Source organism: Gluconobacter sp. Gdi, from assembly GCF_014132155.1.
GTDB lineage: Bacteria > Pseudomonadota > Alphaproteobacteria > Acetobacterales > Acetobacteraceae > Gluconobacter.
The window spans coordinates 748,840-858,472 of record NZ_BLJQ01000001.1; the positions used below are offsets into that span (position 1 = coordinate 748,840).

Sequence of the window (109,633 nt, forward strand, 5' to 3'; positions counted from 1 at the left end):
CACGCTGGGCATCATCTTCAGTTTGACGGCATTGCTGGTCGGTTATGCGGTGTGTCGTGTTGAAGGTGTCATCACCATGCCGGTCTGGGCGTTTCTGGATCAGGTGGTGAGTAGCATGCACCCGGTCGACTATTTTGCCATTCCGGCCAAATTCATTTTCAGTGGCTTTGCGGTGGGTGTGTGCTCCTGCCTGTCCGGGATGGATGCCACAACCGAAGACGATCTGTCCTCGCTGATGCCAAGAGGATTTGCGCGTGGCATCCTGTCCATCATGACGATTAACGTCGTCCTCAGCGTCTGGCTCGGTTGATATGGCCGACGAGAAGACAGTCCCACCTGCTGAACTGAACATCCTCGATCCTATTCTGGAGTTGCTGGATGCCCGGCCGCGCTTTGATGGCAGTGGTCTGGCCTCTGTACGCTACAACCTGCGCCTGAACCCGGGTGACTGTGCTCTCATTGAATGTCGGGATATGCAGCAGGCCAGCCTGTTCTCCGATATGTGTGTCGGGCTGGTGGATCTGGAAGACGGTATTGCCCGCTGTATGGGCCTTGAGTGGTCTGATCTGGACGAACGGCGTGCTGCTGCCCTTCGGGGGCGGATTGGTCGAATGGTGGCCAATGGCGGCTGGATTGACCTGTATGGCACCTATATGAACATCCTCTGGCCACAACTGCATCATACTCGGGTGCCCGAGGAACGGTTGATGCAACAGGCCGTGCAGTTGGGAATGCAGTTTGGCTTGCCCGGCCTGCCAGTCGTTTCTCCGGGCAAACTGTCTCCTCTGGATCGTTGCCGGGCTGACTGCGTGCGTGCGTTTCTGGGGGAGCCCGCGCTTCTTCTGCTGGAAAATCCGATGGGAAGTGCCAACCCTCCGCTCATGAACGCTTTTCTGTCTGCTCTGACGGATGCGCGTGACCGGGGCTGTGCTGTTGTCTGGCTCGCCCCGAATGACAGCGCCTGGGGGGCTTATGAAGCGGATGCGACCATTCGCCTCCGACTGTATGATGATGGACTGTTTTCGATGCGAGGGTCTTGATGTTCCGCGTACGCCGCCCTGACACTGCCCGCCCGCTTTTCCAGAACCGCTATGCGGATGAATGGGTGGGATTGCTGGTTCTTGTCACCATCGTCCTCTTCGCTGTGGCTGTGGCAGAAGCCGGCTTTCTCAAGCAGTGGCTGACACCCGAGAAGAAGATCCACTTTGTTCTGCCGGAAACCGGCGTGGCGGGGTTGGCTATCGGGGACGACATTGAGATCATGGGTGTTCATGCCGGTGAAATCCGCCATCTGGATTTGAACAGCACTGGCCGGATGTATGCCGAGGGCTATATCGAGCCGCAGTTTGTGCCCTTCATCCGTCAGGATAGTTCTGCGGTGATCCGGCATCGTTTCGTGGTGGCAGGTGCCAGCTATATCGAGTTGGGCCGTGGCCGTGGGGAAGACATGGACTGGGGCTATGCCGTGCTGAACGCGACAGTGGAGGCAAACCCGGCAGACGTGATCACCCAGACGGTTACGGACCTGAGAAACAAACTCGTCCCCGCAATGGATAGCGTTCAGGCCATTACCAAGCAGGTCAATGACATGCTGACGGACATGCGGGCCGGCAAGGGCACGGTTGGCGGGTTGCTTTCGAAGGACGATACTCTTCAGAAAGCCAATCAGGCGCTGGAAAATCTTACAGAAGTTATTGCCCGCCTTCAGCCGATCGAAAAGCAGCTTGGGGGTGTCATGACGAAAGCTGATGGCACGATGGATAATGCCAAATCGGCCACGGACACCCTTCGCAAGAGCATGCCGCAGGTGCAGGAAACGATTACCCATGCCAGTGCCGCAACGGCCCAGCTTCCTGCGCTCATCACGCAGGCGGAAGCGAGTGCCAATAGCCTCCGCAAGCTGACAGATCAGCTCAGGGGCCTATGGCTGCTGGGTGGTACAGCGCAGAAAGCTCCCAGTCACCGTCTGCCAGCGGAGGCTGTCCGTCCATGAAGCGCATGATTCTACTGTGTCTTGCCATGGCGAGTTGCTCGTCTGTAACCAAGGGGCCTGATCCGGACCAGGCGTATGAAAACGCCATGGACACCGGGCGGAGCGCTTTCGAGCTTGGACATCCAGACCAGTCCGAAAGTCAGTACCGTGCGGCGATGGATCGTGCCCTTATTCGGGATGATGCTGCCCAGATTCATGATGCGGGCTTTAATCTTGCGACGGCCCTGCTGGAAGAAAACAAGCCTGCCGATGCTTTGACAGCACTCGATCATACTGGGAAAGCTCTGAAGCTGCGTCAGTACAGTCAGACCAGTGATCTGGAGCTTGTCAGAAGTGCAGCGTTATATCGGCAGCATGACCTGACGGGTTCTGAGGCGTCTGCGCTCGTGGCGCTTCAGTCGCCTGATGTAGGCATTCGTAACCGTGCGGCTTATCTGGCTGGTCTGGGGGCCGCAGATCAAGGTAACGTAACACAGTTGGCCCGCATGGAAGCGGTACTGGCTCCCTCAAAAGAGCCTGCCGCCATGCTGGATCATCAGGATCTGGCTGCGCGTTTGGCACTCCTGAATCATGCGCCAGCACTTGCGCTGGAACAGGCCATGTCCCTGGCACAGAAGAGACGGGATGCGCAGGATTATGAAGGGATGCGGCGTGCTCTGCTCGTTGCCGCTCAGGCTGCTGAAGCACAGGGTGACATGAATACCGCTGCTGCTTTACGACAGCAGGAACTCTCAAGCCGAAGCGTGCAGCAGACTGGCCATGTGGAGAAAGCCTCCATCACGGTCTCTGCCGTGAGTACGCCTGCAGCAGCCATTCGCTGATCAAGGAAAAATTTTTTCCGTCATTGCCAGAGCCGCCCCTCTCATTCGATAGTAACGAAATCGGAACGAGAGGGAGAGAAGATGAGGCATATATCCAGGCGAATGGTTCTTGGGTCTGGAGCGGCCTTGCTGGCTCTGGGGCGGACGCACAGGAGTCAGGCGCGGCCTTATCGTCTTCCGTCAGCCGCCGTGATGGCCGCGGATCGATTGCGCCCTCAATATCATCTGATTGCTCCTTATGGGTGGATGAACGATCCCTGCGGCCCGGTCTGGGTCAATGGTCGTTATCATATGTTCTATCAGTGGGGGCCGGATAAAGCTGCGTTTGGAAACATTCACTGGGGCCACGCGACCAGCCCTGATCTCGTTCACTGGCATCACGAACCCGTTGCAATGAGCCCTGTTCCCGGGGGGCCAGATGCCCTCGGAGTTTTCAGTGGTTGCGTTGTGATCGTTGAAGATCAGGCGATCGCTTTTTACACGGGTATTGAGCCATCCGTGCAGTGTACGTCGACATCTGATCTTCAGATGATGCACTGGAAGCAGAACCCTGTGCCCGTTCTGTCCGAGCCCCCGCCGGGACTGCATGTTGATGGATTTCGCGATCCGCTCGTCTGGAAGGATCACGAGGGATGGCACATGCTGCTCGGCGCCAACGTTCGGCAATCCCAGTTTGGTCCGGGTGGGGTCATTCTGAAATACGATAGTGAGAATCTAAAAGACTGGACCTATCGCACTATTTTCTATGGCCCCACGCATCTGCCTGGCGCTTACGACGATGCCATGGAATGTCCGGACTTTTTTGCGCTCGGTGACACCTGGGTCCTGATCTACTCGCTGGGCAGCACTGTTTATTATGCTTCAGGCATTTACAGCGAAGGTGCATTTCATCCGCGCATTATTCAGCCTCTTGGATATGGCTCGTTCTACGCCGGACGGACCATGTTGGATGAGCACGGGCGGCGCGTTCTCTGGGGTTGGGTGCCTGAGAAGCCTGAGCGCAGTCATGGGGCCATGGAAGCGGGCTGGAGTGGTGTCATGTCTTTGCCGCGGGTTCTCACGGCTGACGGGGATGCCGCTCTGCGTCTTGCACCCCATCCCAATCTGGCTGTGTTGGAAGGCCCGCATTTCCGCCAGCTCACGCCCTCGTCCTGGGCCGCTCCCGATGGACCGAATGGCCGAATTCGTCTGACCTTTATCGGAACCGAGGCCGGGCGCCTGACATTTGGAGGGGAGGGGCCATTTCTGGAGCTTGATTACGATCCATACCGGCCCGGAAAAGAATTGATGGCCAATGGAGATTCCGCACCCTTGCCATTGGCCGCCCGCAATATGCTGGATATTTTCGTAGATGGTTCGGTCGTGGAAATTTTCACCTCTTCAGGTGTCTGTCTCACGACCCGGGCTTATGGAAATACGAATGTGGCCTTCAAGTTGTCTGTGGAAGGAACATTCCGTGAGGCCGTTGTCTCTGCCCGCGCGATGAGCCCCATTTCTCCAGATCGCCTGACCAGTAGCCCGGCCTGAACATTCAGGCCGAGGCTCTTGCTTCCACTTCGATCAGGGCCAGACCTTCAGCGACAGAGACGAATTCTGATCCGCCATCGACCCGGCTTTCACCAAAGCGATCCGTGAACAACTTCCGAACGGCCGGAACAAAAGACGTGCCGCCGGTGAGGAAGACGTGATCGATATCGTCAATGCCGAGGCCTGTAACGTTCAGGGCATCGTCGATGGCGGCTGCGAGTTTTTCCAGATCTGGTTTGATCCAGCTTTCGAAATCTGCACGCGTGATGGTCTGCTCGATTTTCAGGTCCCGGTGGCTGAACTTCAGGACCGTGCTGTCGTGCCGTGAGAGATCGCTTTTGGCCTGACCAATCGCCCGATACAGGTTCTGGCCTTCCTGATCTTCAATCAGACGCAGAAGATTTCGCAGCTTCTGCGGATCAGAAGCTGTCTTTGCGACGTCTGCAATGCTGCGAAGAGTTTGAGGGGTCCGCATCAGAGACAGGCGATGCCAGCGCCCGAGGCTCGCATACCATTCAATAGGGACGGGAAGAGGCTGCCCACCCATCACCCGATATGTCGTGTCCCGACCAAGTGCGGGTGCGACGACATTGTCGATAATACGGAAGTCAAACTGGTCTCCCGCAATCCCGACACCGGAATGACCCAGTGTGACGGTGCGCGGTGTGCCATGGGGGTCAAAGCGCATGACAGAGAAATCGCTTGTGCCGCCGCCGAAGTCTCCTACCAGCACGGTTGCTGGTGCATCCAGTCGCTGCATGAAGCGCCAGCCCGCCCCTTCGGGCTCAAGTACGACGTTCGGCTCAGCGAAACCTGCCTCGACAAAGCTTTCCTTCAGGCGCTTCACACCCAGATTGTCGTCGGCCAGTTCACCCGCAAAGCGCACGGGCCTGCCGATCGTTGTGCTGACCTGCTCTGGTGTAATGTCGGCCTTGTCCATCAGGGAACGCAGGAACCGGGCGATCAGGTTCTGAAGCGTCATGGTCGAGGCAAAAACACGTGTCTCGCGGAATGAGCCTTGGGCCAGATAGGTCTTCATGGACATGATGAGGCGGCTTTCTGCCGGATCATCCAGATAGGCTTCGATGGCATCAAGCCCGATGGCGTCCTGAAGAACGCGTCGATTGCCCTCCTGATCCATCCAGAGACAGAGCAGGGTGCGGCAGGTTTCGGAAGACGGGCTGTCAATGAAGTTGAAGATGGCAGGCTGCGTGTTGCCCTGTTCATCTGCGATGACGACGACACTATTGGTCGTTCCAAAGTCGATGCCGACGCGAATTTTTGGCGCTTTAAGAGGTTGCGTCGTCATTTTGGCTGGTCCCGTCCCGAATTCGCGAAGGGCGAGGGTTTAGGAAAGAACGGCTACGAGGCCAAGGGAAAAGTTGAAAAATGGCTTTATGAAAGGCGCAAAATGTCAGAGTGCGCTGTTTTTTGCTTCATCGTAAAGACGTTGAGAGTCCTGAATGTCAGCCATATGGGTTTCAGCCCAGTGCGTGAGGCTTGAAACAGCCTGGATCAGGGTCTCTCCGAGAGGTTTGAGGCTATATTCAACAGTGACAGGCACGGTTGGATAGGCTTGCCTTAAAATAAGCCCGTCGCGCTCAAGGTTTTTCAGCACCTGAGACAGGATTTTCTGCGAAATCCCATTGATGTCCCGCTTGAGGACATTGAAGCGCACAACATCATTCTGAAGGCGGTCCAGCACGAGAAGAGCCCATTTGTCACCAAGCCGGTCCAGCACAAAGCGTGTAGGGCACTCTTTTGCATAGACGTTGAAGCAGAGGTTTCGTGTGGGGGTGTCTGGTTTCTGCAAGGTAACCATGTGTCTGGAAAGTGCCTTCTTGTCCCGAATTTGCTAGCATAATACCACGAAGACTGTTGGTATCCAATGGATACCACGTATCGTATGAACTGGTTTGAAGGACAGGAACGATGTCTAAAGTTTTGGTCGTCTATCATTCGGGATATGGGCACACCAAGGTGGTGGCGGAGCATGTGGCTCAGGGAGCTCAGGCCCAACTCGTGGCGATTAGTGCTGACGGCGAAATTACCGAGGCCGAATGGGCTGCGCTGAATGAGGCGGATGCCATCATTTTTGGAACGCCGACCTATATGGGCAACGTGAGCTGGCAGTTTAAGAAATTTGCGGATGCCACATCCAAGATCTGGTTCACACGTGGCTGGCAGGACAAGGTGTTTGGTGGCTTCACGAACTCCGCCAGCCCAAGTGGGGACAAGCAGGTCACGTTGATTACGCTCCAGACACTGGCATCCCAGCATGGTGGGATCTGGGTGAGTTTGGGTGTTCTGCCATCCAACACTCTTGATGCGACAGGCGACGACCCGAACAATCTGGGCGGGTCAGTCGGGCTTCTGGCGCGCGCTCCGGCAAATGCGGGTGTCGATGGTGTGCAGAAGGGAGATCTGTTGACGGCTGAGCGCTATGGCCGTCGTGTGGCTGATATTGCTGCGCGTCTGAAAGCTTAATCGGTCACAATGAGGGCGAGGCGCACAGAATGCCTCGCCCTTTGTTTGTCAGGACAGAGCTGCTTCGTAGGCAGCGACGTCCGGAACGGCAGGACGCAGTGCGCCCATTTCTGCTTCAGACTGAACCATCGGCGTCATGCCCAGAGCGGACAGAAGCTGACGGTCGCGGTGTTCAGCAGGGTTTGGCGTGGTCAGGAGCTTTTCACCACAGAAGATAGAGTTGGCACCTGCGAGGAAGCACAGAGCATGTGCCTCATCCGTCATGTTTTCACGTCCTGCTGCCAGACGGACATGGCTTTCCGGCATCATGATACGGGCTGTGGCGATGATACGGACGAAGGTGATCGGATCGACCGCTTCAGCTTCACCTAACGGTGTGCCTTCAACGCGAACAAGCAGATTGATGGGTACGCTCTCGGGATGCTTCGGCAGGTTGGCGAGCGTCATCAGCAGGCCGGCGCGGTCGGACAGATCTTCGCCCATACCCACGATTCCGCCACAGCAGACATTGATGCCGGCATCGCGCACGTTGGAGAGCGTATCGAGGCGCTCCTGATACGTGCGGGTTGAGATGATGGAGCCGTAGAACTCCTCAGAGGTGTCGAGGTTGTGGTTGTAATAATCCAACCCGGCATCTTTCAGGCGCTGGGACTGTACGGAGTCCAGCATCCCGAGCGTGACGCAGGTTTCGAGACCAAGGGACTTCACGCCCTCGATCATCTCACAAACGGAGTCGAGATCGTGGTCCTTCGGGGAGCGCCAGGCAGCGCCCATGCAGAATCGGCCTGCGCCTGCTGCCTTTGCTGCACGCGCCTCGGTCATCACCTTTTCGACGGCCATCAGACGTTCGGCCTTCACGCTTTTTTCGTGTCGGGCGCTCTGCGGACAGTAGGCGCAGTCTTCGGGGCAACCGCCTGTCTTGATCGAAAGAAGCGTGGAAATCTGCACTTTTGTGGGGTCGAAATAACGACGGTGCAGTTCCTGGGCGCGGAACATCAGGTCCGGGAAGGGGAGGTTGATCAGCGCTTCAACCTCGGCGCGCGTCCAGTCGTGGCGGACGTCTGGCTGTGTCATTTTCTGAGCCGTCACGGGGCTTTCTCCAACGTTGTTGCGTCACACCTACCCAAAATGGCCCCGGCGTGTCATCTCATCGTCATGATTATGAGCCGGAAAACGGACGAGGCAAAGCGATGAAACACTGGCGTATCGAGCAGATGGACTGGGATTCCTTTGATCCATCCCGCGTGGACCCGGATATCATTCCTCTGGTGAAGTCTGCTTCAGTCGTTGAAAAGAATGGGTTGGACTACGCTGAATATTTGAGACACGTCTTTGTGGGAGACCCGGATTTCAGCGCAGCAACAGCCAACTGGGCAGTGGAAGAAGTTCAGCACGGAGATGCTCTGGGCCGCTGGGCCATGCTGGCAGATCCGAGCTGGGACTATGAAGAGGCGTTTGAGCGCTATCGCGCAAGTTACAAGATTGATGCAGACGTTGATGCGTCTATCCGCGGGTCCCGCACGGGCGAACTGATCGCGCGTTGTATGGTCGAGACGGGAACGTCGTCTTTTTACACGGCGCTGGCGGATGCGACGGATGAGCCCTTGCTGAAAGCCATCTGCAAGCAGATTGCCGCCGATGAATACCGGCATTTCAAACTCTTCTATGATCACATGCATCGCTATCTGAAGCGCGAGAAGCTCAGTGTCTGGGCACGGACACGCATTGCTCTTGGGCGTGTGACCGAGAGTGAGGACGATGAGCTGGCGTCCGCCTATCACACGACCAATGAATCCCCGGATATGCCCTATGATCACAAGCGCTGCATTGCGGCTTACATGTCCAAAGCCATGGGATTCTATCAGCAGAAGCACATTGATCGTGTGACGGCCATGATCTTCAAGACAATCGGCTTCACCCCGCATTCCCGTTGGCAGAAGCTGGCAGCGAATGGGGTGTATCGACTGATCCAGTGGCGCCGCAAATCGTTTCAGCGTCAGATCGCGGCCTGACAGTTCGCCAGACTTACGGAAATTCACAAGACGGAAGGGGCCGTTTCGTGCCATGAAGAACTGCATTTTCTGTCTGGTAACTGGAGCTTGAGAATGGACGTTCGACTACTTCTGTCCCGTCGCTTTATCTGGGGAGCCGCTGCCCTTCTGTCCATCGCAGGGCTGTCACAGGGCTTCTCAGCCAAAGCAGATCCATACTCCTTGCCGATCGCGACGTCAGGCCCGGTGACAAGCGATACACCGGCAGCGGCAACGGTTGCCTCCCAGCAGCTTGCCCGACAGGTCGGATACGCTCAGTTCACAGCGGCTGACTGGCGTGTGGGGACAGTGCGTCACATGGTGATGTTCCGTTACAAAAAGGACGCCACGACGGCACAGCGTGCGGAAGTGTCCGGCCGGTTTCTGCATCTTGCACAGGACAGTCGTCGTCCGGACGGCCGTCCCGTAGTGGTCAGCATTGAAACCGGGTTTCAGAACAGCGGCGAAGGTGTAGAGGGTGGTCTGCAGCAGGCATTTCTCGTGACGTTTCGCTCGGAAGGGGATCGGAACTATTACGTTGGTAAGCCCGTCGTGACAGATCCGGCCTTCTTCGACCCCGCCCATGAGGCCTTCAAGGAATTTGCCGGGCCATATCTCGATAAAGTCATGGTTTTTGATTATGACGTGCTGGCTGTTTCCGCTCCGGCTGACAAAGCACGCAAGACAACCCGCAAAAGCGGGAAGTAACAAAAAGTCTCCGTTTGTATGGACGACCTTTTGACGAAATGATCTTTTATGCCTCATGCTACGGCGATCGCCAGAACATGAGGCATAATGTGAAGACTACAGTTTCTGTTAAACGCCGCCTGACGCAGGGTGCGAGTGTGCTTGCACTGGCTATGGGCCTGACGGCCGCTAGCGCGCAGGCCGCCGGTTACAATTCAGGCTGGGGCTTTGATGAAGCCGGCATGAACCATAGCGTCAAGCCAGGCGACAATTTTTTCGAATATGCCAACGGCACGTACCTCAAGAACCTGAAAATTCCGGGGGATATGAGCAGCTACGGCCCGTTCCGTATTCTGTATGAGCTGTCCATGGAGCGCCAGAAGGCGATCCTGAACGAAGCGCAGAAGCATGTTTCTGCCGAGCCGTCTGACGACATGGGCAAGATTGGCACTTTCTACGCCAGTTATCTGGACCAGAAGGCGGTTGATGCTCTGGGAGCCAAGCCGCTAGCCGCGGATCTTGAGAAGATCCGTAAGGTCAGTGATGCCAAGAGCCTTGCAGAAGCGTTTGGTACATCTCTGAAGTCCATGGCGTTCTCGACATTCCAGATTGGCGTTGAGCAGGACCAGAAAGATCCGGAACACTACATGCTGATGCTCGATCAGGGCATGAGCATTGGTGTCAGCGGTGGCCTGGGCCTGCCCGATATCAGCTACTACACAGACCCGAAGCTTGCCGACAAGAAGAAGGCCTATCAGGCTTATGTCGCCAAGATGTTGACGCTTGTGGGCTGGGCTGATCCAGCCAAGAACGCGCAGGCCGTGGTTGATCTTGAAACGGCGCTTGCCAAGGTTGAGATCCCCCGCGACCAGACGCGCGATCCGCTCAAGCTCTACAACCCGATGACGGTCACGCAGCTACAGAAGATTGCTCCGGACTTTGACTGGGTCACGTTCCTGACGACGGCAGGGCTTCCGGCTGCAAATATTGCCGATCGCAAGGTGGACGTGCGTGAGCCCGATGGCATCGCTGCCATGTCCCGCGTTCTGAAGAAGGCTGATTACAGCGTGGTTCAGGCCTGGCTTGCCTTCCATCTGGCCGACAATGCCGCAGCTTATCTGTCTCACGATTTCTCTGACGCGTCCTTTGACTTCAACAGTCGCACGCTGTCAGGCGTGGCGCAGCAGTCTCCTCGTTGGAAGCGTGCGACACGCGTGACCAATGGTGCCATGGGCTGGGCTCTGGGCAAGATCTATGTTGCCCGTTACTTCCCGCCGTCAGCACAGGCTCAGATTACGGAGCTGGTGCAGAAGGTGAAGTCTTCCTTCCATGATCGCCTTGAGCACAACACATGGATGGACGAGCAGACCCGCAAGGCTGCTCTGAACAAGCTGGATCACTTCGCCATTCAGGTTGGCTATCCCAAGAAATGGTGGGACTACAGCAACCTCGTGGTTCGTCAGGGCGACGTGTATGGCAATGCCGTGCGTGGTGTGGCGTTCAACTGGCAGCATGAGGTGGACAAACTCGACAAGCCGGTGGATCGTGACGAATGGGGCATGACGCCGCAGACGGTGAATGCCTACAATGATCCGACGATGAACGAGATCGTTTTCCCGGCTGCCATCCTTCAGCCGCCGTTCTTCGATCCGAAGGGCGATATGGCTGTGAATTACGGTGCCATTGGTGGCGTGATCGGTCATGAGATGAGCCATGGCTTTGACGACCAGGGCCGTCATTATGATGAGCATGGCCGTCTGAATGACTGGTGGACCAAAGCATCCTCTGATGCTTTCCAGAAACTCGCGGATCGTCTGGGTGCACAATACGACGCGCAGGAGCCCCTGCCGGGCACGCACGTGAACGGCAAGATGACGATGGGCGAGAATATTGCGGATTCCGGCGGGTTGAACCTCGGTCTGCAGGCTTATCATGACTCCCTGCATGGCAAGCCGCAGACAACCGTTCATGGTCTGACAGGCGATCAGCGCGTGTTCCTGGGGTGGGCACAGGTGTGGCGTGAGAAGGATCGTCCGGATGCGCTGCGCCAGCAGATGCTTTCGAACGAGCATGCCCCGGCCGTCACGCGTGTGAACATGCCAGCGCATAATATTGACGCCTGGTATGACGCATTCGGCGTAAAAGAGGGCGACAAGCTCTATCTGGCCCCGGATCAGCGCGTAAAGATCTGGTAAGGGTCGTGACAAAATGAAGCGTGAGGCTTATCCACGGTCTCACGTTTCAATTTTCTGACTGACGGACTGCCTCATGACGCAAATGACGATCGGCCATCTGTACACCTCGCTTCATGCCGGGTGTGCCAGTGCGGTCGCCCGTGTTCTCGAAGCGCATGAGGTGGACGTCGAGTTCGTAGACCTCGATCCTGAAGATGTGGCTGAAGCCATGGAGCAGGGCGAGATTGATCTTCTGGTCTCTGCCTGGTTCCCGCGTGATGAAAAATTCGCTGGTCCGGGCTTTCGTGTGATCGGGGATCTGTATCAGCCGCAGATTTCGTTTGCTGCGCTGCGTGCGCTCGGTCCTGTCAATGCGCTGACATCCGCTGAAGTGGATCGGGTGATCGTTGCGGATGACAGCCGCGAGGTTCTTGAAAAGGCACTCAAGCAGCTTCCAGCTCTCTCCTCCCTGCCGCTTGAAGTCGTTGGAGAGGCCGCTCTGATCGGTCGTCTGGAAAAGGCGCAGGCTGACGGGGAATCTCCCCTTGTTGTCGCCACTCAGCCTCACGCTGTGTTCCATACTGCGTTGCTGACGCTGGTTGAGGACCCTGACAAGCTGCTTGGCGGGGAAATGTCTGCGCGCATGGTTCTGCGGGAAGATGTTGCGCGCAAGGCAGACACGGATCTTCTTGACGAGTTGTCCGAGATGATGCTCGGCAACAAGGTCATGAGTGCGCTGGATTATAATATTGGCGTCGAAGGGCAGGACCCCGATGATGCTGCGGAAGCATGGCAGCGTGGACGCCTTATCCCGCGGGACGCCTGATGATTTCAAAAAAGGGCCGGACTTCTCCGGCCCTTTTTTGTATCTACAGCCTTAGCGGTAGACGAGGCCGCCATCGATCAGGATGGACTGGCCAGTAATGTAATCGGAATCTTTGCCCGACAGGAATGCGACGAAGCCCGCAACGTCGTCCGCTGTTTCGACCCGTCCGAGAGCGATACCTTCAACATACTTCTTGTACGTTGCGCCCAGTTCAGCACCGGTAATCTCAGACATGCGCTTGTCGATCTCGACCCACATATCCGTTCCGACGATGCCCGGGCAGTAGGAGTTCACGGTGATACCGAAGGCGGCCAGTTCTTTGGCGGCCGACTGCGTCAGTGCGCGAACTGCGAACTTTGTGGAAGAATAGATCCCGAGAAGGGGAAAGCCTTCATGGCCAGCAATGGAGCAGGCATTGATGATCTTGCCCTTCTTGCCGGTCTCTTTGAAAATGTTGGCTGCAGCCTGGATACCCCAGATCACGCCCTGAACATTGATACGGTAAATCTTCTCAACTTCTTCCTGGGTGACGTCCAGAATAGGCTTCACCTGGCAGATGCCGGCGTTATTGACCATGATATCGAGGCCGCCCAGCTGTCTGGAGGCTTCTTTCAGGGTCTTCTGAAATTCATCGCGATTGCTGATGTCAGCCGTCAGAGCGATAGCACGTCGACCAAGAGCCTCAACTTCCTTGGCAGCCTGCTGAACGGTTTCCTGTTTGACATCCAATAGAATAATGTCAGCTCCTTCGCGCGCCAGACGAAGAGCGATGGCCTTGCCGATACCTTGAGCCGCCCCGGTTACAGCGGCAATTTTACCAGAAAGAGACATGCAGAAATTTCCTCTCTCTTCATGCGCCACGAAATGTGGTTCGCGTGAATGGTAAACGTCTTCTGCTCTCAGGCTTTGATTTTCCACAAAAAAAGACATGTTTTCGAAAATGGGCACGCAAACGTGTTTCATGTGAAAGAAATATTACATAACTAATTTTCTAAATTAACGCTTTTGTATATATTTGAATATTAATATAAAATGTACTTCACTTTCACAAGTATTTTTACTTTAAAACAAATAATAAAAAATATTTTAATTATTTTATATTTGTGAATTATTAATCAAATTTACGAGAAATTCTAAAATGTTAATTACGCTACAATGCTCCGTCGCGTAGGGATTTTGCATGCTCACTCTGGATCGGGCGCAATTCGCTTCAGAGGTCGTGATGTAACATTATTCCTGTTCAAATAGGGGCGCCAGATTTGCATCTTCGTGTGCTGGGTTATGCTCTGAAAAGCTCATGGTTCGTGTGGTTTTTCAGTATTTTCGTCTCGCTGCCTGCTTTTGCTCAGGTCATGGACCGCGATATTGGATCTGCGCCAAGTCAGTTGGTTTCAACGCCTCTTCCTGTGCACGCATCGCGTGAAACAACCGTGCCAGCATTTTCCCATCCCGAGGCTATCGTCTCCAATCCCTTGTCAGACTGGCTGCGTAAGCGTGGCATCAATTTCCTCGTCGATAATACGAATGAATTTGCCGGAGCGATAACGAAACCGACGCGCGGAACAACGCCAGGATTTGAAAACTACAAGCAGGGCGCGAGCAATGCGGGCCAGTATGCCATGCAGCTTGATGTCGACTGGGAAAAACTTGCCGGTCTGCGTGGTTTTGCGACGCACATGATTACGGTGGGTCGATACGGTACGACGGCCAATCGCATGTTTGGTGACTGGCTCAATCATGCCTCCGAAGATTATGGCGGTGGCGGAAATGTTGTCGTGCATCTGGTCTATATGTACGGCGAAGAGACGCTTTACGGTGGACGTCTGGCGATTGCGGCTGGTCGTATGTCAGAAATTTCGGATTTTGCAGCGAGCCCTTTGTTCTGCAATTTCCAGAACGGTAGTTTCTGCGGTCGTCCCAAAGGGATTACGGACACGAATTTTGACGCGGGTTATCCTGCTGCAACCTGGGGATTTCGGGTCCGGGGAAGGCCGGTGCATTCTGTCTATGTTCAGACAGGGGTGTATCCGATCGAAAACGGGATTTATCAGGTCTATCAGCATCGAACCGGATTCAAGTTCAATGGGGCCAATATCATCGGTTATACGGCACCGATCGAAACAGCCTGGGAACCGGTTTTCGGGCATGGCACCTTGCCGGGTCATTACAAATTCGGGGCCCAGCTCTTCAGTACCCCGCAAACTGACAACTATTACGATCTGTATGACGGTTCTTATGCAGAGAGCGGACTTGCGCATAAAAAGCGAAGCGCGTCCTGGTCAACATGGGTCATGCTGGATCAGCAGCTGCTGCACTACCGGGCAAAGGGCTCAGGCCTGACGGCGATGACGGGGCTTATTTACAATGATCCCCATACGTCCCTGCGCCGGTATCTCGTCTATGGCGCACTGATTAACCGCGGATTTCTGAACTCTCGACCCTACGATACGCTCGGATTTTCTCTGACCTACACCAAGATTGCATCCGGTGTGAGCCGAAGTGAGACTGCGCTGATCCGTAAAGGGCAATCACTTCCCAATCATGCGACAGGTGTTCAGCAGGATGCGGTCGTGATGGAGTTCAACTACGCTATCCACGTTGTGAAGGGGGTGATTTTCACGCCTTTGTTTGAGTATTACATTCACCCGAATGCCCAATACAATCTGCGGGATGCCGCTCTTTTGGGATTTAAGAGCCATATCCAGTTTATGTGAGAACTCTTTCTTGTGTTGTATCTGAAAAGCGCGGGGCAGAATTTTTCAGGAGGCGGCGGCTTGGTTCTCTTGTTGGTGGAAGTGCGTTAATAAATCGTTACTGACATGGCGTAACGGTAGAAGAATGACCCACTCCGACAGGACGGATGCTGTTTTTGAAGCCTTTCACGGGCTTGCGGATGAAGAATGGCTGCATGTTCTGGTCTCGTCCCTTGGCGGACATGATGTGCGGGGCGTTCGGATGCCTGAGTTTCCCCCGGATGATCTTCAGCGTGAAATTCATGGGCATCACGGGGAGGTTTCCATTCATGAGGCGCATGTCTTTTATCGAGAAATAAAAGCGTATTGCGCCTACGCGGGAAGACCTGTGAAGCCCGAGACTTCCGTTCTTGATTTCGGATGTGGGTGGGGGCGGATGGCACGCCTTTTCATGAAGGACGTGCGATCACAGTCCCTCGTCAGCGTCGAGCATACGGACCGCTTTCTCATGGCGGCACGGCGCGCCAATCCATTTCTTCCCTTCTTGCAGGCCGGGCTGGTGCCACCATTGCCGCTCGTGCCTGGTACGCTGGATCTGGTCACGTCCTGGTCGACATTTTCACATCTGGATGAATTTTTGGCCGGCCACTGGATGAGGGAGTTTCATCGGCTTCTGAAGCCAGATGGATTGGTTGTCTTTACGACGCAGAGTCGGCGGTTTCTGTCATTCTGCGCGGAGCAGCGCTTGCGTCGTGCTTCTGGGATGCGACTGGAGCATCCATGGCATGAAGCCTGTGCAAACAGTTTTGTGGATGAAGCCCAGGCGAATTCACATTTTGAGGCTGGACGGTTCCTGCATGCCGCGTCTGCAAAGCGCCCTCAGCCTCAGGCGCATTATGGAGAGGCCATCATACCACGGAATTATATTCTTAAAGCTTGGGGCGGTATGTTTCGCCTGATCGAATATCTGGATAATCCGGTAAGGCTGCCGCAGGTTCTGATTGTTCTGCAAAAAATTGAATAAGACATCATTTGTTGTAAAATAAACTCATGACCTATCGTCTTCTGACGGGATGTTTCATCGCATTCCTTTCCTGTGTCGGGCTTCACGAGGCGCACGGTGCTTCTGAGGAGCATCTTATTGTCGCTGGCCGACATGACGTGCGCGTTGCGACATATCAGGACATCGCACGTATCTATGAGCGGTTTGAGCGCTTTCCGCAGGCGGCAAAAGAGGGTCTGTCACTCCATTTCACAGGCGAGTTGCTGCCTGACCATGATTACCCCTCAAAAGCGCGGCTTATGGTTCATAGCCGGGATGGCGATATTCCCTTGTTCTTCGGTCAGGACCGGGACATGCATTTTCCGCTGACAGACCGCCTGAAGGCAGAGAACCCGCCAGTCCTTCAGACAGAAGCCATCGGGCATAATGTCAGAACGGAGCTGTCTCTGGTGGTCGCGTTGCCTGCGCAGCAGACATTTACCGGCATAGAGGCTCGTCACTGGCTGCGCCAGGTCAATGCGTGCATTCGTGATCTGACGGGTGTGATCTTGTCCTGGTTCATGCCGGATGCTCATCGGCTCAAGATAGATATTGCTCCGGGAGCGAATTTTGAGGCTGTGACGAGCGGCACCGTTCGGGTGCTGGCGTCAAACGTGAGCAGGGAGCCAATGACTGTTCTGCTTCGGCCGCAGGACTATGCAGAGGATACGGTATTTCGTTCCAGCAAGCCTTTTGGGCGGGTCCGGGTTAAAATTCCCGGTGAGGCATACGCGACATTCACACCTGACAGATAAGGCAGAATTTGACAGATCGCGTGTGAAACAGCATCACCCTGAGCCTGTTTTTCATGCCAGCAGGGGGATCCATGTCGGTTCACGCTTTTGTCTTTCCGGGTCAGGGCAGTCAGTCAGTCGGAATGGGGCAGGCCCTGCATGATGCCTTTGCTTCATCCCGCGCCGTTTTTCAGGAAGTTGACGATGCCCTCAGAGTGCATCTGTCAAAGCTGATGTTCTCCGGCGAAGCGGACGAACTGACAAAGACCGAGAACACGCAGCCAGCACTTTTTGCTGTATCGCTCGCTGCAGTTCGGGCCCTTGAAACCGAAGGTGGCTTCAAGCTGGCAGACAAGGCCGCTTTGCTGGCGGGTCATTCTCTTGGAGAATATTCTGCTCTTGCTGCTGCTGGCACGCTCGGTATTGCTGAGGGTGCCCGTTTGCTGCGTCTGCGCGGTCAGGCAATGCAGCGGGCTGTTCCTGCAGGTGAGGGCGGCATGGCAGCCCTTCTCGGAGTTGAGGCTGAGCAGGCGCAGTCCATCTGTGAAGATGCCGCCGAGGGACAGGTCCTTGAGATCGCCAATGATAACGGCGGTGGCCAGATCGTTGTGTCTGGACACATGGATGCCGTGGATCGCGCCATTGCCCTTGCCAAGGAGCGTGGCATCAAGCGGGCTGTGAAACTTCCGGTCTCCGCGCCGTTTCATTCGTCACTGATGGCGCCTGCCGGTCGTGAAATGGCCGAAGCGCTGGCAACGGCTACACTGAATGCGCCGAGCGTCCCGGTTATTGCCAATGTGACTGCTGCGAAGGTCACGGATCCTGATGCGATCCGCGACCTTCTGGTGAAGCAGGTTACGGGAACTGTCCGCTGGCGCGAAAGCGTTCAGGCCATGGCAGCCATGGGCGTGACAAATATGCATGAACTGGGAGCCGGCAAGGTGCTGTGCGGTCTGGCGCGTCGTATTGCTCCTGACCTTGCCACGGACAATGCTGGCACACCCGCTGAAATCGAAGCCCTGCTCAAGGCTCTGTAAGGACAACGAACCATGTTCTCTCTTTCTGGCAAGATCGCACTCGTCACGGGTGCATCCGGTGGCATCGGTGCAGCTATTGCCCGTCAGCTTCACGCCCTTGGCGCAACGGTTGTTCTCAGCGGCACGCGTGAAGCGGCTCTGAAGGAACTTGCAGATAGCCTTGGCGAGCGCGCCCATATTGCTGTTGCCAACCTGTCGGATGCGTCTGAAGCTGATGGTCTTGTGGCTAAGGCTGAAGAAGTAGCCGGGGCTCCGCTGGACATTCTGGTGAACAATGCGGGTCTGACGCGCGATACGCTTGCCATCCGCATGAAGGACAGTGACTGGTCGCAGGTCATGACGGTGGATCTGGAAAGTCCGTTCCGTCTGGCTCGCGCTGCCCTTAAGGGTATGCTGCGCCGTCGCGCTGGCCGCATCATTTCCATCGCGTCAGTTGTTGGAACGACAGGAAATGCGGGTCAGGCTAACTACGCAGCGGCAAAGGCTGGCATCGTTGGCATGAGCAAGTCTCTGGCTCAGGAAGCCGGTCCTCGCGGTGTGACGGTCAACGTTGTGGCTCCTGGTTTCATTGAAACGCCGATGACGGATGTGCTGTCTGAGGGTATCCGCGAAAAGCTGGTTGGCTCCATTCCGCTCGGTCGGATGGGAAACCCGGATGACGTGGCTGCGGCAGTGGTGTATCTGGCTTCTGACGAGGCTGCTTGGGTCACGGGAACGACCCTGCACGTCAACGGTGGTATGGCCATGGTCTGAGACGCTTGGCGTTTCAGGTCAAAGCGTGCTAATCGCGCGCTGCTTTGCCCGGTCTGATGAAGGCCGATGTCCGGTTCGGCCGGTGGCAACGCCTTTCCGAAAGGAGAGGTGGCCTGCGCTGGAAGCCCTGATGGGTTCCCGGACTGGCAGACGGCAATACGAGTTTTTTGTAACGCCCTGAACGGGCAGAAGGAACAAACAGATGAGCGATATCGCTGACAAGGTGAAGAAAATCGTTGTCGAGCACCTCGGCGTTGAAGAAAGCAAGGTCACGCCGGAAGCGTCTTTCATTGACGATCTGGGCGCAGACAGCCTCGACACGGTTGAGCTGGTCATGGCTTTCGAAGAAGCTTTCTCCGTCGAGATCCCGGAAGATGCAGCCGAGAAGATCGCCACCGTCAAGGACGCGATTGACTACATCGAGAAGCAGAAGGCTGCCTAAGGCGCTTTCGGGACTGGTCTAAGGCTGGTCCCATCCCGCCTCAATTACCAGGGGCGGATACACGGAGCGGTCTTCAGGCCGCATCGTATGGTCGTTTACAACGTGAGACATGAGGCATCGATGAGCGGGAATGCAATCAACGGAAGACGCGTCGTCGTTACCGGAATCGGTGTTGTCAGCCCACTTGCGGTGGGTGCGGAACTGACGTGGAAGCGTCTGATCGAAGGGCAGTCCGGTATCGGGCGTATTACCCATTTTGATCCTTCCGAACTCCCTGCGCAGGTCGCTGGTCAGGTTCCTGAGGGGCCGACCGAAGAAGGCGGTCTCACGCTGTCTGACTGGGTGCCGGTCAAAGACCAGAAGAAAATGGATCGCTTCATCCATCTTGGTCTGGCCGCTGCCATCCAGGCCGTCGAAGACTCGGGCTGGAAGCCTGAGAACGAAGATGATCGCTGCGCCACAGGCGTGATGATCGGCTCCGGTATCGGTGGTCTGCAGACGATTTATGAAGGTTCTCTGACAGTTTCGAGCGGCAAGGCCCGTCGTCTGTCACCGTTCTTCATCCCGTCTGCGCTTATCAATCTCATTTCCGGTCACCTTTCGATCCGTTACGGCTTCAAGGGACCGAACCATGCTGTCGTTACAGCCTGCGCTACAGGCGTGCATGCGATTGGCGATGCGTCCCGTCTGATCCAGTACGGTGATGCAGACGTCATGATTGCCGGTGGCGCGGAAGCTGCCATCTGTTCGCTGGGTATTGCCGGTTTCTGCTCGGCGCGTGCGCTCTCCACTGGCTCCAATGAAGATCCGACCAAGGCGTCCCGTCCGTGGGATAAGGATCGTGATGGCTTCATCATGGGTGAAGGTGCCGGTGTGGTCGTGCTGGAAGAGTACGAACATGCCAAGGCTCGCGGTGCTAAGATCTATGGCGAAATCGGCGGCTATGGTCTGTCCGGCGACGCTCATCACATCACAGCCCCGGCTGAAGGTCATGAAGGCGCGTTCCGTGCCATGAAGGCCGCCCTGAAGAACAGTGGCCTTCAGGCGTCGGATATCGACTACGTCAACGCGCATGGCACCTCCACCATGGCTGACGATCTGGAACTGGATGCGGTCGAGCGTTTCTTCGGCGACCATGCCAAGAACCTGGTGATGTCATCCACCAAGTCTGCCATTGGTCATCTTCTTGGCGCAGCGGGTGCTGTGGAGGCAATCTTCTGCCTTCAGGCCATCCGCGACGGCATCGTGCCGCCCACGCTGAACCTTGAAAATCCGGCACGCGAGAGTGTAATCGATCGTGTGCCTCTGAAGGCTCAGAAGCGTAAGGTTGATGTCGCTCTGTCCAACAGCTTCGGGTTTGGCGGCACGAATGCCAGCATTATCCTGAAGCGCTGCAAGGACTGAGCGGAGTCGTTTTGATTTATGCCTGAAAGCCAGCCGGACGGCGAAGAAAACAGAAAACCTCTTCTTCCCCCCAAGGCTGGCCGTAAGCTGGCAATCTTCATGGCGCCGCTGCTCTTTGTTGCAGCAGCGGTGGCCGGATACGGTCATTACACTGATCCAGGTCCGCTTCCTGAAACAAAAGCCTTTGTCATTCCGCGTGGTAACAACGCGACGGTTACAAAAGCTCTTCAGGATGACGGAATTCTTTCCCCAACATGGTCATCCGGAGCCTTCTTCCGGCTATCAGCCTTCCTGACTCATCGGGATGGACAGATCCATGCGGCGGAACTTCAGTTCCCCGCACGAGTGTCTGTGGCTCACGTGCTGGAAATTTTGCGGCACGGCAAACCTGTCTCCCATCAGTTGACTGTTCCTGAAGGTCTGACTGCGCTGAAGATTGCGGATATTCTTCGCAAAGCACCTTTCCTGACGGGAGACGTCCCTCAAATCGTGGAGGGAAGCGTCCTTCCTCAGACGATTGCCTATGTCCGTGGCACCGCAAGGCAATCCATGGCTGATCGCCTGAAACGCATGATGGACGCTCAGGTGCAGTCCATCTGGGACAAGCGTGATGTGGAAGCCTTGGATGGTCTGATTGAGAGCCCGCAGGATCTTGTAACTCTGGCATCACTCATTGAGCGGGAAACAGCAGTGCCGGCCGAGCGTCCGATGGTGGCGCGCGTCTTCCTGAACCGTCTTAAACTTGGCATGCGCCTTCAGACGGATCCAAGCGTTATTTATGGGCTAAGTGAAGGTCTGGGGACATTGGATCGTCCTTTGACACATGATGATCTTCAGGTCTCTGGCCCATACAATACCTACCTGGAAACCGGCCTACCACCGGGGCCAATCTGCTCACCGGGTAAGACGTCTCTTGAGGCTGCGGCCCATCCGGCCGAAGGGAAAGCGCTATATTTCGTCGCGACGGGCGAGGGTGGCCATAGTTTCGCTGAGACACTTCAGGGGCAGGACCGGAATATCCGCGCTTACCGAGGAAAAGTCCCAGTGGTTCCACAATAAAAAAGCCCCGAATTTTTACATGCGGGGCTTTTTTTGTCTTACTTCACAGGGTTCAGTGAGGAACTCTGCACACCCCGCGTTTGGGTGCTGTAAGGCTTTGAGGTGTCGTAGTTGCTGGGGTAGGGGCTGCTGCTTACGGGGTCGATATCCGTTGACGTGCTTCCCTGAGAGGCTGGAGCCGTTGCGCTTGTTGAGCGGGCCGTGGATGCCGTTGGTAGTTTCGCAATGTTCATCATCATGCGACGAAGCGGATCGGCAGACGGATTGTTGACGCGCATCGTCACGATAATGTCTTCAGGACCAACAGCCTGATTGTAGTACGCGCGGTTCGCGCCGCTATCCACTGTCAGCTTGGAGCCACCAAGTGCTGCGCCCGCATACAGGCCCTGAGCCTTCTGTGCCGCATAGATGTCCGTATTCTTTGCACCGGCCGTGCTGCTTTCAACACCAGTTCCGATCGTGGCGAAAGAGGCGGATGCTGTCGCATCAAACTTGAACTGGCTATCCAGCAGGGCCTGAATGCCGCGCTGGGACATGATGAAGAAAATCATCTCGGAGTTCTGGACGCCAACCTGAACACCCAGAGACCCCGTGCTCAGACGGTAAAATGCCGGATCAGACCATGACCCACGCGCATCGCGGCTCATGAGAACGCAGCGACCGCCAGAGCCTCCCAGACCGAAAGACATGTTCAGAACAGACGGGCACACCATGACGGCTTTGGCTTCCGCCAGAAGCTGCTGTGAGCGGGATGTCGAGGTTGTTTTTGCAAACAGGTCCTGAACAGCCAGCGTCGCTTTATCCACAACGATCTGCTGTTCGCTTGCTGTCGTGGTGGTTGTGCCAGAACACGCAGCGAGCGTTGCACACCCTGTGGCGGCAAGAACGGTCGAACGCAGGAGACCGGACAGGGTCATAAAACTTACCTTCTGCTAACGGCAAAAATAGATCTCCCCGCACTATGCGTGAAATGAGGCCAAATCACGAGTGCGGGGGTGGCAGGTCGTGTCAGATTTCCACCTTCACGGCGTTTGACAGGGTTTGGGCGATACCGGGAGCCGCCGCGAGAATAGTGGCGCCTCCTGTCAGGCCGCCTGTCTGAAGGAACGGAGAGACGGTAGCGCCAGCTTCTTCAAGAATGATCAGTGCTGCGGCGACATCCCAAAGCTGGATCACGATTTCAAGGTAACCATCGCTGCGGCCACATGCGACGTCCGCCAGTGCCAGAGCCCCGGAACCACCTGAACGCGGCATGGCGCCCAGAGACATGATGGCACCGATTTTTTCACCAAACAGTTCGGTCGACACCCTGCAGGACCATCCCATTTCGATCATGGCTTCCTGCGGGTTGCTGATAGGGGAGGCTTTGATGGGTTTTCCGTTCAAAAAGGCGCCTTTGCCTTTCTGAGCAGTGAAAACTTCGTTGAGGGCCGGAGCCTCAATAACGCCAGCAACGGGTACATTGCCCTCAAGCAGACCCAGCGACACGCACCACCGGTCTCGCCCGCGTGCAAAATTGGAGGTTCCATCAATCGGGTCCACGACCCAACGGAACTGCCCCTCACGTGTCAGGCCGCCTTCTTCACCCTGAAAACCATCTTCCGGGAAGAGCTCCTGAATCCGGCGGCTAACGAGCGCTTCAACCGCTCCGTCTGCTTCCGTCAGATAGTCCTGACGGCCCTTTAGGGTGCCGGTCGGGCCACCAGGCTGAGGGCGCATGGAAAGGGCGAGGGCCGCTGCGTCCCGGACGACACTGCGGGCGGCTTCAAGACGGACGGCAATAGGGTCAAAACTCATGGACATATCCTATTCTGTGCGGCGTGCTGCGCGCAGGGAGGCAGTGATGGCCGGATCCTCAAGAGACATGAGGCGACTGGCGGCCGTGGTGGCAAACAGGTGCAGAATTGTCCGCCTACGTGCCGGTGCGATCCGGTGTTCTGCGGGGTCACGGATGATGGCGCATTCTGCTACCACACTGTGGAAGAGGCTATTGGGCACCATGCTGAGGCTGACAGTGATAATGCCAACGTCCGGAGGCAGAACTTCCAGCGGAAAGCCATCATCTACGGCAAAATACAGCCTGTCAGACCAGTTCCTGTAATCCGGCCATTTCTGATCTGTCTGGAAATCGCGGAGTCCGGATTTGATCTCAATGCAGCAGAGGCTGTGATCGGGCAGGAGGGCCATCACGTCTGCGCGACGCCCGGCCGAGGGAAGAGCAAATTCGTTGATTGCTGCCCAGCCCATGGCGCGACATAGCCCCAAAACAGCACGCCGGATGGCAAACTGTCGTTCAGGGAAACCAGGCGGGATCTCGGAAAGGACCGAACTCATGGTTCCATATTGCCCGGATCTGCGCTTTACGTCTGCCCCTGTTCGCGTTTTTCAAGGAGAGTCGGCATGCCGTTTCTACGCACGGACCACTGGCGTTGCGCCATTATCCACGCTCCTCTGGCGGACCTGATCCGAGCGGGTAGTCTCAACGGGTTTGAGGTGACGACCCTGCCGGATATCGGAGACCACCGTTTTTTGGCCGATCCTTTTGGTCTCTGGCGGGACGGAAAGCTGCATGTTTTTGCGGAAGCCTTCGACTATCGAAGCCCCAAAGGCACCATTGATGTTCTGGTCTATGACAGGACGGGAAAGCTGATTCAGCAACAGCCTGTCCTGCGTGAAGACTGGCATCTGTCCTACCCGTATGTCTTTGAGCATGGGGGGGAGACGTACATGTTGCCCGAGGCCAGTGCTTCCGGTCGCCTGACCCTGTATCGGGCCAAAGCTTTTCCGTTGGAATGGGAAACGGTCGAAGCATTTGATTTCCGAGAGGCCGCAATTGACGCCACGCCGTTCCATTATGCCGAGCGCTGGTGGATGTTCTGGACGCCCGCAGGCACGCGAGATGAACGGCAAAGCGCTCTGCACATCTCCGTAGCAGACAGTCTTACGGGGCCGTGGACACATCTTGGACTGTTTTTGAGTGACCGTGCGGGAGCGCGTCCGGGTGGTACTCCGGTTGTTGTTGATGGAGAGCTCTTCCTTCCCACGCAAGACTGCCGTGACACTTATGGCCAAGGCATTCGTCTGCTGAAGATTGAAGGGCTTGAGCGCGGGTTGCCGAAAGTGACACCAAGTGATGTGCTGGATGCGCCTGCCGTGCTGCGCCGTCGTTTTCCGGACGGTTTCCACACGCTCTCAGCCGCTGGGCAGGTGACGCTTGTTGACGTCAAGCGTGTTGGAATTGGCCCACGTCGGGATCTTATGAATGTGAAGCGTCGTCTGGGGCTGGGTTAAAGCCAGGAATTCGGTCCAGAACGGCATTTCCCTGACGCAGAAACGCCGTCGGGCCGAACCGCTCCAGAACACGCTCCCGGGAGAGGCGCCCCATGGGTTTGAGCTTTCCCGGTGTCATGATGAGTTCAGCAATCGCACTGGCCAGAACCGGGGCGTTGTTGAACGGGACCACAAGACCGGAATGCCCGTCTTCCATGGTGTGAGGGATTTCGCCGGCTGGCGTGGCAATCACGGGCAGCGCGCAGGCCATGGCCTCATGGGCGGCAACGCACATGCCCTCCCACTGGGACGGCTGAACATACAGATGCAGCGTCGACAGAAAATCGAACGGCTTGTCGCAATGCCCCAGAAAATCGACTGGGAGTTTTTTTTCCTTGGCAATCCGCTCAAGTGTTTCTTTTTCGGGACCGTCTCCTGCAAGGAAAAGTCGGTAGGGCGGCAGGTCCGGGTGGTCGCGGAGTAGATCCAGGGCTTCAAAAAGCAGATCATACCCTTTGACGGCATGCAGTCGGCCAAGACTGCCGATACGGACGGTCTGTCCCTTACGCCAGGCTTTTGCCTTCGGGCTGTGAGGATTGGCACGGAAAATCGGCCAGGAAAGAACGCGGTTCCGTAGTCCCAGACTTTTGCGGGCAAAATCCTCAACCGTAGGGGAGTCTGCAATCCATAGTTCCGCTTTCCGGCACAAAAGCCGGAGCAGGAGGCTGTTGGCGGACTTCAACCGGGCAGAATGCTGCCAGTGGACTGCCGGGACACCAAGCCTGTTGGCTGCGCGCTGGCCGAGGAGTGTAGCTCTGGTCAGGGACGTCCAGATCAGATCTGGCTGGAATGCGTCCATTTCATCGCGCAGCCAGCGCCAGGCCGCTAAATGGTCTTTGTTGCCACCGGACCGCACACGAACCTCAATGCCGTGGCTTTCCAGAACGGGAATGGCCAGGCCATCACGCTTTTCAAGGCTGAAAACTGTGACTTCGCCACCTCGCTGCTGGAGAACGGAGACAATGTCCGGAATGGGAAGCTGCGCGCCACCGCATTCGAGCGAGTTGATGACGTAAGCAATTTTCATGAAGACCGTTGTGCCAGAAGCTGTTCAGCGAGTGTCAGGTCAGAAGGCTTATCGACATCTACGGCGGCCTGACCGTCAGAAAGCGGCACGAGACGTATTTTCGCCCCCGTCAGAACTTCGATCCGACGACACAGAGCCGTGGAATCCAGGCGGCCTGTCAGTGCCCGAAGAAGTGTTCCAAACCCAAGTGTTCGAGCCATTCTCAGGGGGCGTTTGCGGTCTTTCTGAAGCCGCTTCCACAGTTCGACCACTTCTGCAGCTTGTGGTGTGCCCATCCAGAAGAGATTACATCCGGAAAAGCTCATATCCGCGAGGCGAATATAAGTGCGCATCGTGGTTGGGACGTCGCGCTCTACAGTTTCCCGCAGAGCGACGCCCACAGCCAGATCACATCCAGCCGTTTTACCAAGAAATTCTAAAATCCATTCTGGACGCAGCAACGCGTGATCAGCCGTTGTCACCAGGCAGGGCGTTCCGACCTTGGTGAGAGCTTCCGCAACGCTTTCGCTGGGAGACGGTGCCGATTGGAGAACATGGGCTTGGCCGGAAATGTCCCGAATACGGTCTGGTGTTTCAATGCTGACCGTAATCGGCCCGAGAGCAGGCATGCTCTCCAGCACGCGCAGGACGCGCCCCAGCATGGGTTGGCCGCCGACCGGAAGGAGCGCTTTGTGCGAGACTTTCCCGAGTTGTGCCAGAACATCACGCTCACCATCACGAGAACCAGCGAGTACGAGAACGGGAAGGCTCACGCTGTGCGGCTGTTGTCTGAGGTCGGGCGCGCACCATCAGGACGATCCTTTGGCGGAGAGCCCGTTAGGTCCATAACCCAGGGATAGCGCTTGGCTTCATCCAGATCGTAACCGAGATTGAAGACGTGCTGGCTACGCGCACGCTCACGGGCTTCACCGTAAAAACTGCCAAAAAAGCGGTCTGGTACGTAGTTCGTGATTCCGTAATTGCCGTTCTCATCGTGGAAGTGATGAAGCACGTGGAGTTGCTTGATCCGCGCAACCCATTTCCACTGCGGCTTGTAGGCCAGATGCTGGATGCAGTGAAAGAACTCGTAGATGCACGTCATGACGAGGGCTGTGGACAGGGCGCAGAATGCTCCGCTCCAGCCACAGATCAGGTATCCGATCGGCATGGTGATGAGGCCCATGGTCGGGATGGTGTTCAGAGGTGAGCCGAACAGCACGTCGAGCAGATGGGGGTCCTGATGATGATCGAAGTGGATGCGCTTCCAGAGCGAAGCGGTCCAGTGGTTCCGATACAGCCAGCGTCCATGCAGGATGAAGCGATGGATCATGTACCAGGCCAGCGGATACACCACGATCACAACCGGAACGGGGATCAGCGTTGTCAGCAGGCTATGGGAGAAGTGAAGTGCTGCGAAAGCTGCTGCAACGATCAGTACGAAATACAGAAGAATGGTCGGGTAGGTGAGGTAGGCAATCCACAACTGGGGCAGCGACATCTTTCCGAGGTCGAAGCTGCGCCCCGTGCGGAGGGACGACATGTTCTGCCATGGTTTGGACTTGCTCATTTTTCCTCCATCCTCAGGACCCAGGTCAGCCCGAGAAGGGCACCCAGAAGCGGGCCCGCGCAGGCGGCCAGCGGCGCACCAAGCGTTCCGGCATTGCCCAGTGCGGAAATCATTCCCTGCAGGATCACGAAGCCCATTCCCGCGGCCAGCACATAGACCGGAAGCGGGTTTCGAAGTCCTGCCCGAGGGGGGATATAGATCACTGGTAGCGCTAATAAAAGCATTACTGCGACCTGCAGCGGAAGAATAATGCCACTGAAGAGCGCCATGCGGTACGTGGCGCGTGGAAGACTGGCCGGTGCCCCCTTGTGGAGGATCGCCCTGATCTGACTTGGGGTCACGGCGGCGTTATCTTCCGACAACGTCATGATCATTGATGGCGTCGCCGGAATGGCAAAATTATTGTCACCACCCGTGATTTTTACAAAAGCGCCATTGTCCGTCAGCGTGAGGTCCTGCGCTCCGGTGGGGTGCCAGTCCTTACCATCATAAGTCAGGGTTGCGGCGTGCTCGGTTCCTGTCAGAAGACCGCCAGGATCACGGTTATAAATGGTGACATCCCGAAGGAAAGCACCACCGTTGGCATACTGGCCGATGCGCACCAGAGTCGGCCCGGCGCGAAACCAGAGAATGCGTTTTACGGGCGTGTCGGGTTTTGCTGCGTCAGGGTCGGTCTTGTTCCACCATGTGGCAAGCGCATTTTCGCAAGGGGGAATAAGCCAGTATTGCATGGCTGCCCCAGTGAAACCCACAATCAGGACGGCAGGCAGAAAGCGCTTGTAGAGATTGATCGTAGAAAGTCCGGCGGCGCGCAGGGCTGACATTTCTGACGACAGCGTCATCTGCATCAGGAGGAACAAGGCCCCGACCATGAATGCCAGTGGCATGATCTCAACGCTGAGTGCAGGAAGATGCAGCAGCGCAAACGTCAGGATGCCTTTGAAGCCCAGATTCCGGTTGAGAATAGGCGTAGTTTTTTCAAGAAGAGCGAGGATCTCAAGCAAAGATACCAGCACGCCGCCACAGAGCATGAAGCGCCCCAAAAGCGCGCGGTTCAGATAGCGGTACAGAACATATCGAGGTGCGTGGGCGGTCATGAGGGGCGAACCAGTTTGCGGCGTTTCCAAGAGCCGCGTGACCGACGCAGCAGAGTGGCGGGACAGCCAATGCAGAAGATCGCTTCAGGCACCCAGATGGCAAGCCAGATAGGGAGGCGGCCAGTTGCGGCCAGGCTATGTCCAAACATGAGCATCTGATCAAAGCCGACAAGGATACCGGAAACGGCAATCAGTCCCCATACGGACTTTCTGCGTCGTGAGCCAATGGCCAGCGCCACAGCCAGAGGTGGGATGAACGGGATGGCAAGGGCGTGGGCGATGCGGAAATCTATTTCTGCCCGTAGCGTCCGGTATTCGATGCCGGGGACGCCATAACGCAGGTCATGCGCGAGTTCAAAGAGCGTCAGTTCCCGCTCGTCAATTCCTCGGGAGCGGAAAGATGTCTCTTTCGCCGGGTGATCAATAACCCGAACGACGTGGGAAAAATGCGTCACCGTTGGTTTGTGGTTCGTCGCCCCGGGAAAGGGATCATCGACGATTTCGCCGTCCCAGAGATCCATCTGCGTGCTGCGTGTCTTGTCCGAAATTGTGAGCATGCCCCTGCGGGCCGTAATGATGTGGGCAACGCCTTTCTTGTTCACTTCCCGGATGAAGACACGCTTCATGTGTGTGCCGCCATGACTAACACTGTCTGCGGTCATGACTGCCGTGTCAGACGTGGATGCGAACATTCCTGCCTGAAGATGGGGAGCCCAGCCGGTATGGGCTGCAAAGTAGAAGCCTGCCCGGTAATCATATCGCGCAACCGGCTGAATATAGCCGTAGAGCAACACGCTGACAGCACCCAAAAGCAGGCCTACAATCATGAAAGGGCGGCTAATCCGCAGGAGCGATACGCGACCAGCCTGAAGGGCATCGATCTCGTTGTTATCACTCATCCCGTGAATGGTGAGAAAGACCGAGATGCAGAGTGCCGCAGGGAGAGCAATCCCGAAATAATGAGGCAGGAGGTCAGTGAGCAGCGCGATACAGGTCGCCAGCGAGCTTCCTGCTGATGCCAGATAGTCGAACAGGACGAGCAGGCGCTCCAGAAGAAGCGCCACGAGCATGGCGAACAGCGCAATGACGAACGGTGGCATCATCTGCCACAACAGATACCTGTCCAGAATGGAAGCGCGCTGCTTCATGTCGCATTGCCTTGAGGGCGGAACCAGGACGCCTGTTCCGTGATGCTTCCATCCGGCCGGTGACGGGCAAGGTCAATCGTCCAACCGCTCTTTCGAGGCCGAATGCTCAGATGATTCCAGCAGGCCTGCCGATGGGCGCGTTTATCCGTCAGAGACGCTGATGCGACACCAAGCAGCGGTATGTCGGTTCCGGCAATATGAGTCAGAGTCGCATCATGGGAATGCCCGTGCAGAACGATTTCCGCGCCCGTCCTCTGTAGAAGCTTTGCCAGAGCGGGATGATCAAGCAACGACTTCCGCCACGGCACAAGCCCTCTACGGGGCGGATGATGGATCATGACGACGCGACAGAGCCCGGCATCGCCCAGCTGGTTCAGTAATGCTTCCAGTCGGGTGAGCTGTCTGCGGCCAACGCGGCCGTATGCCATGAAGGGCGGGGTCGGAATGCCGGAATTTACGCCGACAACCGCAACGCCATTGTGGATGCGCGCGTACGGGTAAGTCGCTGCCGACCATTTTTCCCATTGCAGGATCCCCTTTTCTGGGGACTGCCGGATCATGTAATCATGATTGCCTGGAATGACGAGTGCCGGCGCGGGTAGTTTTTCAAGCCACTCGGCAGCCAGGGTGAATTCCGCAGGTGTGCCAAAGTTTGTGAGGTCTCCGCTGACAAGAACGGCATCCACGTCAGCCTTGGCGATGTCCTGTACAATTGCCGCACATGTGGCCGCCAGATGAACGTGCTGGCGGTGTTTTTTCCAGGAAATGAGACTCAGGGCCCGCTTGTTCAGAGCCTCCCACCAGCGCACTGGAGGCGGGGGGAGGTGGGGGTCCGAAAGATGGGCCAGAACGACGGCGCACGTCTCCCGCTGAGAAGACGTTTCTGCGGGAAGATCATGGGGCATTGGGAAAATAAAGCCTTGTCAGTCTTTCTGCCGGAAGGGGAAGCTCGCATTCTGGCCGAAACATCATAGCCGTGCTAGACCCGCCCGCATAGCTCCGAACAAAAACGAAGAATTCCCCCTATAGTGCGATTTGCCCTTATTCATAATGCTCGCAGCCGCAAGAACCGGCGCGGCGGTTCCGTATTCGCTACGGAGGCCAAGGCGCTTCTCGGAGAGAATTTCGTTCCATCAGACAGCCGTGAAGGAATGACAGAGCATGTTCATCACCTTTGCAGGCAGGGAGTCCGAACCATCGCCATTGATGGTGGAGACGGAACCATCAGCGCAGCGCTGACAGCTATCGCCCGCGCATACCCTGCTGATCGTCTTCCGGACATCGCTGTCATTGCCTCGGGGAACACCAACCTCATTGCGGGTGATGTCGGGTTTGGGTTGAGGGGAATGGAAGCCATTGATCGTCTGGAGCAGGGAGCCGCCATGCGATCAAGTACTCGCACGCCTATCTGCCTGTCTTGGCCCGATACCGACCGTAAGCCGGTTCTGGGATTGTTCGGGGGCTGTACAGGCTACGCGAGAGCTGTCCGTACCGCGCATTCTCCGACCGTCGTGCGGTTTGCTCCGCATGATCTGGCCGTGGGTTTCACGCTGTTCAGCACAGTTGTCAGTCTGCTCTTCCGGAAAAGCCGCAAGAGTTGGCTGGCGGGCGAGCCTTTACGGGTTGAAACGTCTGGTCATGCTTATGATGGGAACAGCTTCATGTTTCTTTCAACGGGGCTGTCACGACTTTCCCACGGAATCTGGCCGTTCTGGGATGCGGAGCCGAATGTGGAAGGTCTTCGATATCTTGACGTCAGCGCTTATCCGGAAAACCTTGCCCGCGCGACTGCTGCGCTGCTGTGTGGGCGAGCGCCTCGCTGGTTGCGTCGTCATCCAGACTATGTGAGCGGTCGGACAGATGACATGATGCTTGAAACCAGAAGTGATTTTGTCCTCGACGGGGAAGTTTTTACGCCCTCAGAGAGTGGACGTATTCGCCTTGAACGTGGGCCTGCCTTCCGTTTCCTCCATGCCTGATGCCCTTGAAAAACTCCTGATCAAAGAGTTGACGACGCCGGTTGATGAGGGGGCTGTCGCTTTCGCAGATGCTTTGGCCCGTGCGTTCCCGCGTCCACCTCTGGGTGTTCTGTTCTATGGGTCAGTACTTCGTGCAGCGGACCCGGAAGGCATTCTCGATTTTTATATCGTGACAGAAAGCTCGAAGGATTTTACCGGCAGTGTGGTCGCCCGAACGGGCAACCTGATTCTTCCTCCGAATGTGCGCTACGCGGAGTTCAAGGACGGTAGTCGCACGTTGCGGGCAAAGATTGCGGTGTTATCGCGGGAGCAGTTTGAAGAACGCACATCTCTAGGCGCACTCGATACGACACTATGGGCACGTTTTTGTCAGCCTGTACGTCTGGTCTGGGTCCGGGATGAGCGCGCAGCGGACGTATTGCTGGACCTGCTGGCAAGGTGTGTGACGACGGCGTCCTGTTGGGCAGCTCTTCTGGGCGCTCCGCGCATGACAGCCCTTGAGTATTGGCAAACACTTTTTGCTCATACCTATGCGTCTGAATTGAGGGTTGAGAAAAAAGGGCGCGGGAACAGCCTGCTCGCAGGCCAAGAGAAGCGGTTCAGTAGCATGCTGACACTGGGATGGGCGCGTGCGCATCTTGGTTATGCTGCATCGGGTCAGATGCTTGAACCTACAATATCGGCAACCCTGCGCAAACGAGCGGCTCGCCGGTGGGCGCTTGTTGGGACGTCAGGCAAACCGCGAAATGTCGCCCGACTGGTGAAGGCTGCTTTTACTTTTGAAAATGGCGCGTCTTATCTGGCATGGAAAATTCAGCGCCATACAGGGCTGGATCTAGCCCTTTCTGATTTTGAGCGTCGCCATCCCTTGCTAACTTTGCCTGCGTTGCTTTGGCGTATGAAGCGCTTACGCAGAGCTGTCTGACGTTATTTTTCAGGATAAAGCCCACAGAAAAAGGGGACTGTCCCAGACAGTCCCTTTTTTGCGTTTTAAGCGACGCTGTACTCAGTCTCGAAAATGCTCGGCGACCTGCTTGAAGACAGCTGTTGCCTGATCAATTTCTTCCGGGCTGTGAGCGGCCATAACCGAGCAGCGCAGTAGCGGACGGTTGTCAGGCGTTGCGGGCGGAAGAGACAGATTAACATAAACGCCGTTCTCAAGAAGGGCATTCCAGAACCCGACAGCCTGAGGCACCGTTTCCAGCGTTACGGCAACCACCGGCGAAACATGCTCGCCTGTCTGGAGGCCTGCGGCCTTCAACCCGGCATGAAGACGTGCAGCATTGTCCTGAAGGCGGGTGCGAAGTTCTGGATGCGCAACCATATCATCAAGAGCAGCCAGCGTTGCCGCGATGATCTCCGGGGGGAGGGAGGCCGTGAACATATACGGGCGAGAGCAGAGGCGCATCAGATCAACGCCATCATTATCCGTCACACAATAGCCGCCCACTGTCCCGAGCGACTTTGAGAACGTCCCGACCACGAAGTCGATGCCGTCTTCACAGCCCTGAAGTTCCGCAACGCCGCGACCGTTTTCACCCAGCACACCAAAGGAATGTGCTTCATCAGCCATCAGGTAAGCACCATGGCGCTTCTTGATTTCGACAAACTTGTCCAGCGGGGCAACGTTCCCCGTCATGGAATAGATGCCTTCTGCGATGATCAGCTTGGCGCCAGGATGATCGCTCAGGCGTGCAAGGCGCTTCTCAAGATCGACCGGATCATTGTGGCGGAAACGGATGACCTGCGCACCAGACAGTTTTGCACCGTCATAAATGCTGGCATGGCTGTCTGCATCCAGAAGCAGCACATCGTCCTTGTTGACCAGCGCGGAAATCGTGCCGAGGTTGGCCTGATATCCCGTAGAGAACACCATGCAGTGCTTGCGGCCGAAGAAAGAAGCGAGGCGCTCTTCCAGCTTGCGATGCAGGCCGAAAGTGCCATTGGCAATCCGGGAGCCCGTTGTGCCGACGCCCATTGTGCGGGCTGTCTCAATCGCGGCTTCCGCTGCGTGTCCTGACTGGCTGAGGCCCAGATAATTGTTGGTTCCGAACAGAAGCGTCTCGCGCCCCTCAATCAGACCGACCGTGGCTGAGAGCGGGCGTTCAATCACGACCTCGAACGGGTTGCGTGGCGAAACCGCCGTCAATCCGTTATAGGCTGCCCGGAGGGCGGCGTGTTTTGCAAAGATGTCAATCACGCGTGGCTTGCCTTCAGCGTATGAAGGCAAGCAGCCAGATCGTTGATGGTGCGGATATCTGCCAGCTTGTCGAGCGGGACAGACACGTCCAGCTCATCTTCAATTTCCATGACGAAGTTCATGACGGCGAGGCTGTCAAAAGCCAGATCTTCGACGATCTTGCTGTTGCCATTGATGTCCCGCGGCACTTTCGGGTTGGCAAGCAGCTTTTCTATGATCATTCCGGAGATGCCGGCGACGCTGTCAGTCATGGAATTGAACTCTCGGTCTTACTATGCAGTTTGTGAGCGCTTTATGCGTCAAAGCACGTCTGTTCGCCACCCCCTCCCTGAGCAGGGAGAGGAAAAGCGGTCAGGTGTGTCCGTCAGGCTGCGGAGTTGGTTGGCTCAGTCTGCAGATCGAACTGACCTGACAGAAGCATTGTCTTGGCACGGGCACGCGTCAGCTTGCCGGAAGACGTCTGTGGAAGGGTGCGGGGCGGAACCAGAATAACCTGCACGTCCACACCATGCTGACGGCGGAACAGGCTCGTGACTTCATCACGGAGCGTGTTGCGATTTTCTTCTTCCGTTGCACGGCACTGAACAAGTGCGACGATATTCTCGCCTGTCTCCGTTTCCAGAGAGAAAACTGCGACATCGCGGGACCGGAGTGTGCTGATCTCGCTCTCGGCAGACCATTCCAGATCCTGCGGCCAGATATTCCGGCCGTTGATGATGATAAGGTCCTTGGCGCGGCCTGTTACGACAATCTGGCCGTTCAGGTGGTAGCCAAGATCGCCAGTGTTCAGCCACCCATCAGCATCGAGAACCGCTTCTGTCTCTTCCGGCCGGCGGAAATAGCCACACATGAGGCTCGGTCCACGGACGAAAACACAACCAACGTGGCGCTCAGGCTGAATGTTACCGAGCGGGTCACGGACTTCAATCTCGTGCTCAGGAAGGGCTTCACCGCAAAGCACAAAAGTGCGGAGCGCGTGAGAAGGATCATTGGAAGGCTTGGCGAGGCCGTCTTTTTCCAGCGTGCGCAGATCGATCGTGTCGGTCTGAATGCCGGTGTTGAGCGGGGCAAAGCTGATGGCCAGGGTTGCTTCGGCCATACCGTAGCTGGCAACGAACGCGCGGGCATCAAATCCATTGGATTCAAAACGCTCGGCAAAGCCTTCGAGGATATGGTGGCGGATCATGTCGCCGCCGATCCCCGCAATGCGCCAGCAGGAGAGGTCCAGATCCGCCTGGCCACTGCGACGCGAACATAGCTCGTAGCCAAAGGAGGGGCTGTAGGCGATCGTGCCGCGATTGCGCGAAATCAGGTCCAGCCACACATGGGGGCGACGTGCGAATTCGCGGGTCGGCAGCAGATCAACCGTTAACTGGCATGTCAGGGGGGTCAGGAAAAACCCGACCAGGCCCATGTCATGGTAGAGTGGCAGCCAAGACACGCAGCGATCATCGCGGGGATCTTCTGCGGGATAAACCTTGAGACCGTCACGGGCAATCGCGCGTGCATTGGCCATTCCAGCAGCCTGAGTGACAGAAACGCCCATGGGGAAACGGGTGCTGCCGGACGAGAACTGGAGGTAGGACAGATCTTCGGATTTGATTTCCGGAAGCTCTACATTGGCTTCGGCATGACGGTAGAGGTCAGCGGGGGAGCCGCCGAAAACCAGATCCAGACCCTCAACGATCTCCGATGTCCAGCTTCCGATTACGTCCGGAACCACAACAGCGCGTGCTGCAGCGCTCTGGATCATGCCACGGAGGGTGGAAACATATCCTTCACGTCCGCCAAAAGCGACAGGAAGCGGCAGCGGAGCAGGAACAAGTCCTGCATACTGGCATCCGAAGAAGATGCGGGCAAAATCACCATCGCTTTCTGCGACGATAGCCACCCGGTCTCCCGCTGCCAGCCCGAGGCCGAGCAGGCGCTGTGCCATGGAGATCGCCTGTTCGCGGAGCGTTCGGTACGGCAGGGCTTCGAGCAGTTGTCCGCGGCCGGAGTAGATATTGAATCCACTTTCGCCTTGGGCTGCATAGTCCAGGGCTGCGGCAAAGCTCGTGAAGTCCCCGTACCGTCTGGTCAGGCCAGAGCGGCTCGGCGTCGGAGCGGAGGGAAGAGTTGGGTTCTGGGTGTCCTCGGTCAAACCTAGACTAGCTCCATTAGGATCGCCGGACATCAGGCGGCCTTGTGTAGAAAGTTAACTATGGCGTCCGCTGCGGCAGGCGCCGTGGGCTGTTCGCCCAAAGTTTCGAATGTCTCTAGTACATATTGGCGCTGGGTCTCAAGAAAACGTGAGTGTGTGTCAAACGCCTTCATGATTTCCTGTTCAGGATTGGCAATATTATCCGTCACCGGGCCGAGCGTCCACGATTGATAATTCGGATTGTCCTGCCAGTCGGCTTCATGCGCATTCAGGAACAGGCAGGGGCGCGGTCGTATCATGAATTCCGCCACCTGACTGCTGACATCCCCGAGATAGAGATCTGCGCCCATGGTATAGGTCATGTCGATACTTCGTTCGCTCCCTGGGTCGATCAGCATATGGGACAGACCCGCATATTCTCGTCTGAGGGCTTCTCCTTCCGGGCGGTGGTTGTCAAACAGCCGGAAATGAGGAGCAAAGATCAGGTTGTACTGATCCTGTGCTGCAAAAAAATCAAGCAGCTTCTTACCCATCATGCGCCATGACGAGAAACGCTGCACGAAATGCGGATTATACAGGATTGTCGGCCGACCGTTATTAAAAAGCGGTGGCCGACGTGCATGCATCCGACGAACCAGATCAAACTTTGCATATGTGCCACGGTGATAGAAGCCGGGACGGATGATGCCTTTTTCCAGCATCCGTTCTTCGACTTTACGGCCGGGAACCAGAAGATAATCAAATTTTCTGAGATGCTTGGCAAAGCCGATGGCACGATCGCCGGCGCCATGACCCGTCCAGATCATGCGGGGCGCGCGAACACCCATGTGTCGAAGCTGAAGAGAGGTTGCTTCGGGAACGATGATGGCATCGAAGCCCTTGAAATACTTCCGGGAGAAAAACAGCCCCATGAGACGGTCAAGGACTCGTAGCCCCTGCGCTTCAATCCGATGCCGAAGTGCATCTGAAATCGGAAGCAGGTCAAACTGAACGCGTGACTCCGGATAAAGCGTAGCCAGGGACCGTGCGAGCTCGAGATGACTTGCGGTCAGGCAGGCAATATGAACAGCGACTTCTGGGTATCGCGCCGACATTTCCAGCGCGATTGGTAGGGCATGTAGGGTCTGGTGCCTTTGGGCAATCAGGGGAAAAACGACTTTCATGACTGGGGAACCGTTCGCAGAGGAGGCGTGCGAAGAACCAGAAAAAGCTGAAGACCGATCAGGAGCATGACGCCGCACAGTGTGATGGGCCCTACGCCGTCCAGACCATATCTGCGGACAACGAGCACAAGCCCCGGAAAAAACAGCAGGAAGTCCAGAAAGCGGGCCGACGTCGCAGCGCCTGAACGGTTTGTCGTGAACAGGAGGGGCTCAAGCGGCAGGCCCCAGACAGCAACAACTTCGGCCGCGAGGAGCCAGAGTGTGACCGGCATTGTCTGTGTTGCGCCTGTCGGACCGATATAGAACTGCAGAAGGGGGCGGCCCGCCAGAAGGGTCAGGGCAAGCAGGGTTGTACCGATTCCGCCTGCTGCAAGAGCGACCTGAATGGTCAGGCGATAAAGTTTTGTCGTTGCTCGATCGCGCCAGAGGCGCGCCATTTCCGGATAGACGGTCGTTTGAATCAGCGCGGCCGGTTTGGCGATACCTGCGGCAATCTGGCTGGCGACCCGGTAGTATCCGGCGCCTGCCGGGCCGACGAAGGCTCCTACTACAAGTGTCCCTATGTGCCCGAAGGTCAGGGCGAGGGCAGAGTTGATATTCGTGGACAGCGCAAAGCGCCGGATGCCCAAATGGGTTCGGAAGAAATGCCCATTCAGCAGGTCAGGGATTAAATTCCATAGTTCTTTTGTAAGGCCACGCGTCAGATCTCGGCGGAGCAGTTCTCGAACAGCCATAAATCCGAGCGTCGCCCAGGCTGCAAATTCAGCAAACATCCAGACGACTGCCAGTGCGGGTACTGACGCCCCTTTTATGGCGAGGAAGAAAGTACCCACGACACGAACCAGGGTGGCCACGACACCCTGAATGGAAATCAGATCATATCGGTTGAAGATGCGCAGAAGCCCTGTGGGCGTGGCGGACGCCATGAACAAAATCGAAAGGCAGAATATTATTCCCGTCTGGTGAATTTCAGGCGGCCAGCCAAGCATTTTCATCGCAAAAATGCTGATGAGAAGGCCACCGATAAATCCGAGCAGGCCTCCAAGGCCGTCCAGAAGAAAACTGAACGCAATGATGCGCTGAAATCCTGTCCGGTTTCCGTCTGTAAGGGGGCGGAGGCCGTATTTCAGAACAGTCTGCCAAGACTGGAAATCTACCATATCACCCATTGTACGTGCGAAAGCGTACATCATGGCGATAAGACCAAACCCATAACTTCCGAGAAGATGTGTTGCCATCCAGATATGGAGGAGACTCAGAGGGGCATTTATGACACGCCCTCCAAGCAGCACGCCGACATTGCTCATGACGCGTCGGACACCAGCCACTTTCGGGAGTTGTAAAGGCGGTTCTTCGGCCGGCATCAGGCGCAGGGAACTTTCATGGCTGTCAAATCGTTGTCACAAATTCGCTTCACACATAGGGTCTCAAGCGAAAATCTAAACTCACATTTTATGACCAAACGTTGCATTCGGCTTTACAGGTTGGTGTCCAATAAGCGGTTTGGAATGAGAGCGACAAGCGAAAAACGCGCAGAATTGTAAGTGTCTCAAGCGATTACAGGCGAGGTCACATTTCGTGTTTGTGCCTAAGGCAACGGTTGCTCAGCCCCTTGAGCGCCGTCCTGCCAAGAAGGCGTGATGAGCAATCTCAGAGCGATTTGCGAAGGGACAGCCCGATAGTCCGACCCATCGGGTCCATGAAAGCGGGTTGGTAGCCGGCTGGGGTGGCGCCGGTTCCGTTATGAACGTGAATGCGGTTGTTCGAGACATTATCCAGCGACAACATGATTCTAAAATTCTGAGCCCAGTTGCTGTGTTTCCAGCGGGGGACGTCTCCCAAAGTGACGAAAACCGAAAAATCCAGGGTCGCGAGGCTACTGAAATACAGGCTGCCTGCGGACGTGCTGCCCAGAGTTGATGTGCCTGATTGCCACTTACCATCCAGCCGGATGCCAATACCATTTCGATACGCGCCTGCCTGAAGTTCCACTTCATGACGGGGTTTGCCGCCAAGGCCACCTATCGTTCCGCCGTTTAGGAGGTCTATCGCGGGGAGGCCTGATCGTAATCGGACGGTATCGTTCAACCGCCAGACCTGGGTCAGGACAACGTAATAACGGCCCTGCGTGGTATTGCCTGGCCGTCCTTTACCATGCGCTTTGTCAGGCTTATTTCCGAAAGGACGTGAAAGCGAGAAAGTGGTGTTCCATTCTGTCCGTTTCTCATAGTCGGCGTTGACTGGCCTTAAATCCACACGTTCCAGAACGCCGTCAGCATCTCGTTGGTAGTTATCCGGGAAAGCATCCTGAATGGCTGCGGTGGCAGTCGGTAAAGACAGAACCGGATTGTGTGTGTTGTCGTGCACGTAATTGATGTGCAGTCGTGATCCGTCCAGAAACGGAGGGGAGAGGATGGCACCTAGGCTGATTTCATGTCGATCAGCGGACCGCAGGTTCCGGTTGCCCCCAGATACAGTCGTGACCTGAACGGACTCTCCGCGCACGTAATCGTATGTTGTGACGTTCGGAGTTTCGATGATGGGCGCCACCAATGACGAGGCCGCGGGGGCTTCTGTCTGTTCAGTAATGGAGAGCGGAAGCTGGATCCATGTGACAGGTGCCCATGTAATTCCTCCACCGACGGTTCCCAATGTCCCGAAGTGAGACACCTGGCTGACTGCACCGTTTACATTGGCATCCAGCTTTTCAAGAAAAGACAGGAAGTGGTTCTTTCGGCTTGCGATTGGGAGGTCGCCGTTGATCCGAATTGTACCAATATCTCGGCTGATGGCCGCGCGAGATGTCACATTATTGACGGTGGATACAGCGTTTTGCTGGCTGAGTGTTCCCGTGGCGGCAATGCTGGTGGAGGCATCTCCAGCAGGAAGCGTAAAAACCGGACCGGAAAGCAGCCCGCTGATCTGCCCCTGATGGCTTGTGGTGCGGCCGTGATTGATGAGGCGCGTGCCTAACCAGGCTGGGGAAACTGTTGTCCATGGGTCGAAAGAAAGGTCGTTGGAATTCAGGGCTGCTTGGGCCGTTGTGAGCGAAAGCCCAGTCTGGCTGTTCGTGACTGTTTGGGTGTAGTCGTAGCTGCCCTTGGCATTCCACTTCCAGTCACCGAGGTTCCCATTGAAATTAAGGCCGGCGTGTCCTGTTTCGGTATGTGCCGTTTGCTGAAGGGGGGCGATGTTTCCAAAGCTGCGGAAGAGCTGAACAGACTGGGTAAATGGTGAATAGAAACTTCCGCTGGGCAGCGTGAGTACGCCATGGGGTAGACCCTGCAGACTGATTTGATCCTGATGATCAAAGCTCACATTGAGAGACGAGCTGATATTTTCAGTGATACGATCAGCGTAAACCCCGTTCAGGTTCAATTCGTGTTTGCGTGGCTGAAGCGTATAGGCTGAGGCATTCGTGCTGGTATTCGGATTGTTCGCGTAGGGAAGAATATCGTCCAGTGTTGCGGCCTGCCCGAAAGGCAAGGATGGGCTCCCTGCGGTTGTGACGGTCTGTCCGGAGAGTGCGTCAAGGGCTGGATCCAGGCTGGTGCCATCGGACGTACTGAGATTGCCCTGTGTGGCATAGAGTGAGTTTGCCGCCGGGGGAGCCACGCTGCGTTGGCTGTCTCTCAGCCATGAACTGGCCGTGTAACGAGCGCTGAGGTTGATGCGACGCTCGTCTTGCAGGCGCGTGAAGCTGAGGGAAAGAGCGCCATTTTCTCCTCCCCCATCCGTGGATGTTTCGCCATATGCGCGCGCACGAACGGACCGGAAGTGTTTGACGGTGATGATGTTGACGACGCGCTGGTCTGCGGCGTAGCCATAACGGAGGGCTTCTTCTTCCGTAAAAATTTCCACACGTGCAATTGCTTCAAAGGGAAGGTCATTAACCTCCTGAAGGCCGGAAATTCTTTTGCCGTTTAGGAGAATAACGGGGGCATTTCCCGTTGCACCGCGACCAGAGCGTGTTTCGGGGGAAATTGTGCTCAACAGATCCGTTACGGTATCGACGCCATAGGATTTAATCTCATCTGCGCTGATCTGCATGAGTGGCTTTGGCGCACCAATAACGGCTCCTTCCGGCTTGTGGCCGGTGACGACGATATGCTCCGTTGTGGATGTCGTGCTGCCGGATGCGTTGGAGGACACTGCGCCCGTCGTATTGGCGCCTTGCGCTAGAGCCGAGCTACAGGAAAGAGCGGCGCTGAAGCCGCAGCACGTCAGCTTTTGGAGGGTTAATCGGCGGCGTGTAGCGGCAGGAATGCCAGAATGGTGGCTGGTCATGCAGTGGCCTGCCGATCTCCTGTAATGCGAGTTTGTGGGCTCCGTTTGTCTTTGGAGCTGGAAGGAGCGTCTGGGACTACCTGACGCAGAACCATGGTGGGGTATTTTGGGGGAAACTGTTTCTTTTTGTCGAGAAACAAAATTCTCCGAAACAATCAGCGTGTGTTCAGACTTTCTCGGCGTTCCGCATGGTCTCACTGTCAATGACATCCCGGATCGCGCGAGTTAATGCCGAGTGATCGGTATAGCGGCGTCCATAAGTCAGATTGAACTCATGGTCGAAGTCCGGCGGATTGATGCCGGTATTATGCTGAGAAATTGTTTCGAGTTTGTCGAAAGCCTTGGCCATCCTGGCTTCAGGGCTGGAGGCATTTTCGTACTCATCCCAGAGCTCAAGAAACTCCTCTTTCAGGTGGTCTGGAAGAGGGGCCATGACGGTCAGGAGATCTTCGCGTTCCTGTTGGGACTTATTGCTTGAAGCGTCAATGGAAATGGCAGGAATATCGCCATGGATCGCTTCGCCCAGATCATGGAGAATGCAAATTTTGAGAAGGCGCAGCAGGTCGATGCCTTCAAGCTGGTCAGCGAAGGTCATAACAAGAAGGCATAAACCCCAGGTGTGTTCTGCGGTGCTTTCAGCCTGGCCACCCAGAGTAAAGGCGCGGCGGAGAACATCTTTGAGCTTGGAGGCTTCACGGAGAAAATCGAGACGCTTCTTGATCTCGTGTGTAGTCATTAAAATGGGTCCTGACGATTGGAAATTTGAGGCCAAAGTCAGGCCTGATTTTGAGAGATGGCGTCCTGTCACATCACCAGCGCGTAAAGCACCAGATATCCGGCAATCACGAGTAAGACCAGAATTCCAAGAAGGACTGGAAAGCCCATGCCGTTCTGGATCGATTTGATCGCCTTAACGATAAATTCAGCCATCATGTCGTACTCCTGGCACGAGCGCAGAGGAACGGTTGTCCTGCACTCATGGGAAATTATATGCGAAAACGGTTAAAATGGTAACTCCCTGTCAGGGAGGGCCAGAAATGTAACCGGGCATTTAAAAGATGAGTTGCATTTTGTTCCGACATTGCGCCGGAAAGCAGCCATATTGCTTGGGTATAATCTTTGCCAGTTCAGTCTTTCGAAAAGGTTTGATCCATGAAGCGTTTTGCAATGTTACTGCTCGCTTTCGGTCTGACGGCACCGTTAATGGCGTGTTACGGGCCGTATGATCACGGGCGGGGACATCATCATCATCATGGGGGCCGAGGCGGACCCTATGTAGGCGGCGGGGGTGGATACGGTCGTCGCTGACCGTTACCTTTACAGGAGGGCGGCTCCAAAGCGGTTTGTCGTTCTTCTGAGGTTATCCTGTCTTTGCCTGTTCAGGGTGGCCGTGTAGGGAAGAGGAGCAGCGTTCCGTTCTGGAACTGTTATTCTGAACGCACATGGATATAGAGATGCCCGCATCCGGGGTTGAGACAGGCTGGTTTCCCATTTCCCTTCGTCTGGAAGGTGCACGCGTATTGCTGGTTGGTGGCGGTGAAGTTGCCGTCAACAAGGGCAGGCTTTTGCTTGATCACGGCGCGCATATCGAGATTGTTGCGGAAACCCTGAATACTGTTGTTCAGGAGTGGGTGGATGCGGGATTGGTACGGCATGTAGGTGGCCGTGTTGATTCCACTATTTTACAAACTGTCATGCCAGGATGTCGTCTGGTTTATGCGGCGACAGACGATCGGAGCGTCAATCGCACGGTCGCTGCTCTCGCTGATACATTGAACATTCCAGTCTGTGCTGTTGATGATCCGGAACCCTCCACGTTCATCACGCCTGCGCAGGTTCGGCGTGGGGCGGTGCGGGTTGCAATTTCAACAGCCGGCGGAGCACCGGTCTTGGCACGCCGACTGCGCGAACAGATTGAAAGCTGGATGCCTCACGGAACCGGGCAACTTGCAGCTTACATGCAATCCCGCCGGGCGCGCGTGTCTGCCCAATATCCGGAAGTTCAGGATCGGAAACGGATCTGGGAAGATTTTCTGGATGGAGCGGGCGCAGAAGCTGCATTGGCAGGCGATGAAGTGCGTGCGGATGCTGTGCTTGATGTGCTCTTGTCAGCACAGCGGGCAGCCGGGGAAGTCTGGCTTGTGGGGGCGGGGCCGGGAGACCCGGATCTTCTCACATTGAAGGCACTGCATTTCATGCAGAATGCTGACGTGGTGCTTTACGATAATCTGTTACCGAAAGTGTTGCTCGAACGTGTTCGACGTGACGCCGAACTGATTTTTGTGGGTAAGCAGCGTAATCGCCATGCGATGCCTCAGTCTGAAATCAACAATGAGATGGTCCGTCATGCGAAAGCCGGTCAACGGGTTCTGCGGCTGAAGGGGGGCGATCCGTTTATTTTTGGACGTGGCGGCGAGGAAATTGAATCTCTGGTCGACGCAGGTGTGTCTTTTCGCGTTGTGCCGGGCATTACCGCAGCAAGCGGATGTGCGTCCTATGCGGGCATTCCACTGACTCACCGGGATTGTGCTCAGGCCTGTCTGTTTGTGACGGGGCATGCACGAGCAGATGGCGTGCTCGATTTGCCTTGGGACGATATGGCTGACCGCCGTCAGACTGTCGTTATCTATATGGGGATTTCGACGTTACCTGCCCTGATGGCGGGTCTGATAAAAAATGGCCTGCCATCAGATTGGCCTGCGGCTATCGTGGAGCGGGGAACCCAGCCGGGGCAGCGCGTGTTGACGGGAACACTTGGAACAATGGCGGCTCAGGCAGCCGAAGCGCAGGTCTCTTCGCCTGCGCTTGTGATTGTGGGTGAGGTTGTTCGTCATCGCGTTGTTTCACCGTGAACAAAGAGCTGCGCGTAAGCTGCATGGCTCCTGTTCTTAAAAAAGGCCTTTTTTCAATAGGCTACTCTGTGAAAGGTCTTACAAGCGCCTGAACTGGAGATGACCCCTTATGCCCTCACTCACCGCCATTATCACGGAAATCGCAGAGGAAATGCGTGCCGAGACAGACCGGGGGCAGGTGGCAAACTATATTCCGCCTTTGGCAAACGTCGATCTTGGCCGTTTTGGAATGGCCATTATCGATGCAGAAGGCGGCAGTCACATTGTTGGAGACGCTGAAGAAGCCTTTTCCATTCAGAGCGTCTCAAAGGTTTTTGGCCTGACGTTGGCGCTTAATGCTGTGGACGCCGGGCTCTGGAGCCGCGTGCGGCAGGAGCCGTCAGGCAGTGCGTTCAATTCAATCATCCAGCTTGAAAGTGAAAACGGAATTCCGAGAAATCCGTTCATCAATGCGGGGGCAATTGTCGTATCAGATATTCTGACGTCCCAGTATGGTCTGGACGGTGCGCAGAATGAGCTTCTGGGCTTCCTGAAACCCATGAGCTCAGATCCGGATACCATCCTGATTGACCGGGATGTTGCGCGGCAGGAAGAAGAAACCGGATTTCGCAACAAGGCTCTGGCCAATTATATGCGGACGTTCGGGAATATTCATAACCCCATTGATGAAACGCTGGACCTGTACTTCCACCAGTGTGCGCTGACCATGAGTTGTAGGCAGCTTGCAGAAATGGGCACCTATCTTATGACGGGCGGTATTAATCCCAGAACGGGCGAGCGTGTCATTTCCACGCGAAATGCCCAGACCGTACTCGCTCTGATGATGATGTGCGGACATTATGACGGGTCCGGATCTTTTGCGATCAGGGTTGGTCTGCCAGGGAAGTCGGGCGTTGGCGGCGGTATTCTGGCTGTTGTTCCAGGCGTGGCATCTGTTGCGGTATGGTCACCCGGTTTGAATGCGCAGGGCAATTCACTATTGGGAACACGTGCTCTGGAGCGTCTTGTTCAGCATACGGGATGGAATGTTTTCCGCGCCAGTCACTGAGCTGAGGCGGCTTATTTTTTTATATATCACTGAAAAATATCGATATTTATGGAGGTGTGTTTGCCTGCCTGCGGGGTAGGCATTCTTTGATGCAATTCCCTTGATGACTCCTAATTGACAATAATTATCAATTGCAAATATGAGGGCTCCAGTTCCGATCCTCTCTCGGTGAGCCTGCATGTCCTCTTCTGTTGTTAAATATACTGTTTTTCCTGCTCTTGTGCTGGCGGGGCTGACATCCGCTGCCGTAGGAGCAGATGCGTCCGCGGTCTCGGATGAAGCTCCGTCCAGGGGCCAGAAACAACTTCAGAAAACCGGGCAGTCGCAGCCATCAAAGTCCAAGGCAGAAGTCATTGTTGTGACGGCGACGGGCATGTCTCATGCGTCTTCCGCAACAAAGACCCGCACGCCCATTATTGAATCGCCTCAGTCAATTTCCATCGTCAGTCGCGAAGAAATTGAACTGCGTGCGTCTCCGACCATCGCCGATGCTCTTGCTTACACGGCAGGTGTGCAGGCTGAGCCATCTGGTATCGACAGTCGAGTGGATGAAGTGTCCGTGCGCGGGTTTGGGGCAGGCGGGTTTTCATCGAACAATAACTTTGTGGATGGGTTGCGTTTGCCTTCAGGCGGGCAGTGGACCCGAACGTCCTTTGATCCGTTCGCACTTCAGCAGATTGAAGTTCTGAAAGGGCCTTCCGGTGCTTTGTATGGTCAGACGGCACCAGGAGGAGTGGTGAATCTTGTCACCAAGCGCCCGACAGAAAAAAGTGAAGGCGAGTTCTTTCTACAGAGCAGCGGCTTTACGAACCTGTCTAACTGGCAGGGGCAGGCTTCCGGTGATGTTTCCGGCCGACTGACCCATGATGGCGCATTGACCGGTCGAATTGTTGGCCTTGCGCGCTATGGTGACACTCAGGTCAATCAGGTGCGCACGGGACGATATTACATTTCCCCAAGTCTGACCTGGAAAATCACACCCAAAACGGTTTGGACTTTGCTGGCGCAGTATCAGCGTGATCAGGGTGGCTCTACGTTCCAGTTCCTGCCAGCAACAGGCACACTTTACGCATCCAAAGGCCGCCATATTGCAAATGACGCGAATATTGGTGAGCCGAACTGGGATACATTTGATCGCAATCAGGCTCTGGCGGGCTCATTTCTGGAACATAAATTTAACCGTTTCCTGACGGTCCGAAATAATACACGCTATACTTATCTGAACACGCTTTACAGAGCGACAGTGCTTTCCGGCGATACGCTAGCAAGATGCGCGGCAACAGTCACAGGATGTATTGCTGGCGAAACAGTTAATCGCCGTGCCGTGGAAGGCAGAGGCCAGTCTCAAGGTGTCACGACCGATACACAACTTGAAGGGCATGTTCGCACAGGGCCGGTGAGGCATTTACTCCTGGTTGGCACAGACTATTTTTATACGAACTGGCGTCATAGTCGTGATCTGGTGGCATCATCTTACGTGTTGCCCATTCTGAATATCTTTAATCCACAAGCACGTGGAAGTGCTGGCTATTCAGATAACCTCAATCCACAGATCTATACGGCGACGATAAGTCGTCAGAACGGAATTTATTTCCAGGATCAGATCAAGTTTAATCGTCTTCGGGTCACGATTGGTGGGCGTCAGGACTGGGCGCATGATGACACGCTGAACGTTCTCACGAAATCTCGTTACATCACGAATTCCAACGCGTTCACCTGGCGAGCAGGTGCCGTTTATATGTTTGATAACGGTCTGGTGCCTTATTTCAGCTACGCTCAGTCGTTTCAGCCACAAGTCTCTGACCCGTCGACGTCTCTGGGAGGAAAGGCTTTCAAGCCGACAACAGGCGATCAGTATGAAGGCGGCATTCGGTACCAGTATGGGAAGAGTATCTACGTCACTTTTGGTGGCTACCAGATCACTCAGAACAACATGACCACTTATGATCCGAATGGCACGCTTTGTGGCACATCAACGTGCCTGGTTCAGACGGGGCAGGGCCGGGTTCGTGGGCTGGAACTTGAAGGCAAGGCAAACCTGCCGTGGGATATGTCCGTAATCTTTACCGGCACCCGCAGTGAAGCAAAGATCACTCGCTCCAACACGGCATCACAGGTCGGTAATTATCTTGGACAGGCTCCCAAGTGGATGGCATCGCTCTTTGTGGATCAGCGCATCCAGCATGGGACATTCGCTGGCGTCGGTCTTGGTGGTGGGGTTCGTTATACGGGCACGAGTTTCGGGGATACTGCAAATACACTGCATATTCCAGATTACACGCTGTTCGATTTATTTCTTCGATATGATTTCGCAACGGCTCATCCGCGTTACAAAGGTCTGTCCTTTTCGTTTAATGCCCGGAACATTGTCAACAAGCGCTTTGTCGCAACCTGCACCGCCCTTTCGGCCTGCTATTACGGACAGGGCCGTAACCTGACAGCCCGTCTTGAATACCGTTGGTAATCTGATGGGAACGTTATGATGACGACAGGGATTGCAATGGTTTTGGGGGCGGGGGGTGCTGTCCTGCTTTATATGGCCTCACCTGCTCAGCAACTGTGCACGCGACGCCCGGCATTTCGGGGATGTGTGGTTTCAGGATGTGTCATGCTCAGCATATCGTTGCTTGTTCTTCTGGCTACCCAGGGAAGCGGAACGGCAGTTTTTGAGTTTCTGACACTTCTTATGAGTGTCTGGTCTTTAGTGCCTCTGGCTGCTGCTGTGTGGCGAAAGAAAGTGTCATGACAACAGTTCCTGCAATGCTGACAAGCCGAAACTGGTTTCCAAAAGCGAGCGCAGGCCTTGTTCTCGGGCTGACGCTTTCTTGTGCTCTGATGGGTGTTCTCGGGTTGGTATCACATGTTGATGGGCAGCCTCGTGCAGTTGGTTCGCAGTTCCTGATGTGGCTCATAGTGCCAGTCTGGACAGGAATTCTTGGGACCTGTTTTCTATTTCGGTCAGGTTGGCATGCCTGGGGTATGCTCGGTCTGGCAAATGCGGTGCTCTGGGCCGTTTATATGGGTGTGCGGAGTATGGTATCGTGAAAATCCGCTCTGATATCGTCCGGATGTATCGCGAGATCCATAGTTGGGTCGGAATTGTCTGCGGGCTTTTTCTGTTCGTCGCATTTTATGCTGGATCAGTAACAATGTTTGAGCGGCCCTTACAGGATTGGGCCTCTGCACCAGTTGCCTTGCCGCCGCCCGTTGCACTGGAAAAAATGCCTGCACTTCTGGAGAAGACGTTTTCTGCGCATCCGGAGGCGCGACGCAATTACACGATTGTTCTGCACCCGACCGCGTCTCAGCCTGCGTCACTGGTCTGGGGGATGCCAGGAAGAATGCACGGCCCATCTTCTGCCAATTTCTCAGCACTTGCAGCAGACGGCTCTCTGGTAACGGTGCGTAAAGAGCCATCTCAGGCTGCATATTTCATCAATGTTCTGCATCAGCAGGTTGGGCTTTCGATGCCTCATAAAGCCGGGCGGCTTTTCATGGGTGTTATCGCGCTGCTGTATGCTGTTGCTCTGATTTCAGGAACGCTCGTTGTTATTCCTGGGCTGATCAAAAACCTGTTTGCAATTCGCCTTGGTCAGAACGTCAAGAGAATGTGGCTGGATATGCACAGTATGCTGGGCCTTTTTTCCCTGCCGTTTCATATCATCATGGCGCTCACCTCTGTAGTCTTTGCATTTCATGACGAGATTTACATGGCTGAACAGGCGCTCCTGATACAACCTCAGGTGCAGCATGTTGCGTCCGGTTCCGGGCGCGGGCAGCATTCTCATAATGGGTCAGAAGATTTTCGGATACCTCTCGATCCGGGTCAGATTGTCAGAACTGTTGCCTTGCAGGCGCCAGGATTTATTCCTGAAACGCTGGCTTATAGTAACAGTCATGGTAGCCGCCTCGCTCTGAGAATAACGGGACGTGATCCGCGATATGGTGCACGTGGGGCCGGTGGCGGATTTGCTGGCGTAGATCCCTATAGCGGCAAGCTTGTATCAACAGAGTATATGCCCGGCCATCAGACTTGGGCCCAGTCGGTTCTGACGTCATTTTTCGTTCTGCATTTTGGAAGTTTTGGCGGACAGGGTGTTCGCTGGGGGTACGTTCTCCTCGGACTTGGAGGCGCGTTTATGTTCTATGCCGGGAACCAGCTCTGGGTAGTGTCTCGCAGACGTCGTGAGCGTGGAACCGGACGTCTGGACGATACGAGATCAACACGGATTCTATGCGCGCTGACGATCGGGTGTTCGCTCGGATGCGTAGCAGGTGTATCGGCTGTGTTGTGTGTCGCGCCTTTGCTTCCCGCGAGCGGCCAGATGACGATCGTGCAGGGTCTCTATTTTGCGATTTTTCTGCTGTGTATTGGGATAGCGTTCTGGCTCAAGGAACGAGAAGCTATTCGCGTGCTTCTGGCATTTTCCGCAATTCTGACATGGATGATGCCGCTCTCTGCATTTGTGGTGACACCATTCTTCTCCATGCAGGCTTCGGCATTGGCTGTAGATGGGTTCGCCATTCTTTATGGCGCATTCCTGATGCTCTGGGCTGTGCGCCCGGAAGCTGGTCAACCTGTTCTGCGTCGCAAGTCTTTCTCCTCAGGCCCCGAGAGGGCCTGAGGAAGAACGTTTTTAGAAGTCGGACACAATAGAGAAATATGTGCCCCGTCGTTGTCCGTACTGGGCCTGATAAATACCAACGCCGCTACCGTCTCGAAGCTGGTAGCGCTTGTCGAACAGGTTAACCACATCGGCACGGACCTTGAGGTCATGACCTAGTGGGACGCGGGTGAACGTATATTGATACCCGATATTGAAAATGTCGTACTGGGGCTGTTTTTCCAGATTGGCAAAGCCACTTCGCAGTCCATAGCCATACAGGAAATCTACATAAGCCAGATGATGCTTGGTGGAATAGGACGCGCCTGCGCTGGCTGTATATTGTCCTTGATGGTCAAGTTGGATGGCATGTGCGCGGATGTAGCTCAGCTCTTCCGGATCGAACTGGTATTCCGCTGAATTAATCTCGCGTGCTGCCGTTTTCACGAAAGAGAAATTGCCAAACAGCGACCAGGGGCCTCGTCTCCAGGAACTTCCAAACTCCGCGCCATAGACGTGGCCACGGCGATAGCTGAAGGGAGCGAGAATAACCGCGCGACCGAACTGCCCAAGATCTGTGAGGTTATGTGCCCACTTGCTGTAGGCATCGACTGTAATCTGCAACTCGGGCGTAATGTGTTGCAGGATACCAGCATCCACGTAGTTGGATGTTTCAACCTTTGTTGGCGTATCTGTCAGGTTGGCTGCTGCATTGGTGGTGCCAGCAAAGCGCGCCAAGGTGGACGGATAGACATATTGCGGAGAAGGCGGCGCGAAGAACCGCGAATAGCCGATATGTAAGGTAGTGCTTCGGAATGGCTTCCACACCAGATTAGCGCGAGGACTGAGCTGTCCTTCATTTCCGAAAGACGAGGCAAACCGATCATAGCGGATGCCATAGTTGAAGGTGAGCTTCCGTGTAATGCGGTACTCATCCTGCACGTAAGCGCCTGCTTCAACGGACCAGTTGCCTGTATTGTCAATCAGGCGGAGCGGGGTGGACGATGTCTGTTGGCCGTCTTCGCCCACTGGGAAGGCAAGGGAGTTGGTATCGAGGCGCTCGGATGTGTATTGGCCCAGAAGACCGGCTCGAAGAGTATGGTGCGGAGCGATGTCGTACGACAAATCAAACTGCGCGCCTCCAGTGGTGAAGTCGTTCACTTCATGTTCGGCCACCCCTTGAAAAATAAGGTCCCGCGCTGGATCTGGCGTATAATCGATGCGGCCGTAACGGAAATACGGTGAAAGCTGAAGGTTCAGTTTGTCCGCGCTGTGTTGGTATGACACCACGGCGTAATAATTCTGCTCTGTCTGGCTGTCATCCAGAAAGCGCGATTGAACGGAAGGGTGTGACCAGTCTGTGCCTTCAAGCTGGTAGATTGGTTGCAGGCCCGTCGTATTAGGGAGCTCAAAGTCGGCGTAAGATGCGCTTGTCAGGAGCGAGATACGGTCGTTGTCATTCAGCTTCCACGAAAAATAGCCAAATGCTTTTTCCTGCTGTGTCGTATCATGCGTTGCCCGGAAGGACGCTGTTGGGTTCTCGATACCGATATTATTTCGGTTCATCGAAAGCGTTGTAAAATACTCGAAGCGCCCTTTTGAGCCGCCCAATTGTAAGGACGGTGCAAAAGTATTGTAGCTGCCACCATAGAGTGAAAGCTGGTTGTTTTTCAGGGTGGATCCGCTCTTTGTGTGAACGTCTACGATCCCTGCCGTTCGGAAGCCAAACTGGGCGGGAAGTGTTCCGGTCAGAAGGTCAACAGACTGGATAATGCGTGTATCCAGTTCCTGTCCGAAACCATTCAGACCTTCCGGAAGCAGGACGCCATTCACCCGGTACGTCAGGCCACCATGTTCGCCTCGGACATGAACTTCTCCGTAGCTGTCCTGCACGACGCCGGGCATTCTGAGCATGATCTGGCTGAACGAAGCATTCTGCCCTTGAGGGGTTGCCTGAATCTGTCGCTGGTCAATGCCGTAAGAGACTGCGCCAAGACTGGGGAAAATGCGTCCACGTGCCTGGTCCAGATGTCCCATGACCGTGACGTGCTCAGCGGACTTTCCTTCAGTCTGAGCGCGTTGCTCCTCGGTTTTTTTTGCGGCTTTTTTCTGATGTGCGGTCGATGGTGATGTATCAGCAGCAAAGACATCCGCACCCAGGAGGCCGGTGAGGAGTGTTGTTCCTGCGATTGCAACCCGAAAAGGCGCAACTGAAATTCTGGATTTTGCGATATGCTCTTTAATATAGCATTTGCTATGTCGTGGAGCGATTTTAGAACGTAAAAATGCTGTTGCCATGGCTGGTTTTCAATCTTGTCAGGAGGTGGCGTTCAGCCCACCAGAGTGTCGTACAGAAGCTTGAAGTTCAGGATGAGGATAAGACCTGCGACGATCCATGAGAGGGTAGTCATGAAGCTGCTGATGGTAAATTCACCCATTTTGCGACGATCAGAAACGAACATCACCAAGGGAATAACTGCGAAAGGAAGCTGAAGGGACAGGATGACCTGACTGGCCATCAACAAGGCTCCCACACCATGGCTTCCATAGAGGACAGTTACCACGGCCACGGGAATGATCGCCAAACCGCGGGTCAACAGTCGTCTTGCCCAGTGTGGGATATGAAGGCGCAGGAAGCCTTCCATAATGATCTGGCCTGCCAGCGTTCCGGTAACGGTGGAGTTTGTTCCGGCTGCCAGCAGGGCCAGTGCGAAAAGCGTGGAAGCTATGCCAAGGCCAAGAATAGGGGAGAGAAGATGATAGGCGTCTTCGATCTCGGCAACGTTCTGATGGCCTGTTTCGTGGAAGGCAGCCGCGGCTACAATAAGAATAGCTGCATTGATGAACAGTGCGAGCATCAAGGCAATTGTGCTGTCCCAGGTTGCCCAGCGAATGGCATCCCGACGCCCCACGGGCGTCCGGTCATAGGCGCGTGTCTGAACGATGGAGGAATGCAGATAAAGGTTATGCGGCATAACCGTAGCGCCAATGATGCCAATGGCGATGTAAAGCATTCCCGGCGTTGTTACGATTTCCGGCGCTGGAATAAGACCTTTGAGAATTGCCGCAACAGGAGGGGCTGCCGCAACAAGCTGCACACCAAAACACACGGCAATGATCGACAGCAGGCCGATGACGAATGCTTCCAGATAACGGAAGCCGCGCCCCATCAGAAGCAGAACCACGAAAGCATCCAGAATGGAAAGGAGTGCTCCGCCCAGAAGCGGCAGGCCGAAGAGCAGTTGCAGCGCAACGGCCGTTCCGATCACTTCAGCCAGATCGCATGCGATAATTGCCAGTTCGCAGGCCAGCCAAAGGACGATGTTTAATGCAGGGTTGAAATTATCGCGGCATGCCTGCGCCAGATCCCGGCCTGTAGCGATGCCCAGCCGTGCGGCCAGAGCTTGTAGAAGGATAGCCATCAGGTTGGACAGCATGATGACGCATAGCAGCGTATATCCGTATTGCGCGCCACCTTGCAGATCGGTCGCCCAGTTCCCCGGGTCCATATATCCAACCGAAACCATGTAGCCAGGGCCTACAAAAGCAAGAAAACGCTTTAGCCACGTTGTGCTTCCGTCAGGCACCCGAACGCTCGAAAAAACCTCAGGCAGGCTTGGTCGTTCCGCATCGTCATGGCGCGAAAAACGCCAAGCCGATTTAGTCTGAGGCTTCTGAGTGGGGGCATTGGAGTGCTGGCTGTACATGAGAATGCTATTCAATCGTGGAACGGAAAAATATGCAACATGCTATATTCATGAACGTTGTCTTTATTTTTTTTGCGAGAAGGCTAGACCGGTGGCCTATGGAATTAATGGGAGGAATGTTTTATTCCGGCGGGAATAATTGACTGAGTGGTTATCTTGAGAATGGAACAGAAGAAAAAACGACAAAAATCTCTGGTGGACATGCAGCTCCACTCAGAAGGGTTCAGGGCGAACCGGGCTGCCAGGCAAAAGGTTCTGGTGGAAGATTATGTCGAACTGATTTCTGATCTTCTGGCTGAGGGGCAGGAGGCGCGGCAGGTGGATATCGCCGGGCGTCTGGGCGTTTCTCAGCCTACGGTGGCTAAAATGCTAGCGCGTCTGTCAGCGGAGGGGCTGGTTACGCAAAAGCCTTACCGTGGGGTTTTTCTGACGGACACAGGGGAGCAGATGGCCCACAAGGCGCGTCACCGGCACGGAATTGTGGAAGCGTTTTTATTGGCTTTAGGGGTTAGTGAGGAAAACGCCCGGATCGATGCTGAAGGTATTGAGCATTATGTTGGGCCGGAGACCCTGTCAGCTTTTGAGGTTGCTCTCAAAGGCGGGCTGGCACAGTTCACTGCAAAGGTGTCTCAGGACCGGCGGCGAAACTGAGTATTCAGTTGCGCTGGCGTCGTGCGAAATGACAGCTCGATGCGAAGCGGCAGACGGAGCAGACAACGGTGATGGACGGATCCTCATTGAACAGGCAGTCCTCGGACCGCTCCATTGCGTAACCCTTTGGGGGAGGGTTCTTCTGAAAGGTTTCCACAATCTGGTGCATCCAGAGCTTTAGTCGCTCAGGGATGTGCTCATGATGATCGAGCCACCATTCCACATCACTCTGCGGGCGATCAATCTGGGTTGCGAGGTCCGCGGGTGTCCATCTCGTGACACTCAGGAAGTCGTTTAACGTTATGCTGCACATATCAGCATCTCCTGTGTCTCGAAGAAGATCTGACGATGTCGTACGCGGAGTTTGTGTTTTTCGTCAATATATCGTTAATTTCACTCCTGAAGGATGTGTTATTTTTTGAAACGTATTGTTGGAAAATACCTCACCGGGCGATAAAGAGCCGCTTTTGGGTTCAATACCTACGGGCGGTACAGAGCCATAAGGGTTTCTGTAGAGAAATGAGTGTCAGGGCTTTGCATGGTTGTCATGCAAGACTGTAACTTTGATATTTCTCGGGCGGATTGTGTTCGCGATTTCGTGAAGAGATTGCGGGCTTTGGGCCCGCAATCTGCCCCGCCTTATTCTGAAGGGAGGGCATAGGCGATAACATAATCGCCACGATTCTTGTTGACGCCTGAGCGGGTGAGGCCACCTGCTGTGACAACAACGTATTGTTTGCCAGTCTTGTCAGAGACGTAGCTCATTGGAGCGGCCTGAGATGCGACAGGAAGGCGTGCTTTCCAGACAACCTCGCCAGTATCCGTATTGATCGCGCGGATATAATTGTCGAGCGTTCCTGCGAAGAACACCAGGCCGGTGCGCGTTGCCAATGGACCGCTCATTGTGGGCATGCCAAGGGGAATCTGCACCCCCGGGACAAAACCGTGAATTGGCATGTCCTGGATTGTTCCGAGAGGCATGCTCCATTTTACCTTGCCGCTTCGCAGGTCAATGGCGTTCATGGTGCCGTAAGGTGGCTTGCCGCAGGGTAGGCCGAGTGGGGAGAAGAACATCGAGCGCACGACGCCCCATGGTGTGCCCTTTTGTTCGGAATATTCACCCTCAGCAGATGGCTTGAGGCCAATCCTGCGGGCTTCATCCTGTTTGATGAATTTTGCCCACTGAATCATGCGGATATCATTGACGAGAAGTGTTCCGGTGCTTTCGTCCACGGCGCCTCCGCCCCAGTTAATGCCACCGTAATAGCCAGGATAAATGATGCTGGCCTGCTTCTCATTGACAGGGGTGAACTCGCCTTCATAGCGATAGGACGCGAACTGCACCCGGCAAAGAAGCTGATCGAAAATGGTGCCGCCCCACATGTCGCTCGCTTTCAGGCGCTCGGCTCCAATGGATACGGCTGAGTAGGGCTGTTCCGGTGCCAGATACTGCCCTGCTGGCGCTCCATCCTGTGGGACCTTGCGCATTTCTACTGGAAGGATCGGTGTTCCATCGCGGCGATCCAGAACAAAGATCTGTCCGCGTTTGGTCATGGCAATGATTGCGGGGCGTGTGCCTCCGTGGCCGTCTGGAATATCATAAAGAATAGGTTGGGCAGTGGCGTCATAATCTACGAGATCGTGGTTTGCTGTGCGGAAGTGCCAGCGTTCCACGCCGGTTTTTGCATCCACGGCCACGAAGGCGTCATTATATTCATCCGAAGCCTTGCTTCGGTCGCCGCCCCAGAAATCAGGTGTCTGATTGCCAAGTGGAAAGAAAACAAGATCCAGTTTCGGGTCGTAGCTTGCCGTACCCCATAGATTGGGTGTTTCGGCAGGGTAGATTTCTCCTTCTGCCAGCGGTGTGGTGCCACGACGAGGATTGGTCGCATCCCAGGCCCAGACTTGTGCGCCTGTGCGAACGTCATATCCGCGAACGACGCCTGAGGGTTCGCCAGTGCGTTCATTGTCGGCGATGCGGCCACCAACGACAACAATATCGCCAGCGACGAGGGGTGCGGCTGTTGGATAATAAGATCCGGGGGCGGTAGGCCCTAGGCCGGTCAGGAGATTAACGGAGCCATTGGAGCCAAAGCTGTCGCAGGCCTTGCCCGTGCGGGCATCAATGGTGATGAGACGAGCGTCAATGGTTGTCAGGACAATGCGAGACGCGCAGGGGGCATTTTCATCTGATGCGGTGCTGTCGTGCCAGTATCCAACGCCACGGCAGCGCTGCCAGACCTTCGTCTGGGCATGCGGGTCAAACTTCCATTTCTCGGTCCCTGTATCAGGGTCAATGGCAGAGACAATGTTGTGCGGAGAGCAGATATAAACCGTGTCCCCAATCTTGATGGGGGTGCCCTGAAATTCCGCGCCATTGATGGCCATGTCGCCGGTACGATATGTCCAGGCAACGTTCAGTTTGCTGACATTTTCCCGATTGATCTGGGTGAAGCTGGCGTAGCGAGTTCCGGACGTTGTGCGCCCGTATGCTGGCCAGTCATGTTCTGTCTGATCAGGAGCCGTAGCTGCTGCTGTTTCTTGTGAAGGTGTAGGACCGGTGGGGGCAATGGTTGGGTGGACGCGGAACATGCCCGCGATGAAGGCAAAAATGACAACGCCGAGGCTGCTGGCGGCAAGACCGGTTGTTGTGCGTGTAAAAAATTTTCTTCCTGGTCCACTGAGCCAAGGGGCCATGAGGATGGCCACGAGGGCCACGAAAAGAAACACGATCAGCCGAGAGAAGCTCGGCCAGAAAGCAAAACCGACTTCACTGAGAGACCATAGAAGTGTTGCGGCCAGAAGGCCCAGCGCGATCCATGTGGACAGGATATTCCTGCGAAACATGTAAAAACTGCAAACGGCTAGAGCGATCCCGGAGAGCGCGTAAAACCAGGATCCACCAAAGGCAATGAGGCGACCGCCTTCGTAAATCAGAAAAGCAGCCATCAATGCGCCCAATGCTGCAATGATGCTGGAAAGAATTTGCGGAAGCCGCGTCATGAAAAGGAGCCTCCTGCAAATGGAAGGTTGGATTTCATGAATAAACTAGCGGGCAAAGAGTTTGTTGGAACCCTTTGCCAGAGAGAGGCAAGGCTGATGTATATCATGCTGAAAATCCTTCGATCAGGACTGATCAGCATGATGAGTGGCATATTTATCGAAATGTTATATATAACATCGATGTGATGCTATATATCTACTTCAATCAAGATGGTATCAGTTTCTGCGTGATATATTTTGTATAATTCGTCGTGGGTTTGTTATTTGTTGCTCTACTCACTGAGCGTTAGACTGTCAGCCGCATATTTCGACGTTGATACCGTCGTGCGTGAGGGCCTTGCGAATGGCGGGCTTCAGTTGTGAGTCTGTCAGAACAACATCGAAATCGCTTAATGCGGCCAGTCGGTGAAGGCCACCCTTGCGGAACTTTGTGCTGTCAACGAGAAGGACGGTCTGGTCCGCAATCTGCATTAGCGCCTGTTTGACTTTCACAACGTCCTGATCGTTCTGAAACGCCGTTTCGTTGTGGATTATGGACGTGGACAGAAACATCGTATTGGCGCGGAGTGATTTTGCTGCCTGTTCGCACACGAGACCAAAAAAGGCATTTCTTGGCTGGTTGTAGTCACCGCCAAGGCAAATGAGTTTCAGGTTGGGGTAGGGGGAAAGTGCCTGAATAACGCCCACAGCATTTGTGATGATGGTCAAGGGGGCTAGCGCTGGCAGCAAAGGCAGCATAGCTGCGACTGTCGTGGAATCGTCCAGGACAAGAATTTGCTCAGGCGTAATCATCGAAATAGCCCGCTGAATGATCGACTCTTTCAGATCGGGCGCGCGTGACTTTCGGAAATTGACGGTTTTCTGAGTGACGACGCGATTCTTGAGAACAATACTGCCGTGCAGCTTATCGATCAGTCCTTGGGCGGCCAGCGCGTGAGCATCACGGTGAATTGTCATTCTGCTGACGTCAAAACGCTCAGACAGATTCTCGATTGTGGCACTTCCTGTCTCTAGAAGGACGTCGAGGATCTGCTGCTGACGGGCACTGTTGTCCCTGCGTTTGCTGAGAAGGACGGCGGGGGAGGTAGCTGGAACGCCCGAACCATCAGTCATCTGTCAAAAAGATCCTTGTCATCGGGTAAGGCCAATTATGGCATCGCGACATCTACATACCAGCGCTGACCAAATTTGTAATGTTCTGATCTGCTCTGCGGTGTGCTTTTCACGGGAATTATCACACAAAGATTCTTGACGCTGGAAAAGTGATATTTATCACATTGACGGCAGCATGATAACACTTATATCACCTAATAATAACATTTATGGTGTTATCGGTTGAGCGATTTGCTAAGGCCGATTGCAAGAGTGTCCGGAGGGCGAAATGCGCCAGGATTTCACGATCGGGATCGATTGCGGTTCTACCACGACGAAGGCTGTCATCTTCTCGAAGACAGGTGGAATTGTAGGGACCGGCCGTCGTCGTGTTCCCCAGCATATGGACGAACCGCGTCACGTTGAGCGGGATATGCATGAAGCATGGCAGGCTGTTGTGGAAGCCGTCCGAGAAGCCTTGGACGTTTCCGGACTGAGCGGGGATGATATTGCTGGCGTTGGGGTGACGGCACACGGTGACGGACTTTTTGTTCTTGACCGCTCAAGGCAGCCATTGGGTCGAGGGATCATGTCGCTCGACAGTCGGGCCACGGAGATTCATGACGAATGGAAGCAGGAAGGCCGATTGGAGAAGATCGTCCCCATTGCGGGGCAGCGTCCTTATCCCTATTCCGCCACGACCCTGCTGGCGTGGATGAAGCGTCATCAACCAGCTCGTTATCAAGCCATTGGCACTGTCTTTTTTGCCAAGGACTGGATCCGCCTTTGTCTGACAGGGGAAATTGCGACAGATCTGACAGAGGCCAGCACATCTTTCACGGATCTTTACACACAGGATTACAGCGACAGCATCCTTGATGTGCTGGATCTGCGTGAAATCCGCGGGGCGCTGCCCAAAATGCTACTGTCCTGTGACCAGGGGGGAACGATCACGGCAGAAGCTGCTCGTGCGACCGGCCTACGGGAAGGAACGCCCGTTGCTGTCGGGTTGCATGATGTGACGGCGGCGGCTGTAGGGTCAGGTTACACACGACCAGGTGATCTTTCGATCACGGCGGGCACTTTTTCTATCAATGAAATTTTCCGCAGTCGGCCTGTCATAGGTGATGGCTGGTCCTGCCGCGCAGGCTATCGGCGCGGGTTGTGGAACTGCATGGCTATTTCGCCCGCGTCGTCCAGCAATCTGGAATGGCTCGCGCGCATGCTTCTTCCCGAGGAAAAAGAGGCCGCTCAAGTTCTCACAAAGGAAGTTGAGGCGAAGCTTGGGCGTTCTCGCGGCGAACGACCGATCCCGCTGTATCATCCGTTTCTTTTCGGATCACCTTATGAGGCACCGGCAAGTGCATCGCTATTCGGGGTGCAGTCCTGGCATGATCGAGCGGATCTGTTTCAGGCGATGATTGAAGGGACAATCTTTAACCATCGCGAGCATGTTGAAACCCTGCGTCAGACAGGTGCTGTGCATCGCCTTGGTGTGTCAGGCGGGGGTAGTAGCCAAGCATCTATTGCCCAGATGTTTGCGGACATCCTCAACATGCCTGTCGAAATTTCCAGTGTTCGTGAGGCGGGAGCATTAGGAGCTGCTCTCACAGCGAGTGTAGCTGTCGGGCTTTATGGAGATCTTGAGGAGGCGGTGGCCGCTCAGGAAATTCCGATGAATATTTATCAGCCGGATCCCGCTCGCGCACGAATCTACGAGGCTATTTATCGCCGATATGTCGCATTGACGTTGGCGATGAAGCCTTTCTGGTCTGGTCTGTACGAGGCCGGTAGCGAAGTCAGCGGCGAACCGGAAACTCCCGTGGGACCGGTCATGAATTATGCGCTCTCAGCCGAAATCGCGAAGGAAATGCATTCGTGAAGACACTTTCAGCCGTGCCAGATAATGCCGAATTTGATGTCGTCATTATTGGGGCGGGCATTAATGGCGCTGGCCTGTTTCGTGAACTGGCTCTTCAGGGCGTGAAGACGCTCATTCTGGATCGAAGCGATATCTGTACGGGGGCGTCCTGTGCACCATCTCGTTTAATCCATGGTGGCATCAAGTATCTCGAAACGGGCGAGTTCAAGCTTGTGGCGCAATCGACGCTGGAGCGAAATCTGCTCTTGCGGAATGCACCGCATTTCGTTCGGCCATTGCCGACTGTTCTACCAATCCGCACCTGGCTTGGGGGAATTGTCACATCATTTCGTCGCTTCCTGAACCTGGGTGGCAAAATGACGGATCGTGGCGCGCTGGTTCTGGAAGTCGGACTTCAGATCTACGATTTCCTAGGACGCCGTGCTCGCGTCATGCCACGACATTCCCTGTCTCTTAGCCAGAAAACGCGCCGTGAATGGCCGCATATGGCTAAGGATGTTGTGGCAACAGCACAATATTACGATGCTGCGATCACGCAGCCTGAACGCCTTGGATATGAGTGCGTGCAGGATGCACTGGAAACGGCTCCGAACTGTGAGGCCGTAACCTATGTTGTTCCAGAGTCCTTTCAGGGCGAACAGCTTGTCTTGCGAGATGTGCTCACCGACGAGGTGCGAACGGTAAAAACACGCGTTTTGGTCAATGCTGGTGGTGCTTGGATTGATCAGATCAACGCGATCCTGGGTCATCCAACGAAATATATTGGCGGTACCAAGGGGTCTCATCTGCTGCTGAAGCATGATGAACTGCTGCGAGAACTGAAAGGCCGGATGGTCTATTTCGGGACGCCGGATGGACGGATCTGTCTCGCATATCCGTTTTTTGGGCATGTCCTGGTTGGATCTACCGATATCCGGATCGACGATCCGGACAAGGCTGTCTGTACGGACGAGGAGCAGGATTACATGCTGCGGATGCTGGCTGATCTGTTCCCCGGTTTCCATATCGGAAGCGAGCAGGTCACCTACCGTTATAGCGGCGTTCGTCCGCTACCGGCCACCAATGCGGCCGATCCATCTGCGATCAGTCGCGATCACATCGTTCATGAAGACAGGCTGGGTGCGACGCCTGTTCTGTCTCTCGTGGGTGGAAAATGGACGACTTTTCGCGGGCTAGGTGAAGAAGTCGCGGATCGTGTACTGGCGCTGCTGGGGCATCCGCGAAGCACGTCAACACAGGAATTGGCCATCGGCGGCGGCCGTGGTTTCCCGCAGGCAGATCAGCATACCGCCTATCTGGACAGGTTTGCGACGTCTTTTGGGCTGCCGCGCCCGCGTGCGTCCGTGCTGCTCGACCGGTACGGAACGCTAGCCAGAAAGATCGCAGCATTTTGTCAGGAGGTGGCAGACGCCCCTCTGCGAACGCTCCCGTCCTACACCCGTCGTGAATTGATGTTCATTGCTGAAAATGAACTGGTTCGGCGTCTGTCGGACGTTCTCTACCGTCGCACGACAATTGCACTCAGTGGCGCCATGACGCCGGCAGTCGTGCAGGAGGTTGCAAACATCATTGGAGGAACGCTGGGCTGGGACGAGCGGGAAGCCGCCCGTCAGGCTCAGGATGCATGGAGAGAAGGGCAGGAACGCCACAATCTCCGCGATCAATTTCCCCTGTCATCTGAACCCCTTGAAACTCTGAAAGCTTGAGCCATGAACCGCTACGAAGAAAAAATTGCACGCATGCGCGCTGGCAAAGACACGCGTTATGATTTCATCCTTGCGGATGCCAAGGATTCAGACATGGCAGCGGGCATCAGCGCGATGGGCAATCGCCGTAATCCGCGGGCTGGGCAGTCCCGGTTCCGGACGCGGCCGCAATATTTGTCCGAAATCCAGTCCATTATCCGCCAGGATATTGTGGATATTATGTTGACCTCGGTCTCCATTCTGGAAGATCTGCTGGAGCGTGATGCGTTCGAGGGTACGAAAATCCAGAAGGCGATCCGTGCCAACGATACGACGGACCTGTGGCGTGGGCGTGGTGGACACTACCGCGCGCAAAAATCTGTTCCGTTCCGCTCTGCATCGTTGGAGCGGGCACAGACAAATCTTGGCCTCTATTCGATGACATTTAACGGTGATGTTGATCAGGATACGCTGGCTCTGGAAGAGTTTGCGCGCTTCCGCGAAGAAGCCAAAATCAACGGGTTCTCTTACTTCCTCGAAGTCTTCAATCCGAATGAAGGGCATATCGCGCCAGAAGATTTCGGGGTGTTCCTGAATGATATGGTTACCCGTGCACTTGCTGGTCTTCGCAAAGAAGAGAAGCCTGTCTTCCTGAAAGTGCCGTTCAATGGCAGCGAGGCTTTTGCGGAGCTATGTGAATATGACCCGAGCGTTATCGTCGGAATTATGGGCGGCGGAAGTGGTACGACGCGCGATTGTCTGGAGCTGATTCATCAAGCCCAGAGCAGCGGTGCTCGTGCAGCGCTATTTGGTCGCAAGATTGTGGATGCTGCGGACCCGCTTTTGCTGATTGAAGCCATGCGCCGCGTCACGGATGGGGATCTCTCTCCTAATGAGGCAACGCATTTCTATCATGATGGCCTTGCCCGCAAAGGAATTGCCACACTTCGTCCTGCGGATGCCGATAGTCTGGTGACGGAGAGTGTTCTTCTGGAGCGGGCAGCTTAAAAACTTACAAGGGCAATAAAGTTCCTGTTTTCAGCATCTTCGTACCTGCCTTTAGGGCCCTCCTGGAGAGCGGGTACGGAGAGTTGAATTGAAAATATCATTCATTTCGGAACTTCATGTCTTTGGAGTGTTATGATTTAACGCTAAACATGGCTTAGGTTTAGCGATCAAGATTCGATGGTCGCTGCCTTCTTTCGGGAGATGAATGGTGACTCGCAAAACAGTCTGGATCGGTACGAACTGGAAGATGAACAAGGGACCTGCCGAGGCCTTGGCTGCTGCAGAAGCGCTTAAGGCCTATCGAGCGCCGGATGGCGTGAAGCCCTTCATCATCACACCATTTACGTCCCTGCAGGCTGTTGCGAGTGTTCTGAAGGACGCGGACGTGCTCGTCGGTGCGCAGAATATGCATTGGGAAGAGAGCGGTTCGTGGACGGGTGAAATTTCTCCCGCCATGGTGAAAGAGTGCGGGGCGGATATCGTCCTGATCGGCCATTCGGAACGTCGTCAGCATTTCGCGGAAACGGACTGGACTGTTAGTCGCAAGATGTCTGCGGCACTTCGTCATGATTTACGGCCTTTGCTGTGCATTGGCGAAAGCCTTGAAGAGTACGATTTCGGTGTCACGGCCGAAACTCTCGCCCGACAGCTCAAGATTGCATTGCATGATGTGGCTCATGCAGATCTCCCGAAAATTCTGATTGCCTATGAACCGATCTGGGCGATCGGTGCAGGAGGGCGCGCTGCCGACACTGACTGTGTGGCAAAAGTTCACGCGGGGTTGCGGGCCGTTCTGTGTGAAATTGCCGGGAAGGATATCGGTGATCGCGTACCGCTACTCTATGGCGGAAGTGTCACGCAGGATAACGCCCGTAGCTATGTGAACCAGCCAAATGTGGATGGCGTATTTGTGGGGCGCGCAGGCTGGTCAGTTCCAGACTTCGAAAAGCTGATTGATCGTGTGATCGAGGAAAGAGCACCTGCATGATACCCGATATCCTTCATGGAAGCCGGGCTCTGTCCGCGCGGCGTCAGGCTGTTCTGGACTATGTCACGGCGCATGGCTGTGTTCTGATCCAGGATTTGCTGGTTCAGTTCACTATGACCCGCGCAGCCATGAACCGTGACCTCCACGCGCTTGCAACGCAGGGCCTGATCCGTAAAGTTGGTGAAAGCGTTACGACGCTCTCCAATGCTGTGGCGGCAAGCAGCATCATGCTGCGTGCTCGCCAGGCTGTGCAGGAAAAGCTGGGTATTACAGCGATCGCTGCGGGTTTGATCGAAGAAGGCGATACGATCGCTTTGGATGACTCAACAACATCGCGCTTTTTATCCGAACGCTTGCCGGCAATCGGTCAGCTTACTGTTGTGACGAACAGTCTGGGGATCAGCACGAAGATTGGGCGTTCTCGTGATATCAGCCTGATTGCGCTGGGTGGACGATATAATCCAACCTTTGATGCGTTTCTCGGGGTTTTGTGTGAACGCAGTGTCACGTCGCTTCGGATCAACACATTATTCATGTCCACCTCAGCTATTCACGGACTTTCGGCCTACCATCAGGATGAAGACCTCATCAAAGCCAAAAGTGCGCTGATGAACATGGCCGATCGGCGAGTTCTGATGGTGGATAGCCGTAAATTCGGAATCAGTGCGCTCAATCATCTGGCAAATCTGACGGATTTTGATGCCGTCATTACGGACTCTGGCCTGCCAGATAATGTCGCGGACAAGATGATGGGAGCGGGCGTCAAACTGCATATTGCAGACATTTCTGCCAAAGACATGCCAATAGCTATGATGGCCTGATCATCCGTCTTTCGAAATAATGCAGAATTTATCGCATCTTAGTTCGGTCTGACGTACAACTTGTAAAACGTATGGTCTGGTTTTGATTGACGCTGGCATTTTTGTGACAGCATTTCGGCCGGACCATCTAAAACCAAATGCTTTTTATATTGTTCTGTATCAGGAGTATCCTGAGACAAGTAAAAGCAAGGACGGTTTATGACTTCCAGTCATTGCAGCGGATTAATTGTCGTGGACAAGAAGGGCGCACAGCTTCTTTTCCTGGACCCGATAACGCTCGAAGTGCTGGATCATATTGGCGGCATGCCGAGCCTGCCACATGAACTGGCCATAGATAATGGTCGTGGGCTCGCATTTGTACCAGCCTACGGAAATGGTTTTCACGGCAACAATCCTGTCCCAAACCATTTCGTTTCAGTTATAGATCTGCATGCAAGAACCAGATTTTCAGACATTGATCTGACACCTCTTGAATCTCCGCATACGTTGCGTTTCGGTCCAGATGGTTTGCTGTATGTCTGCTGTGAGGCAAGCGCTGCCGTGGCGGTGATAGATCCGGAGACGAAGAGAGTAATACGTGTTCTGCAGGCATTTTCCCGGAATGCACATAGGCTCGCTGTTCTTCCGCAGCGTAAGCTTATCGTCACGGAAAACGAAGAAGATGCGACACTGACGGTTCTGCGTATTGGCGATGATAGCTTCAGGCGTACGATTGTTCTTCCTGCGCCCTCTGCTGGTATTGATCATCTGCCGGATGAAAAATTTCTCGTGGTCAGCAATGCCTTGCATCCTTCGTTATTTCTAATGGATGTCGATGGGGGAGAGCTGCGTCAGGAAGTTGAACTGAAGCATCATCATAAAAGTGCACAGATCGTGCGGGTTAGCCCCGATGGAAAATGGCTTCTTGTGATTGGAGATTTTGAACCGATTGTAACATTGATCAGCCTTCCTCAATGGGACCAGTACCCCGTTCCCGTTGGTCGGAAACCGATGGATGCGGCCTTTAGACCCGATGGCACAACAGTGCTTGTGGCGAATGAAGATGATGGCACATTGACTGAAATCCAACTTTCCAATCGCAAGGTGCTGCGAACAGTGAAAGCTGGCTTCGGGTGCGAGACACTTGGTTTTTTTTGAAACACCGTGACGTATTCTGGCGTGGGTCACGGTGTTTCAGGTCGGGGTTCTGACGCTTAGAAATTGATGAGCGTTGTCACTTTAAAACTGCGGCCGGGCTGCGTGTAATAGGACTTGGGAACGCTAATGCTGTCAGGTACATCCAATGCATTATAGTAACGTTTGTTGAACATATTATACATGCCGGCCTGCACGCGCAGGTTCGGGAAGAATTTTGGCGAGTACCAGCCTGTTAAATCGAAGAGTGCATAGCCCGGTGTCTTGTTCACATTAGACGCCATGTTCTGCACCTTGTTGCGTGCAGCCGCGAATGTCGTGGAGAAATTGGCGCCCCAGTGTTCCCGATTGTAGGCTACGCCCACAATTCCGCGGAATGGTGCAACCGAGTTCAGGTGAACATGTTCATCGGTATCCTGGCCATCAGAATAGGCAAGGGACGTCCATACCTGCCAGTAATTGGCGAAAGTCCAGTTAGCGCGTGCTTCTACGCCGTAGATACGGACATGCTGGCGGTTGACGTATTCGAAAACACCAAATGGGTAGTATCCGCCGATGCCGGCGGCTGCCGCTGTTGTCGTGATCGTATCGATGAAATTGTGGTAGTAATTATCGAAGAATGAAATTGTTGCGCCGCGTTTGGAATCTCCATATCGCGCCCCGACTTCCCAGCCACGACTGGTCTCGGGTTTGAGGTTCTGGTTCCCGATCGAGACATAGCTGCCTGTACCACCATAGGTCAGGTACATTTCTGTTGCGGAGGGCGCACGGAAAGCCTGTGAGTATTGTCCGTAAAGCGTAAGGTTTTTCAGCACCCGGGCTTCGACCAGAACTTTCGGAGAATAATGCGAGCCGCTGGCCCCGTCCGGTGTACCTTCATATGCGGCATTTCTAGCATAGCTTGCAGTGTATTGTGGGCTGCGTCTGTAATGATCGAAGCGGAATCCCGGCGTAACGTGGAGCCATTCCATTTTCCCGAAACCAATTCGGTCCTGCACTATCGCTCCAAGATCTGTGCCATGAACATCAGGCATATCGGACTGGTTTACATGCAAGAAACTGCACGAATAGATCCGTGGGCTGCAATTATCGAGACCCGCAGCATATTGGCTGGTGTCTGTAATATAGGCTTCTCCGCCAAGGGTAATGACGTGATGGAATGGGCCAGTGAAAATATTTGACGTGATGGAGCCGGTTGTTCCGTATGACTGAACAGCTAGATTGCTGTTCCTGTCATACTCCCCAATGGGAGCTGTCAGTCGAGTGGCGGCTGTGTCTGTGATTGAATTAACCTTTTGCCAGTAAGCAATGAGATGCGCTTCGCTGATAAAGGCTGTGGGCTTCTCAGACTTATAATCGTAGCTACCGGAAACGCGCGTGCGCTTGCTTTCTTCCAGTGTGTGATAGCGGCTGTAAGTTGAGCTGATACTGCTCAGAGTATTTTCGTTGTAATTCCGATCAAACACTTCACCCGTTAAGCCGAAGCGATGACCGCCTTCCACGTATTGATGAATTTTACCCAGGAAGTTTCCTTGTGTGTAGGAGGCTGGATCTTTGTCTGATCGTGTGGACCCAACGCCGCCTGTGCCCCCCATATTTCCGGTTTGGCTGCCGGTCTGATAGCCGCCCTGAACCAGGATCATTGTGTTATGATAACGTCCGGCAAGAGCCTGGTTGAGGTATCCACTTTCGCTGGAGCCATCATATGTCAGCTTGGTCAGGCCGCCATAAGCCTTGTTGCCTGTCAGAAGGTCTTCCGGGTCCAGCGTTTTGAGTGAAACAACACCGCCGAGTGCACCTGTTCCGAAAAAGCCGGAGTTCGCGTTTTTGACAATGTCGATCGAGCCAAGAGAATTGAAATCGTAGGATGAAACACCGCCGCTGACACCACGTGCGCCGTCATTCGCCCAGATCGTTCGAATGCCGTCTATGGTGGTGAGAATGCGGTTCTGATCCAGCCCACGCATATTAATGCTGAGATTGTTATTGTTGTAATTTACTCCCGCGTCCACGCGACGAGCATAGTCTGAAATGCTGTCAATCATGCGGGACTGAAGTGTTTTAAGCGTTGTTGTCAGAGTCATGACACGCGGTTTCCCGACGGCACTATAGTCCGCATCCGGGTCAACTTTCATTGACCCAATGATGTCTGCAACGGCCTGCCCTCGAACATGGAGGGGCTTGAGCTGAACTGTAGGCGCCGCTTCGGCGTGCGGTGGAATGCTGTCTGTTTTTGCATCTCCGACATTCTCCAAGCCGGTGCCGGACTGTGCCTGAGCAGACGGTAACGATGCAAAAATACAGACCAGCGCGGAGGTCGCCAGCATGGGCTGTCGCAGAAAACGTGTTGGACGAACGCTATGTCTGCTCATGGAAGCCATCACCCTTAAATGAGAACCGGTCGCATCTAATGGCGAGGGATTTTTATAGCGTCAATCTAAATGATAGTGATTCTCATTTTCATTGAAGGTGCCGGATGAATATGCCACACAGAGCCGCGTCGACTCTTTTCTTCGAGAAGGCGAGCCAACGATTCAGGTATTCATTCCGGCTGAGATCAAAAGGAGAAATGGCGGATATGAGCGCGTTTTTCACCGACAATACGCTGTCCCTGGCGCTCCGGGAAAAGACAAAATCCATTCATGACCGGACCGATCATAAGATCATGTCCATGGGAATTTTTTCCAGTCTGGATGGATATCGGATCTTTCTTTTGTCTCAGTATGTTTTCCTGCGAGATATGACAAATATTTACGAAAACGAAATATTGCGAAATCTTCTCCCTGATCTTAAGGCGCGTAACCGCTTTCCCTGGGTGGAAGCTGACATGAGAGATCTTGGTCTTACTGCCCCGATGGCGCATCGTGGGAATGTGATTCCGCTCAATCCTTCGGTTGCCGTAGGTTGGTTATATGTCGCGGAAGGATCGAAGCTTGGGGCGAATATTCTGTCCAAGATGGCGATGGCTCTGGGCCTGACAGAAAGTTTTGGAGCTCGTCATTTGGCGCCAGCCCCGGAAGGGCGGGGCTTATCGTGGAAAATGTTCAAAGCGGCAATCGATAACGCAGAACTGGACCGGGCTATGTGTGTTGCTGCGGCTGAAGAAGCCTTTGCGCGCTTCTCCAGTTGTATTGATCAGATGGTCGCTTTGAGTTCTGGGCGTGATTTTTCGTTCAGCCGGAATGAAAGAGCTAGCCTTTAAATGAGAATGACTTTCGATTGCATGGTTCCAGGCGACAGATGTTTCTTGATGCGAGAAGGGCAGGGGCGATGAATGGATTTGGTTTGGAACGCCGCAATTTTCTAAGTCTGATCTGCGCCAGCGCTTTAATGCCATCCTGTCTGCATGCTGCAACCCGTATGGTTACGGACAGTCGCGGTCGTCAGGTTGTTCTGGGAGCCGCTTCCAGAATTGCCTGTATTGGAGGAACAATCACCGAGACGCTTTATCGTCTTGGGGCCGCCGATCAAATTATCGCCGTTGATACGACTTCGACCTGGCCGGAAACTGCACTGAAAGATAAAAAATCTCTGGGCTATATGCGAGCCATCTCCTCGGAAGGGGTTTTATCCGTAAAGCCGGATCTCATTCTTGCGATGGACGCAGCAGGCCCGGCCGATGCCATGTCTCAGTTGGTGGCGTCAGGTATTCCGATTGTGTTTGTCGATTCAACGCCTTCGCCTGACGCTATTATCGGCCGGACGCAGTTTCTGGCAAAAGTTGTGAACCGTGAGCAGGCGGGCACGCAGCTTGCTCAGGATATTCAGCAGAAGTTTTCTGCTCTTAAAGACTGGCGCGACACACATGCTGCGTCACCGCGCGTCCTGTTTATTATGCGCATGACGAATAACCGTCCGCTCGCGGCGGGGCGTGGCACCGCTGCCGATGCCGTTATCCGGCTTGCAGGAGGCGTCAATGTCGGAGCGGATCTGCAGGGCTACAAGCTCCTGAACACAGAATCCCTTGTAGCCCTGAAGCCCGATATCATTCTCACAATGAACCAGGGGGGCGAGGATATCCGCAAAGCTTTCTTGAGCGACCCCGGATTCAGTTTGACGCCAGCGGGGCAAAAAAAAGCCATTGTAGAAATGGAAGGGGAGCGCCTTCTAGGATTTGGTCCGAGAACGCCCGAAGCTGCGCTGGATCTGGCACGACTGATGGCAAAAGCGGAGCATCCTGCGTGAGGGCAATGCGCGTGCATGCGGGCTGGATCTTACTATCGCTTCTGCCGCTGCTAATTCTTGTCATGCTGGTCGCAGTCGAGGTTGGTGCAAGCGGGGCAGGCATTGGTACGCTCCTGCATGCACCGGACGTTGCGACCAGAAATCTAGCCTGGATGGTGATCGCGCATATTCGTGCACCACGTGTCGTGCTCGCCGCCATGGCTGGTGCAGCTTTGGGGGCCGCGGGTGCAACGATGCAGGGGCTTTTTCGGAATCCATTGGCTGATCCGGGGTTGATTGGCGTGTCTTCCGGGGCGGCTCTGGCTGCTTCATGCGTCATTGTACTGGGCGTTGATATGGCTCAGTCAGGGTTTCTAAACGGTTGGGCCGTGCCTTTGGCCGGAATGCTGGGCAGCTTTCTCGTCACACTCCTCCTTTACGTCTTTGCGACCCGCGCTGGCATCACCTCTGTCACGACTGTTCTGTTGGCTGGCGTCGCGTTCGGAGCTTTTTCTGGTGCATTGACGGGCATTCTCATTTTTCGTGCCAACGACACGGCGCTGCGAGATCTGACGTTCTGGACTCTTGGGAGTTTCTCGGGGGCAAATTGGGAACGTATTGGCCTGCTCTCGCCATTTCTTGTCCTTGCAGGCGTGATTGCGACACGTCTTGCTGTTCCTCTGAACGCCATGCTTCTGGGTGAAGCAGATGCTGCTTTGATGGGGTATCCTGTCGAGCGGACAAAACGGCTGGCAATGCTGGGGGTGGCTGCATCCGTCGGGCCGGTAGTCGCGTTTGTGGGCGCCATTGGTTTTGTTGGCGTTGTAGTTCCTCACCTTGTGAGGTTGGTCACCGGTCCAGACCACCGTCTGGTTCTGCCTGGCAGCGCTCTTCTTGGGGCTATTCTTCTCACTGCGGCTGATACGATTGCCAGACTGGTTGCGGCCCCTGCGGAACTGCCTGTTGGCATAATTACCGCAGCACTCGGAACCCCGGTCTTTGTCTGGCTTTTGAGCCGCATTCATGGAGCGGACATTCCATCATGACACTGGAAATTCAGAACGTCTCAGCCAGAGCAGGTGGTCGTGAGATTGTTCACAACCTTGATCTGGCGCTCGCGGCAGGAGAAATTGTTGCTGTTGTGGGACCTAACGGCGCGGGCAAAAGTACGCTCCTGAAGCTCGCATGCGGCTTGATGTCGCTACATGGCGGTGAGATCCGCTTTGATGGCTCAAAAATTGGATCGCTTTCCGCAGGCGAACTTTCTCGCCGCCGGGCGCTCTTGCCCCAGGAGTGTCCGATGCGCGCGCGCTTCACGGCGCTGGAGCTGGTTCTTATGGGGACAGCTATTTCGGGGCAGGGCCGCCCGATGGCTGCGCGTGTTGCGATTGCACAGGACACGCTGGATCGCGTCGGGCTGTCATCGTTCATGGAACGCGACATTATGACGCTATCCGGGGGGGAAAGGCAGCGCGTTCATCTTGCGCGGGTGCTGGCGCAGCTTGAGGCCGCAGCGCGGGACGGCGTGCCCGGCTGTCTGTTGTTGGATGAACCTTTGTCCGCACAGGATATGGCACGGCAGCGCCTCATTCTTCAGATTGCAAAGATGCATGCCGCGCATGGCGGAAGCGTGTTGCTGGTTCTGCATGATCTGAACTGGGCTGCGGCCTGTGCCGATCGTATCGTCGTTATGCATCAGGGGCGGATACAATCACACGGTCTCCCCCGTGACATCCTGACTTCTGAACTTCTCCACGACGTTTTTGGGATTCCTGATGGCTGCATTCATCAACATTGCAGCACGGGGCGTCCGTTCATTGTTCCGCATGATCTCGTCATGCCGGAAGATATCAACAAGAGAGAGACATCATGTATATTGCAATGAACCGTTTCAAGGTACGGCCTGATAGCGAAGATGCTTTTCGGCAGCGCTGGCTGGAGCGGGAGGTCCTGCTGAAGACCGTTCCAGGATTTGTCAGTTTTCAATTCCTGCAGGGGCCAGCCAAAGAAGATCATGTTCTTTATGCGTCTCATACGGTCTGGGAATCTTATGAGGCCTTTGTTGGCTGGACACAGTCTGAGCAGTTCCGCGCTGCTCATGCGGGCGCCGGGCAAGGCAAAGTGCTGACCGTAGGGCCGCCAGTCTTTGAAGGCTTCAAGGTTCTTCAGAATATCGAAATCTGAAATGTCTTTGATGGTGGGGTGATTAAAAAGCGTCACGGGGTCTGTCGCTGACAAAGTTCGTGATTGCGCGTTTTTGTTCGTGTTGTCACACTGCTCTGTAAATCACTTCAGGTCAGTGTACATGAGCAACCCCACCATCAGGATCAACCCTCGTCAGGAACAGATCATCCGACTGGTTCGCAGTCAGGGCTATGTGTCGAACGAAGACATGGCACAGCAGTTCGATGTGGCGGTGCAAACCATTCGGCGGGACATTGGGTTTCTGGCAGAGCAGGGGCTACTGACTCGACATCACGGCGGAGCGACACCGAACTCCACCATTGAAAATATCGCCTACAATGAACGGCAGATACTGAACCTGAAGGCCAAGGATGCGATTGGCCGTTGCGCGGCGTCTCTCATTCCTGACCGCTCGTCCCTGTTTATTAATATTGGTACGACAACCGAGGCTTTCGCTCGTTCTCTCGGCGGCCATCGGGACCTGCGGGTCGTGACTAACAACCTCCATGTTGCGTCTCTTATTTCCGGAAGACCTGATTTTAGAACCGTGATCGCAGCGGGAGAGCTCCGTCCCAAGGACGGGGCAATTCTGGGCGCTGCTGCGATTGAGACCCTGGATTCTTTTCGGACAGAGTTCGGCGTGATCGGCATCAGTGGTATCGCAGATGACGGGACATTGCTGGATTTCGACCTGAATGAAATTCAGTGTGCCCGTACGATTATCCGAAATTCTCGCCGTGTTCTGCTGCTGGCAGATCATACAAAATTCAGTCGGCAGCCCATGGGGCGCGTGGGTGGACTGGCAGATATTGACGATCTGATTACCGATCGCCCCGTCTCGGACGCATTTCAGGCGCTTCTGGACGCGGCAAATGTGACGCTACATATCGCTCAAACATCACAGTAGTGCGCGAAAAAAAGAACACTAATCTGTTATAAACCGAAGATCCCTCTTTACTTTATCGTTCAATATGCGCGAAAACGAACATCAGATGCTCGTTTTGGAGCGTGGTGGCAGGAGATTGTTATGTCATCGATTCGTGAAGTTTCGCCTTCAAGCCCGCACAGCGCGCCTTATGACGTGCTTGTGGTCGGTGGGGGCATCAACGGCTGCGGCATTGCCCGTGATGCCGCAGGCCGTGGTGCGAAGGTTATCCTTGTCGAGCAGGATGACCTTGCAAGCCATACGTCTTCTGCCAGCACCAAGCTGATCCACGGTGGTCTGCGATATCTGGAATATTACGAATTCCGGCTGGTGCGTGAGGCCCTGATTGAGCGTGAGCGTCTGTTAAAGATTGCGCCGCACATCATCTGGCCGATGCGTTTCGTTCTGCCACACTCCAAGATGCTGCGTCCTGCCTGGCTGCTACGGACCGGCCTGTTCCTGTACGATCACCTGTGCACGACCATGACGTTGCCGAAAACGCGCGCGGTGAACCTCCGCACGGACGTGACGGGGCGCCCTCTCAAGAGCGAATACGTGCGTGGGTTCGAATATTCCGATGGCTGGGTGCAGGACAGCCGTCTGGTTGTGCTCAATGCCATGGATGCCACCCGTCTGGGGGCCTCCATCAACACGCGCACCAAACTTGTGAAAGCTGAACGTGGGCCACAGCTCTGGACCGCAACGCTTCTTGACCGCGACAGTGGTGAAGAACGGACAGTTCAGGCCAAGACCATTGTGAATGCAGCTGGACCATGGGTCGCAGAGCTTCTTCAGGATCGTGTTGGCGTGCAGAGCCGTAACAAGGTGCGTCTCGTCAAGGGAAGCCACATTGTGGTGCCACGCCTGTTCGAGAGCAAGCAGGCTTATATCCTGCAAAATCCGGACAAGCGGATTGTGTTCGCGATCCCCTACGAGCAGGATTTCACGCTCATTGGCACGACGGACGTTCCCTGGGAACAGGACCCTGGCAAGGTTGAAATCTCAGGAGATGAAATCAAGTATCTTTGCGAGAGCGTCAGCCGCTATTTCCAGAAGTCAGTCAGTCCGGATGATGTGGTCTGGACGTATGCCGGTGTTCGTCCGCTTTATGACGACAACTCTGGCAATGCCTCCGCTGTAACGCGCGACTACGTGCTGGATGTTGATGCGTCTGGTGCGCCGATCCTGTCTGTTTTTGGCGGCAAGATCACGACGTTCCGCAAGCTGGCCGAGCATGCACTTGAAAAGCTGGTTCCACATCTTCCTGTGCTGGGCGGTCCATCCTGGACTGCTGAGACGCCATTGCCTGGCGGTGATTTTGCACCGGCTGATTTTGACCGTCAGGTGGCGAAGCTGCAGGCGTATGCGCCTCATCTGGCCCCTTACACAGCATGGCGGCTCATGCGGAATTACGGTTTGCGGGCGTTTGATATCGCTACGCAGGCAGAAGCCGATATGGGGCAGTGGTTCGGCAAGACACTGAGTGCGCGCGAAGTCGATTATCTGATCGACAACGAATGGGCACGGTCTGCGCAGGACGTGCTGTGGCGCCGCTCGAAGCTGGGTCTGTTCATGACCGATGCCGAGAAAGCCGCACTCCAGACCTATATCGAGGAGCGTGCCGGAACAGAACGTTCGGCTGGCTCCGAGACCTCCGGAACATGGCGGCAGGACGTCGCCTGATCTTTCCTTCAATTCTCATGTCGGACATCCGGTCATGTCAGAGAATAAACGCTACCTTGGTGAACTCCTTGCTGAGTTCTTTGCTGTCGCCATCATTATTCTCTTCGGAGATGGCGTCGCTGCCATGTATTCGCTTTACGATCCCAGCCCGTACAAGACGGCCTACTGGGGCGTCTGTATCGTCTGGGGGCTGTCCGTTACAGTTGCGATTTACGCGACCGGGGCAGTCAGCGGCACGCACGCCAACCCGGCTGTGACGCTCTCACTTGCGCTCTTCCGTGGGTTCTCATGGAAGAAGGTCGTACCCTACATTGGTGCTCAGGTTCTGGGTGGTCTGGCGGGCGCGGCACTTGTGTACTCGCTCTATGTGCCGGTCATTGACCACTACAATGCGGCTCATGGCCTGACGCGTGCACTGGATGGCGGCTCTGCTGGGGTGTTTTTCACGCATCCGGGCGATTTCATCAGTGTCGCTCATGCGTTCTGGGATGAGGCTGTTCTGACCGGTATTCTGGTGTTCGGTATTTTCGCCGTGACCTGCCAATACAATACACAGGCTCCGCAGGCGAATTCCGGTGCGCTGATCATTGGTCTTCTGGTTGCAATCATCGGTGCGTCTGCCGGGTATCTGGAAGCCTGGGCCATCAATCCGGCTCGTGACTTTGGTCCACGCCTGTTCTGCTTCTTTGCAGGGTGGGGGCAGGCTGCCATTCCGGCTCCGTCTAACTACTGGTGGGTGCCAATTGCAGCGCCAATGGTCGGTGGTCCGATTGGTGCCGCGATCTACCAGTATGGTCTTCGCCCCTTCATGCCTCGGATTTCTGTGGTAGCATCTGCGCCATCATCTGAAGCGCTAAACCTGGCCGAGCCTGTGCTCGTCGTTTCGAACCCTTCCGTACCTGCCTCGACAGGTCCCGTCATCGACAAGGTCTCTTGATCTGTCCGTTTCCGGAGTAAGTAGCATGGCAAAGAAAGACTACATTCTCGCGATCGATCAGGGCACGACATCGACCCGCAGTATTGTTTTCGACAGCAATGCCCGCGCCGTGTCCATCTCACGTAGCGAATTCCCCCAGCACTATCCTGAGCTGGGTTGGGTCGAGCATGACGTGGAAGATATTTGGGAAGACGTTCTCGAGACGGCGCGTGAAGCGATTTCCACAGCTGGTGGTGTTGGGCGGATTGCTGCGATTGGCATTACCAATCAGCGCGAAACAGTCGTGGTCTGGGATCGCAAGACCGGCAAGCCCATTCATAATGCGCTTGTCTGGCAGGATCGCCGGACGGCTCAGGAATGCAATCGCCTGCGTGAGCAGGGCGCCGAAGAAATTGTTCGTGATAAGACGGGCCTTCTGCTGGACCCGTACTTCTCAGCAAGCAAGATTGCCTGGCTTCTTGATAACGTTGCAGGTGCCCGCAAGCGTGCTGAAGCAGGGGAACTGGCCGCGGGCACGATCGACAGCTTCCTTCTGTGGCGTCTGACGGGTGGCAAACGCCATGCAACCGACATCACGAATGCCTGCCGTACTTCACTGTTCAACATTCACACCCTTCAGTGGGATGATGAACTGCTGAACCTGTTCAATGTGCCTCGTGCGCTTCTGCCTGAAGTCCAGGACAATAGCGGCCTGTTTGGCAAAACAGAGCCTGACCTGTTCGGTGAGTCCATCGTGATCGGTGGTATGGCGGGTGACCAGCATGCTGCTCTGATCGGGCAGGCCTGTTTTGAAGAAGGCATGGCGAAAGCGACCTATGGTACGGGCTGCTTCATGCTCCTGAACACAGGCGAAAAGCCAATTCAGTCCAATAACCGTCTGCTGACAACCATTGGTTACCGGATTGGTAACAAGACGACCTATGCTCTCGAAGGATCCATCTTCGTGGCAGGCGCCGGCATCAAGTGGCTGCGTGATGGTCTGCAACTGATCACGCATGCGTCACAGACCGATGATATGGCAACCCGTATTCCGGACAGCCATGGCGTTTACATGGTGCCAGCTTTTGTCGGACTTGGCGCGCCACATTGGGATCCTGAAGCCCGTGGCATGATCTGTGGTCTCACGCTGGGCTCGACGCAGGCACACATTGCCCGCGCGATGCTGGAATCTGTTGCGTATCAGACCTATGACCTCGTTCACGCCATGCGTCAGGACGGTGCGATGCGGGCCAAGACGTTGCGTATTGACGGTGGCATGGCCGCTAACGACTGGTTTGCCCAGTTCCTCGCCAGCATGCTCAAGGCCGATGTGGAGCGCCCTGTAAACGTCGAGACGACGGCCGTTGGCGCTGCTTTCCTTGCCGGCTTGTATGTTGGTGTCTGGGGTAGCCTGGAAGAAGTTGCGGCAACCTGGGCTCAGGAGCGTCTGTTCTCTCCGCGTATGGATCCTGCACAGCGTCGCATCATGCTGGACGGCTGGCAGAATGCAGTTCAGCGCACCCTGACGCCGCATGCGGCAAGTGCTGCCCCGGTGCGCGCCAGTAAGCCAAAGGTTGATACAGTTCAGGCAGCCTGACCGCTCTTCAGGTCTGCTTGATATGGCCGGTCTATTCGTCGGGGGACGAAGGCCGGCCTTTTTTATGTTCTGGGTCGGACAGGAAAAATTGGAATTTCAGGCGGCGTCCGGTGATGATGGCTGATCGCGTTCCAGCCAGGCGAGTGTGCCAATTTGTGCTGCCGACGCGAGGGTCACAAGATAATTGAGGCAGAGAAAAGCTTGAGTAATGAGGCTGATTGTTTTCAGTTGGCTCAGCTGAAACTGGTCATGAATGAGCGTAAAAGCCAGTAACAGAGGCATGATGACAGCTCCTGCACTCATCACGACGAGGGCAGAGTTTCGGCATGTCAGGATGGTTTGCTGCTCTCGTTCATCCCTGTCCCAGGCACTCAGTCTGTATAAAGGATGCTGCAGTTTTATCCGGGCGCAAATATTCAAAAGAAACGTTCCGCTAATAAAAAATACTGACATCATCCAGCCGGGGCTCAGCAGGAATATTGCACTTGGGAAAAGTATGGTCGCGCAGACTGCAATCGTGACAGGTTTCCAGAGGGGAATTGTGCTTGTCGGTGACACGGGTGTTCCGTCTGGAAACAGTCCCCCAAGCCAGAAAACAGGACGGCCAATGATATTGGCTACATTGTCCATGACGCTGAAAAATTTGTCAGTGGGGCGAGGAGAGAATGTCACTGTTTTCCAGCCTCCATGCGCGCGCGCATCTGTTCGACAAGTGAATCAAATGGCGTCAGAGAGAAAACCATTTCGACCTCTGCTTTCAGAACCGCACAGATCTTCATCGCGAGTTCCAGACTGGGTTTGTAATCGCCGCGTTCCAGATAGCCGATCGTCTGGGGGTTAACCTTTACGGCTTCAGCGAGGTCTTTACGCGAAAGACCTCGTTCAGCCCGGAAGAGAGCAATACGGTTATGCATCAATGTTGTGTATACACAACGGATGAATGCTTTTCTACAATTTTAGACGCACTCAGGCATCAATATTCAAGGTAGCAGCGGTGTTCGTACGTAATTCGCGGCAAAGGGTAGCGTTCTGTTTCAGATCCACCCCATAAGCTGGGAAAATCTCTTTAAGACGTGGCAGCCACTCATTTGGAGAAATCTTCTGAGAAAAGCACTTTTCCACGACTTGCAGAGCTACTGAGGCTGCGATGGATGCCCCCGGCGATGCACCGAGAATTGCAACAAGCGACTGATCGGAACTGCGGACCAGCTCTGTGCCGAAGCGCAGGACACCATGAAGGCCTTTGTCCGGCTTGATGATCTGAACACGCTGCCCGGCCACAATTTTCGTCCACTGGCTTTCATTAGCCTGAGGGTAGAAGTTCAGAAGGGACTGGAAGCGCTTGTGGTTGCTCTGTGTTACTTCGCGCACCAGATAGTTCAGGAGCGAAAGATTGTCTTTGCCTGCGGTCATGGCGGGAATGATGTTGCTGTTGTTCAAGGAGTGGAAATAGTCCCGCCAGGAGCCGCTCTTGAGAAACTTGGTGGAAAAACCCGCATACGGACCAAAAAGAAGGCAGGATTTCCCGTCGATCACCCGCGTATCCAGATGTGGGACAGACATCGGGGGAGATCCGACGGGCGCTTTTCCATAAACTTTCGCATGATGGCGCTGCGTGATGGCAGGGTTGGTGCATTGCAGCCACAAGCCGCTCACTGGGAAGCCTGCGTACCGGCGTGCTTCAGGAATACCGGATTTCTGAAGGAGGGGCAGTGCTGCACCACCTGCGCCGATAAAGACAAACCGCGTCAGCACAGACCTGTGCGCCCCCGTTTGCATATTGACGGCAGTGACACGCCAACGACCATCGGTTGTTTTGGTCAGGTCCGTCACGCGATGACGGTAAAAGCTGTGGAAGCCGGTGGTGTTTTGCATGCCAGAGAGAAGGCTTCTGGTCAGGGCCCCGAAATCGACATCCGTTCCGCTTTTAATGCGGGTTGCTGCTACAGGAATGGACAGATCCCGACCTTCCATCGCAAGAGGTGCCCAACTCGCAATCACTGCAGGATCTTCGCTGTATTCCATCCCGTCAAAGCAGTGGTGGCCAGCCATGGCGTTGTAGCGCGCTTTAAGAAAAGCAACGTCGGCCTCGCCCCAGACAAGGCTGACGTGAGGGCAGGCGTGAATGAACGTGCTCGGATCTGCAATGCGGCCCGTCCGCACCCAATGCGCCCAGAGCTGGCGGGAAATATCGAACTCGGTGTTGACCGCCAGAGCCTTGGAAATATCCACGCTGCCATCTGCACGCTGCGGCGTGTAATTCAGTTCACAGTTTCCTGCGTGCCCGGTCCCGGCATTGTTCCAGGCCTTTGAACTTTCCTGCCCACACTGCTCCAGTGTTTCAAACAGCGTAATGGAGAGTTCGGGGGACAGTTCTTTGAGGAGGGCGGCGAAAGTTGCGCTCATGATGCCGCCTCCAATCAGAACGACATCCGGGAACGCGGCAGAAGCTGAAGACATTGCAGGCAGGGTCCGTAAAAGCAGAATATCAGAAGGGTGGTGTTATCCCCGATAAACGGGCCCGTTGGGAAGCAGCTTTCCCGGATTGAGAATATGGTGAGGGTCCATCGTATTCTTCAGCGCACGCATGACGCCGAGTGAGCCTTCACCGTGCTCCTGAGCCAAAAACTCCAGTTTCCCCAGTCCAACACCGTGCTCGCCACTACAGGAACCCCCGAGAGCCAGCGCCCGACCGACAATTTTCCGGTCCAGATCCAGGGCTTGAGCATAGCCGTCCGGGGAATGTTCGGTGATGATGAGCGTATGGAAATTTCCGTCTCCGACGTGGCCGAGAAGCGGGGCCTTAAGACCGGATGCGGCAATGTCGCTTGAGACACCGGCAATCAGTTCCCCCAGTCGTGAGATTGGAACAATGCAGTCTGTTGAGATGACCCGGGCGGTTGGATCGATGGCCTTTGCGGCCCAGTAGGCATCATGGCGCGCTTTCCATAGACGTGCCCGGTCTTCCGCGCTTTCGGCCCAGGCAAAACCAAGCCCATTGTTTGCGAGAGCAATTTCCTGGGTCGCTGTAACCTGTTCCTGTACGGCAGCAGGCGCGCCCGCAAATTCAAAAAATAATGTTGTAAGAGGGCGATAGCCGGTCAATTTGGAGTATCGGATGGATGCATCCATCTGAACACTATCCATTAATTCCACACGGTTAATCGGAATGCCGCATTGGATGATTTCCATTGCAGTCTGAACAGCATCGTTCAAAGATTCAAATTGGCAAACTGCAGCGGAGAGGGTGTCAGGGCGGCCATGCAGCTTGAGCTGGATTTCCGTAATAATCCCGAGCGTGCCTTCAGAGCCGATGAAGAGGGACGTCAGATCATAACCGGTGGAAGATTTGCGGACGCGCCCTCCGGTTCGGATCACTTCGCCTGTTGCAAGCACGACAGTCAGACCCAGCACGTTTTCCTTCATCGTGCCGTAGCGCACGGCTGCCGTTCCGGAAGCGCGGGTCGCGCACATGCCGCCCAGCGTAGCTTCACCGCCCGGATCGACAGGGAAGAAAAGTCCGGTATCGCGGATTTGTGTGTTGAGAGCCTGTCGGGTGAGACCAGCCTGGACGCGGCAGTCCAGATCCTCCGGGTTTATCTCTACAATGCCGGTCATGCGGGAGAGATCGAGGCTGATGGCGTGTTCTGGCGGCGTGACATGCCCTTCAACAGAAGTGCCAGCACCAAACGCGACTAAAGGAACGCGGGAGGCATGACATTCCTTCAGAACGGTTGAAACATCGTCCGTGCTCTCAGCGAAGATGACGGCTCCAGGCAGGCGAGCTGCTTCCATGGCTTCGCCGTGACTGTGTTCTTCCAGCACGGAGGGGGCTGTGCTGATCCGGCTTCCCAGTGTTGCAGCGAGCCGGGAAAGAACAGTCTGAAGGCGTTCTTCAGCGGAAGGAGAAAGAACCGTCATGGAATATCCGAAATGGAAAGTCGTCAATTTTGTAAAATTATTATAAATCTGATGACTGAAAAGACAATCTATATGCGGTGTTGTCCCATGCTCCAGATAAGAAAAACGCCCCATGTTGGGGCGTCTTCGCGGAAGTGTAGGCTGAACTCAGGGTTAGTTGGTGCTGCGTCTGTCGAGAATGAGCAGAAGAAGATAGGGAAGAAAGAAATACAGGGCCATGACCACCATGAGTGGTTTGAGCAGCCAGCCCATATCTGCATGCAGGACAGAGCGGCTGAACATGTTGGCCAGTCCTAAAAGACAGGCCACGCAGAAGAGGCCAAAAAAGTTGGCGAAGAAGCCACGTTCACCGTTGATGAGTCGAAGCTGGGCAAGAAGCCCGCCGATTTGCTGTGATGCCATGACCGTGGTTCTCCGTTGAGTCAGACAGTGAAGTATTTGGCGCGCGGATTCAGCACCACGAGAGCAGACGTTGACTGCTCAGGATGAAGCTGGAACCCGTCAGACAGGGAAATCCCGACGCGCTCGGCATCCAGAAGGCGCAGGATTGGCTCCTGATCCTCAAGGCGAGGGCAGGCAGGATAGCCGAAGGAATAACGTGACCCACGATAGGACTGGGAGAGCATTTTCTCCATGTCACGATCATCTTCCGCCGCAAAACCAAGCTCTGCACGGATCCGTTTGTGGGTGTATTCAGCCATGGCTTCCGCCATCTCGACTGAAAGGCCATGCAGATAGAGGTAATCCTGATAGCGATTGGCCTCGAACCATTCCCGGGCAAGGTCTGATGCTTTCTGCCCAACGGTGACAACCTGAAGCCCAACAACGTCGCGGTGCTCATCATTGATGTCACGCACGAAGTCCGCGATGCACTCGCCGTCGTCCTTCGGCTGGCGGGGCAGGGTGAAGCGCGCGGCTTCAGTCTTGCCGTCTTCTTCAAACAGGATCAGGTCGTTTCCGTCACCGGCGGCTTTCCAGTATCCATAGATGGCCTGCGGGCGCAGGATTTCCTGCTCCGCACTGAGCGCCAGCATGCGCTTCAGGACGGGGCGAAGTTCCATCTTCGCATACTCCATGAACTCCTCAAGGGAGCGTCCCTGTTTCCGGAAGCCCCACTGGAACTGATAGAGTGAGCGCTCATTCAGGAACGGCAGCACGGCGTTCGGCGCAGCTTCCACAACCCGGGCGCCCCAGAAAGGTGGCGTGAGAGGAGGCAGTTCGCCTGAGATCCGATTGCGACGCTCCCGGGCGGCGGCGGGATCAACTGTGCCGAAGCCACGCGTTTCAGCACTTTCCGGAGCACGCGCATTCTTGCGGCTTGCTTTGCCCGCACGGCGGCTCTGAATTGCTCCCAGATAGCCGTCAAACTCTTTTTGCGCGATCTTGTCCATCAGGGACAATCCATCAAACGCATCTCTGGCGTATGCGACGCGGCCTGGCTCGCCATCTCCGTAAGATAGGGCGCATTCTTCTTCGACGTAGTTTCGAGTCAGAGCCGCGCCACCGAGAATCACGGGAACATCGAAGCCCTGCCGTTTCATCTCCGCGAGGTTCTCGCGCATGATAACGGTGGATTTAACGAGAAGCCCTGACATGCCGATAGCGTCAGCATTATGTTCCTTGGCCGCAGCCATCATGTCAGCCAAGGGCACTTTGATGCCGAGGTTGATCACCTGATAACCATTATTGGTCAGGATAATGTCCACAAGGTTCTTGCCAATGTCGTGGACGTCACCCTTCACTGTAGCAAGAACCATCGTGCCGCGATGCTGGCCTTCTTTGCGCTCCATGTGCGGCTCAAGCCAGGCTACGGCTGTTTTCATCGTTTCGGCAGATTGCAGCACGAACGGAAGCTGCATTTTGCCAGATCCGAAGAGTTCGCCCACGACTTTCATGCCGTCCAGCAGAACGGTGTTGATGATGTCGAGCGGGGCCATATCCTGCATGGCGGCGTCCAGGTCGTCCTCGATGCCTTTACGGTCCCCGTCTACAATCCGGTCCTTGAGGCGTTCCGCTGGTGTTTCAGCGCGGCGCTTCTTGACGGCATCCGCAGCTTTTCGGCCAGCAAAAAGCTCCAGAAGCTTCTGGAGCGGATCATAATCGGCAGTCCGACGGTCAAAGATCAGGTCTTCCGCGACTTTCACTTCTTCCGGTGCAATCAGATGTAGCGGACGGATTTTTGAAACATGTACGATCGCGCCGGTCATGCCTGCTTTGACGGCATGGTCCAGAAATACTGAATTCAGAACTGCACGTGCCGCAGGGTTCAGACCAAAGGAAATGTTCGAAAGACCCAGCACGATCTGGATATCAGGGAACTTATCCCGGATCATCCGAATACCCTCAAGTGTCCAGACGCCGAGCTTACGGTCGTCTTCCATGCCGGTTGCGATGGTGAAGGTCAGAGGATCGATCATCAGGTCGGACTGGGGCAGCCCGTACTGATTGCAGGCGAAATCGACCAGACGTTCTGCAATGCGCAGCTTGTCTTCTGGCGTCTTGGCCATGCCCACTTCGTCAATGGTCAGGGCAATCATCGCGGCGCCGAACTTCTTTGCCAGCTTCATGCGGGCATGCGCCTGCTCTTCACCATCCTCAAAGTTGATTGAGTTGATGATCGGCTTGCCACCATGCCGCTTCAGAGCGGCCTCAATGACTGGCGTTTCGGTTGAATCGATGACCAGAGGCGCATTAACGGATGACGTGAAGCGCGTGACGACTTCGTTCATCTCCGCGACTTCGTCTCGGCCAACGAAGGCGGTGCAGACGTCCAGAGCGTTGGAGCCCTCGGCAGCCTGTTCCCGGCCAACAGCGACGCAGCCATCCCAGTCGCCCGCTTCCTGAAGTTCACGCCATTTCTTGGAGCCGTTGGCGTTGCAGCGCTCGCCGATGGAGAAGTAACTGTTTTCCTGCCTCAGCGGCACCTGAGAGTAGAGGCTGGATACAGACGGCATCCAGATCGTGCTGCGCTTGACCGGAGCAGGACGGTATTTTTCGCCACCCACGCGGCGCAGCATGCCGTCCAGAGCCTGAATATGAGGAGTGGACGTTCCGCAGCATCCGCCAATCAGGTTAAGGCCGTCTTCACGGATGAAACGCTCCATCCACACAGCCATCTCGTCCGGGCTGAGCGGATAGACCGTTTTACCATCTACCAGTTCCGGGAGACCGGCATTGGGCTGCATGGAAATCAGGCCCGGCCAGTTTTCAGACAACCAGCGGACGTGCTCAGCCATTTCCTGCGGGCCGGTCGCACAGTTCAGGCCCAAAGACGGGACGTCCAGCGCGTTGACGGTTGTGGCTGCCGCAGCGATGTCGGGTCCAACAAGGAGGGTGCCGGTGGTTTCAACCGTCACCTGTACGAAAATGGGAGCGTCGGACCCGAGTTCGATCCGTGCGGCTTTGGCCGCGTTGACGGCAGCTTTGATCTGGAGCGTGTCCTGACACGTCTCAATCAGGAACCCATCGACACCGCCGTCAATCAGGCCACGGCACTGTTCAATCAGCCCGGCTTCAAGCGTGTCATAATCGATGTTGCCAAGTGTTGGCAGTTTTGTGCCGGGGCCGATGGAGCCCATGACGTAACGATGGCGGCCGTCGCAGAAGGTCTCCGCGGCCTCTCGGGCCAGCGTGGCAGCAACACGGTTAATTTCGCGGCTGCGGTCCTGAAGGTCGAACTCAGCAAGCGTGACGATCGAGCCACCAAACGTGTTGGTCTCGACCATATCCGCGCCAGCTTCGAAATAGCCGCGATGAATTTCACGAACCAGCTCAGGGCGGGAAAGATTCAGAATTTCCGTGCAGTTTTCCTGGCCCCAGTAGTCTTTTTCTACTTCCAGATCGAGCATCTGCACGCGCGATCCCATACCACCGTCACACAGCAGAACCTGGTCTGACAGGGCATCAAGCAGATGGGGACGTGAGGACATTGAGGCGCTCTTCAGGAATAAAATCAGGACAGGATATTATGCCAGGCAGTCGGGCCCAGCATGGAGGCCTGCCTGTATAACGGTTGAGGGAAGCTGCTGGCAAACCGGATCTGTCCTGTCCTTCTTTTGAGAGGCCTGTCATATGTGGTGCATCTCCCTGAATTGGGAATCCCTTCTCGCGGAACAGCAATGACAAATTCAGTTGGTCGTTTCCTTCCACTCTTTATAGCAGTCGCCATTCTGTCCTGGGCCAGTGCGTATCCGGTTGTGCGTATTGCCCTGCATGACTTCGCACCTATCCCGCTCGCGGCCGTACGATATGCCATCGCCGCCATTGCTGCGGGGGGCTGGTTGCTCTGGAAACGTCCAACTCGCCTGCAGAAAGCGGACATCCCGCAGGTTCTAGGATGCGGTGCGGTGGGCATCACGCTGTACAATATCTTTTTCAACTGCGGCGAAGTGACAGTCTCCGCAGGGGCTGCGAGCCTCCTTATCAGTGCGGCGCCTCTTATGGCCGGACTGATTGCCATGGCGTTTTTGGGAGAGCGCATGTCTCTTCTGGGATGGGCTGGGTCCATTCTGAGTTTTGCGGGTGTTGTCCTGATCGCCCAAGGGCAGTCTGGCGGATTGTCTTTCGGTTCAGGTGCGACATTCGTGTTTGGAGCCGCTGTTTGCGGAGCGCTCTACACGAATCTTCAGAAAGGGCTGATCCGCCGGTACGGTGCTCTCACAACGATCGCTTATATTTTGATCAGTGGTGCTCTGTTCCTGCTGCCATGGTTGCCCGAAGGCTTGGCCAGTTTTGCTCATGCATCATGGGCAGGCCGGGCGTCTGTTTTAGAACTGGGTATTTTCCCCGCTGCAATCGGATATGCTGCCTGGGCTTTTGTGATCGGGCATCTGGGAGCTACGCGGGGGGCAGCCCTGCTATACCTGCTGCCGCCTGTAACGATGGTTCTGGCCTATATTCTGACCCATGAGATTCCGACGTTCCGGACACTCGTTGGCGGTGCCATTGTTATGGCTGGCGTTATTGTCACCAACACATGGGGGCGCCACCCTGTTACGGTGCCGACCGGTCGGTTGAATAACTGATGTCTCAGCTCTTTCTCTCGGTCGTAACGGACCTTTCCGACTGGCCTTTGTCGCGGAGGGCAGAGACTGTTCTTGTTGCGGATATGCTGGGAGAGGGATGGTCAGGCGTGGTCTCTTTGCCGCCGCCTTCGCCATTTCGCAAAAGACACGGAATTGGGTGTTCTTGCTGTTCCCGCGATGGGCTGTCCATGATTCTGGCTCAGATATTCCAGGAGCATGTAACAGGAGCTAGACCCGCAATTCGCGGAGTTGTTGTTCTGGTGAGTACGCAGGAGAGGCAGGACGTTCTGCAAATGCTTGAACAGGATGTGCTGGTGAGAGCCAGATATCGCCTTCAGGATTGATCAACTACCCGTTCCCATGGAGGAACGGGTGCATAACGTGCGGCCAGGAAATCAATCATCACTCGGACTTTGAGTGGTACGTGCGTTGTCGGCACATAAACGGCATGCAGATCTGGCCCTTCCAGCAAGGGGAGATCCAGTGTGATAGGTTTGAGACGGCCTGACTGAAGTTCGTCTGCGACAATGAATGTCGGCTGATAAAGAATGCCCTGACCCGCCAATGCTGCCGTGCGCAAAACGTCTCCATTGTTGGAGCGCAAACTGCTTCTGACAGGAATGGTCCGCTCTCCCTGGCGCCCGAAACTCCAGCGTGTAGTGCCTACCGGATCGCTGAGGGTGTAGCCGAGGCAGGTGTGGTGCTCGAGGTCACTGACTGTAGTCGGAGTGCCGTGTTCGGCCAGATAGGAGGGGGCGGCGCAAAGCGTGAAATTGATATGTGCCAGACGCCGGGCTTTGAGGCTGCTGGGTAGCAGATGACCGATCCTGAGAGTCAGATCCCAGCCTTCGGCAATGGGATCCACGCGCCGATCATCTACGCCCAGTTCGACTGTCACCAACGGGTATTTCTGGCTGAATTCCGGTAGGAGCGGAGCGACATGGCGAATGGCAAAAGACACAGGCGTGTTCATACGGAGCAACCCGCGGGGCTCAACAGCGGCTGCGGTAACCTCCTGTTCCATGTCCTCAAGGCTGCTGAGGAGTTTCTGGCACCGATCGAGATAGAGTTGCCCAGGTTCTGTCAGTGACAGGCGGCGCGTGCTGCGATGAAAGAGGGCCACGCCAAGATGGGCTTCAAGAGCCGATACGTGCTTCGTGACCATCGTCTGTGAAAGGCCCAGAGACCGTGCTGCGGCAGCAAAGCTTCCTTGTCCCACCACCCTAACAAAGGCTTGCATACTGGTAATCCGGTCGAGCACTTCACACTCCTGGTGCCAGATGACTTTCCTGTAGTCAGGATTATCGTTGTCGCAGTTTGATGACAACCTTCGCGGCAGATCGACTGACGACGGAGTTTCTCATGACGGATAATTCAAGGCAGACAGGGCCTGTAGAACGCCAGCCTGCTATTTTTATTCCTCATGGGGGTGGTCCCTGTTTTTTCATGGAATGGCCGGATGTCTGGGATCGAATGGCGGAGCATTTGCGTGGGGTCGCTGCTACGTTGCCTCAGCGTCCCGCTGCTTTGGTCGTCATGTCAGGGCATTGGGAAACTGACCGGGTTACTGTGACAACAGGCACCCATCCCCAATTGATCTATGATTATTACGGCTTTCCCGCCCACACTTATGAGCTCCAGTATCCGGCCCCAGGCTTTCCGAAGCTTGCTGAACATATTCAGAATCTTCTTGCAAAGGCGGGAATTGCGAGTGGTGGAGATGCTTATCGTGGGTTCGACCACGGAGTGTTCATTCCGCTCATGTTGGCGTTCGAAAAGGCCGATATTCCTGTCATTGAGATCTCGTTGCCGCTGAACGCGACGGCTAAGGCCGTGATGGAAATCGGCAGAGTTCTGGCTCCACTCCGGGATAAAAACGTGCTGCTGGTGGGAGCGGGCATGACCTATCACAATCTGCGACGCTTCCTGCGCCAAGATGCAGAAGCTGACGAACAGTCCAGGCATTTTGATGATTGGTTGCACCTGGCTGTGGAGGCGGCGCCTGAACAGCGTGAGTCCTTATTGGCGAGATGGGCGGACGCTCCTTTCGCCCGGGACTGTCATCCGAAAGCCGAACACCTGTTACCATTGATGTTTGTAGCAGGAGCAGCCGGAACGGACCGGGGTGTCCGTGATTATAGTGATACCGTCATGGGGAAGGCGTTGTCCGGCTTCCGCTTCGGTTGAACTTGCTTTTGTTTCAATTCAAAAAAGAAAGATCTTCCCATGAAGAAAATACTCTCTGGTGCTTTTGCAGCTCTTGCTTGCGCTGCGGTATCCACGACTGCCTTTGCCGCTGCGCCGGCCGATGTGAAGAGTGGCTCTTACAAGGTTGAAGCTGGTCATACCCAGGTCAATTTTTCAGTCCTGCACTTTGGTTTTTCCTACTATTCGGGTCAGTTTTCCAACGTGAGTGGTAGCCTGAAGCTGGATGCCAGCCATCCGGAGAACTCAAAGCTTTCTGTGACGATCCCGGTCTCCAGTGTTGCGACATCAAGTACGGTTCTGACTGACGAACTGAAGAATAACGAGTGGTTTGATGCTGCGAAGTATCCGGATGCGACTTTCGTTTCGACGCAGGTTTCACCGGTAGGTGCCGAAGATGCTGTTGTCAGTGGCAATCTGACACTTCATGGCACGACGAAGCCCGTTGTTCTGCATGTGCACTTCGTTGGCGCTGGTGTGAACCCCATGGACAAGGCCTATACGGTTGGCTTCCAGGCTAGCGGAACAATCCATCGCAGTGACTTCGGCGTCAAAAAATATGTTCCCTATGTCGGCGATGACGTTAGCCTGACGATTGCCGGAGCTTTTGAAAAGCAGCCCTGAGATATCCCATAAAGAAGGCGGGATATTTCCCGCCTTTTCTCAGTTGAGGAATGCGCTCATTCTGTTCCCTGCGTCTTCGCGCAATGGAGAAGTGACTATGAAGCTCTATTACAAGCCTGGTGCGTGTTCGCTTGCCGCGCATATTATTCTGAATGAAATCGGTCAGCCGTACACCCTTGAAAAGGTAGATACGACGACGAAGAAGACAGAGACCGGCGCAGATTATCTTGCCATCAATCCGCGGGGAGCCGTTCCGGCAATCGAGATAGAGCCGGGTGTGGTCTTGACCCAGAATTCAGCAGTTCTTCAGTATATCGGCGACCATTCGGATATTCCGGCTTTTCAGCCAGCTTATGGCTCTCTGGAACGAGCCAGGCTGCAGGAAGCTCTCGGGTTCTGTGGTGATCTGCACAGCGCATTCGGCGGCTTGTTTGCCCCGAACCTGACGGAGGACGCCGAGAAGTCTACTCATGAGCAGATCCATCGGCGGATGACGCAGTTCGAAGATATGCTGTCCGACGATAAAGCATACTGGCTGGGTGACGACTTTACGCAGGCAGACGCTTATGCGGCTGTTATCATGACATGGGCTGTTTTCAAGAAACTGGATATTTCTCATCATCGCAAAGCGTGGGCATTGCGAGAGAAGATTATGTCTCGCCCCTCCGCTAAGCGGGCGTTGCAGGAAGAAGGCTTGGCCTGATCCTGCATCATGCAGAGGGGGCGATGCATAGCCCTCTCTGTTGATTGTAAAACTCAATGTCAGCGAATGCTGTCGATATGATAGCCATTCGACATTCTATATGTGACGAGAAAATGTTTTCTTGTCTTGTGTGTTTGATACCAGTCATCTGTGAAATAATTACTGATCATTGTTCCGTGCAGGTCGTACGTTATTTTGTAGGATGTTGATGCACCTAAACCAGCATTGATTTTTTCGATCGCTATAATTTTAGCGATGGTGACGTGCGTGATGGAGTCATCCCCGGATACTTTTTGCCATCCGAGCCATCCAAATATTGCCAAGGTCATGACAAGACAGATGGCAAAGAATAAACCCATCCATTCTTTTTTTTGAGCGGATAGAGCCATAGAGAGCCTTCTTCAGGTGAGTAGAGATGCGCGATAGTTAAAGTATATTTGCACATATCTGCTTACACTTCTGATGACACGTAAAATATTTTTTCTGGATTTGTTTTAATGAGCTGCAAGCTGAAACAGTCGATCTGTAGCGGGCAGGTGATGCATCACTGATGCAGCAGAAAACGTGCTTTTAGGGGGGATGAATTTATGCCTTACCGTTCGGGCATAAAAAAAGCCGCTCCGAAGAGCGGCTTCTCGCACAGACGAGCTGCTGATTAAAGCTTCAAAGAGCCTTAATGCTTACTGCAGACGTCTTGCCGTTACGGCCAGCTTCGAGCTCGTAAGAGACCTGCTGACCTTCGTTGAGGGTGTGGATGCCGGCACGCTCAAGTTCAGAGATATGAACGAACGCGTCCTGACCACCATTGTCCGGCTGAATGAAGCCGAAGCCTTTGGTGGAGTTAAACCATTTTACGGTGCCTGTTGCCATAACGAGGCTCCTTTTTTAACAATAGCGGTCGTGCACAAAACACACACGAAATCATAACTTTTACGGAGAAAGAATGGCGCAACATGCGCCGGTTACCCCAGTAAAAGCACCCGCTAAAAAGACAATGAGGGTATTGTGTTTGAGATGCAAGGGAAAATATCGGGAAAGAGTAAAATAAAATGTTACCCGGAAGGGAAATTACTACCCAAAGGGTAAGTTTATTTGTTGCGATTATAAAAGATAATGCACGCTATTTGTATGAATTTTATGCATAAAAAATTTTATTATGTTTGTTTTGTCTCGAATGGTCTGAAAAAAACTGTATGCGCGTAAGAGCGCGGTTTAGTCGATACTCACTCTCCGAACACCGCCCGGAACCTTCGTTTTTGCGTCGCGGTGGACGAAGGGGGCGGAAGCCGTGTTGTAGTCAGGGTTCTCTGCCATCGCCTGAAGCGTGGTATCATCTCTGAGATCAAGAGGTCTTGGGTGACCGTTATTGCTCTTCTGTGCGGAAACCGCGCACACCTGCATTGCATGACTGAAAGGAAGAGGATTGCCCTGCGTGCCGGTCAACATCTGCTCTCGCACACAGTGACTGTCTGTATGACCTGTTAGCCAAGGAGCTGATGAGCAGGCCGAGAGGGAAATAAGGGCAAAAAGAGAGAGATGGCGCATGAGCGAAAGTGTACTACGGGACAATCTGGGTCGCAAAGAAAACTGACGTTTGAAGATATCTTTCTTAATAGCGTCGTTTCAAAGACCGGAAATGTATGCAGTGCATGGGAGGGAAGGGTTCAGCACTTCTTAATCGTTCGTCTCCAGCGAGACTGACAGGTTTCTTTTGAGAAGATTTGAACCTTTGACGCGATAGGGAATTTAATATTCACCCTGTAGGAGGCGAACATGTCGATCCTGATCAGTACCCCAATTTCTCAATATGCGTTCCAAATGGACTATCCGGGCACGAAAGATCCATTTCCGGATGGTGATCCGATGGTTGATGACCCATCTGAGGAAGAGGAAACTCCCGAGCCTGATGAATGGCCCGACGTTGAGTTGCCAGAAGAGCCAGGGCCGTCGCCATATCCGCCGTTTGGAAGGAAGACGATTGGTGCAGGTGCAGTGGATCTACCCAATCCGCGACCACCATATCCACCAGCGCCGCCTTCACCTCTGCCAACAGATCCGCCACCGCGGGAAGAGCCTCCTCAACCTTTGAACTGAGCAGTGCTCCTCAAGTGTTCTTTTGTATGGTTGGATATAGGTTTATTGAATCTCAGGTTGCCGAGGAGCAGAGCGCGATCATCAGTGGATGCCACCTAATAAGAACCTAAGAGGCGCGCCATCTCCGACGCGCCTCGGGCTAAATCAGTATCTAGGTCCAGGGTATGGAGCAGGTGCGACCTGAGCTGGACCATATGTTGGGTAAGGTGTGGGGGCTACGACCGCCGGACCGTTCACGTTGCCCATAATGACGTTGGAAATGACCCCTGTTGTGATTGCAGCGAGGAGAAAGCTGCCACCGTAGTCAATCCAGCGATATCCTGGAGGAGGGGCATAGAGGCCTGGATATCTGCGCCAACTGTCAACAAATACTCCCCCTCCATTATAACGGTCTCCCGAGCGCCACATACCACGATGCGGACCGGCACCACGGAAACCGTCGCCACCGGGGCCTCTATGACCATTTCCGCCAGGCCCACGTCCTCCGCCACCTGGGCCTCCACGGTCGTGATATCCACCGCCGCCGGGGCCGCCGCGGTCACGACCACCCGGGCCACCTCCGTCGCGATGCCCTCCATCGCCACCCGGGCCTCTCTGAGCGTTCGCTACGGCCGGAGCAATGGCAAGTGCCAGCCCCATAAGCAGAGCTACAGATCGTTTAGTCTTGGTGGACATAGAAAACTCCATTCGTAATGCATCATCAAAGGTCTTCTGATGTGGCGAAAATTGGTCCCAATTGTAACAGAGAGACAAAACTGTGGAATTTGGTGTCAGACTTGCCGGGAAATATGTCTTAGCAATGTTTTGATATTGCTTATTCGGTAAGACCGCGGCGCTTCCTTCGCGAACTCCCTGCCATAGAGGAACGTCCATCGGACGCTCTATCCACTTTGTTTCTCGAGGAGGCTGCAATTTTAGCGTCCGAGAGAAGGCCCAATTCGAGACTCGCGGATCACATAAGAGCATTTCCAAACAAGCAATAAATGCCCGTTGGTCGCAGCTTCAGGCAAAAAACGGGAAGTCCGTTTGAAACAATATTTTCTGAAGATGAAAGGGGCTGTGCAGGGCAGAGGGACTGAACTATCTGGGCCTGATTTTCATGGGCCTGATGCAATGCGTCTCAAGGGGCGTGACCATTGAACGACTGGATTTTCTGGATATGACTTCGCCTTATGGTCCTGGGTTGCGTCACTCTCACGCAGAAGACGTCTATGCTTTTTTGATAGGCTGCTCTCTGATTGTTATGGGGCTGATGTGTCTGCACAAGGCTGGGCTTGTGACCGGCGGGGTGGCGGGTATCGCTTTGTTGCTGTCATACATCGTGCCCATGACGCCCGGAAATCTGTTTACGGTCATTAACATACCGTTTCTTCTGTTCGCCGTTCGCGCCATGGGGCCACGTTTCGCACTTAAAACGACAATTGCCAGTTTCGGCATCACCTTGCTCGCGAGCGTTATCCCAAGTGTCATGGAGCTTTCCTATGTCCAGCCTCTGTTCGCCGCCATATTTGGTGGGACAGTGATTGGGATGGGTATTCTCTCGTTGGCTCGTCATCAGGCGGGTGTAGGCGGGACAGGCGTTATCACGCTCTGGCTTCAGAAAAGCCGTGGCCTTAACGCCGGCCGCGTTCAGATCATGATTGATGCAGCCATTCTGACGCTGTCTGCTTTCTTTTTGCCGTGGGAAAAGGCTGTGCTGTCAGCCGTAAGCGCTTTTGCCATGAGTAGTGTGCTCATGGTGTTTCATCGGCCTGGACGATACATCGGTCACTAGAAGAAAGGCGCGCTTTCGGCTTTCAAAGGCTTGTCGAGGCAAAACTCATCCGACGATCTCAAGACTGAAAATGGGGCTTTGTGCTCCCGCGCGCAGCCAACTGTGTTTCTGAAGAGACAGTGCCCCTCAAAAAATTGCCCTAGGCTGTAGATCGCGTAAACTCAAATTGTGGCACTGAGTGCCAAAATGTAGAAGGTGCGAAGAATTTAGAACAACGAACAGGATTCAGGCATGAAACTCTCGCGGCTGGCTTTGTACCTTCTGGCTGGATCTGTCATGGGCAATGTTCCCTCTTATGCGGCAGAAACCAAAGAAAAAGCTACTCTGGGAGCGGCCGCGAAGAAGTCTGTACGCGCGTCTGAACCTGAGAATATCACTGTTCATCGTCGTAACGGAAGTGGCACGGCAGCAGAGTATCGCACGAAGGAAGCCTCTCTTGGCCCCCTTGGCACGCGATCCATTCTGGATACGCCGATGTCTGTCACGGTGGTGCCCCATGATGTTCTGGTCAACCAACAGACCAGAAACATCAATGATCTGATTGCATTCGTGCCATCTGCCCAGCTTGAAATGCGCGGTGATCCGAATACCAGTCGGCCGCAGTCCCGTGGGTTTGAGGGCGACGTTATCGCTAACACGCGCATGGATGGCCTCAACATGGTCATCACCACACCTTATGCTGCGGAGCAGTTTGATAGTGTTCAGGTTCTGAATGGTCTGGCTGGTGCGGTGTATGGTCCGCAAAATCCAGCGGGCACATTTGACTTTACCTTGAAGCGTCCGACAGACCGGCAGACAGAGCGTTTTGTTGTGGGTGTTGATTCCATTGGAGCACCCATGGAAAGCCTCGATGTCTCAGGTCGGGTTGGCCACAACAAGTGGTTCGGCTACCGCCTGAACCTGTTGAACCAGAACGGAGAGGGGTACGTCGCAGACTCCCACCTGCGGCGTAACCTGGTGAGCGGTGATTTCGACATTCATCTTTCACCGAAGACAGTCATTCAGATTGATGCCAGCCAGTACACATATGCCCAGCGCGGCTATCCGGGTGGCTTTTCGTATGCAACGACTATTCAGCTACCGGATGCTCCAGATCTTAGCCAGAAGGGATATGGTCAGAAGCAAGCCGGTTACAATATGGAAACCGATACTGCCCTGATGAAGATCATTCATCACTTCAATGATGACTGGAGCCTGAAGCTGGGTGGGATGTGGCAGAATGCTGCCAGAAATGTTTTCAGTACGGGTAACCAGCTGCTGAACTCTGCGGGACTTTACCGTCAGACAATCTCAGCTGCGACGACGGCGAATGATTTCGTGGCAGGCAGCAATACGGCTTATTTGAATGGGTCGTTCCATACGGGCTCACTGAAGCACCAGATTGAGATTGGAACCAACGGTTACGTCATGGGGAACTATAACCCGACGTCATCGACCGGCACTTTGACCCTGGGACAGGCGACAATCGGCAACCCACAGAGATTTCCGAGTGCACAGCCTTATTATTCCGGACGTTATAAATCTGCCGATACCATGACGCAGTCCTTGTTGGCCGGGGATACGATTTCTCTGGGCAAGCACTGGTCCATCATGGGAACGCTGGCCTGGAGTTGGCTGAGCACCAACAACTATGCAACGAGTGGCACGAAAACGTCGTCCTACAGCCGTGCTGCTGCCTTTAGCCCGATGACAAGTCTGCTTTATAAGCCGGCAGCCAATCAGACGGCTTATTTCACCTGGGGGCGGTCCTTGCAGGCTGGTACTTCGGCGCCGGCCGGTGCTGTGAATGAAAGCGAAGTGACAGCTCCTCTGCGTTCAGAAGAGTATGAGGTTGGTTACAAGATTTTGGTGGCCAAGAGACTGCAGCTGAATATTGCTGGCTTTAGAATGTCTCGCCCATTCGCCTATACAGACCCTGTTACGTATGTTTATTCCAATTACGGTGTGCAGCGGAATTATGGCGTTGAATTCCAGGCCTCCGGAAATCTGACGCAGGATCTGAGTATTCTGGGCGGTATGACCTGGCTGGATGCTCAGTTGCTGAACACGGGTGTGGCCAAGACGTCCTACAAGCAGGTTGTTGGCGTGCCGCCTTTGATGGCGAACATGTTGATTGATTATCGACTGCCCTTTCTTAAAGGCGGTGCTGTCAATGCGAACGTGCATTACATGGGGCGCCGGGCAGCCAATGTCTATAACACCACGTTTGCTCCGTCTTATGTGACGCTGGATCTGGGCGCGCGCTATGCAACGCACGTTTATCACCAGCCTCTCGTGTTCCGCTTTGGCGTCGATAACGTCACGAACCAGAGCTACTGGGCTTCTGTTTACCCGTCGAGCATCAACGGTGGTGGAAGCGCTACAAACTCTGCGGTTGCTGGCCTGCCACGGACGTATCACTTCACGATTGAACTGGATCTCTGAGGCAATAAAGCCCTTTCAGCCGAGGCTGAGAGGGCTGTCTTCCATCCAGAGAAGAGGATGGAACGTGAAGGCACGGCGCAGGATATGTTCCAGATCTGTGCGGCCTTCGGTCTTCATCCATTCGTCTACAGCTGTGCGATAAGTTGCAATCGCGGTCCGCGCAATCAGTCGTGCAGCCAGTGATGGCATATCTGTTGGGGGGAGGCGGTCCATGAGGGCTTTAGCAAGCGCCTCTTCCCATTCCTCATATTTTTGCAGACTGACACTCCGAAGTGCAGGTTCGTGTTCAAGGAGTTGTACGAGCGCGTAGGCGTATTCCCGGTTGGCGGTGATCCGTCGAACAACCGGAAGAAGGGCCAGAAGGACCATGTCCTGCAACGAAGCATCCGGACTGGCAGACGCAATCGCATCATTAAATGCCTGAGTCATGTCGCTGGTCCAGGCGAGGATGATGTCCCCCTTGCCTGAAAAGTATCGGAACAGTGTTCTGCGGGAGACACTGGCAGCTTCGGCGATTTGCTCGACAGACGTTTCTTCATATCCCTGAGTAGAAAACAGCCGCAGTGCCTCCCACGCTAGGGCCGTCGCGGTGCGATCCTTTTTGCTTTGCCGCCTGCCGAGATCTTTTTTCTTGTCCTGTTCGCCATCCATCATGGTCCGACGGTCTTCCAGTAAGCGGGGAATATCATCTTGGTGTCGTCCAGAAGGTCATCATGATGGCGTGTGTGTGGGAGCGAGGCTGCCCGGGGTATGGTTTGTCGCGTCTGTATAACGCCTGGCGGCGGCAAGGGCAGTGTGAAGTTCTTCAAAAATATTTTCTGGACCGATTGCAGCTGTCAAATGATGCCGGTTCATATCTGCCCTGAGATCCTGGCTTACGCGCCCAAAAATCATCGTCACCTGCCTCTGTTTGAGTGTTGCGAGTAACAGGCGCAGGTCGTTGGCTGCCGAATAATCAATATCCGTGATCGGGCTGCATTCAATGAGAATGCAGCGAACGGGGTGCGGGGCATCGCTAAGCAACGTCAGGATGTCTCGGTTGAAGCGAGTAGAGTTGGCGTAGAACAGGTCCGCACAAAAGCGGAAGATAATGAGTCCAGGCTCACTCTCCAGGCCCCCGCGGGCTGGAACGGCTTCTAGTGTGCCCAGAGGAGTAAAGGGCTGGAGAACGGCCGTGTGAGGATCGTAACTATGGCGCACATGACGAAACAGCGACAGGGCGATGGCGGTCAGAACGCCCTGTTCTACTCCGGCGCCAACAACGACTGCCGCCGTCACAAGTGCAAGCCAGAACTCTCCCGGGCTTTCCTGACGGATTGAGAGCAGTGCGCGGATTTCGATCATTCCCAGCGCGACAGTGAAGACAATCGCGGCGAGTGCGCATTGTGGAAGGTATTGCAAAGGTGTGGTGAGGAAGAGGAGCACGATCAGTGTGGAAAGAGAAAAGACAACTTGTGCCACCTGACTCCGGGCACCTGCGCGTACCGCCATAGCTGTCTGGGTTGGGCTGCCGTTAACCGTGAAGGTACCACTGACTGCTGCAATTATGTTGGCAGCTGCCAATCCCGTCAGATCCCTGTTCTCATTCAGTTCTTCGTCGAACTGTGTTGCGTACACGCGGGATGTCGCAGCGCTTTGGGTGATGATGACGAAGACGCATGAGGCTGCCACTGGAAAAAGCGCAAGCAGTTCATTCCAGCTGATAATGGGTATTTGGAAGGTCGGCAGTCCGCTTTGGATAGGGCCAAGCGTCGAGAGATTCCGCGTCAGGAATGGGACTGTTCTGTCTGCTAGAATAGCGCCAATGACAGCCAGTAATGCGGCAGGGCATCGTGGGAAAAACCGGTTTAGAAGGAGCAAGCCGCCCACGGTGGCACCGGCGGTCAGGGTGGATGTCAGGTTGAGATGAGCGGCCTGAGTGAGAGTTTCGAGCACCTGCATCGCGGGGTTATGCGATGTCGTCTGGATGCCGAGCATGTCGTGAAACATGGAAATGGCGATCTGGACGCCGACCCCTGTCATGAAGCCAACAAGGACTGTTCGAGAAAGAAAGTCTGCCAAAAAACCGAGGCGAAATAATCTGGCGGCCAGAAGCAGCATTCCGGCAAGGAGCGCGGTAGCGCTGACCAACGCCATGTAGTGTGCGCTTCCTGGTGCAGCCATGGCTGTAACAGCGCCAGAGAGAATGGCCGCAGTGGCGGAATCTGCCGCGACAAGAAGATGTCTGGAAGAGCCGAAGGCGGCAAAGCCCACCAGAGGCAGAAGAACTGTATAAAGCCCGGTGACGGATGGCATGGCCGCAATGCGGGCATAACCAAGGACCTGCGGGATGTTTGTAAAAGCGAGCGAAAGCCCTGCCAGAACATCGGTTCGCCATGATGGGGGAAGCTTTCGGCGCCAGGGAAGCTTCATCACATTAACCTCGCAGGACAACGACCAGCTTTTGTTGGAAAAGCTGGTCGTGCCGGTTGGTTAGCCCTGAACAATAGCGATCAGAACTTCCACAATTTCTGGATCAGCCAAGGTGGAGAGGTCCCCAAGGCCATCAGTCTCGCCGCAGGCAATTTTGCGCATCAGGCGTCTGACATTTTTGCCAGATCGCGTTTTTGGAAGATCAGGGACGATATATACTTTTTCTGGCACCGCATAACGCCCGACTTTTGCAGCTATGGCGCGAACGGCAAGCATTTCCAAATCCGGATGGGACGGATCACGGGCCACAGCATACACGACAATGCCCTGACCTTTCAGGTCATGCGGAATACCAATCGCGGCACTTTCAACAATCGCATGTTCTGCAGCCAGTGCATCTTCAATCTCGGCAGAGCCGATGCGATGCCCAGAAACATTGATGACGTCATCAACCCGGCCCGTGATCCAGTAATAGCCGTCTTCGTCGCGTCGTGCGCCATCGCCCGTAAAGTAATGGCCGGGGTAGGGGCGAAGATACGTTGTTTCAAAGAGCGCGTCGTCATTCCAGATCGTCAGTGCGCGACCTGGCCATGATCCATCAATGCAGAGCACACCTTCTGTTGCGCCCTCCAGCGGATGTCCCTTGTCGTCAACCAGGATGGGATTTACGCCCGGAAGTGGGAGTGTTGCAGACGCTGGCTTTTCTTTGACAGCGCCTGGAACGGGCGAAATCAGGATGCCACCGCTTTCAGTCTGCCACCAGGTATCTACGAAGGCACAACGCCCACCACCGATGACATCATCGAACCAGGACCATGCCTCCTGACTGATCGGCTCACCGACAGTTCCCAGAACGCGCAAAGAGGTCAGGTCGTATTCGCGGGGAACATCGTTTCCTTCGCGCATCAGGGCACGAATGGCGGTGGGAGAGGTATAGAATGTGGTGACCTTATGGGCCTGAATAACATCCCACCAGCGACCGGGCTTCGGATGAGACGGCATGCCCTCGAACAGGAGAACGGTGCCGCCGTTCGAGAGCGGGCCATAAACTACGTAGGTATGACCGGTAATCCAGCCGATATCGGCCGTGCACCAGAACACATCGCCAGCCTGATGGTCAAAGACAAGTTCGTGTGTGTAGGAGGCCCAGGTCAGGTATCCGCCTGTTGCGTGGACAATGCCTTTTGGCTTGCCTGTGCTCCCAGACGTGTAAAGTAGAAACAGTGGGTCCGTAGAGGCCATCGTTTCAATTGGGCATTACGCCGAAGCCACTGCCAGCAGTGGATTGAGCATGTCATCACGGCCCGCCTGCATGGGGACGGGTTCATCTGTGACACTGACGACCAGAACGTGTTTCACAGACAAGCTGTCCGGGCGCAGGCTCAGCGCAGAATCCATCGTCGTCTTGAAAGGGATGCGTTTCGCGCCACGCCGCCCGACATTGGCCGTGATGACCAAACTGGCGCCACTGTCGGCCAGTCGGTCTGCAATAGCTTCCGGCGAGAAGCCTCCGAACAGCACGACATGGATAGCGCCCAGCCGTGCGCAGGCTAGCATGCTCACGACGCCTTCGATTACCGTTGGTAAGTGAACGGCAACGCGGTCACCCCGACGAATACCATGATCTCGCAGAACATTTGCCAGACGGCATACGCGCTCATGCAGATCACGATATGTGAGGCGGATGATGTGCTCTGCTTCTTCTGCCTGCCAGATCAGCGCGGTCTGATCTCCACGTGTTTCCAGATGGCGGTCCAGGCAATTGAAGCTGGCGTTCAGCGTTCCATCTGAAAACCATCCCGTCCCGGTGTCCTGCGCGCTGGATGGAGCTTTAATCCAGTCCAGCCTTTTTCCCTGATCCTGCCAGTATGCTTCTGGATTTGCTCGGGCGGCATCCGTTTGTGCACGATAATCTTCAGGGGAGAGGCGAAACGCACCAGCGCGATAAGGGGTGGACATAAACGGAATGTGCTCACTGACCAGAAGCTGAAAAAAATAGGGTGAAAACCTGTATCTTAAACAGAACCACAAATCCAAAAGCAAAAAAGCCTGTTAGCTTACAATGCTGTAATTTCTGGCCGTGAGGCTGGGAGCGAGCGTTTATGGAGCGTCTGTTTCGGGATGCATTTGCATCAGATAAGAAACGGCATCTTTCCAGTTGGCGACCCGCGGCGACCATTCCACATTCAGATTATGGGGAGCGGAAAACAGAATGCCCTGTCCTCTGAAATTCTGAAAATGCCGCACATTATCGTCGATGAGAAAATCGGCAGCAAGAATGCTTTTGTGCCCACAGAAGACGATGTTCAGAGTGGGAATGAAGGGAAAGTTTTTCTGTAGCCACTGGAATTTGGGCGCGCAGGAGGCTGGATATTCCATTGCAGCGGTCGTGATAAAAATGTCGAAATGCTGGCTCAGAAATTCCAGTGCATTCTGTGCGCCGGGCATAACGTCAAGGTCACCGAAGAATTGTCCGTCATGCAGCAGTGCCTGCATTCCCGCAGCATGTTCCGGAGTAGCCAAGTCGCCTAAATGGCGTCCTCTCAGTTCGTTTTCTGTCCACTGATAGCCGTGGACATCCTTGTACCAAAGACGTTGAGCAGTAAGTGCGTCTGCAATGACTTCATCCATATCGACAGCGAGACGGGGGCGAAGGTTTTTCACGATACAGGGACTCCTGAACAGAGTACGGAGAGCGAAGTCTCTTCTGTCCAGGAGGGGAGGGCAAGCCACAGGGCGCAACCGATTACAAAAAATGAAGGAGGCTGCGCTATGCTCTGTAATAAGGTTGAGTAAGGATCAGCTGATGCGCCGACCTTCGTTCAGGCCGTAAAATACAAAGTGCATCAGAAGGTCATCTTCGTATTCCAACAGATCCGGATTGGCAGCGCGATACTTTTCAGGGTCAAAAAAGCGGTTGGGCTTTCTACCTTCCCGATAACCCGCTTCCCGGTAATGCGTTGCCGGGTCAAGGCCTGAAGCTGCCACATCCGGGTACTCACGCATGTACCATGTCTTATCAAAGGCACAGACCATGTCAGGGAGGAACGGCCCACTCGTGGGAACCTCTGCGGAAGCGACAGGCTCTACATCAACATATGAAGCTTCGATAACGGTTTCTGGAGTGGGCAGCGCCGCTTTTTTGCTTCGAGACGCCGCTGCGGCTTTTTTCGTGGCTGTGCGAGAGGAGGTCTGTCGATTGGCAGAGGACATAATTAGACTTACCCTGTCAGTTGAAACGTTTCTGGCGCGGCTGTGGAAACCTTGAAAAAAAAGCTGCTACGTCTCCATCGGCTCAGGAAATCCTAGCTTAGTAATGAAACTATTAATATGGGAAATTCATCTCCCTTTAGGAAAAAAATAACCATAGGCGATACGATCCATATGTCGGTTATCGCTTGGCTGGAGAGGCAAATTCTTTACGGCTACTGACGGCGTTGCAAGCCTAATGCTAAGAAATTTTTCCCAATTTTACCGAGATCAAACCTATGCCAACGACGAAATCCCTGATCCTGTCATTTGGAAGCATCAATATTGATGTAACCGCTCGGGCTACCCGTTTACCTCGACCTGGGGAGACTGTGCATGGCGAAAGCTACGCTGTCATGCTTGGCGGTAAAGGCAGTAATCAGGCTGCGGCAGCAGGGCGCTTGGCCGCTGGCTCTGAGGTGCGGGTCGCTCTGGCGGGACGCATAGGGCAGGACGGTTTTGGTGCACAGGCGCGTCAGGAACTGGAGCGTTTTGGAGTGGATCTTTCTCCCCTGCGAGAAGATGTTTCTCACGCCACCGGAATTGCGTTGATCGGGATTGATGGGAGCGGAGAGAACTGCATCACTGTGGTTGGTGGCGCGAACATGGCGGTAGATGAAACCGACGTTGAAGCGGCATCGGAATGGCTCGAGCGGGCAGCCGTAGTTCTCTTGCAACTTGAAGTACCTCAGAAGGCGGTTTTAGCTGCAGCGTGTAAGGCGCGGGCTAAGGGAGCACTGGTTGTGCTGGACCCGGCACCAGCGCCGGAGCACGGTCTTCTGGAAGCACTCTGGCATGAAATCGATGTTATTACGCCAAACGAAAGTGAAACCTTCCAATTGACAGGTATTCGTCCTGAAACGGTAGAAGACGCGGCAAAGGCAGCGAACTTACTTTTGGCAAAAGGTGTAAAAGCCGTCCTCGTCAAAATGGGAAGCCGTGGCGTGTTTTGGCATGATGGAACACGTAGCGGCCATAGTGCGCCATTTCGCATCCAGCCTGTTGATACTGTGGCAGCCGGAGACTGTTTCAACGCCGGGCTGGCGTTCGCTTTAGCGCAGGGGAAGCCTCTTTCCGAGGCTGTCCGCGTTGCGTCTGCCTGTGGGGCGCTGGCAACGACGCGTCATGGTGCTGCTGACGCTGCACCCGAATGGGAGGCGGTGGCTGCGTTGATGAATGCACAGCCAGAGGCATGAACTGAAACAGGAAGGTCTGTTTCAGGCCTTCCTGTTCAATATTTTTACATAACTGGAGCAGAGGTTCCGATTTTTACAGCTAACTGGTTGACGAGTTCACGCGTCAGTGCTGCGGTTCCATCATCGGTAGCCACCGATCCCTGGGCACTGAAGCTGGCGCGTTGGCGCACAACAGGGTGGTGTTCGTCAGTTGGAACAAAGGACCAGTCAGCCTCCAACGTTCCTTGACCAGACTTCGTAATATCGAGACGGTTGATCGTGATGACCAGCCGCGTTTGCGGTGACCCTGCGGAAGGGTGTGTCGTTACGAAAACTGAAGGCCAGCTACGAGACAACTGCGCCGTCACGAGATCTGTAACGCCCCTGGACAGGCGGCTGGCCCATCGTCCATTCGCGCTCCGGTCCAGTAAATCTCCATCGCGGACAAGAATATCCTGGCTGTCGAGATAATCAGGAATAATGACGGGGTCGACGGCCAATATAGTCTCTGGTGCCGTGCTGGCGGGCAGATTGCTTCCGATGGCAGGGGCTCCCAGAGTGTAAAAACGCACTGGTGGGGACGAGCAACCGCTGAGCAGCAGACCAACGAGGGCTAGGGAGGCGAAAGGTAGTCTCATCAGTGGCGTCCCGTCAGGAGGAGTTGCGGATTGCGTTCTACGTCGTTTGCGAACCCTCGCAGAGCAGAGGCTGCCGCAGCGATATCGCGCAGGCTGGCTTCCAGATTGGCTCGGTCTGTCGATCGTGGAGATGTAATGCTCTGAATATTATTCAGGCTTTCCCCGGCCTTCTGGATGGTTTGGTTACTGCTTAACAGCAGAGCCTGGAGTTCCTTCCCACGCGCAGTCAGTTGGTCGGAGCCAGCATCTGCAAGTCGGTTCAGACTGTTGAGAGTATGTTCCAGCTCGGGTTGAAGATGCGTGACGAGGTCTTTGCTTGCATCAATCATGTCCCGACTGTGATCGGATGTTGCACGGATGCTTTCGATCAGTGCAGGCATGTCTCTGTCCAGTTTGTCGGAAAGCTCCCGGACGGCTGCAAGGGTGGCATTGGCATTGTCGCCAAGTTGCTTGAAGGGCAGATTTTGCAGAGTTTGTGTCATCGCCTGAATGGACGACTGCTTTGTCGGAATTTCCGTAACTGTCGCAATGTCAGGATGCAGAGCGGCTGGCGTGTCAGGTGCAAAATCCAGATCAATTTCGGAAGAGCCGGTGACGAAACTTTTGAGATTCATTTCCCCTCGCAGGCCCTGTGACACCAGATCCCGGATTGTTGGGAAGTGATGAGCGCTGCTGTTGGTGAGGGTAATATTCTCTGGCCGCATCGTGATGTAGACAGGGATGTAAGCGTCTCTTGTCTGTGGGTTATATTCGATAACGACCTTGTCCACCGCTCCAACCTGCACACCACGGAAAGTGACTGGCGCACCCACGGATAGGCCGGAAGATGCTCCATGGAAAATAAGGACGGCCTTTTCCATGCGGGTGAAGGGATGGAAGTTGCCGAACAGCACGAAGGCTGCCACGCCAAGGCCGATCCCACCAACAACAAAGGCGCCTACGAGAGCCTGCTTGTTCATCAATTGCGTCCTTCTTCGTTGCGTTCCCGATGCATGAAAGCATGGACCTGAGGTTCGTCGCAGTGGTCGCGCAGGTCCCTTGGAGAGCCGTGTGCGATGGGGATTTTGCTTTTTGCGTCCAGAAATATTCCGTCATCGGCGATGTGGAACAGACTGGAGAGTTCATGGCTGACGATAACGACGGTCGCACCGAGACCATCTCGGAGATTGAGGATCAGGTCATCCAGACGAGCTGAAGTGATTGGGTCCAGACCCGCAGAGGGTTCGTCAAAAAACAGGATATCCGGATCCAGTGCGATTGCTCGTGCCAAACCAGCACGTTTCCGCATGCCGCCACTGATTTCTGACGGAGACATGTCTATGGCTGGCAGAAGACCTACAAACCCCAGTTTGAGTTCTACGAGCCGACGAATGACATCTGGTTTGAGGTCCGTGAACATCTGAAGGGGAAGGGCGACATTTTCCCCGAGAGTCATGGAACTCCATAAAGCGCCGCTTTGGAAAAGAACGCCGAACCTGTGGTTGAGCTCTGTTCGTTCTGCTTCAGTGCCAGACCAGTAATCTTCGCCATCGACCTGATATTCGCCAGCGGTTGGGCGAAGGAGGCCAATCATGCTTTTCAGAAGTGTACTCTTGCCGCAGCCAGAGCCGCCCATGACAGCAAAAATGCTGCCCTTTTTCACTTCAAGTGAGATGTTCTTCTGAATGACTTTGGGGCCAAATGCGAGAGTGACATCCTGCATTGAAAGAACAGTTTTTCGGGTATCGGTCATGCGTCAGATTCCCAGCACATCGGCAATAACGGCAAAAATGGCGTCAATCGCAATGACCCCGACAATTCCCACCACAACAGCCCGGGTAGCCGCGATGCCGACATCAGCGGCTGATCGTCCAGCCTTCAAACCAATCCGGCAACTAGTGAGGCCGATGAAAGCACCGAAGACAATGCTTTTTACAAAGGCGAAAATGAACTGACCGATACCGAAGGAGGTGATTGTCTGATGGAAATAGCCAGCAGCCGTAATATCCAGCATGGAAATCGCGACCACGAACCCTCCCAGCATGCCGATCAGACAGCCGTAGAGGTAAAGAAATGGCATCGTGATAACGAGCGATAGAACTGCAGGAAGTATCAGATACGTGGATGTTGGAATGCCGAAGACGTTGAGGGCATCAATTTCCTCATTGCCCTGCATGGTGGAAATACGCGCTGCGTATGCGCCTCCGGTTCGTCCTGCCATGATGATGGCGGTCATGACGGCGGCCATTTCGCGAACCATAGCGATGCCAACAAGGCTTGCGACGTAAATACCAGCAGCAAATTTCTGAAGCTCGACTGCACCAACAAAAGCCAGAATGGCGCCAATCAAAAAATTGACGATACCAACGATTATTAATGCCTGAGGACCGGCATTGGCCGTATCACTCAGAAGATCCGAAAGTCGCATCCGACTTCGCCCTGTCAGGGCCTGAAGACCTCCGCGAAGTGTCATGCCGCCCAAACTTGCAACAGTGCCAATTTCAGTGAGACTGCTGATCGTGTGGCCTCCGATCCGTTCAAGAACGGGAATACGCTTGGCTGCTGCTGGAGGAGGGCCATCAGCGGCGTCTGGTAAGAGCGCGAGAAGCTGCCTTACAGGGGGCGGCAGGCTTTGAGCATCCAGAGTAATGTGTTTGTCGTGCCCACTACGTTTGATGTCCCAAAGAAACGCGATGAGACCTGTGTCCCAGTCGGTGATGGGAGACATATCAAAGGTGAGGGTGCTGTCATTGGGGACTGTAGACAGTCCGTCTTTCGGAAACTGAGGAATATATCCTGTTCGTGCCAGCCACGCGCCCTTGAGTGTCAGAAGAGGGGCATTCTCTTCCGATGTAAGGCTCCATTGAGGAGTTTGAGAGGGGTCTAACGGGGCAGGTGGCTTTTGCAATTGCGTCACGCCATTTCAGTCATTTTAGTCCTCATCCTCTCTACGAGGTCAGAAGCCAAGAGGAAAGGGGTAGGCCGAACCGTTCGGTCATTTTAATGCAACAAGTGTATCAAGAGATTCACTTGTGAGCAGTTTGGAAGGGTGAGAAAAGCAATCAGACTTCATAACGTCCGAGATGGTTTTGCTATGCGCACCTGGCTCCTTTCTGTCCCTTTGTTCTGTGCTGTTACGATAAGCACCGCTTCTCAGGCACTTGCCTGGGGGCCTTATGGACATGCGATTGTCGCTGATATCGCTCAGGATCGCCTGACCCCAGCGGCCGCCAAAGCGGCGACCGCGCTTCTGGCTCTGGAAGGTCATCAAACGCTGGATCAGGTTGCGTCATGGCCAGATACAATTGGACATGTTCCCAAAAAGAAGGGCGGCGCACCCGAGACGCTGCTCTGGCATTACGTTGATACGGATGTGTCTCAGCCGGCGTACGATCAGGCGCGCGATTGTGCGGACGGCAATTGCGTTGTCGAGAAACTGCCAGAGTTGGAAAAAATCCTCGCTGATCACACGGCGTCCCCACAGCGTCGACTCTATGCTTTAAAGTGGGTTGTGCATCTGGTTGGTGACTTGCATCAGCCTCTGCATGCTGCCGAGCGTGATCATGATAAAGGCGGGAATGCTATCCGGCTGTCATATTTTGGGGATACTGCAAACGGCCATATGAATCTTCATGCCCTCTGGGATGAAGGCGTCCTGGATCGCCAAGCTAATTTGGTTGTCGGGCCTCATTATTCCATCGATTTTGGTCATGCTCGCGAGGAAGCCACTCGGCTCGGCGCCACGATCACACCTGATGAGACAACATATTGGGTGGCTGATCTTTCCGGCGGCGATGTTCATCATGCCGTTATTGATTGGGCTGACGAAAGCCACTCTTTGGCACGGTCTGTCGCCTACGGTGCTCTTCCACAGGTCAAAGGGGCGGATATCAAGGAAGCCTATACGGCTATCGCCTGGCCGATCATCCAGCTTCGGTTGCAGCAAGCAGGTGTTCGTCTTGCTGCGATCCTGAATACAGCAATGAGCGATCAGTAAGTTTTCAGGTCCATCTCCAACGCAGTATTCTGCGTCTGGTAAGAGAGCCCCCTTATCTGAATTTGTTCTTACACGAATTCAGATAAGGGGCTTTTCTTAAAATTATAAAATTACTGAAGCTGAGGGAGGGTTGCTAACGCATCCGTAGCAATAACGCTTCGATTTCTTCCTTCAGCCTTGGCATAATATAGAGCCCGATCAGCATCCTCGATGAGGTGTGTATAATCAGGGTGCCCATCAAATGTGGCAACGCCGATCGAAACAGTGACGGAAAATGAGGAGCCGGTTGGCTGGGTTAATATGTGCGTGACGTTCTCACGAATATGCTCAGCAACCTGAAAAGCTCTTTTTGTATCTGTCTCAACTAAAGCGATCAGAAACTCTTCTCCGCCATATCGGAAAATAAAATCGCTTGTCCGACAGGATGAGATTAATTTTTCGGCCACGCTTCTTAAAACAGCGTCTCCACCAGTATGGCCGTAACGATCATTAATTGATTTGAAGTGGTCAATGTCGATCATGAGAATGCTGAATGGAACCTCTCGGCGCATAGATTGAGCCACTTCTCGCGCCATGATCGTTGGTAGAAAGCGCCTGTTGAGGGTTGAGGTTAAAGGATCGCGTCCGCTCTCAAGCGCCTCACTCTCTTTGAAGAGGTCATCCATTAAAAAACGGATTTCTTCTATCTGGGCTTGTAGTTCGTGAATGCGAGCTGTGTCTGGGGGGACCTGAGCAGAGAGAGCTGGAATAAGGACCCGATCAATGCGGCGCATTGAGGTGCGAATATGCTCGATACCCATTGTATTCGGGAACAGCAGACTTCCCTTGTGATTGAGCCAAAGCCCAAACCCTGAACTTTCCAATGAGGGGAGGGGAGGGGGAGCATTGCAGCAAATGGCGAGTAATATCTTGTGACCCCAATCAAGGAGTGCAGCACGCTGGACCTCTCTTTCAAGAGTGACATCCTGCCCAAGGGTCACAAGACGGTATGCCTCGTCTGTTTCGATTTCTTTCTGAAGATCCCTCACAAACTCTCGGCTCATCATTTCGATAGCCAGATCCATCATGTTCTCGATGTAATCGATGGCTGTCGATAGATCCGCGGGTGTGAGGAAAATCTCGAAAAGCAGTTTTCTCAAAGTGTTTTTAAGAAGGCGGGCTCCATGCATGACGACATGCATCGGGACGCGCATCCGGGCGTGAACCAGTCCAATCCGACGCTGCGTCGCTACAAGCTGTGCGAGGTCAGGCGCTGTAGATGAGAAGAGAGATTGCAGCCATCTCAGCAAAGCGGAATGAAGGTGGTCGTTAACAATCTGGTTGGAGAGAAAAGGTGTGGCTTCTGGATGCGTCAGGAGCGTCGAATAGAAGACTTCCACACTCTCGGCAGCATGTTTCTCTACCATATCAGCGACGGCTGAACGGATAGCGGGGTCAATGGCATCTATAATGAGCTGCCACTCCACTTCATCTGGTGAAAGTTGTTGGCTGTTTGAGAGAAGTGCATCAACCGTCATCAGAAACTCCAGAAACGAGAACGGCTCACAAAATGTGTGTGGCGTGCCGCACGCCATATGATGATCCACTATAAGCGTTAAATTCAGGTGAGTAACGTCGTGGAAGGTATGACGGACTAATGCGGCTCCAGACGGCCGAGATCAGAAGCCTGTTTTTCACCGATTTGCAGGATATGAGCGGTGGCGCGGTGGGCAGGATGGCACTCTTAGAAAATGGCTTCACCAAGTTTTTTGATTTTTATATGATTTTTTGATTGACGGTGTGTGTAGGTGGCCGTATAAGCCCGTTCACCGACGCGGCGGGGCCTTCTTCGAGGGTCTGGC

General features: G+C 54.8%; 99 protein-coding genes and 1 pseudogene (1 of these 100 cut by a window edge). 52 read left to right on the forward strand and 48 right to left on the reverse strand.

Annotated elements, in window-relative coordinates:
* The 5 genes from JN414_RS03375 to JN414_RS03395 all read left to right on the forward strand — a co-directional run.
* Window positions 1–310 carry the end of an ABC transporter permease gene (locus JN414_RS03375; RefSeq protein ID WP_202206670.1) on the forward strand. 506 nt of this gene lie to the left of the window's left edge, so only the last 310 of its 816 coding nucleotides appear in the window; the start codon falls outside the window, past its left edge; its stop codon occupies window positions 308–310.
* Between the two features lies 1 nt (window position 311).
* Entirely contained in the window at window positions 312–1,040 is a 729-nt protein-coding gene (locus JN414_RS03380; protein ID WP_202206671.1) for an ABC transporter ATP-binding protein, read from the forward strand.
* Window positions 1,040–1,993, forward strand: a complete 954-nt coding sequence (locus JN414_RS03385) for an MlaD family protein (RefSeq protein WP_202206672.1) — start codon at window positions 1,040–1,042, stop codon at window positions 1,991–1,993. Before JN414_RS03380 ends, JN414_RS03385 begins: the two co-directional genes overlap by 1 nt.
* Window positions 1,990–2,814, forward strand: coding sequence for a hypothetical protein (locus JN414_RS03390; protein ID WP_202206673.1), 825 nt, complete (start codon window positions 1,990–1,992; stop codon window positions 2,812–2,814). The genes JN414_RS03385 and JN414_RS03390 overlap by 4 nt, the downstream gene beginning before the upstream one ends.
* 81 nt (window positions 2,815–2,895) lie before the next feature.
* Entirely contained in the window at window positions 2,896–4,341 is a 1,446-nt protein-coding gene (locus tag JN414_RS03395; RefSeq protein ID WP_202206674.1) for a glycoside hydrolase family 32 protein, read from the forward strand.
* Between the two features lie 4 nt (window positions 4,342–4,345).
* Here JN414_RS03395 and JN414_RS03400 read toward each other — a convergent pair whose 3' ends face one another.
* Both JN414_RS03400 and JN414_RS03405 read right to left on the reverse strand, forming a co-directional pair.
* On the reverse strand, window positions 4,346–5,650 hold the full coding sequence (locus JN414_RS03400) for an Hsp70 family protein (RefSeq protein ID WP_202206675.1): 1,305 nt from the start codon (window positions 5,648–5,650) through the stop codon (window positions 4,346–4,348).
* 105 nt (window positions 5,651–5,755) lie between these two features.
* Complete coding sequence (locus JN414_RS03405; protein ID WP_202206676.1) at window positions 5,756–6,163, reverse strand: helix-turn-helix domain-containing protein; 408 nt, start codon at window positions 6,161–6,163, stop codon at window positions 5,756–5,758.
* Window positions 6,164–6,273: 110 nt separating this feature from the next.
* Between JN414_RS03405 and JN414_RS03410 the strand changes: the two genes are divergently transcribed.
* Complete coding sequence (locus JN414_RS03410) at window positions 6,274–6,828, forward strand: flavodoxin family protein (RefSeq protein WP_202206677.1); 555 nt, start codon at window positions 6,274–6,276, stop codon at window positions 6,826–6,828.
* A gap of 48 nt (window positions 6,829–6,876) precedes the next feature.
* Here the strand turns inward: JN414_RS03410 and bioB are convergent, their stop codons facing one another.
* Window positions 6,877–7,902, reverse strand: coding sequence for a biotin synthase BioB (bioB, locus tag JN414_RS03415; protein ID WP_202206803.1), 1,026 nt, complete (start codon window positions 7,900–7,902; stop codon window positions 6,877–6,879).
* Between the two features lie 116 nt (window positions 7,903–8,018).
* Here bioB and JN414_RS03420 point away from each other — a divergent pair, with 116 nt between their 5' ends.
* The 4 genes from JN414_RS03420 to JN414_RS03435 all read left to right on the forward strand — a co-directional run bounded on the left by JN414_RS03420 (window position 8,019) and on the right by JN414_RS03435 (window position 12,545).
* A complete protein-coding gene (locus tag JN414_RS03420; protein WP_046899547.1) occupies window positions 8,019–8,840 on the forward strand; it encodes an acyl-ACP desaturase in 822 nt (273 codons plus the stop codon).
* A 93-nt stretch (window positions 8,841–8,933) separates the two neighbouring features.
* Window positions 8,934–9,566, forward strand: a complete 633-nt coding sequence (locus tag JN414_RS03425) for a Dabb family protein (RefSeq protein WP_202206678.1) — start codon at window positions 8,934–8,936, stop codon at window positions 9,564–9,566.
* Window positions 9,567–9,580: 14 nt separating this feature from the next.
* The gene (locus JN414_RS03430) at window positions 9,581–11,740 is read left to right on the forward strand and encodes a M13 family metallopeptidase (protein ID WP_202206679.1); all 2,160 of its coding nucleotides are present in this window, start codon (window positions 9,581–9,583) and stop codon (window positions 11,738–11,740) included.
* Between the two features lie 73 nt (window positions 11,741–11,813).
* A complete protein-coding gene (locus JN414_RS03435) occupies window positions 11,814–12,545 on the forward strand; it encodes a glycine betaine ABC transporter substrate-binding protein (RefSeq protein ID WP_202206680.1) in 732 nt (243 codons plus the stop codon).
* Between the two features lie 51 nt (window positions 12,546–12,596).
* On the opposite strand, the gene JN414_RS03440 is transcribed toward JN414_RS03435, so the two are convergent.
* Window positions 12,597–13,376, reverse strand: coding sequence for an acetoin reductase (locus tag JN414_RS03440; RefSeq protein WP_202206681.1), 780 nt, complete (start codon window positions 13,374–13,376; stop codon window positions 12,597–12,599).
* A 473-nt stretch (window positions 13,377–13,849) separates the two neighbouring features.
* Here JN414_RS03440 and JN414_RS03445 point away from each other — a divergent pair, with 473 nt between their 5' ends.
* From JN414_RS03445 to mltG, 8 genes are all read left to right on the forward strand, one after another.
* Window positions 13,850–15,259, forward strand: a complete 1,410-nt coding sequence (locus tag JN414_RS03445) for a carbohydrate porin (protein WP_375781677.1) — start codon at window positions 13,850–13,852, stop codon at window positions 15,257–15,259.
* A 124-nt stretch (window positions 15,260–15,383) separates the two neighbouring features.
* Complete coding sequence (locus JN414_RS03450) at window positions 15,384–16,262, forward strand: bifunctional 2-polyprenyl-6-hydroxyphenol methylase/3-demethylubiquinol 3-O-methyltransferase UbiG (RefSeq protein ID WP_202206683.1); 879 nt, start codon at window positions 15,384–15,386, stop codon at window positions 16,260–16,262.
* 26 nt (window positions 16,263–16,288) lie between these two features.
* Window positions 16,289–17,035 (forward strand): hypothetical protein, encoded by a 747-nt coding sequence (locus tag JN414_RS03455; protein ID WP_202206684.1) that lies wholly within the window; start codon window positions 16,289–16,291, stop codon window positions 17,033–17,035.
* A gap of 71 nt (window positions 17,036–17,106) precedes the next feature.
* A complete protein-coding gene (gene fabD, locus JN414_RS03460) occupies window positions 17,107–18,051 on the forward strand; it encodes an ACP S-malonyltransferase (protein WP_202206685.1) in 945 nt (314 codons plus the stop codon).
* 12 nt (window positions 18,052–18,063) lie between these two features.
* Complete coding sequence (gene fabG / locus JN414_RS03465; protein WP_202206686.1) at window positions 18,064–18,804, forward strand: 3-oxoacyl-[acyl-carrier-protein] reductase; 741 nt, start codon at window positions 18,064–18,066, stop codon at window positions 18,802–18,804.
* A gap of 202 nt (window positions 18,805–19,006) precedes the next feature.
* Window positions 19,007–19,246, forward strand: a complete 240-nt coding sequence (locus JN414_RS03470; protein WP_007282219.1) for an acyl carrier protein — start codon at window positions 19,007–19,009, stop codon at window positions 19,244–19,246.
* Window positions 19,247–19,366: 120 nt separating this feature from the next.
* Window positions 19,367–20,650, forward strand: a complete 1,284-nt coding sequence (gene fabF / locus JN414_RS03475; protein ID WP_202206687.1) for a beta-ketoacyl-ACP synthase II — start codon at window positions 19,367–19,369, stop codon at window positions 20,648–20,650.
* Between the two features lie 18 nt (window positions 20,651–20,668).
* The gene (gene mltG, locus JN414_RS03480; protein ID WP_202206688.1) at window positions 20,669–21,709 is read left to right on the forward strand and encodes an endolytic transglycosylase MltG; all 1,041 of its coding nucleotides are present in this window, start codon (window positions 20,669–20,671) and stop codon (window positions 21,707–21,709) included.
* 38 nt (window positions 21,710–21,747) lie between these two features.
* Here the strand turns inward: mltG and JN414_RS03485 are convergent, their stop codons facing one another.
* From JN414_RS03485 to JN414_RS03495, 3 genes are all read right to left on the reverse strand, one after another.
* The gene (locus JN414_RS03485) at window positions 21,748–22,626 is read right to left on the reverse strand and encodes a lipid-binding SYLF domain-containing protein (RefSeq protein WP_046899537.1); all 879 of its coding nucleotides are present in this window, start codon (window positions 22,624–22,626) and stop codon (window positions 21,748–21,750) included.
* A gap of 91 nt (window positions 22,627–22,717) precedes the next feature.
* Entirely contained in the window at window positions 22,718–23,506 is a 789-nt protein-coding gene (locus JN414_RS03490) for an inositol monophosphatase family protein (protein WP_202206689.1), read from the reverse strand.
* A gap of 9 nt (window positions 23,507–23,515) precedes the next feature.
* The gene (locus tag JN414_RS03495) at window positions 23,516–24,043 is read right to left on the reverse strand and encodes an MmcB family DNA repair protein (protein ID WP_202206690.1); all 528 of its coding nucleotides are present in this window, start codon (window positions 24,041–24,043) and stop codon (window positions 23,516–23,518) included.
* Between the two features lie 66 nt (window positions 24,044–24,109).
* Here JN414_RS03495 and JN414_RS03500 point away from each other — a divergent pair, with 66 nt between their 5' ends.
* Window positions 24,110–25,000: a hypothetical protein gene (locus JN414_RS03500; protein ID WP_202206691.1), complete on the forward strand. Its 891-nt coding sequence runs from the start codon at window positions 24,110–24,112 to the stop codon at window positions 24,998–25,000.
* Here the strand turns inward: JN414_RS03500 and JN414_RS03505 are convergent.
* The 6 genes from JN414_RS03505 to JN414_RS03530 are packed head-to-tail and all read right to left on the reverse strand — an operon-like array spanning window position 24,966 to window position 30,762.
* A complete protein-coding gene (locus JN414_RS03505) occupies window positions 24,966–26,066 on the reverse strand; it encodes a glycosyltransferase (protein WP_202206692.1) in 1,101 nt (366 codons plus the stop codon). The genes JN414_RS03500 and JN414_RS03505 overlap by 35 nt on opposite strands.
* Entirely contained in the window at window positions 26,063–26,818 is a 756-nt protein-coding gene (locus JN414_RS03510) for a nucleotidyltransferase family protein (RefSeq protein WP_202206693.1), read from the reverse strand. Before JN414_RS03510 ends, JN414_RS03505 begins: the two co-directional genes overlap by 4 nt.
* Window positions 26,815–27,612: a sterol desaturase family protein gene (locus JN414_RS03515; RefSeq protein ID WP_202206694.1), complete on the reverse strand. Its 798-nt coding sequence runs from the start codon at window positions 27,610–27,612 to the stop codon at window positions 26,815–26,817. The genes JN414_RS03510 and JN414_RS03515 overlap by 4 nt, the downstream gene beginning before the upstream one ends.
* Window positions 27,609–28,709, reverse strand: coding sequence for an LptF/LptG family permease (locus JN414_RS03520; protein ID WP_202206695.1), 1,101 nt, complete (start codon window positions 28,707–28,709; stop codon window positions 27,609–27,611). The genes JN414_RS03515 and JN414_RS03520 overlap by 4 nt, the downstream gene beginning before the upstream one ends.
* Complete coding sequence (locus tag JN414_RS03525) at window positions 28,706–29,857, reverse strand: LptF/LptG family permease (RefSeq protein ID WP_202206696.1); 1,152 nt, start codon at window positions 29,855–29,857, stop codon at window positions 28,706–28,708. Before JN414_RS03525 ends, JN414_RS03520 begins: the two co-directional genes overlap by 4 nt.
* Entirely contained in the window at window positions 29,854–30,762 is a 909-nt protein-coding gene (locus tag JN414_RS03530) for a metallophosphoesterase (protein ID WP_202206697.1), read from the reverse strand. The genes JN414_RS03525 and JN414_RS03530 overlap by 4 nt, the downstream gene beginning before the upstream one ends.
* Window positions 30,763–30,885: 123 nt before the next feature.
* Between JN414_RS03530 and JN414_RS03535 the strand changes: the two genes are divergently transcribed.
* Both JN414_RS03535 and JN414_RS03540 read left to right on the forward strand, forming a co-directional pair.
* Entirely contained in the window at window positions 30,886–31,836 is a 951-nt protein-coding gene (locus tag JN414_RS03535; protein WP_202206698.1) for a diacylglycerol kinase family protein, read from the forward strand.
* On the forward strand, window positions 31,829–32,761 hold the full coding sequence (locus JN414_RS03540) for a hypothetical protein (RefSeq protein ID WP_202206699.1): 933 nt from the start codon (window positions 31,829–31,831) through the stop codon (window positions 32,759–32,761). The genes JN414_RS03535 and JN414_RS03540 overlap by 8 nt, the downstream gene beginning before the upstream one ends.
* A gap of 81 nt (window positions 32,762–32,842) precedes the next feature.
* On the opposite strand, the gene spt is transcribed toward JN414_RS03540, so the two are convergent.
* The 8 genes from spt to JN414_RS17130 all read right to left on the reverse strand — a co-directional run bounded on the left by spt (window position 32,843) and on the right by JN414_RS17130 (window position 42,562).
* Window positions 32,843–34,036 carry a serine palmitoyltransferase gene (gene spt / locus JN414_RS03545; RefSeq protein WP_202206700.1) on the reverse strand — a complete coding sequence of 398 codons (1,194 nt, stop codon included), beginning with the start codon at window positions 34,034–34,036 and terminating at the stop codon, window positions 32,843–32,845.
* Window positions 34,033–34,287 carry an acyl carrier protein gene (locus tag JN414_RS03550; protein WP_046899528.1) on the reverse strand — a complete coding sequence of 85 codons (255 nt, stop codon included), beginning with the start codon at window positions 34,285–34,287 and terminating at the stop codon, window positions 34,033–34,035. The genes spt and JN414_RS03550 overlap by 4 nt, the downstream gene beginning before the upstream one ends.
* Window positions 34,288–34,400: 113 nt before the next feature.
* The gene (locus tag JN414_RS03555) at window positions 34,401–36,212 is read right to left on the reverse strand and encodes a fatty acyl-AMP ligase (protein ID WP_202206701.1); all 1,812 of its coding nucleotides are present in this window, start codon (window positions 36,210–36,212) and stop codon (window positions 34,401–34,403) included.
* The gene (locus JN414_RS03560) at window positions 36,212–37,342 is read right to left on the reverse strand and encodes a sensor domain-containing protein (RefSeq protein WP_202206702.1); all 1,131 of its coding nucleotides are present in this window, start codon (window positions 37,340–37,342) and stop codon (window positions 36,212–36,214) included. The genes JN414_RS03555 and JN414_RS03560 overlap by 1 nt, the downstream gene beginning before the upstream one ends.
* Window positions 37,339–38,706 carry a lipopolysaccharide biosynthesis protein gene (locus tag JN414_RS03565; RefSeq protein WP_202206703.1) on the reverse strand — a complete coding sequence of 456 codons (1,368 nt, stop codon included), beginning with the start codon at window positions 38,704–38,706 and terminating at the stop codon, window positions 37,339–37,341. Before JN414_RS03565 ends, JN414_RS03560 begins: the two co-directional genes overlap by 4 nt.
* Before the next feature lie 286 nt (window positions 38,707–38,992).
* Entirely contained in the window at window positions 38,993–41,629 is a 2,637-nt protein-coding gene (locus JN414_RS03570; RefSeq protein WP_202206704.1) for a TonB-dependent receptor plug domain-containing protein, read from the reverse strand.
* Between the two features lie 166 nt (window positions 41,630–41,795).
* Entirely contained in the window at window positions 41,796–42,365 is a 570-nt protein-coding gene (locus tag JN414_RS03575; RefSeq protein WP_202206705.1) for an HD family hydrolase, read from the reverse strand.
* A 68-nt stretch (window positions 42,366–42,433) separates the two neighbouring features.
* The gene (locus tag JN414_RS17130; RefSeq protein ID WP_255494176.1) at window positions 42,434–42,562 is read right to left on the reverse strand and encodes a hypothetical protein; all 129 of its coding nucleotides are present in this window, start codon (window positions 42,560–42,562) and stop codon (window positions 42,434–42,436) included.
* Window positions 42,563–43,083: 521 nt separating this feature from the next.
* Here JN414_RS17130 and cysG point away from each other — a divergent pair.
* The 5 genes from cysG (at window position 43,084) to JN414_RS03605 (ending at window position 50,154) form a co-directional block, all read left to right on the forward strand.
* Entirely contained in the window at window positions 43,084–44,481 is a 1,398-nt protein-coding gene (gene cysG / locus JN414_RS03580; RefSeq protein ID WP_237389850.1) for a siroheme synthase CysG, read from the forward strand.
* A gap of 109 nt (window positions 44,482–44,590) precedes the next feature.
* Entirely contained in the window at window positions 44,591–45,529 is a 939-nt protein-coding gene (locus JN414_RS03585) for a glutaminase (protein ID WP_202206707.1), read from the forward strand.
* Window positions 45,530–45,707: 178 nt separating this feature from the next.
* Window positions 45,708–47,993 carry a TonB-dependent siderophore receptor gene (locus JN414_RS03590; RefSeq protein ID WP_202206708.1) on the forward strand — a complete coding sequence of 762 codons (2,286 nt, stop codon included), beginning with the start codon at window positions 45,708–45,710 and terminating at the stop codon, window positions 47,991–47,993.
* Between the two features lie 278 nt (window positions 47,994–48,271).
* A complete protein-coding gene (locus JN414_RS03600; protein WP_202206710.1) occupies window positions 48,272–48,574 on the forward strand; it encodes a hypothetical protein in 303 nt (100 codons plus the stop codon).
* Complete coding sequence (locus tag JN414_RS03605; RefSeq protein ID WP_202206711.1) at window positions 48,571–50,154, forward strand: PepSY domain-containing protein; 1,584 nt, start codon at window positions 48,571–48,573, stop codon at window positions 50,152–50,154. Before JN414_RS03600 ends, JN414_RS03605 begins: the two co-directional genes overlap by 4 nt.
* 12 nt (window positions 50,155–50,166) lie before the next feature.
* Here the strand turns inward: JN414_RS03605 and JN414_RS03610 are convergent, their stop codons facing one another.
* Together JN414_RS03610 and JN414_RS03615 are read right to left on the reverse strand one after the other, a co-directional pair.
* Window positions 50,167–52,431: a TonB-dependent receptor gene (locus JN414_RS03610; RefSeq protein ID WP_202206712.1), complete on the reverse strand. Its 2,265-nt coding sequence runs from the start codon at window positions 52,429–52,431 to the stop codon at window positions 50,167–50,169.
* A gap of 32 nt (window positions 52,432–52,463) precedes the next feature.
* The gene (locus JN414_RS03615; protein ID WP_202206713.1) at window positions 52,464–53,840 is read right to left on the reverse strand and encodes an Nramp family divalent metal transporter; all 1,377 of its coding nucleotides are present in this window, start codon (window positions 53,838–53,840) and stop codon (window positions 52,464–52,466) included.
* 162 nt (window positions 53,841–54,002) lie between these two features.
* On the opposite strand from JN414_RS03615, the gene mntR reads away from it, so the two are divergent.
* Window positions 54,003–54,491, forward strand: coding sequence for a manganese-binding transcriptional regulator MntR (gene mntR / locus JN414_RS03620; protein ID WP_202206714.1), 489 nt, complete (start codon window positions 54,003–54,005; stop codon window positions 54,489–54,491).
* A gap of 4 nt (window positions 54,492–54,495) precedes the next feature.
* Here the strand turns inward: mntR and JN414_RS03625 are convergent, their stop codons facing one another.
* The 3 genes from JN414_RS03625 to JN414_RS03635 all read right to left on the reverse strand — a co-directional run bounded on the left by JN414_RS03625 (window position 54,496) and on the right by JN414_RS03635 (window position 58,607).
* Window positions 54,496–54,804 (reverse strand): hypothetical protein, encoded by a 309-nt coding sequence (locus tag JN414_RS03625; protein ID WP_202206715.1) that lies wholly within the window; start codon window positions 54,802–54,804, stop codon window positions 54,496–54,498.
* A 326-nt stretch (window positions 54,805–55,130) separates the two neighbouring features.
* A complete protein-coding gene (locus JN414_RS03630) occupies window positions 55,131–57,494 on the reverse strand; it encodes a membrane-bound PQQ-dependent dehydrogenase, glucose/quinate/shikimate family (RefSeq protein ID WP_202206716.1) in 2,364 nt (787 codons plus the stop codon).
* Between the two features lie 294 nt (window positions 57,495–57,788).
* The gene (locus JN414_RS03635) at window positions 57,789–58,607 is read right to left on the reverse strand and encodes a DeoR/GlpR family DNA-binding transcription regulator (RefSeq protein WP_202206717.1); all 819 of its coding nucleotides are present in this window, start codon (window positions 58,605–58,607) and stop codon (window positions 57,789–57,791) included.
* Between the two features lie 268 nt (window positions 58,608–58,875).
* On the opposite strand from JN414_RS03635, the gene JN414_RS03640 reads away from it, so the two are divergent.
* From JN414_RS03640 to JN414_RS03665, 6 genes are all read left to right on the forward strand, one after another.
* Window positions 58,876–60,468, forward strand: coding sequence for an FGGY-family carbohydrate kinase (locus tag JN414_RS03640; protein ID WP_202206718.1), 1,593 nt, complete (start codon window positions 58,876–58,878; stop codon window positions 60,466–60,468).
* Entirely contained in the window at window positions 60,465–62,174 is a 1,710-nt protein-coding gene (locus tag JN414_RS03645; protein ID WP_202206719.1) for a glycerol-3-phosphate dehydrogenase/oxidase, read from the forward strand. The genes JN414_RS03640 and JN414_RS03645 overlap by 4 nt, the downstream gene beginning before the upstream one ends.
* Before the next feature lie 3 nt (window positions 62,175–62,177).
* Window positions 62,178–63,161 (forward strand): hypothetical protein, encoded by a 984-nt coding sequence (locus JN414_RS03650; protein ID WP_202206720.1) that lies wholly within the window; start codon window positions 62,178–62,180, stop codon window positions 63,159–63,161.
* Between the two features lie 205 nt (window positions 63,162–63,366).
* Window positions 63,367–64,149 carry a triose-phosphate isomerase gene (locus JN414_RS03655; RefSeq protein WP_202206721.1) on the forward strand — a complete coding sequence of 261 codons (783 nt, stop codon included), beginning with the start codon at window positions 63,367–63,369 and terminating at the stop codon, window positions 64,147–64,149.
* Window positions 64,146–64,970, forward strand: a complete 825-nt coding sequence (locus JN414_RS03660) for a DeoR/GlpR family DNA-binding transcription regulator (protein ID WP_202206722.1) — start codon at window positions 64,146–64,148, stop codon at window positions 64,968–64,970. Before JN414_RS03655 ends, JN414_RS03660 begins: the two co-directional genes overlap by 4 nt.
* A 198-nt stretch (window positions 64,971–65,168) precedes the next feature.
* A complete protein-coding gene (locus JN414_RS03665) occupies window positions 65,169–66,107 on the forward strand; it encodes a beta-propeller fold lactonase family protein (RefSeq protein WP_202206723.1) in 939 nt (312 codons plus the stop codon).
* A 56-nt stretch (window positions 66,108–66,163) separates the two neighbouring features.
* Here the strand turns inward: JN414_RS03665 and JN414_RS03670 are convergent, their stop codons facing one another.
* Window positions 66,164–68,431 carry a TonB-dependent hemoglobin/transferrin/lactoferrin family receptor gene (locus JN414_RS03670; protein WP_202206804.1) on the reverse strand — a complete coding sequence of 756 codons (2,268 nt, stop codon included), beginning with the start codon at window positions 68,429–68,431 and terminating at the stop codon, window positions 66,164–66,166.
* Between the two features lie 251 nt (window positions 68,432–68,682).
* Here JN414_RS03670 and JN414_RS03675 point away from each other — a divergent pair, with 251 nt between their 5' ends.
* The 9 genes from JN414_RS03675 to glpK all read left to right on the forward strand — a co-directional run bounded on the left by JN414_RS03675 (window position 68,683) and on the right by glpK (window position 77,573).
* Window positions 68,683–69,306 (forward strand): biliverdin-producing heme oxygenase, encoded by a 624-nt coding sequence (locus JN414_RS03675; protein ID WP_202206724.1) that lies wholly within the window; start codon window positions 68,683–68,685, stop codon window positions 69,304–69,306.
* A 68-nt stretch (window positions 69,307–69,374) separates the two neighbouring features.
* On the forward strand, window positions 69,375–70,289 hold the full coding sequence (locus tag JN414_RS03680) for a hemin ABC transporter substrate-binding protein (protein WP_202206725.1): 915 nt from the start codon (window positions 69,375–69,377) through the stop codon (window positions 70,287–70,289).
* A gap of 5 nt (window positions 70,290–70,294) precedes the next feature.
* Window positions 70,295–71,314, forward strand: coding sequence for an iron ABC transporter permease (locus JN414_RS03685; protein ID WP_086633933.1), 1,020 nt, complete (start codon window positions 70,295–70,297; stop codon window positions 71,312–71,314).
* The gene (locus JN414_RS03690) at window positions 71,311–72,153 is read left to right on the forward strand and encodes a heme ABC transporter ATP-binding protein (RefSeq protein ID WP_202206726.1); all 843 of its coding nucleotides are present in this window, start codon (window positions 71,311–71,313) and stop codon (window positions 72,151–72,153) included. The genes JN414_RS03685 and JN414_RS03690 overlap by 4 nt, the downstream gene beginning before the upstream one ends.
* Window positions 72,138–72,452: an antibiotic biosynthesis monooxygenase gene (locus JN414_RS03695; RefSeq protein WP_046899501.1), complete on the forward strand. Its 315-nt coding sequence runs from the start codon at window positions 72,138–72,140 to the stop codon at window positions 72,450–72,452. Before JN414_RS03690 ends, JN414_RS03695 begins: the two co-directional genes overlap by 16 nt.
* A gap of 121 nt (window positions 72,453–72,573) precedes the next feature.
* The gene (locus JN414_RS03700) at window positions 72,574–73,359 is read left to right on the forward strand and encodes a DeoR/GlpR family DNA-binding transcription regulator (protein WP_202206727.1); all 786 of its coding nucleotides are present in this window, start codon (window positions 72,574–72,576) and stop codon (window positions 73,357–73,359) included.
* A gap of 120 nt (window positions 73,360–73,479) precedes the next feature.
* A complete protein-coding gene (glpD, locus tag JN414_RS03705; protein ID WP_202206728.1) occupies window positions 73,480–75,060 on the forward strand; it encodes a glycerol-3-phosphate dehydrogenase in 1,581 nt (526 codons plus the stop codon).
* Window positions 75,061–75,094: 34 nt separating this feature from the next.
* Window positions 75,095–75,997 (forward strand): MIP/aquaporin family protein, encoded by a 903-nt coding sequence (locus JN414_RS03710; protein ID WP_046899839.1) that lies wholly within the window; start codon window positions 75,095–75,097, stop codon window positions 75,995–75,997.
* A 25-nt stretch (window positions 75,998–76,022) separates the two neighbouring features.
* Window positions 76,023–77,573, forward strand: a complete 1,551-nt coding sequence (gene glpK, locus JN414_RS03715) for a glycerol kinase GlpK (protein ID WP_202206729.1) — start codon at window positions 76,023–76,025, stop codon at window positions 77,571–77,573.
* 96 nt (window positions 77,574–77,669) lie between these two features.
* Here the strand turns inward: glpK and JN414_RS03720 are convergent, their stop codons facing one another.
* The 6 genes from JN414_RS03720 to metH form a co-directional block, all read right to left on the reverse strand.
* Window positions 77,670–77,855: a hypothetical protein gene (locus JN414_RS03720; protein WP_143412304.1), complete on the reverse strand. Its 186-nt coding sequence runs from the start codon at window positions 77,853–77,855 to the stop codon at window positions 77,670–77,672.
* 386 nt (window positions 77,856–78,241) lie between these two features.
* Entirely contained in the window at window positions 78,242–78,487 is a 246-nt protein-coding gene (locus JN414_RS03725) for a helix-turn-helix transcriptional regulator (RefSeq protein ID WP_211516457.1), read from the reverse strand.
* Between the two features lie 52 nt (window positions 78,488–78,539).
* Window positions 78,540–80,033 (reverse strand): malate dehydrogenase (quinone), encoded by a 1,494-nt coding sequence (gene mqo, locus JN414_RS03730; RefSeq protein ID WP_202206731.1) that lies wholly within the window; start codon window positions 80,031–80,033, stop codon window positions 78,540–78,542.
* A 42-nt stretch (window positions 80,034–80,075) separates the two neighbouring features.
* On the reverse strand, window positions 80,076–81,494 hold the full coding sequence (locus tag JN414_RS03735; protein WP_202206732.1) for an FAD-binding oxidoreductase: 1,419 nt from the start codon (window positions 81,492–81,494) through the stop codon (window positions 80,076–80,078).
* Window positions 81,495–81,647: 153 nt separating this feature from the next.
* A complete protein-coding gene (locus tag JN414_RS03740) occupies window positions 81,648–81,896 on the reverse strand; it encodes a hypothetical protein (RefSeq protein ID WP_202206733.1) in 249 nt (82 codons plus the stop codon).
* Between the two features lie 20 nt (window positions 81,897–81,916).
* Entirely contained in the window at window positions 81,917–85,423 is a 3,507-nt protein-coding gene (gene metH, locus JN414_RS03745) for a methionine synthase (protein WP_202206734.1), read from the reverse strand.
* Window positions 85,424–85,612: 189 nt separating this feature from the next.
* On the opposite strand from metH, the gene JN414_RS03750 reads away from it, so the two are divergent.
* Window positions 85,613–86,518: a DMT family transporter gene (locus JN414_RS03750; RefSeq protein ID WP_202206735.1), complete on the forward strand. Its 906-nt coding sequence runs from the start codon at window positions 85,613–85,615 to the stop codon at window positions 86,516–86,518.
* Window positions 86,518–86,862, forward strand: coding sequence for a hypothetical protein (locus JN414_RS03755; RefSeq protein WP_202206736.1), 345 nt, complete (start codon window positions 86,518–86,520; stop codon window positions 86,860–86,862). Before JN414_RS03750 ends, JN414_RS03755 begins: the two co-directional genes overlap by 1 nt.
* Here JN414_RS03755 and JN414_RS03760 read toward each other — a convergent pair.
* Window positions 86,853–87,779: a LysR family transcriptional regulator gene (locus tag JN414_RS03760; protein ID WP_202206737.1), complete on the reverse strand. Its 927-nt coding sequence runs from the start codon at window positions 87,777–87,779 to the stop codon at window positions 86,853–86,855. The two genes, JN414_RS03755 and JN414_RS03760, sit on opposite strands and share 10 nt — an antisense overlap.
* 101 nt (window positions 87,780–87,880) lie before the next feature.
* On the opposite strand from JN414_RS03760, the gene JN414_RS03765 reads away from it, so the two are divergent.
* From JN414_RS03765 to JN414_RS03775, 3 genes are all read left to right on the forward strand, one after another.
* Window positions 87,881–88,705, forward strand: coding sequence for a class III extradiol ring-cleavage dioxygenase (locus tag JN414_RS03765; protein ID WP_202206738.1), 825 nt, complete (start codon window positions 87,881–87,883; stop codon window positions 88,703–88,705).
* A gap of 39 nt (window positions 88,706–88,744) precedes the next feature.
* Window positions 88,745–89,347 carry a YceI family protein gene (locus JN414_RS03770; protein WP_202206739.1) on the forward strand — a complete coding sequence of 201 codons (603 nt, stop codon included), beginning with the start codon at window positions 88,745–88,747 and terminating at the stop codon, window positions 89,345–89,347.
* Between the two features lie 97 nt (window positions 89,348–89,444).
* On the forward strand, window positions 89,445–90,050 hold the full coding sequence (locus tag JN414_RS03775) for a glutathione S-transferase N-terminal domain-containing protein (protein ID WP_202206740.1): 606 nt from the start codon (window positions 89,445–89,447) through the stop codon (window positions 90,048–90,050).
* Between the two features lie 59 nt (window positions 90,051–90,109).
* On the opposite strand, the gene JN414_RS03780 is transcribed toward JN414_RS03775, so the two are convergent.
* The 4 genes from JN414_RS03780 to JN414_RS17135 all read right to left on the reverse strand — a co-directional run bounded on the left by JN414_RS03780 (window position 90,110) and on the right by JN414_RS17135 (window position 92,819).
* On the reverse strand, window positions 90,110–90,439 hold the full coding sequence (locus JN414_RS03780; RefSeq protein ID WP_202206741.1) for a hypothetical protein: 330 nt from the start codon (window positions 90,437–90,439) through the stop codon (window positions 90,110–90,112).
* Between the two features lie 274 nt (window positions 90,440–90,713).
* Window positions 90,714–90,920, reverse strand: coding sequence for a cold-shock protein (locus JN414_RS03785; RefSeq protein WP_046899487.1), 207 nt, complete (start codon window positions 90,918–90,920; stop codon window positions 90,714–90,716).
* Window positions 90,921–91,836: 916 nt separating this feature from the next.
* Entirely contained in the window at window positions 91,837–92,112 is a 276-nt protein-coding gene (locus tag JN414_RS03790) for a hypothetical protein (RefSeq protein ID WP_202206742.1), read from the reverse strand.
* 176 nt (window positions 92,113–92,288) lie between these two features.
* The gene (locus tag JN414_RS17135; protein ID WP_202206743.1) at window positions 92,289–92,819 is read right to left on the reverse strand and encodes an RcnB family protein; all 531 of its coding nucleotides are present in this window, start codon (window positions 92,817–92,819) and stop codon (window positions 92,289–92,291) included.
* 484 nt (window positions 92,820–93,303) lie between these two features.
* On the opposite strand from JN414_RS17135, the gene JN414_RS03800 reads away from it, so the two are divergent.
* A complete protein-coding gene (locus JN414_RS03800; protein ID WP_202206744.1) occupies window positions 93,304–93,918 on the forward strand; it encodes a YitT family protein in 615 nt (204 codons plus the stop codon).
* 231 nt (window positions 93,919–94,149) lie between these two features.
* The gene (locus JN414_RS03805) at window positions 94,150–96,342 is read left to right on the forward strand and encodes a TonB-dependent siderophore receptor (RefSeq protein WP_202206745.1); all 2,193 of its coding nucleotides are present in this window, start codon (window positions 94,150–94,152) and stop codon (window positions 96,340–96,342) included.
* A 15-nt stretch (window positions 96,343–96,357) separates the two neighbouring features.
* Here the strand turns inward: JN414_RS03805 and JN414_RS03810 are convergent, their stop codons facing one another.
* From JN414_RS03810 to JN414_RS03830, 5 genes and pseudogenes are all read right to left on the reverse strand, one after another.
* On the reverse strand, window positions 96,358–96,996 hold the full coding sequence (locus JN414_RS03810; RefSeq protein WP_202206746.1) for a TetR family transcriptional regulator: 639 nt from the start codon (window positions 96,994–96,996) through the stop codon (window positions 96,358–96,360).
* A gap of 57 nt (window positions 96,997–97,053) precedes the next feature.
* Entirely contained in the window at window positions 97,054–98,754 is a 1,701-nt protein-coding gene (locus JN414_RS03815; RefSeq protein ID WP_202206747.1) for a SulP family inorganic anion transporter, read from the reverse strand.
* Between the two features lie 60 nt (window positions 98,755–98,814).
* Window positions 98,815–100,713: pseudogene (gene acs, locus JN414_RS03820) on the reverse strand (acetate--CoA ligase).
* A 141-nt stretch (window positions 100,714–100,854) separates the two neighbouring features.
* Complete coding sequence (locus JN414_RS03825; protein ID WP_202206748.1) at window positions 100,855–101,418, reverse strand: 5' nucleotidase, NT5C type; 564 nt, start codon at window positions 101,416–101,418, stop codon at window positions 100,855–100,857.
* Between the two features lie 135 nt (window positions 101,419–101,553).
* On the reverse strand, window positions 101,554–101,967 hold the full coding sequence (locus JN414_RS03830) for a hypothetical protein (RefSeq protein ID WP_202206749.1): 414 nt from the start codon (window positions 101,965–101,967) through the stop codon (window positions 101,554–101,556).
* A gap of 275 nt (window positions 101,968–102,242) precedes the next feature.
* On the opposite strand from JN414_RS03830, the gene JN414_RS03835 reads away from it, so the two are divergent.
* A complete protein-coding gene (locus tag JN414_RS03835; protein ID WP_202206750.1) occupies window positions 102,243–103,199 on the forward strand; it encodes a ribokinase in 957 nt (318 codons plus the stop codon).
* A 44-nt stretch (window positions 103,200–103,243) separates the two neighbouring features.
* On the opposite strand, the gene JN414_RS03840 is transcribed toward JN414_RS03835, so the two are convergent.
* The 4 genes from JN414_RS03840 to JN414_RS03855 are packed head-to-tail and all read right to left on the reverse strand — an operon-like array spanning window position 103,244 to window position 106,712.
* Window positions 103,244–103,816, reverse strand: a complete 573-nt coding sequence (locus JN414_RS03840) for a membrane integrity-associated transporter subunit PqiC (RefSeq protein ID WP_202206751.1) — start codon at window positions 103,814–103,816, stop codon at window positions 103,244–103,246.
* Entirely contained in the window at window positions 103,816–104,775 is a 960-nt protein-coding gene (locus JN414_RS03845) for an MlaD family protein (RefSeq protein ID WP_202206752.1), read from the reverse strand. The genes JN414_RS03840 and JN414_RS03845 overlap by 1 nt, the downstream gene beginning before the upstream one ends.
* On the reverse strand, window positions 104,775–105,548 hold the full coding sequence (locus JN414_RS03850; protein WP_046899474.1) for an ABC transporter ATP-binding protein: 774 nt from the start codon (window positions 105,546–105,548) through the stop codon (window positions 104,775–104,777). The genes JN414_RS03845 and JN414_RS03850 overlap by 1 nt, the downstream gene beginning before the upstream one ends.
* A 3-nt stretch (window positions 105,549–105,551) precedes the next feature.
* A complete protein-coding gene (locus JN414_RS03855) occupies window positions 105,552–106,712 on the reverse strand; it encodes an ABC transporter permease (RefSeq protein ID WP_237389852.1) in 1,161 nt (386 codons plus the stop codon).
* A 177-nt stretch (window positions 106,713–106,889) separates the two neighbouring features.
* Between JN414_RS03855 and JN414_RS03860 the strand changes: the two genes are divergently transcribed.
* The gene (locus JN414_RS03860) at window positions 106,890–107,792 is read left to right on the forward strand and encodes a S1/P1 nuclease (protein ID WP_202206753.1); all 903 of its coding nucleotides are present in this window, start codon (window positions 106,890–106,892) and stop codon (window positions 107,790–107,792) included.
* A 110-nt stretch (window positions 107,793–107,902) separates the two neighbouring features.
* Here JN414_RS03860 and JN414_RS03865 read toward each other — a convergent pair whose 3' ends face one another.
* Window positions 107,903–109,309, reverse strand: coding sequence for a diguanylate cyclase (locus JN414_RS03865; RefSeq protein ID WP_202206754.1), 1,407 nt, complete (start codon window positions 109,307–109,309; stop codon window positions 107,903–107,905).
* Between the two features lie 119 nt (window positions 109,310–109,428).
* Here JN414_RS03865 and JN414_RS17140 point away from each other — a divergent pair, with 119 nt between their 5' ends.
* Complete coding sequence (locus JN414_RS17140; RefSeq protein WP_255494177.1) at window positions 109,429–109,563, forward strand: hypothetical protein; 135 nt, start codon at window positions 109,429–109,431, stop codon at window positions 109,561–109,563.
* The last annotated feature ends 70 nt before the right edge of the window (window positions 109,564–109,633 follow it).

What these genes read in the sequence shown, in the direction of transcription:
- JN414_RS03380 (WP_202206671.1), top strand. Translation starts at nt 312, where the DNA reads ATGGCCGACGAGAAGACAGTCCCACCTGCTGAACTGAACATCCTCGAT.
- JN414_RS03385 (WP_202206672.1), top strand. Translation starts at nt 1,040, where the DNA reads ATGTTCCGCGTACGCCGCCCTGACACTGCCCGCCCGCTTTTCCAGAAC.
- JN414_RS03390 (WP_202206673.1), top strand. Translation starts at nt 1,990, where the DNA reads ATGAAGCGCATGATTCTACTGTGTCTTGCCATGGCGAGTTGCTCGTCT.
- JN414_RS03395 (WP_202206674.1), top strand. Translation starts at nt 2,896, where the DNA reads ATGAGGCATATATCCAGGCGAATGGTTCTTGGGTCTGGAGCGGCCTTG.
- JN414_RS03400 (WP_202206675.1), bottom strand. Translation starts at nt 5,650, where the DNA reads ATGACGACGCAACCTCTTAAAGCGCCAAAAATTCGCGTCGGCATCGAC.
- JN414_RS03405 (WP_202206676.1), bottom strand. Translation starts at nt 6,163, where the DNA reads ATGGTTACCTTGCAGAAACCAGACACCCCCACACGAAACCTCTGCTTC.
- JN414_RS03410 (WP_202206677.1), top strand. Translation starts at nt 6,274, where the DNA reads ATGTCTAAAGTTTTGGTCGTCTATCATTCGGGATATGGGCACACCAAG.
- bioB (WP_202206803.1), bottom strand. Translation starts at nt 7,902, where the DNA reads ATGACACAGCCAGACGTCCGCCACGACTGGACGCGCGCCGAGGTTGAA.
- JN414_RS03420 (WP_046899547.1), top strand. Translation starts at nt 8,019, where the DNA reads ATGAAACACTGGCGTATCGAGCAGATGGACTGGGATTCCTTTGATCCA.
- JN414_RS03425 (WP_202206678.1), top strand. Translation starts at nt 8,934, where the DNA reads ATGGACGTTCGACTACTTCTGTCCCGTCGCTTTATCTGGGGAGCCGCT.
- JN414_RS03435 (WP_202206680.1), top strand. Translation starts at nt 11,814, where the DNA reads ATGACGCAAATGACGATCGGCCATCTGTACACCTCGCTTCATGCCGGG.
- JN414_RS03440 (WP_202206681.1), bottom strand. Translation starts at nt 13,376, where the DNA reads ATGTCTCTTTCTGGTAAAATTGCCGCTGTAACCGGGGCGGCTCAAGGT.
- JN414_RS03450 (WP_202206683.1), top strand. Translation starts at nt 15,384, where the DNA reads ATGACCCACTCCGACAGGACGGATGCTGTTTTTGAAGCCTTTCACGGG.
- JN414_RS03455 (WP_202206684.1), top strand. Translation starts at nt 16,289, where the DNA reads ATGACCTATCGTCTTCTGACGGGATGTTTCATCGCATTCCTTTCCTGT.
- fabD (WP_202206685.1), top strand. Translation starts at nt 17,107, where the DNA reads ATGTCGGTTCACGCTTTTGTCTTTCCGGGTCAGGGCAGTCAGTCAGTC.
- fabG (WP_202206686.1), top strand. Translation starts at nt 18,064, where the DNA reads ATGTTCTCTCTTTCTGGCAAGATCGCACTCGTCACGGGTGCATCCGGT.
- JN414_RS03470 (WP_007282219.1), top strand. Translation starts at nt 19,007, where the DNA reads ATGAGCGATATCGCTGACAAGGTGAAGAAAATCGTTGTCGAGCACCTC.
- fabF (WP_202206687.1), top strand. Translation starts at nt 19,367, where the DNA reads ATGAGCGGGAATGCAATCAACGGAAGACGCGTCGTCGTTACCGGAATC.
- mltG (WP_202206688.1), top strand. Translation starts at nt 20,669, where the DNA reads ATGCCTGAAAGCCAGCCGGACGGCGAAGAAAACAGAAAACCTCTTCTT.
- JN414_RS03485 (WP_046899537.1), bottom strand. Translation starts at nt 22,626, where the DNA reads ATGACCCTGTCCGGTCTCCTGCGTTCGACCGTTCTTGCCGCCACAGGG.
- JN414_RS03490 (WP_202206689.1), bottom strand. Translation starts at nt 23,506, where the DNA reads ATGAGTTTTGACCCTATTGCCGTCCGTCTTGAAGCCGCCCGCAGTGTC.
- JN414_RS03495 (WP_202206690.1), bottom strand. Translation starts at nt 24,043, where the DNA reads ATGAGTTCGGTCCTTTCCGAGATCCCGCCTGGTTTCCCTGAACGACAG.
- JN414_RS03500 (WP_202206691.1), top strand. Translation starts at nt 24,110, where the DNA reads ATGCCGTTTCTACGCACGGACCACTGGCGTTGCGCCATTATCCACGCT.
- JN414_RS03505 (WP_202206692.1), bottom strand. Translation starts at nt 26,066, where the DNA reads ATGAAAATTGCTTACGTCATCAACTCGCTCGAATGCGGTGGCGCGCAG.
- JN414_RS03515 (WP_202206694.1), bottom strand. Translation starts at nt 27,612, where the DNA reads ATGAGCAAGTCCAAACCATGGCAGAACATGTCGTCCCTCCGCACGGGG.
- JN414_RS03520 (WP_202206695.1), bottom strand. Translation starts at nt 28,709, where the DNA reads ATGACCGCCCACGCACCTCGATATGTTCTGTACCGCTATCTGAACCGC.
- JN414_RS03525 (WP_202206696.1), bottom strand. Translation starts at nt 29,857, where the DNA reads ATGAAGCAGCGCGCTTCCATTCTGGACAGGTATCTGTTGTGGCAGATG.
- JN414_RS03530 (WP_202206697.1), bottom strand. Translation starts at nt 30,762, where the DNA reads ATGCCCCATGATCTTCCCGCAGAAACGTCTTCTCAGCGGGAGACGTGC.
- JN414_RS03540 (WP_202206699.1), top strand. Translation starts at nt 31,829, where the DNA reads ATGCCTGATGCCCTTGAAAAACTCCTGATCAAAGAGTTGACGACGCCG.
- JN414_RS03550 (WP_046899528.1), bottom strand. Translation starts at nt 34,287, where the DNA reads ATGACTGACAGCGTCGCCGGCATCTCCGGAATGATCATAGAAAAGCTG.
- JN414_RS03555 (WP_202206701.1), bottom strand. Translation starts at nt 36,212, where the DNA reads ATGTCCGGCGATCCTAATGGAGCTAGTCTAGGTTTGACCGAGGACACC.
- JN414_RS03560 (WP_202206702.1), bottom strand. Translation starts at nt 37,342, where the DNA reads ATGAAAGTCGTTTTTCCCCTGATTGCCCAAAGGCACCAGACCCTACAT.
- JN414_RS03565 (WP_202206703.1), bottom strand. Translation starts at nt 38,706, where the DNA reads ATGCCGGCCGAAGAACCGCCTTTACAACTCCCGAAAGTGGCTGGTGTC.
- JN414_RS03570 (WP_202206704.1), bottom strand. Translation starts at nt 41,629, where the DNA reads ATGACCAGCCACCATTCTGGCATTCCTGCCGCTACACGCCGCCGATTA.
- JN414_RS03575 (WP_202206705.1), bottom strand. Translation starts at nt 42,365, where the DNA reads ATGACTACACACGAGATCAAGAAGCGTCTCGATTTTCTCCGTGAAGCC.
- JN414_RS17130 (WP_255494176.1), bottom strand. Translation starts at nt 42,562, where the DNA reads ATGATGGCTGAATTTATCGTTAAGGCGATCAAATCGATCCAGAACGGC.
- cysG (WP_237389850.1), top strand. Translation starts at nt 43,084, where the DNA reads ATGCCCGCATCCGGGGTTGAGACAGGCTGGTTTCCCATTTCCCTTCGT.
- JN414_RS03585 (WP_202206707.1), top strand. Translation starts at nt 44,591, where the DNA reads ATGCCCTCACTCACCGCCATTATCACGGAAATCGCAGAGGAAATGCGT.
- JN414_RS03590 (WP_202206708.1), top strand. Translation starts at nt 45,708, where the DNA reads ATGTCCTCTTCTGTTGTTAAATATACTGTTTTTCCTGCTCTTGTGCTG.
- JN414_RS03600 (WP_202206710.1), top strand. Translation starts at nt 48,272, where the DNA reads ATGACAACAGTTCCTGCAATGCTGACAAGCCGAAACTGGTTTCCAAAA.
- JN414_RS03610 (WP_202206712.1), bottom strand. Translation starts at nt 52,431, where the DNA reads ATGGCAACAGCATTTTTACGTTCTAAAATCGCTCCACGACATAGCAAA.
- JN414_RS03615 (WP_202206713.1), bottom strand. Translation starts at nt 53,840, where the DNA reads ATGTACAGCCAGCACTCCAATGCCCCCACTCAGAAGCCTCAGACTAAA.
- mntR (WP_202206714.1), top strand. Translation starts at nt 54,003, where the DNA reads ATGGAACAGAAGAAAAAACGACAAAAATCTCTGGTGGACATGCAGCTC.
- JN414_RS03625 (WP_202206715.1), bottom strand. Translation starts at nt 54,804, where the DNA reads ATGTGCAGCATAACGTTAAACGACTTCCTGAGTGTCACGAGATGGACA.
- JN414_RS03630 (WP_202206716.1), bottom strand. Translation starts at nt 57,494, where the DNA reads ATGACGCGGCTTCCGCAAATTCTTTCCAGCATCATTGCAGCATTGGGC.
- JN414_RS03635 (WP_202206717.1), bottom strand. Translation starts at nt 58,607, where the DNA reads ATGACTGATGGTTCGGGCGTTCCAGCTACCTCCCCCGCCGTCCTTCTC.
- JN414_RS03640 (WP_202206718.1), top strand. Translation starts at nt 58,876, where the DNA reads ATGCGCCAGGATTTCACGATCGGGATCGATTGCGGTTCTACCACGACG.
- JN414_RS03650 (WP_202206720.1), top strand. Translation starts at nt 62,178, where the DNA reads ATGAACCGCTACGAAGAAAAAATTGCACGCATGCGCGCTGGCAAAGAC.
- JN414_RS03655 (WP_202206721.1), top strand. Translation starts at nt 63,367, where the DNA reads ATGGTGACTCGCAAAACAGTCTGGATCGGTACGAACTGGAAGATGAAC.
- JN414_RS03660 (WP_202206722.1), top strand. Translation starts at nt 64,146, where the DNA reads ATGATACCCGATATCCTTCATGGAAGCCGGGCTCTGTCCGCGCGGCGT.
- JN414_RS03665 (WP_202206723.1), top strand. Translation starts at nt 65,169, where the DNA reads ATGACTTCCAGTCATTGCAGCGGATTAATTGTCGTGGACAAGAAGGGC.
- JN414_RS03670 (WP_202206804.1), bottom strand. Translation starts at nt 68,431, where the DNA reads ATGCTGGCGACCTCCGCGCTGGTCTGTATTTTTGCATCGTTACCGTCT.
- JN414_RS03675 (WP_202206724.1), top strand. Translation starts at nt 68,683, where the DNA reads ATGAGCGCGTTTTTCACCGACAATACGCTGTCCCTGGCGCTCCGGGAA.
- JN414_RS03680 (WP_202206725.1), top strand. Translation starts at nt 69,375, where the DNA reads ATGAATGGATTTGGTTTGGAACGCCGCAATTTTCTAAGTCTGATCTGC.
- JN414_RS03685 (WP_086633933.1), top strand. Translation starts at nt 70,295, where the DNA reads ATGCGCGTGCATGCGGGCTGGATCTTACTATCGCTTCTGCCGCTGCTA.
- JN414_RS03690 (WP_202206726.1), top strand. Translation starts at nt 71,311, where the DNA reads ATGACACTGGAAATTCAGAACGTCTCAGCCAGAGCAGGTGGTCGTGAG.
- JN414_RS03695 (WP_046899501.1), top strand. Translation starts at nt 72,138, where the DNA reads ATGTATATTGCAATGAACCGTTTCAAGGTACGGCCTGATAGCGAAGAT.
- JN414_RS03700 (WP_202206727.1), top strand. Translation starts at nt 72,574, where the DNA reads ATGAGCAACCCCACCATCAGGATCAACCCTCGTCAGGAACAGATCATC.
- glpD (WP_202206728.1), top strand. Translation starts at nt 73,480, where the DNA reads ATGTCATCGATTCGTGAAGTTTCGCCTTCAAGCCCGCACAGCGCGCCT.
- JN414_RS03710 (WP_046899839.1), top strand. Translation starts at nt 75,095, where the DNA reads ATGTCAGAGAATAAACGCTACCTTGGTGAACTCCTTGCTGAGTTCTTT.
- glpK (WP_202206729.1), top strand. Translation starts at nt 76,023, where the DNA reads ATGGCAAAGAAAGACTACATTCTCGCGATCGATCAGGGCACGACATCG.
- JN414_RS03720 (WP_143412304.1), bottom strand. Translation starts at nt 77,855, where the DNA reads ATGCCTCTGTTACTGGCTTTTACGCTCATTCATGACCAGTTTCAGCTG.
- JN414_RS03725 (WP_211516457.1), bottom strand. Translation starts at nt 78,487, where the DNA reads ATGCATAACCGTATTGCTCTCTTCCGGGCTGAACGAGGTCTTTCGCGT.
- mqo (WP_202206731.1), bottom strand. Translation starts at nt 80,033, where the DNA reads ATGTCTTCAGCTTCTGCCGCGTTCCCGGATGTCGTTCTGATTGGAGGC.
- JN414_RS03735 (WP_202206732.1), bottom strand. Translation starts at nt 81,494, where the DNA reads ATGACGGTTCTTTCTCCTTCCGCTGAAGAACGCCTTCAGACTGTTCTT.
- JN414_RS03740 (WP_202206733.1), bottom strand. Translation starts at nt 81,896, where the DNA reads ATGGCATCACAGCAAATCGGCGGGCTTCTTGCCCAGCTTCGACTCATC.
- metH (WP_202206734.1), bottom strand. Translation starts at nt 85,423, where the DNA reads ATGTCCTCACGTCCCCATCTGCTTGATGCCCTGTCAGACCAGGTTCTG.
- JN414_RS03750 (WP_202206735.1), top strand. Translation starts at nt 85,613, where the DNA reads ATGACAAATTCAGTTGGTCGTTTCCTTCCACTCTTTATAGCAGTCGCC.
- JN414_RS03755 (WP_202206736.1), top strand. Translation starts at nt 86,518, where the DNA reads ATGTCTCAGCTCTTTCTCTCGGTCGTAACGGACCTTTCCGACTGGCCT.
- JN414_RS03765 (WP_202206738.1), top strand. Translation starts at nt 87,881, where the DNA reads ATGACGGATAATTCAAGGCAGACAGGGCCTGTAGAACGCCAGCCTGCT.
- JN414_RS03770 (WP_202206739.1), top strand. Translation starts at nt 88,745, where the DNA reads ATGAAGAAAATACTCTCTGGTGCTTTTGCAGCTCTTGCTTGCGCTGCG.
- JN414_RS03775 (WP_202206740.1), top strand. Translation starts at nt 89,445, where the DNA reads ATGAAGCTCTATTACAAGCCTGGTGCGTGTTCGCTTGCCGCGCATATT.
- JN414_RS03780 (WP_202206741.1), bottom strand. Translation starts at nt 90,439, where the DNA reads ATGGCTCTATCCGCTCAAAAAAAAGAATGGATGGGTTTATTCTTTGCC.
- JN414_RS03785 (WP_046899487.1), bottom strand. Translation starts at nt 90,920, where the DNA reads ATGGCAACAGGCACCGTAAAATGGTTTAACTCCACCAAAGGCTTCGGC.
- JN414_RS17135 (WP_202206743.1), bottom strand. Translation starts at nt 92,819, where the DNA reads ATGTCCACCAAGACTAAACGATCTGTAGCTCTGCTTATGGGGCTGGCA.
- JN414_RS03800 (WP_202206744.1), top strand. Translation starts at nt 93,304, where the DNA reads ATGACTTCGCCTTATGGTCCTGGGTTGCGTCACTCTCACGCAGAAGAC.
- JN414_RS03805 (WP_202206745.1), top strand. Translation starts at nt 94,150, where the DNA reads ATGAAACTCTCGCGGCTGGCTTTGTACCTTCTGGCTGGATCTGTCATG.
- JN414_RS03810 (WP_202206746.1), bottom strand. Translation starts at nt 96,996, where the DNA reads ATGATGGATGGCGAACAGGACAAGAAAAAAGATCTCGGCAGGCGGCAA.
- JN414_RS03815 (WP_202206747.1), bottom strand. Translation starts at nt 98,754, where the DNA reads ATGAAGCTTCCCTGGCGCCGAAAGCTTCCCCCATCATGGCGAACCGAT.
- JN414_RS03830 (WP_202206749.1), bottom strand. Translation starts at nt 101,967, where the DNA reads ATGTCCTCTGCCAATCGACAGACCTCCTCTCGCACAGCCACGAAAAAA.
- JN414_RS03835 (WP_202206750.1), top strand. Translation starts at nt 102,243, where the DNA reads ATGCCAACGACGAAATCCCTGATCCTGTCATTTGGAAGCATCAATATT.
- JN414_RS03840 (WP_202206751.1), bottom strand. Translation starts at nt 103,816, where the DNA reads ATGAGACTACCTTTCGCCTCCCTAGCCCTCGTTGGTCTGCTGCTCAGC.
- JN414_RS03845 (WP_202206752.1), bottom strand. Translation starts at nt 104,775, where the DNA reads ATGAACAAGCAGGCTCTCGTAGGCGCCTTTGTTGTTGGTGGGATCGGC.
- JN414_RS03850 (WP_046899474.1), bottom strand. Translation starts at nt 105,548, where the DNA reads ATGACCGATACCCGAAAAACTGTTCTTTCAATGCAGGATGTCACTCTC.
- JN414_RS03860 (WP_202206753.1), top strand. Translation starts at nt 106,890, where the DNA reads ATGCGCACCTGGCTCCTTTCTGTCCCTTTGTTCTGTGCTGTTACGATA.
- JN414_RS03865 (WP_202206754.1), bottom strand. Translation starts at nt 109,309, where the DNA reads ATGACGGTTGATGCACTTCTCTCAAACAGCCAACAACTTTCACCAGAT.
- JN414_RS17140 (WP_255494177.1), top strand. Translation starts at nt 109,429, where the DNA reads ATGCGGCTCCAGACGGCCGAGATCAGAAGCCTGTTTTTCACCGATTTG.